General features: G+C 71.1%; 92 protein-coding genes and 1 pseudogene. 38 read left to right on the plus strand and 55 right to left on the minus strand.

Translation table 11 applies throughout. From position 1 onward, the window contains the following. Nucleotides 1–1,747 (plus strand): ricin-type beta-trefoil lectin domain protein (locus tag AB0C35_RS37500; protein ID WP_358466731.1); only part of this gene is annotated, 1,747 nt, incomplete at its 5' end. 59 nt (nucleotides 1,748–1,806) lie between these two features. On the opposite strand, the gene AB0C35_RS37505 is transcribed toward AB0C35_RS37500, so the two are convergent. The 3 genes from AB0C35_RS37505 to AB0C35_RS37515 form a co-directional block, all read right to left on the minus strand. Next, nucleotides 1,807–3,954, minus strand: coding sequence for a hypothetical protein (locus AB0C35_RS37505; RefSeq protein WP_358466733.1), 2,148 nt, complete (start codon nucleotides 3,952–3,954; stop codon nucleotides 1,807–1,809). Nucleotides 3,955–4,080: 126 nt separating this feature from the next. Next, on the minus strand, nucleotides 4,081–5,061 hold the full coding sequence (locus tag AB0C35_RS37510) for an NAD(P)-dependent alcohol dehydrogenase (protein ID WP_358466735.1): 981 nt from the start codon (nucleotides 5,059–5,061) through the stop codon (nucleotides 4,081–4,083). A 192-nt stretch (nucleotides 5,062–5,253) separates the two neighbouring features. Next, nucleotides 5,254–5,970 (minus strand): TetR/AcrR family transcriptional regulator, encoded by a 717-nt coding sequence (locus AB0C35_RS37515; RefSeq protein WP_358466737.1) that lies wholly within the window; start codon nucleotides 5,968–5,970, stop codon nucleotides 5,254–5,256. A 170-nt stretch (nucleotides 5,971–6,140) separates the two neighbouring features. On the opposite strand from AB0C35_RS37515, the gene AB0C35_RS37520 reads away from it, so the two are divergent. Beyond that, nucleotides 6,141–6,785 (plus strand): DNA alkylation repair protein, encoded by a 645-nt coding sequence (locus AB0C35_RS37520; protein ID WP_358466912.1) that lies wholly within the window; start codon nucleotides 6,141–6,143, stop codon nucleotides 6,783–6,785. A gap of 368 nt (nucleotides 6,786–7,153) precedes the next feature. After that, nucleotides 7,154–7,798, plus strand: a complete 645-nt coding sequence (locus AB0C35_RS37525; protein WP_358466739.1) for a dihydrofolate reductase family protein — start codon at nucleotides 7,154–7,156, stop codon at nucleotides 7,796–7,798. Here AB0C35_RS37525 and AB0C35_RS37530 read toward each other — a convergent pair. Further along, nucleotides 7,723–8,421, minus strand: coding sequence for a TetR/AcrR family transcriptional regulator (locus AB0C35_RS37530; RefSeq protein WP_358466741.1), 699 nt, complete (start codon nucleotides 8,419–8,421; stop codon nucleotides 7,723–7,725). The two genes, AB0C35_RS37525 and AB0C35_RS37530, sit on opposite strands and share 76 nt — an antisense overlap. A 114-nt stretch (nucleotides 8,422–8,535) precedes the next feature. Here AB0C35_RS37530 and AB0C35_RS37535 point away from each other — a divergent pair, with 114 nt between their 5' ends. Together AB0C35_RS37535 and AB0C35_RS37540 are read left to right on the plus strand one after the other, a co-directional pair. After that, nucleotides 8,536–9,555, plus strand: coding sequence for an aldo/keto reductase (locus AB0C35_RS37535; RefSeq protein WP_358466743.1), 1,020 nt, complete (start codon nucleotides 8,536–8,538; stop codon nucleotides 9,553–9,555). A 137-nt stretch (nucleotides 9,556–9,692) separates the two neighbouring features. Further along, nucleotides 9,693–10,415 carry a methyltransferase domain-containing protein gene (locus tag AB0C35_RS37540; protein WP_358466745.1) on the plus strand — a complete coding sequence of 241 codons (723 nt, stop codon included), beginning with the start codon at nucleotides 9,693–9,695 and terminating at the stop codon, nucleotides 10,413–10,415. Nucleotides 10,416–10,449: 34 nt separating this feature from the next. On the opposite strand, the gene AB0C35_RS37545 is transcribed toward AB0C35_RS37540, so the two are convergent. Then, nucleotides 10,450–11,172 carry a helix-turn-helix domain-containing protein gene (locus tag AB0C35_RS37545; protein ID WP_358466747.1) on the minus strand — a complete coding sequence of 241 codons (723 nt, stop codon included), beginning with the start codon at nucleotides 11,170–11,172 and terminating at the stop codon, nucleotides 10,450–10,452. 88 nt (nucleotides 11,173–11,260) lie between these two features. Between AB0C35_RS37545 and AB0C35_RS37550 the strand changes: the two genes are divergently transcribed. Continuing rightward, on the plus strand, nucleotides 11,261–12,124 hold the full coding sequence (locus AB0C35_RS37550) for an NmrA family NAD(P)-binding protein (RefSeq protein ID WP_358466749.1): 864 nt from the start codon (nucleotides 11,261–11,263) through the stop codon (nucleotides 12,122–12,124). 181 nt (nucleotides 12,125–12,305) lie between these two features. Here the strand turns inward: AB0C35_RS37550 and AB0C35_RS37555 are convergent, their stop codons facing one another. Beyond that, nucleotides 12,306–13,814, minus strand: coding sequence for an N-acetylmuramoyl-L-alanine amidase (locus AB0C35_RS37555; RefSeq protein ID WP_358466751.1), 1,509 nt, complete (start codon nucleotides 13,812–13,814; stop codon nucleotides 12,306–12,308). A gap of 419 nt (nucleotides 13,815–14,233) precedes the next feature. Next, complete coding sequence (locus AB0C35_RS37560) at nucleotides 14,234–15,112, minus strand: alpha/beta hydrolase-fold protein (protein ID WP_358466753.1); 879 nt, start codon at nucleotides 15,110–15,112, stop codon at nucleotides 14,234–14,236. A 106-nt stretch (nucleotides 15,113–15,218) separates the two neighbouring features. Between AB0C35_RS37560 and AB0C35_RS37565 the strand changes: the two genes are divergently transcribed. Next, nucleotides 15,219–17,924 (plus strand): LuxR C-terminal-related transcriptional regulator, encoded by a 2,706-nt coding sequence (locus tag AB0C35_RS37565; RefSeq protein ID WP_358466755.1) that lies wholly within the window; start codon nucleotides 15,219–15,221, stop codon nucleotides 17,922–17,924. 39 nt (nucleotides 17,925–17,963) lie between these two features. Here AB0C35_RS37565 and AB0C35_RS37570 read toward each other — a convergent pair whose 3' ends face one another. Both AB0C35_RS37570 and AB0C35_RS37575 read right to left on the minus strand, forming a co-directional pair. Continuing rightward, a complete protein-coding gene (locus tag AB0C35_RS37570) occupies nucleotides 17,964–18,812 on the minus strand; it encodes an alpha/beta hydrolase (RefSeq protein WP_358466757.1) in 849 nt (282 codons plus the stop codon). A gap of 50 nt (nucleotides 18,813–18,862) precedes the next feature. Next, on the minus strand, nucleotides 18,863–20,143 hold the full coding sequence (locus AB0C35_RS37575) for an MFS transporter (protein ID WP_358466759.1): 1,281 nt from the start codon (nucleotides 20,141–20,143) through the stop codon (nucleotides 18,863–18,865). 53 nt (nucleotides 20,144–20,196) lie between these two features. Between AB0C35_RS37575 and AB0C35_RS37580 the strand changes: the two genes are divergently transcribed. From AB0C35_RS37580 to AB0C35_RS37590, 3 genes are all read left to right on the plus strand, one after another. Next, entirely contained in the window at nucleotides 20,197–20,583 is a 387-nt protein-coding gene (locus tag AB0C35_RS37580) for a VOC family protein (RefSeq protein WP_358466761.1), read from the plus strand. 105 nt (nucleotides 20,584–20,688) lie between these two features. Beyond that, the gene (locus tag AB0C35_RS37585) at nucleotides 20,689–21,396 is read left to right on the plus strand and encodes a VWA domain-containing protein (protein WP_358466763.1); all 708 of its coding nucleotides are present in this window, start codon (nucleotides 20,689–20,691) and stop codon (nucleotides 21,394–21,396) included. A 117-nt stretch (nucleotides 21,397–21,513) separates the two neighbouring features. After that, the gene (locus tag AB0C35_RS37590) at nucleotides 21,514–22,959 is read left to right on the plus strand and encodes an arylsulfotransferase family protein (protein WP_358466765.1); all 1,446 of its coding nucleotides are present in this window, start codon (nucleotides 21,514–21,516) and stop codon (nucleotides 22,957–22,959) included. Nucleotides 22,960–22,998: 39 nt separating this feature from the next. On the opposite strand, the gene AB0C35_RS37595 is transcribed toward AB0C35_RS37590, so the two are convergent. The 5 genes from AB0C35_RS37595 to AB0C35_RS37615 all read right to left on the minus strand — a co-directional run bounded on the left by AB0C35_RS37595 (nucleotide 22,999) and on the right by AB0C35_RS37615 (nucleotide 28,875). Continuing rightward, nucleotides 22,999–23,403, minus strand: coding sequence for an RNA-binding S4 domain-containing protein (locus tag AB0C35_RS37595; RefSeq protein ID WP_358466767.1), 405 nt, complete (start codon nucleotides 23,401–23,403; stop codon nucleotides 22,999–23,001). Nucleotides 23,404–23,416: 13 nt separating this feature from the next. Next, the gene (locus tag AB0C35_RS37600) at nucleotides 23,417–24,391 is read right to left on the minus strand and encodes a 1-acyl-sn-glycerol-3-phosphate acyltransferase (RefSeq protein ID WP_358466771.1); all 975 of its coding nucleotides are present in this window, start codon (nucleotides 24,389–24,391) and stop codon (nucleotides 23,417–23,419) included. Nucleotide 24,392: 1 nt separating this feature from the next. Further along, nucleotides 24,393–25,229 (minus strand): patatin-like phospholipase family protein, encoded by an 837-nt coding sequence (locus tag AB0C35_RS37605; protein WP_358466773.1) that lies wholly within the window; start codon nucleotides 25,227–25,229, stop codon nucleotides 24,393–24,395. Nucleotides 25,230–25,420: 191 nt separating this feature from the next. Beyond that, nucleotides 25,421–27,370 carry a glycoside hydrolase family 3 protein gene (locus AB0C35_RS37610; RefSeq protein WP_358466775.1) on the minus strand — a complete coding sequence of 650 codons (1,950 nt, stop codon included), beginning with the start codon at nucleotides 27,368–27,370 and terminating at the stop codon, nucleotides 25,421–25,423. Between the two features lie 557 nt (nucleotides 27,371–27,927). Continuing rightward, a complete protein-coding gene (locus AB0C35_RS37615) occupies nucleotides 27,928–28,875 on the minus strand; it encodes a PRC and DUF2382 domain-containing protein (protein ID WP_358466777.1) in 948 nt (315 codons plus the stop codon). Nucleotides 28,876–29,256: 381 nt separating this feature from the next. Between AB0C35_RS37615 and AB0C35_RS37620 the strand changes: the two genes are divergently transcribed. Then, the gene (locus AB0C35_RS37620) at nucleotides 29,257–30,246 is read left to right on the plus strand and encodes a matrixin family metalloprotease (protein ID WP_358466780.1); all 990 of its coding nucleotides are present in this window, start codon (nucleotides 29,257–29,259) and stop codon (nucleotides 30,244–30,246) included. Nucleotides 30,247–30,294: 48 nt separating this feature from the next. On the opposite strand, the gene AB0C35_RS37625 is transcribed toward AB0C35_RS37620, so the two are convergent. The 3 genes from AB0C35_RS37625 to AB0C35_RS37635 form a co-directional block, all read right to left on the minus strand. Next, on the minus strand, nucleotides 30,295–30,906 hold the full coding sequence (locus AB0C35_RS37625; protein ID WP_358466782.1) for a class E sortase: 612 nt from the start codon (nucleotides 30,904–30,906) through the stop codon (nucleotides 30,295–30,297). A gap of 126 nt (nucleotides 30,907–31,032) precedes the next feature. Next, nucleotides 31,033–32,181 carry a chaplin family protein gene (locus tag AB0C35_RS37630; RefSeq protein ID WP_358466784.1) on the minus strand — a complete coding sequence of 383 codons (1,149 nt, stop codon included), beginning with the start codon at nucleotides 32,179–32,181 and terminating at the stop codon, nucleotides 31,033–31,035. 218 nt (nucleotides 32,182–32,399) lie between these two features. Continuing rightward, a complete protein-coding gene (locus AB0C35_RS37635; protein ID WP_358466786.1) occupies nucleotides 32,400–33,317 on the minus strand; it encodes a hypothetical protein in 918 nt (305 codons plus the stop codon). Between the two features lie 343 nt (nucleotides 33,318–33,660). Here AB0C35_RS37635 and AB0C35_RS37640 point away from each other — a divergent pair, with 343 nt between their 5' ends. Beyond that, the gene (locus AB0C35_RS37640) at nucleotides 33,661–33,897 is read left to right on the plus strand and encodes a hypothetical protein (RefSeq protein WP_358466788.1); all 237 of its coding nucleotides are present in this window, start codon (nucleotides 33,661–33,663) and stop codon (nucleotides 33,895–33,897) included. 75 nt (nucleotides 33,898–33,972) lie between these two features. Here AB0C35_RS37640 and AB0C35_RS37645 read toward each other — a convergent pair whose 3' ends face one another. Both AB0C35_RS37645 and AB0C35_RS37650 read right to left on the minus strand, forming a co-directional pair. After that, on the minus strand, nucleotides 33,973–35,223 hold the full coding sequence (locus AB0C35_RS37645; protein ID WP_358466790.1) for an NAD(P)-binding domain-containing protein: 1,251 nt from the start codon (nucleotides 35,221–35,223) through the stop codon (nucleotides 33,973–33,975). A gap of 27 nt (nucleotides 35,224–35,250) precedes the next feature. Beyond that, a complete protein-coding gene (locus AB0C35_RS37650; RefSeq protein WP_358466792.1) occupies nucleotides 35,251–36,537 on the minus strand; it encodes an ATP-grasp domain-containing protein in 1,287 nt (428 codons plus the stop codon). A 620-nt stretch (nucleotides 36,538–37,157) separates the two neighbouring features. Here AB0C35_RS37650 and AB0C35_RS37655 point away from each other — a divergent pair. After that, nucleotides 37,158–37,388: pseudogene (locus tag AB0C35_RS37655) on the plus strand (glycosyl hydrolase); the annotation flags it as partial. Between the two features lie 233 nt (nucleotides 37,389–37,621). Here the strand turns inward: AB0C35_RS37655 and AB0C35_RS37660 are convergent. Genes AB0C35_RS37660 through AB0C35_RS37695 form a run of 8 tightly spaced genes read right to left on the minus strand, consistent with a single transcriptional unit; the run spans nucleotide 37,622 to nucleotide 47,310 of the window. Next, nucleotides 37,622–39,025, minus strand: coding sequence for a glycosyltransferase (locus AB0C35_RS37660; protein ID WP_358466794.1), 1,404 nt, complete (start codon nucleotides 39,023–39,025; stop codon nucleotides 37,622–37,624). Then, the gene (locus AB0C35_RS37665) at nucleotides 39,018–40,157 is read right to left on the minus strand and encodes a GNAT family N-acetyltransferase (RefSeq protein ID WP_358466796.1); all 1,140 of its coding nucleotides are present in this window, start codon (nucleotides 40,155–40,157) and stop codon (nucleotides 39,018–39,020) included. Before AB0C35_RS37665 ends, AB0C35_RS37660 begins: the two co-directional genes overlap by 8 nt. After that, complete coding sequence (locus tag AB0C35_RS37670) at nucleotides 40,154–40,933, minus strand: Wzz/FepE/Etk N-terminal domain-containing protein (protein ID WP_358466798.1); 780 nt, start codon at nucleotides 40,931–40,933, stop codon at nucleotides 40,154–40,156. Before AB0C35_RS37670 ends, AB0C35_RS37665 begins: the two co-directional genes overlap by 4 nt. Then, a complete protein-coding gene (locus AB0C35_RS37675; protein WP_358466800.1) occupies nucleotides 40,920–42,062 on the minus strand; it encodes a glycosyltransferase in 1,143 nt (380 codons plus the stop codon). The genes AB0C35_RS37670 and AB0C35_RS37675 overlap by 14 nt, the downstream gene beginning before the upstream one ends. Continuing rightward, entirely contained in the window at nucleotides 42,059–42,766 is a 708-nt protein-coding gene (locus AB0C35_RS37680; RefSeq protein WP_358466802.1) for a polysaccharide deacetylase family protein, read from the minus strand. Before AB0C35_RS37680 ends, AB0C35_RS37675 begins: the two co-directional genes overlap by 4 nt. After that, nucleotides 42,738–44,423, minus strand: a complete 1,686-nt coding sequence (locus AB0C35_RS37685; protein ID WP_358466804.1) for a lipid II flippase MurJ — start codon at nucleotides 44,421–44,423, stop codon at nucleotides 42,738–42,740. Before AB0C35_RS37685 ends, AB0C35_RS37680 begins: the two co-directional genes overlap by 29 nt. Then, nucleotides 44,420–45,859 carry an O-antigen ligase family protein gene (locus AB0C35_RS37690; protein ID WP_358466806.1) on the minus strand — a complete coding sequence of 480 codons (1,440 nt, stop codon included), beginning with the start codon at nucleotides 45,857–45,859 and terminating at the stop codon, nucleotides 44,420–44,422. The genes AB0C35_RS37685 and AB0C35_RS37690 overlap by 4 nt, the downstream gene beginning before the upstream one ends. Beyond that, entirely contained in the window at nucleotides 45,856–47,310 is a 1,455-nt protein-coding gene (locus AB0C35_RS37695) for an exopolysaccharide biosynthesis polyprenyl glycosylphosphotransferase (RefSeq protein ID WP_358466808.1), read from the minus strand. The genes AB0C35_RS37690 and AB0C35_RS37695 overlap by 4 nt, the downstream gene beginning before the upstream one ends. Before the next feature lie 512 nt (nucleotides 47,311–47,822). Between AB0C35_RS37695 and AB0C35_RS37700 the strand changes: the two genes are divergently transcribed. Both AB0C35_RS37700 and AB0C35_RS37705 read left to right on the plus strand, forming a co-directional pair. Next, nucleotides 47,823–49,046 carry an Ig-like domain-containing protein gene (locus AB0C35_RS37700; RefSeq protein WP_358466810.1) on the plus strand — a complete coding sequence of 408 codons (1,224 nt, stop codon included), beginning with the start codon at nucleotides 47,823–47,825 and terminating at the stop codon, nucleotides 49,044–49,046. A 24-nt stretch (nucleotides 49,047–49,070) separates the two neighbouring features. Then, entirely contained in the window at nucleotides 49,071–50,177 is a 1,107-nt protein-coding gene (locus tag AB0C35_RS37705) for a hypothetical protein (RefSeq protein WP_358466812.1), read from the plus strand. An 11-nt stretch (nucleotides 50,178–50,188) separates the two neighbouring features. On the opposite strand, the gene AB0C35_RS37710 is transcribed toward AB0C35_RS37705, so the two are convergent. Both AB0C35_RS37710 and AB0C35_RS37715 read right to left on the minus strand, forming a co-directional pair. Then, entirely contained in the window at nucleotides 50,189–50,674 is a 486-nt protein-coding gene (locus tag AB0C35_RS37710; RefSeq protein ID WP_358466814.1) for a hypothetical protein, read from the minus strand. 564 nt (nucleotides 50,675–51,238) lie between these two features. Next, nucleotides 51,239–51,688, minus strand: a complete 450-nt coding sequence (locus AB0C35_RS37715; protein ID WP_358466816.1) for an ATP-binding protein — start codon at nucleotides 51,686–51,688, stop codon at nucleotides 51,239–51,241. A 146-nt stretch (nucleotides 51,689–51,834) separates the two neighbouring features. On the opposite strand from AB0C35_RS37715, the gene AB0C35_RS37720 reads away from it, so the two are divergent. The 8 genes from AB0C35_RS37720 to AB0C35_RS37755 all read left to right on the plus strand — a co-directional run bounded on the left by AB0C35_RS37720 (nucleotide 51,835) and on the right by AB0C35_RS37755 (nucleotide 57,787). Beyond that, nucleotides 51,835–52,608 (plus strand): helix-turn-helix transcriptional regulator, encoded by a 774-nt coding sequence (locus tag AB0C35_RS37720; protein WP_358466914.1) that lies wholly within the window; start codon nucleotides 51,835–51,837, stop codon nucleotides 52,606–52,608. Beyond that, complete coding sequence (locus AB0C35_RS37725) at nucleotides 52,605–52,811, plus strand: DUF397 domain-containing protein (RefSeq protein WP_358466818.1); 207 nt, start codon at nucleotides 52,605–52,607, stop codon at nucleotides 52,809–52,811. Before AB0C35_RS37720 ends, AB0C35_RS37725 begins: the two co-directional genes overlap by 4 nt. After that, nucleotides 52,811–53,008, plus strand: a complete 198-nt coding sequence (locus AB0C35_RS37730; RefSeq protein ID WP_358466820.1) for a DUF397 domain-containing protein — start codon at nucleotides 52,811–52,813, stop codon at nucleotides 53,006–53,008. Before AB0C35_RS37725 ends, AB0C35_RS37730 begins: the two co-directional genes overlap by 1 nt. Before the next feature lie 37 nt (nucleotides 53,009–53,045). After that, nucleotides 53,046–54,167, plus strand: coding sequence for a methyltransferase domain-containing protein (locus tag AB0C35_RS37735; RefSeq protein WP_358466916.1), 1,122 nt, complete (start codon nucleotides 53,046–53,048; stop codon nucleotides 54,165–54,167). A 48-nt stretch (nucleotides 54,168–54,215) separates the two neighbouring features. Continuing rightward, nucleotides 54,216–55,409: an SMI1/KNR4 family protein gene (locus AB0C35_RS37740; RefSeq protein ID WP_358466822.1), complete on the plus strand. Its 1,194-nt coding sequence runs from the start codon at nucleotides 54,216–54,218 to the stop codon at nucleotides 55,407–55,409. A gap of 132 nt (nucleotides 55,410–55,541) precedes the next feature. Continuing rightward, the gene (locus AB0C35_RS37745; RefSeq protein ID WP_358466824.1) at nucleotides 55,542–56,135 is read left to right on the plus strand and encodes a TetR/AcrR family transcriptional regulator; all 594 of its coding nucleotides are present in this window, start codon (nucleotides 55,542–55,544) and stop codon (nucleotides 56,133–56,135) included. Next, entirely contained in the window at nucleotides 56,132–57,301 is a 1,170-nt protein-coding gene (locus AB0C35_RS37750) for an FAD-dependent monooxygenase (RefSeq protein ID WP_358466826.1), read from the plus strand. The genes AB0C35_RS37745 and AB0C35_RS37750 overlap by 4 nt, the downstream gene beginning before the upstream one ends. Before the next feature lie 3 nt (nucleotides 57,302–57,304). Next, nucleotides 57,305–57,787, plus strand: coding sequence for a nitroreductase family deazaflavin-dependent oxidoreductase (locus AB0C35_RS37755; RefSeq protein WP_358466828.1), 483 nt, complete (start codon nucleotides 57,305–57,307; stop codon nucleotides 57,785–57,787). Nucleotides 57,788–57,832: 45 nt separating this feature from the next. Here the strand turns inward: AB0C35_RS37755 and AB0C35_RS37760 are convergent, their stop codons facing one another. Continuing rightward, entirely contained in the window at nucleotides 57,833–58,855 is a 1,023-nt protein-coding gene (locus AB0C35_RS37760; RefSeq protein WP_358466830.1) for a DUF5919 domain-containing protein, read from the minus strand. Nucleotides 58,856–59,125: 270 nt separating this feature from the next. On the opposite strand from AB0C35_RS37760, the gene AB0C35_RS37765 reads away from it, so the two are divergent. The 3 genes from AB0C35_RS37765 to AB0C35_RS37775 all read left to right on the plus strand — a co-directional run bounded on the left by AB0C35_RS37765 (nucleotide 59,126) and on the right by AB0C35_RS37775 (nucleotide 61,076). Next, nucleotides 59,126–59,290 (plus strand): hypothetical protein, encoded by a 165-nt coding sequence (locus AB0C35_RS37765; protein WP_358466832.1) that lies wholly within the window; start codon nucleotides 59,126–59,128, stop codon nucleotides 59,288–59,290. A 79-nt stretch (nucleotides 59,291–59,369) separates the two neighbouring features. Continuing rightward, nucleotides 59,370–59,816 (plus strand): hypothetical protein, encoded by a 447-nt coding sequence (locus AB0C35_RS37770; RefSeq protein WP_358466834.1) that lies wholly within the window; start codon nucleotides 59,370–59,372, stop codon nucleotides 59,814–59,816. A gap of 45 nt (nucleotides 59,817–59,861) precedes the next feature. After that, entirely contained in the window at nucleotides 59,862–61,076 is a 1,215-nt protein-coding gene (locus tag AB0C35_RS37775; protein WP_358466836.1) for a hypothetical protein, read from the plus strand. Nucleotides 61,077–61,124: 48 nt separating this feature from the next. Here AB0C35_RS37775 and AB0C35_RS37780 read toward each other — a convergent pair whose 3' ends face one another. The 13 genes from AB0C35_RS37780 to AB0C35_RS37840 all read right to left on the minus strand — a co-directional run bounded on the left by AB0C35_RS37780 (nucleotide 61,125) and on the right by AB0C35_RS37840 (nucleotide 73,533). Beyond that, nucleotides 61,125–62,825, minus strand: coding sequence for a GMC family oxidoreductase (locus tag AB0C35_RS37780; protein ID WP_358466838.1), 1,701 nt, complete (start codon nucleotides 62,823–62,825; stop codon nucleotides 61,125–61,127). A gap of 119 nt (nucleotides 62,826–62,944) precedes the next feature. Beyond that, nucleotides 62,945–63,538 carry a hypothetical protein gene (locus tag AB0C35_RS37785; protein ID WP_358466840.1) on the minus strand — a complete coding sequence of 198 codons (594 nt, stop codon included), beginning with the start codon at nucleotides 63,536–63,538 and terminating at the stop codon, nucleotides 62,945–62,947. A gap of 9 nt (nucleotides 63,539–63,547) precedes the next feature. Next, on the minus strand, nucleotides 63,548–64,057 hold the full coding sequence (locus AB0C35_RS37790) for a hypothetical protein (RefSeq protein ID WP_358466842.1): 510 nt from the start codon (nucleotides 64,055–64,057) through the stop codon (nucleotides 63,548–63,550). 16 nt (nucleotides 64,058–64,073) lie between these two features. Beyond that, nucleotides 64,074–64,565: a hypothetical protein gene (locus tag AB0C35_RS37795; RefSeq protein WP_358466844.1), complete on the minus strand. Its 492-nt coding sequence runs from the start codon at nucleotides 64,563–64,565 to the stop codon at nucleotides 64,074–64,076. A gap of 56 nt (nucleotides 64,566–64,621) precedes the next feature. Beyond that, nucleotides 64,622–65,188 (minus strand): hypothetical protein, encoded by a 567-nt coding sequence (locus tag AB0C35_RS37800; RefSeq protein WP_358466846.1) that lies wholly within the window; start codon nucleotides 65,186–65,188, stop codon nucleotides 64,622–64,624. Next, nucleotides 65,188–66,453 carry an MlaD family protein gene (locus tag AB0C35_RS37805; RefSeq protein WP_358466848.1) on the minus strand — a complete coding sequence of 422 codons (1,266 nt, stop codon included), beginning with the start codon at nucleotides 66,451–66,453 and terminating at the stop codon, nucleotides 65,188–65,190. The genes AB0C35_RS37800 and AB0C35_RS37805 overlap by 1 nt, the downstream gene beginning before the upstream one ends. Continuing rightward, a complete protein-coding gene (locus AB0C35_RS37810) occupies nucleotides 66,453–67,538 on the minus strand; it encodes an MlaD family protein (RefSeq protein WP_358466850.1) in 1,086 nt (361 codons plus the stop codon). Before AB0C35_RS37810 ends, AB0C35_RS37805 begins: the two co-directional genes overlap by 1 nt. Beyond that, nucleotides 67,535–68,530 carry an MCE family protein gene (locus AB0C35_RS37815; RefSeq protein WP_358466852.1) on the minus strand — a complete coding sequence of 332 codons (996 nt, stop codon included), beginning with the start codon at nucleotides 68,528–68,530 and terminating at the stop codon, nucleotides 67,535–67,537. Before AB0C35_RS37815 ends, AB0C35_RS37810 begins: the two co-directional genes overlap by 4 nt. Next, a complete protein-coding gene (locus AB0C35_RS37820) occupies nucleotides 68,530–69,612 on the minus strand; it encodes an MCE family protein (RefSeq protein ID WP_358466854.1) in 1,083 nt (360 codons plus the stop codon). The genes AB0C35_RS37815 and AB0C35_RS37820 overlap by 1 nt, the downstream gene beginning before the upstream one ends. Then, nucleotides 69,609–70,649, minus strand: a complete 1,041-nt coding sequence (locus tag AB0C35_RS37825) for an MCE family protein (protein ID WP_358466856.1) — start codon at nucleotides 70,647–70,649, stop codon at nucleotides 69,609–69,611. The genes AB0C35_RS37820 and AB0C35_RS37825 overlap by 4 nt, the downstream gene beginning before the upstream one ends. Then, the gene (locus AB0C35_RS37830) at nucleotides 70,646–71,920 is read right to left on the minus strand and encodes an MCE family protein (protein ID WP_358466858.1); all 1,275 of its coding nucleotides are present in this window, start codon (nucleotides 71,918–71,920) and stop codon (nucleotides 70,646–70,648) included. Before AB0C35_RS37830 ends, AB0C35_RS37825 begins: the two co-directional genes overlap by 4 nt. After that, on the minus strand, nucleotides 71,917–72,744 hold the full coding sequence (locus AB0C35_RS37835; RefSeq protein WP_358466860.1) for an ABC transporter permease: 828 nt from the start codon (nucleotides 72,742–72,744) through the stop codon (nucleotides 71,917–71,919). The genes AB0C35_RS37830 and AB0C35_RS37835 overlap by 4 nt, the downstream gene beginning before the upstream one ends. Nucleotides 72,745–72,747: 3 nt before the next feature. Continuing rightward, the gene (locus AB0C35_RS37840; RefSeq protein WP_358466862.1) at nucleotides 72,748–73,533 is read right to left on the minus strand and encodes an ABC transporter permease; all 786 of its coding nucleotides are present in this window, start codon (nucleotides 73,531–73,533) and stop codon (nucleotides 72,748–72,750) included. A 218-nt stretch (nucleotides 73,534–73,751) separates the two neighbouring features. Here AB0C35_RS37840 and AB0C35_RS37845 point away from each other — a divergent pair, with 218 nt between their 5' ends. After that, nucleotides 73,752–74,105, plus strand: a complete 354-nt coding sequence (locus AB0C35_RS37845; RefSeq protein WP_358466864.1) for a hypothetical protein — start codon at nucleotides 73,752–73,754, stop codon at nucleotides 74,103–74,105. 7 nt (nucleotides 74,106–74,112) lie between these two features. On the opposite strand, the gene AB0C35_RS37850 is transcribed toward AB0C35_RS37845, so the two are convergent. From AB0C35_RS37850 to AB0C35_RS37880, 7 genes are all read right to left on the minus strand, one after another. Beyond that, nucleotides 74,113–74,643: a hypothetical protein gene (locus tag AB0C35_RS37850; RefSeq protein WP_358466866.1), complete on the minus strand. Its 531-nt coding sequence runs from the start codon at nucleotides 74,641–74,643 to the stop codon at nucleotides 74,113–74,115. Between the two features lie 27 nt (nucleotides 74,644–74,670). After that, nucleotides 74,671–75,702: a lipase family protein gene (locus tag AB0C35_RS37855; protein WP_358466868.1), complete on the minus strand. Its 1,032-nt coding sequence runs from the start codon at nucleotides 75,700–75,702 to the stop codon at nucleotides 74,671–74,673. Between the two features lie 341 nt (nucleotides 75,703–76,043). Beyond that, the gene (locus AB0C35_RS37860) at nucleotides 76,044–77,195 is read right to left on the minus strand and encodes a DUF6801 domain-containing protein (protein WP_358466870.1); all 1,152 of its coding nucleotides are present in this window, start codon (nucleotides 77,193–77,195) and stop codon (nucleotides 76,044–76,046) included. 98 nt (nucleotides 77,196–77,293) lie between these two features. Beyond that, a complete protein-coding gene (locus tag AB0C35_RS37865) occupies nucleotides 77,294–78,733 on the minus strand; it encodes a DUF6801 domain-containing protein (RefSeq protein WP_358466872.1) in 1,440 nt (479 codons plus the stop codon). Nucleotides 78,734–79,032: 299 nt separating this feature from the next. Continuing rightward, nucleotides 79,033–80,040 carry a cupin-like domain-containing protein gene (locus AB0C35_RS37870; RefSeq protein ID WP_358466874.1) on the minus strand — a complete coding sequence of 336 codons (1,008 nt, stop codon included), beginning with the start codon at nucleotides 80,038–80,040 and terminating at the stop codon, nucleotides 79,033–79,035. A gap of 45 nt (nucleotides 80,041–80,085) precedes the next feature. Continuing rightward, nucleotides 80,086–81,459: a DUF6801 domain-containing protein gene (locus AB0C35_RS37875; protein WP_358466876.1), complete on the minus strand. Its 1,374-nt coding sequence runs from the start codon at nucleotides 81,457–81,459 to the stop codon at nucleotides 80,086–80,088. A gap of 88 nt (nucleotides 81,460–81,547) precedes the next feature. After that, nucleotides 81,548–83,137, minus strand: coding sequence for a phospholipid carrier-dependent glycosyltransferase (locus tag AB0C35_RS37880; protein WP_358466878.1), 1,590 nt, complete (start codon nucleotides 83,135–83,137; stop codon nucleotides 81,548–81,550). 579 nt (nucleotides 83,138–83,716) lie between these two features. Between AB0C35_RS37880 and AB0C35_RS37885 the strand changes: the two genes are divergently transcribed. After that, nucleotides 83,717–85,102, plus strand: coding sequence for a helix-turn-helix domain-containing protein (locus AB0C35_RS37885; RefSeq protein ID WP_358466880.1), 1,386 nt, complete (start codon nucleotides 83,717–83,719; stop codon nucleotides 85,100–85,102). Between the two features lie 189 nt (nucleotides 85,103–85,291). On the opposite strand, the gene AB0C35_RS37890 is transcribed toward AB0C35_RS37885, so the two are convergent. Beyond that, nucleotides 85,292–86,173 (minus strand): hypothetical protein, encoded by an 882-nt coding sequence (locus AB0C35_RS37890; protein ID WP_358466882.1) that lies wholly within the window; start codon nucleotides 86,171–86,173, stop codon nucleotides 85,292–85,294. A 64-nt stretch (nucleotides 86,174–86,237) separates the two neighbouring features. Then, nucleotides 86,238–87,221 (minus strand): hypothetical protein, encoded by a 984-nt coding sequence (locus AB0C35_RS37895; protein ID WP_358466884.1) that lies wholly within the window; start codon nucleotides 87,219–87,221, stop codon nucleotides 86,238–86,240. Nucleotides 87,222–87,656: 435 nt separating this feature from the next. Between AB0C35_RS37895 and AB0C35_RS37900 the strand changes: the two genes are divergently transcribed. Continuing rightward, complete coding sequence (locus AB0C35_RS37900; RefSeq protein ID WP_358466886.1) at nucleotides 87,657–88,064, plus strand: ATP-binding protein; 408 nt, start codon at nucleotides 87,657–87,659, stop codon at nucleotides 88,062–88,064. A gap of 54 nt (nucleotides 88,065–88,118) precedes the next feature. On the opposite strand, the gene AB0C35_RS37905 is transcribed toward AB0C35_RS37900, so the two are convergent. Together AB0C35_RS37905 and AB0C35_RS37910 are read right to left on the minus strand one after the other, a co-directional pair. Beyond that, complete coding sequence (locus AB0C35_RS37905; protein ID WP_358466888.1) at nucleotides 88,119–89,741, minus strand: AMP-binding protein; 1,623 nt, start codon at nucleotides 89,739–89,741, stop codon at nucleotides 88,119–88,121. 139 nt (nucleotides 89,742–89,880) lie between these two features. Beyond that, nucleotides 89,881–91,614, minus strand: coding sequence for a pyruvate dehydrogenase (locus AB0C35_RS37910; RefSeq protein WP_358466890.1), 1,734 nt, complete (start codon nucleotides 91,612–91,614; stop codon nucleotides 89,881–89,883). Between the two features lie 122 nt (nucleotides 91,615–91,736). On the opposite strand from AB0C35_RS37910, the gene AB0C35_RS37915 reads away from it, so the two are divergent. The 5 genes from AB0C35_RS37915 (at nucleotide 91,737) to AB0C35_RS37935 (ending at nucleotide 96,210) form a co-directional block, all read left to right on the plus strand. Then, complete coding sequence (locus tag AB0C35_RS37915; RefSeq protein ID WP_358466892.1) at nucleotides 91,737–92,276, plus strand: MarR family winged helix-turn-helix transcriptional regulator; 540 nt, start codon at nucleotides 91,737–91,739, stop codon at nucleotides 92,274–92,276. 88 nt (nucleotides 92,277–92,364) lie between these two features. Beyond that, a complete protein-coding gene (locus AB0C35_RS37920) occupies nucleotides 92,365–93,567 on the plus strand; it encodes a cupin domain-containing protein (RefSeq protein ID WP_358466894.1) in 1,203 nt (400 codons plus the stop codon). Further along, entirely contained in the window at nucleotides 93,564–94,403 is an 840-nt protein-coding gene (locus AB0C35_RS37925) for a hypothetical protein (RefSeq protein ID WP_358466896.1), read from the plus strand. Before AB0C35_RS37920 ends, AB0C35_RS37925 begins: the two co-directional genes overlap by 4 nt. Further along, the gene (fahA, locus tag AB0C35_RS37930; RefSeq protein WP_358466898.1) at nucleotides 94,400–95,560 is read left to right on the plus strand and encodes a fumarylacetoacetase; all 1,161 of its coding nucleotides are present in this window, start codon (nucleotides 94,400–94,402) and stop codon (nucleotides 95,558–95,560) included. The genes AB0C35_RS37925 and fahA overlap by 4 nt, the downstream gene beginning before the upstream one ends. A 104-nt stretch (nucleotides 95,561–95,664) precedes the next feature. Next, nucleotides 95,665–96,210 carry a hypothetical protein gene (locus AB0C35_RS37935; RefSeq protein WP_358466900.1) on the plus strand — a complete coding sequence of 182 codons (546 nt, stop codon included), beginning with the start codon at nucleotides 95,665–95,667 and terminating at the stop codon, nucleotides 96,208–96,210. Nucleotides 96,211–96,267: 57 nt separating this feature from the next. Here the strand turns inward: AB0C35_RS37935 and AB0C35_RS37940 are convergent, their stop codons facing one another. Continuing rightward, nucleotides 96,268–97,239: an alpha/beta hydrolase gene (locus tag AB0C35_RS37940; protein WP_358466902.1), complete on the minus strand. Its 972-nt coding sequence runs from the start codon at nucleotides 97,237–97,239 to the stop codon at nucleotides 96,268–96,270. 105 nt (nucleotides 97,240–97,344) lie between these two features. Between AB0C35_RS37940 and AB0C35_RS37945 the strand changes: the two genes are divergently transcribed. The 4 genes from AB0C35_RS37945 to AB0C35_RS37960 all read left to right on the plus strand — a co-directional run bounded on the left by AB0C35_RS37945 (nucleotide 97,345) and on the right by AB0C35_RS37960 (nucleotide 100,667). After that, nucleotides 97,345–97,878 carry a nuclear transport factor 2 family protein gene (locus AB0C35_RS37945; RefSeq protein WP_358466904.1) on the plus strand — a complete coding sequence of 178 codons (534 nt, stop codon included), beginning with the start codon at nucleotides 97,345–97,347 and terminating at the stop codon, nucleotides 97,876–97,878. A 61-nt stretch (nucleotides 97,879–97,939) separates the two neighbouring features. Further along, nucleotides 97,940–99,256 carry an amidohydrolase family protein gene (locus AB0C35_RS37950; protein ID WP_358466906.1) on the plus strand — a complete coding sequence of 439 codons (1,317 nt, stop codon included), beginning with the start codon at nucleotides 97,940–97,942 and terminating at the stop codon, nucleotides 99,254–99,256. A 283-nt stretch (nucleotides 99,257–99,539) separates the two neighbouring features. Beyond that, the gene (locus AB0C35_RS37955) at nucleotides 99,540–99,725 is read left to right on the plus strand and encodes a DUF397 domain-containing protein (protein WP_358466908.1); all 186 of its coding nucleotides are present in this window, start codon (nucleotides 99,540–99,542) and stop codon (nucleotides 99,723–99,725) included. 207 nt (nucleotides 99,726–99,932) lie between these two features. Then, the gene (locus AB0C35_RS37960; protein ID WP_358466910.1) at nucleotides 99,933–100,667 is read left to right on the plus strand and encodes a dihydrofolate reductase family protein; all 735 of its coding nucleotides are present in this window, start codon (nucleotides 99,933–99,935) and stop codon (nucleotides 100,665–100,667) included. Nucleotides 100,668–100,775 lie beyond the last annotated feature (108 nt).

Genomic DNA, 100,775 nt, shown 5'->3' on the forward strand with positions numbered 1-100,775 from the left:
CTCCACCGGCAACATCGGCTCCGAACTCGTCGGCATCCTGGCCGCGTCCGGCGAACCCGTGCGCGCCCTCGTCCGCAAACCGCCCGCGTCCCCGGCCCAGCCTTCGAATCACTGCGGAGCGATCTCTATGAGCAGGAAACGAATCCGCGCGCTGCTGACCATGGCGGCCCTGGCCGTGGCGCTCAGTCCGGCCACCCAGGCTCAAGCGCTCGACAACGGCGTGGGCCGCACTCCGCCGATGGGGTGGAACACCTGGAACACGTTCGGCTGCAACATCAGCGAGACACTGATCCGGCAGACCGCCGACGCGCTCGTCAGCTCCGGCATGCGCGACCTCGGATATCAGTACGTCGTGGTCGACGACTGCTGGTTCGATCCCAACCGCGACTCGGCCGGCAACCTGCGGGCCAATCCATCGAGATTCCCGAGCGGCATGAAGGCGCTCGGCGACTACCTGCACGCCAGGGGTCTGAAGTTCGGTCTCTACCAAGCGCCCCTGGACCGCACCTGCGCCCAGTACTTCGGCTCCTATCCGGGTGCCACCGGCAGTCTCGACCACGAGTTCCAGGACGCCCGGCAGTTCGCCGCCTGGGGCGTCGACTATCTCAAGTACGACTGGTGCTCCCCCACCGGGACCATCGACGACCAGGTACGCACCTTCGCGAAGATGCGCGACGCCCTCGCTGCCACCGGACGGCCGATCCTCTACAGCATCAACCCCAACAGCATCCATGAGAAGACCGGCCCGCAGCGGAACTGGGGTGACGTCGCCAACATCTGGCGCACGACCGAGGACATCACCAACGTCTGGGACTCCGGTCAGACCAACGGCTACCCGATGGGAATCCAGAACATCGTCAATGTCAACGTGCCCCTGTCTGGCTACGCCAGGCCGGGGCAGTTCAACGACCCCGACATGATGGTGGTCGGCCGGGGAGGCATGACCGACACCGAGATGCGCAGCCACTTCGCCCTGTGGGCCATCATGGCCGCGCCGCTGATCGCGGGGAACGACGTGAGGAACATGGACGCCGCGACCGCCGCGATCATGAAGAACCAGAATCTGATCGCCATCAACCAGGACGCGCTCGGCCTCCAGGCGACCCAGATCAGCAACGACGGCACCCGCCGGGTCCTGGCCAAACGGCTGAGCAACGGCGACATCGCCGTCGCGCTGTTCAACCAGGGAGGCAGCACGACGACGATCAGTACCACCGCCTCGGCGATCGGTCTGTCCGGCGGCTCTTTCAGCCTCCGTGAGGCCTGGACGAACGCCGTCACCTCGACCACCGGGGCCATCTCGGCGAGCGTGCCCCCTCATGGCACCGTCGTGTTCCGGGTCAGCGGCGGGACACCCAATCCCGTGTACCAGTTCCAGGGCGTGGGGTCGGGAAGATGCCTCGACGTCACCGGAGCTTCCCAGGCCAACGGAACGCGAGTGGAGATCTGGGACTGCCACGGCCAGAGCAACCAGCAGTGGACGTCCACGGCGGCCGGTGAACTGCGGGTCTACGGAAACAAGTGCCTGGACGTGAACAACAACGGCACCGCCGACGGAACCAGCGTGATCATCTGGGACTGCAACGGCCAGGACAACCAGAAGTGGCGCGTCAACTCCGACGGGAGCATCACCGCCGTCGGCGCGAACAAATGCCTGGACGTACCCAACAACTCCACTGCCAATGGTGTCTACGTGCAGATCTGGACGTGCAACGGTGCCGCCAACCAACGGTGGACCCGCCTCTGATCGGGCGAGCTGCCCAGGTGAGGAAGGCGAGGCCGTCACACACGACTACGGGCTGGCGTCTACCCAGTCGAGTGGGTCTCTGCCAGTGACCAGGAGCCGTGGCCTCCGGTGACCTGGAGGAGTGTGCGGGAGCGGAGGTGGATTTCCGTGTCGCCGTCCGGGAGCGCGAGCGTCCGAAGGGGGGTCAGGGTTGCGTCGAGGTGCAGGAGGCCGAAGGCGTCTCCGCTGCGGAACAGCGCAGGTCCCGGCGGGCCCAGGTAGCGCACGACTGCGGTTCGGTCACCCGCTGCGGAGTGCTCGAACGGTTGGACGCGGCCGGCGGGCGGCACGGTGATGGCGTCCTGCTCTCCGGCCGGGGCAAGGGCGTCCACGTCGGCCTGTTCCAGGGGCGTCACGTCGATCCGCCAGTCCGCCCCGGCGGCTCTCACCTGGAGTACCGCCTGCGCCGGAACGGCGAACGTGGTCCGGCTCGGCGGGGACTCGCCCCCCGGCAGCGGGCTGAGCACGGAGGTGGACACGACTGGATCGCAGCCGTGGAGCGCGGTGAGGTTCGGCCCGTGCAGGTGGACCTGGTGGGGTTGTCCACCCGGGCATGTCACGACGGCGATTCCGGCCGGCCCCTGGTAGTTGAGCACTTCGGTCCCGCTGCCGGTGGTCGAGCCGGTGAACCCGCGTGCGCGTTCGGGTCCGCCGATCGTGACGGTCCACCGACCCTCGGTCTCGACGTACAGGAACCTCTTCGTGAGGGCCTTGTCCGATATCAGCCGGTCGTCCAGGACGGTCGTGGCGGGCGGGGCTCCGGGGCCGCACACCACGACCGGGGTCCCCCGGCCGAACTCGGTGCGTCGAAGCCAGGCCTGCAGCGTCCCGGGGCCCTGGTTCCCGAACTCGGCCAGCACCGGCTGGGAAAGCGGTCCCTTGATCTTGACGCGGGTAGCGCCGACGCCGCGGTGGGTGAGGACCGTGCCGTAATGGGCGTGATCGACCGGCGCGAACTCCGGCGCCGGGACTGTCTCGCCCTCGGCCAGCCAGCGGTCGAGTTCAATGGCCACCCTGCGCGGCTCCTTCACCCGAAGGCACAACCGGCGGACCAGACGCCCCCGCTGAGGCATGCACGTCTGCGGATCCAGATCCTTCAGAGTCAACATGACCCAGAACCAGTTCCCCCACCGGAGCCGACGCGCGGGAAGAGAAATGCCGTCCCGCATTCGCAGGACGAGGTTGAGTTCCTCCCGGAACGGCGTCAACTGGGCCACGTCCTCCTCAACCTCGCACCGCCGCGCCTCGTCGCCGTAGTGGATCGCCGCGATTGCGGTGCGCGGAATCCGCAGCACCTTCCACAAGAGCAGCCCGTCCCAGACGACGATCTCATCGACGGTCACCCACATCCGGGGCCGTACCAGCACCAGCCTGAGCGTCTGGACCGCGACGCCCACGAGGACGACCGCGAAGAGCGGCGACCACGAGGCCGCGACCAATTCGGCACGGGTGGCCTCCTTGTTGAACATGACCCAGATCTGAGCGAACAGCAGCAGCAACGCCACCAGCGAGAGCAGGCCGACCGCCCCGAACAGGGTCCGCCCCTTGGACCTGGCCATCTTCACCCTGACCGTGGAGGAACCGGGCCGCGCTGACCAGCCCCACCGATCTCGGTCGGCGAGGTCGCGCAGCGCGAAGCGCCCGCGTTCCCTCGCCTGCCGCCTGCGCGACGCAGGAGAAGCCCGTGTCCAGTACACGCTCCACAGAACCATGGCGCTCAACCCCACGCCGAGCCCTCCGAATAGAGCGGCGTAGACCGCGGGCCCGAACGACCGCTCCCAATGCGGCGACCCGCCCTGCATGTGGACGAAGCTCCCCGAACCGACGTCTAGGGCGGGAACCTTGTCCCCTCTGTGAAGGGAATGGCCGCCGTCGCCCGTCAACTCAACTCCTTCGACGGTCAACTGAAAGAGGCTGCCGGTCGAGAACGTGCCGTACCAGGAACATCCGCCTAGTTGGCACTCCTCCCAGTGCGCGGTGAACGTGCCCGGGACCCCCTCACCTTTCGCGGCGCGGCCAGTGGCTGAGACTTCCTCCGCGAGCATGCCGAAGAAGAAGGGCCAGATCATCAGCAGCCCGACGCCCATCAGGAGCCGGGTGAAGGCAAAACGCTCGAGGTTGAGGCCGTACTTCTTCGCGATCCGGTCGGCCTCGAAGAATCCGCTCATCCCCGCACCGTCCAGACCGCCGTCGAAAGCCCGAGCCCGACGGCACATTCGCGGCCCCAACGATCCCACGGCGGGGGCAGAAGAGCACCTCCCTTCAGGTGCAGGCGGCGCCGGTCCGGCGAACGGTCAATAGGTGATGGCGACCTTGCCTCGGGCGTGGCCGTGCTCGATGTAGCGCAGCGCCTCGGGGATCTCGGCGAACGGGTAGGTGCGGTCGATGACGGGGGCGATCTGTTCCTTCTCCATGAGCTCGGCCAGGAACCGGAGGTCCGTGGAGTTGGGCTTCCAACTGACGGCGGCGATGCGCTGGCTGACGAAGGGGGAGACCAGGGCTCCTCGGAGCATCTGCGCCGCCGGGCCGAGCAGGCTGCCGCGGGCCGAGGCGATGCCGCCCACGATCACGAGCGTGCCGCGGGAGGTCAGGGGGCGTCGCAGCTCCGTCAGTGACCGGTCGCCCACGATGTCCATGAGCAGGTCGTATCGCCCGTTTCGTTCGGTGAAGTCTTCGCGGGTGTAGTCCACGACGTCGTCCGCGCCCAGGGAGCCGACCAGTTCGACGTTGCGGGTGCTGCACACGCCGGTGACCTCGGCTCCGAACGTCTTGGCGAGTTGGACGGCGAACGTGCCGATGCCGCCGGAGGCACCGTTGACCAGGATGCGCTGCCCGGCGGAGATCCTCCCTGCGTCCCGCAGGCCCTGCAGCGCGGTGTGAGCGGCCATCGACACCGCCGCCGCCTGTTGGAAGGTGACGCGGGCGGGTTTGACGGCGAGCCTGTCGTGCGGGACGGCGACGGTCTCGGCGAACGAGCCCAGCCGGACCTCCCCGAAGACTTCGTCGCCGGGATGCAGCCCGGTCACCTCGTCGCCCACCCGCTCGACCACGCCGGCCAGGTCGGCGCCGAGGATCAGGCCTGGTTTCGGACGGCGCAGCCCGTTGCTGAGCCGTACCAGCTTCGGGTCGGCCCGCACGTGCCGCCAGTCGTAGGGGTTGACCGACGCCGCCCGCACCCTCACGAGCACTTCGTCCCGGGCGATGCCGGGTTCGCCGACGTCCTTGAGGGTCATTACGTCGGGCGGACCGTAACGGTCCCAGCTCCAGGCTTTCATGGCCGCTTCCCTTCGGCGGGTGTTCACCGGGTGCGCCGCCGGCGGCCGACTCCCTGTCGTACGCCGTAAGGCTGTCATACGACGTAAGGTAATCGTACGCCGTAAGGGAGTCAAGGGTTGCTACGGAGCCGAGGTCAGCCGGTAACCCGGAGTGACGGGACGTGCGGCGTGCTCAGGCGCATCCGGGAAGGGTCACGGATTGGCGGCGCGGCGTCTTTCCAGGCCTTCGAGAATCAGATCGAGCGCGAACTCGAATTCGAACTGGTCGTCGCAAAACCCCAGGGTGCCGTCCGGATCGTCGTGGACGGCGTCCGCGAGCATTCCCACGATGTTCGGGAACCGGTCGGCCATCTGCTCCATCATCGCGGCGGCCTCGGCGTCCGCGGCCTGGGCGCCGCCGGGCTGGAACAACTCCTGGGTGAAGCCGAGGGCACGGCTGCCCAGGACGTGCAGCGCACGGTGGGCCAGATCGAAGGAGAACCCGCCCGCCCGGAGAATGGCGACGACGTCATCGTAATAAGCGATGACGAGCGGGCTCGTTGTGGAGCGGGTTTCGAGTACCTGCGGGGCCCAGGGGTGGCGAAGCAAGACCTTCCGGGCGGCGAGGATCCGCGCGCGCAGTGTCGCCTGCCAGTCCTCTGCCGGGGGCGGGGCCTCGACCTCGTCCACCGCCGCCGTGATCTCCTCCAGGACCACCTCGACGACGCCGTCGAAGACCGCCTCCTTGTTGGCGACGTGGTGGTACAGCGACATGGCCTCGACCCCGACCTCCTGCGCGAGCCGGCGCATGGTGAGCGAGTCGAGCCCGTCACGGTCGGCCAGCCGCACCGCCGCACGCAGCACCCGCCTCCGGCTCAGCGGAACACGGGGCTGCTCGGTCAACTCGTCGGCGTCGGTTCGTGGGGTCATGGATCGTCCTCCCGACGCACCCTACCCGTACACGGTAAGGCGGTGGCCACCCACCGAATCGGTGTGCACGACGGGAGGCCGACGTCCGTCGTAAGCTGAATCTCGCCCGTGACGGACAGGAGGCCGAGGTGGCCGAGACGACGCTGACCGAGACGACGGTGGCCGACGTGATGGCCGAGTTGGCCGGGCTCGAAGACCCGAAGATCCGCGAGGTGAACGAGAGGCACGGTGACGATCACGGTGTCAACCTCAGCAAGCTGCGCGCCGTCGCGAAGCGGCTGAAGACGCAGCAGGAACTCGCGTGCCGGCTCTGGGAGACCGGTGACACCGCGGCGAGGCTGCTGGCGCTCCTGATCTGCCGCCCGAAGGCGTTCGAGCGTGACGAGTTGGACGTCATGTTGCGCCAGGCGCGCACACCCAAGGTGCACGACTGGCTCGTGAACTACGTGGTGAAGAAGAACCCGCACTCGGAAGAGCTGCGCCTGGCCTGGACCGCCGATCCGGATCCCGTGGTCGCGAGTGCCGGCTGGGCGCTGACCGCCGAACGCGTGGCGAAGAAGCCCGAAGGCCTCGACCTCCCGGGACTGCTCGACACCATCGAGGCGGAGATGAAAGACGCCCCGGATCGGCTGCAATGGGCGATGAACAACTGCTTGGCTCAGATCGGGATCGACCACGCCGAGCACCGCGCCCGTGCGATCGACATCGGTGAGCGCCTGGAAGTGCTCAAGGACTACCCGACTTCCCCGGGCTGCACGTCTCCGTTCGCGCCCATCTGGATCAACGAGATCGTGCGCCGAAAGCACGCTGAGTAGGAAGCTTCGCGCGCACGCTCGCAGTACGTGCTCGAGATGCCGGGCGGCCTACGCTGTGGCCATGTCCGACGACGAGAGTCGGCCCGCTCGGGTCGAGGACGTGCACGAGCTTGCCCTGGCCATGCCCCATGTCACCGTCTATCCGGGAACCGGCGACAACCCGCGCGCGCGTCGGCCCGCCGAGCCGCAGCCTGGCTCGACGCCCATCCCCCGGCGTGATCGTCGTCCCGCCACTTGCTTCGTCGAATCGCGGGTAAGCCCGCACTCGGCGCGGCGGAACGCGGACGGGTGCCGTTGCGGCGATGAGTCCGCCGGCGCCCACAGGTCTATCCAGTGACCGAGACGACCAAATGATCGGGAGGCGGGGCATGGGCCTCATCCACATAGAGCTGTTCGCAACCCTCGACCTGGTCGGGCAGGCGCCCGGCGGCCCCGACGAGGACCCGGTGGGGTTCCCGTTCGGCGGCTGGCAGGCGCCGCTGCTGGACGACGTCGCAGGGGCGCAGGTCGGGGCCGCGTACGAGGGCACGGACGCCCTCCTGCTCGGCCGGCGGACGTATGACATCTTCGCCGCCTTCTGGCCGCACCAGGAGGGCGGCCAGGACAACGAGATCGCCGCGCTGTTCAACAGCGTCCCGAAGTACGTGGCCTCCCGCGGCAGGCCCGACCTGTCGTGGGCCGGGTCCACGCAGCTCGGCCCGGATCTGGCGAGCGCGGTGCGCGAGATCCGTGACCGGCACGAGCACGTGAAGGTCGTCGGGAGCCTGAACCTGGTGCAGACCCTCCTGCGCGAGAAGCTCTTCGACCGTCTCGACCTGTGGGTGCATCCGATCGTGCTCGGGGTCGGGAAGAAGGTGTTCGACGGTGGCGCGGTGCCCACGAACATCACACTCCTCGAACCGCCGGTGGCCAGCCCGAAGGGCACCGTGTACCTGCGCTACGGGCTCGCCGGCGGCACACCCGGGACCGGGGACATGTCCGCGCCCGATCGCGGTGCCGGACGCGACGGCTGAGCCCGCAGTCCTGTGATGAGGAGTTCGACCATGCGGCGCGCGTCGTAGCGGGGGTCGCTCTCCGCGCCGATGCAGAGATTGCCGACGCCGCGCATCAGTTCGTACGCATCGGCGTCAGGGCGGATCTCGCCCGCCTTGGCGGCGGCGTCGAGCAGTTCGGCGCACACGGGGACGAGGCGGTCGAGGAAATGGGCGTGCAGGCTCTCGAAGGCGGCGTTGTCGTACTGCAGCGCCTCGGCGAGGCCGTGCTTGGTGACCAGGAAGTCGACGAAGAGGTTGATCCACCGCGCCAGAGCGGCGTGCGGTGTACGGCTGCCGGCCAGCAGTGACGGACCGGCCTCAGCGCATGCCTCGACCTGGTGCCGGTAGACGGCGACGATGAGGTCGGCGCGCGTCGGGAAGTGGCGGTAGATCGTGCCGACGCCGACGCCCGCCCTGGCCGCGACGTCGCGCACGGGGGCGTCGACTCCGGAGGCGACGAAAGCGGCGGCGGCGGCGTCCAGCAGCGCCTGCTCGTTGCGCCGGGCGTCGGCCCGCTTCCGGGGGGCCGGCGGCCCTGATCCGCTGTCGGTGTCGACCACTGCGCCGCTACCTCCGTGACTCCATTTGGCAAACGGAACCATGTTCCGTATGTTGCTCTACGGAACCAGGTTCCGTTTATCCAGGATGCCAGAACGGGCGAGCCGGAGCCACTCCGCGCATCGTGCGCTCGCGTCCGCTCTCAAGGAGGAACAGCCATGCAGTACCGCACCTTGGGCCGCACCGGTGTGCAGGTCAGCACCCTTGTGCTCGGCGCGATGAACTTCGGCGCTCTGGGACGCACCACCCAGGACGAGGTGAACGCCATGGTCGATGCCGCGCTCGACGGGGGCGTCAACCTCATCGACACCGCCGACATGTACGGCCAGGGCGAGTCGGAGGAGATGGTCGGCAAGGCCATCGCCGGCCGCCGCGACGACATCGTCCTGGCCACGAAGGCGAACATGCCCATGGGCGACGAGCGCAACCACCAGGGCAGTTCGCGCCGCTGGCTGGTCACCGCGCTGGACGACAGCCTGCGCCGCCTGGGCGTCGACCATGTCGATCTCTACCAGATCCACCGCTGGGACCCGAGCACGAGCGACGAGGAGACGCTGTCGGCGCTGACCGACCTGCAGCGCGCGGGGAAGATCCGGTACTTCGGCTCCTCGACGTTCCCCGCGTACCGCATCGTGCAGGCCGAGTGGGCCGCCAGGGAGAACCACCTGAGCCGTTACGTCACCGAACAGCCCAGCTATTCGATCCTTCAGCGCGGGATCGAGGGCCACGTCCTGCCCGTGACCGAGCAGTACGGACTCGGCGTGCTGGTGTGGAGCCCGCTGGCCTCCGGCTGGCTGTCGGGCGCGATCCGCGAGGGCAAGGAGATCGCCACCAGCCGCTCGGCGATCATGCCGCAGCGCTTCGACACCGCCATCGCCTCCAACCGGGCCCGGCTCGACGCCGTCGAGCAGCTGGCCAAGGTCGCCGACCAGGCCGGTCTGACGCTGATCCAGCTCGCACTCGGTTTCGTGACCGCGCACCCGGCCGTGACCAGCGCGATCATCGGCCCCCGGACCATGGACCACCTGCACTCCCAGCTCGCCGCCGCGGACACCGTGCTCTCCGCCGACGTGCTCGACGCCATCGACGGGATCGTTGCTCCCGGTGTCGACCTCGCCGCACACGAGAAGTTCGACACGCCGCCCGCCCTGCTCGACGCGGCGCTGCGCCGTCGCTGATCGCTGGTCCGCTCAGTGACCGGGCGGCAGGCGGTGCCGTGGCCGAGCACCCCCTGCCGCCTGACGCGCCACGGCAGCCGAGCGTCACGGTCCCGGAGCCGACAGGCCCGCGTGACGGCGAGAAGTACCCTTGGCCCGTGTTTTCGTCTCAAGGCCCGTCCCTGCGTGAGCTGGCGGTCCAGTCGCTGTCCTCGGTCGAGCGCGGCTACGACCTGCTCGCGCCCAAGTTCGACCACACGCCCTTCCGCACCCCCGACGGCGTCCTTGACGCGACCGCCGAGGCGCTGCGTCCGCTCGGGCCGTTCGGCCGGGGGCTGGACGTGTGCTGCGGCACCGGCGCGGGCATGCGGGTCCTCCAGCCTTTGTGCCAGGGACGGGTCACGGGCGTCGACTTCAGCACCGGCATGCTCGCGCAGGCGCGCGAAGCGCATCCGGACGCCGAATGGGTACGGGCCGACGTCCGGGCCCTGCCCTTCACCGAGGCCTTCGACCTCGCGGTCAGCTTCGGAGCGCTCGGGCACCTGCTGCCCGCCGAACGGCCCGCGCTCTTCGCCGGGGTGCACCGCGCGCTGCGGCCCGGCGGGCTCTTCGCCTTCCCGGTCGGCGCGCCACCACCGCCGACGTCGGCCTTGTACTGGGCGCTGCTCGGATTCGACCTGGCCATGCGGGTCCGGAACGCCGTGTGGCGTCCCCCGTTCGTCATGTACTACCGCACCTGCCCGCTCCACGCTCTCCGCGACGACCTGACGTCGGCCGGATTCACCGTGACGACAACCCCCTTGACGGCCCTGGGCCGACGCGAGGACGGCAGCCCGCGCGGCCGGCTCGTCCTCGCGCGCAAAGCGGGCGTCCCCGACTGACGCGGACGCCGTCGGACGGCACCTGATCGCGGTCTCAGCCGGGGGCGGCGGGGGTGCGGCCGGTTCGGTCCAGCCATTCGGCCAGCAGGGCGCGCTCGGCGTCGGTGAGGATCGTCAGCTTCGGTGCGACGGCCCGGAACGCGATGGCGGCCGCGGCCGCGTCGTCCGCGGGGAGCGCCGGCGCATCGGTGAGGATCGATCGCATGACCGCCTCGTACATCGCGTCCGCGAGGCCGAGGTCCCGGTGCTCGGGCGGGGTGGAGAGCAGCGTGAGGACGGCGCCGGTGCCGGCGGCGTGGATGAGTTCGACGGCGCGTTCCTCCGGGACGCGGAGCCGGCCGATCGCCGCGACGCGGCGGACCTTGGCGCGCAGCACCTCCACGCCGGTGGCCGCCGCCGGTGAACGCGCCCCGCGGGCGGGGTCGGTGAGGAGCCCGAAGAGGGCCGCGTTGGCGAGGCCGAAGCCGATATGGGCGTCCCACCCCGCCCGAAGGTCCGCGATCGGGTCGCCGTGGTCCTCGGCGAGGGCCTTTCCGTCGACGTAGGTGGCGAGGACGTGCTCGGCGACGGCGTCGAGCAGCGCGTCCTTGTCTTCGAAGAACCGGTAGATGGTCGGCGCCTGCATGCCCGCCGCCTGCGCCACCGCACGGGTGGTGACCGCGCTCGCGCCGCGCTCACGCAGGAGCCGCGCCGCGCACTCCACGATGCTCGCTCGCGTCTTGAGTCTGCCGGCGCCGTCCGGTCGAGCCTCTGCCATGTTTCCAATGATAACGCAGACCGGTTATCCATGTTGCTAACACTGATAGCATCTTATGCGTTCCATTGTTAGCAGAGGAGGGTCAATCATGATCATCGTTACCGGCGGTACGGGCCGGCTCGGCTCCCAGATCGTCGACCGGCTGCTCGACCGGGTCCCGGCGGACCGGGTCGGCGTGAGCGTCCGCGACACCGGCCGCGCCGACGACCTGGCCGCACGGGGGGTGCGCGTCCGGCGCGGCGACTTCACCGACCCCGGCTCCCTCGCCGGCGCGTTCGACGACGCGACGCAGGTGCTCATCGTCTCGACGGACCAGACGGACGAGGCCGCGATCGCCCAGCACACCGCGGCGATCGACGCCGCGCGCGACGCCGGCGCCGAGCGCATCCTCTACACCAGCCACCAGGGCGCCGCCGAGGATTCGGCCTTCGCGCCCATGCCCGACCATGCCGCCACCGAGCGCTACCTGTCGAAGACGGGCACACCGTTCACGGCGCTGCGGAACGGCTTCTACGCCGACACCGTCCGCCACCTGCTCGGCGGGGCGCTCGAAACCGGCGAACTCGTCGCGCCGGCCGATGGGCCCGTGTCCTGGACGGCGCACGCCGACCTCGCCGAAGCGGCGGCGATCATCCTCGCCGACGCGGGGCGGTTCGACGGTCCGACCCCGCCGCTGACCGCGCCGGACGCGCTCGACCTCACCGACGTCGCCGCCATCGTCACCGACCTCACCGGACGCACCGTCCGCCGTGTCGTCGCCGACGACGACGAGTGGACCGCCACGATGATCGGCCGCGGCCTACCCGCGGATCGGGCGAGCATGCTGCTCGGCATGTTCCGCGCCACCCGCCGCGGAGAGTTCTCCACAACCGGACCGGAACTGGAGAGCCTCCTCCAGCGCACGGCCACGCCCGTCCGCTCGATCCTGGAGGGAGTCACCGCCCGGCCGTGAACGCTCCCCTTCAGATGCGGTCGCCGGCAGGGGCGGTTACCGCATCCCGGAGAGATCTAGCGGTACCGCCTGTCGCGGGCCCGCAGATCGCCCCGGCGCGCCGGGGCATGGCGCCGCCCGGTCGCCTCGCGCTGCTTGGGCAGACGAGACGACCGGGCATGGCGGGCGGGGTGAGACCTTGTTACAGGCCGGATGCCGCGGTGCGGATCGTGGGCAATTTGGCGTACAGGGCCTCGCCGGGGCATTCGGTGGCGAAGCCGTCGCGGTGTCCGGAGATCGCGTTGAGGGTGACCTGGCTGCCGTAGGGGTACTTGCCGGCGCCGTCCGGGGCACGGGAGGTCAGGGTGACCTTGCCGGCCGGGTTCTGGCCGACGATGCCGAGCTTCCATGCCGAGACCTTGGCGACGGTGTCCAGGACCGCTTGGGCGGGAGCCGCGCTGATGTGAGTGCCGAGCACGGCCACGCCGGTGGTGTCGGTGTTGAACCCGTAGGTGTGGGCGCCGTGCACGGGCCGCTCGACCCCGCCGGCCCGTCCCTCGAACAGGGTGCCGCACTTGTCGACCAGGAAGTTGTACCCGATGTCGTTCCAGCCGAGGCTGGTGACGTGGTAGGTGAAGATCGACCGGATCACCTGCGGTGACTGGTCGCAGGTGTAGGCGTTGCCGGTGTCGGTGTGGTGGACGAACACGGCCTTGACGGACTGGTCGTAGTCGGGCGCGTCCTTCACCAGCGACTCGTCCGCACCCCAGTGGGCGCGGGAGGTGATCGCCGGACGCGGAGCCGGGTCCGCGGTGGTCTCGGTCGGGCTGGGCGACGGGGTCGCGGGCGCGCTCGGGGACGTCGTCGGGCTCGGGGACTGCGACGCCGTGGGGGTGGCCGAGGCGGTGGGCTCCGAGGCGGTCGGGGCCGGGGTGGGCGTCCGGCTCGGCGTGGGGCTCTCCGGGGCCGGCGACGCGGACGCGGTGGGCTCGGAGGCGGTCGGCGTGGGAGTGGGCGTCTCGCTCGGGGCGGAGGGGCTGGACGTGGGGCTCGGCGAGGCGGTGGGCGTCTCGGAGCCGGTGGGCTGCGGGTCGCCGGGCGTCGCGGTGGGCGTCTCGGTGCCCTTCGGGCCGTGCGGGCCCTTGCTGTGGGTCTTCTTCGGGCCGGCGTGCGAGGGACGGCCGTGCCCCTTGCTTCCCGGGTCGACCAGGTCGACCCGCAGCCCGTCGGGGAGCTCACGGCCGGCGCGGCCCAGGACCCGCACTTCGACGCCGTCGGATGGCCCGACCCAGAGCGGCGTGGTGCCGCCGCGCGATCCGGAACTCTCCGGCGAACGGGAGTCGGGGGTGTCGCCGCCGTCCGTCTCCAGCTTCTGCCACGGCGACCAGGCGCCGGTGCCGGCGGAGCGGGTCCTGATCGCCACCGCGCCCTTCAGGTCGGTGCGCACCGCGTCCCAGGTGATGCCGAGCATGCTGAACGACTCGGTCCCGGTACCGGGAATCCCCGCGGCCGGACGTCCTTTCGCCCAGGGAGCCTTTTCCTGCCCGTGCAGTGCGATGGTGCGAACTTCGCCCTTGACGGGCGTCATGTTCGAGGCGGGTGAGGACGATGTTTCCGCGGGACGCGTCATTCCGTAGGTCACGGCCCCCGCCACGACCACCGCCCCCGCGGTGGACAACGCGGCGACGCGGCCCCGGGTACTTCCGAACACGACAAAACCTCCAATGATGCCCGACTAAATTTCTTCCCCCCGGAAAACGATGGCGAGGACATTAACAGATTCGTCTGCCGGAATCGCCGCCTCCGGCCATCGGTGCGGACCACCGCCCCTACAGCTCCACCCTTAGGGAGATGGCACATAATCCAAGGTCAGAGTCATGTCGTGCTCGGGAGCGTGACACGTCGGCGGTGCCTGACGCTGTCTAAAGAAGGAGGCTTGCACCCGCCTGCCGAATGGTATTGCCTTTCATGGTCAATCGGCCGCGAGAAGTGGGCCAAAGAAAAATCTGCTCAACTTCACGGACATCGGCTCTGCCGAGCAGCCACACCATCTTTGGATACATTCCGTTGCCATTAATACCTGGAGCGTGGTCGTGGCGACTCTCGTAGTCGGCCTCGAATGGGCCAGGGTCAGGGTTTCGTGCGTCGGGTGCCGTAAAGGTGCACCAGGCCGCGGGTCACAGCGGCCGGCCACACCGTGGCGTGCTGCTCGTCGTGGATGACTTCGCTGTGGACGTCGACATTCTTCGCGTGGCGCAGCCGGCCGGTGAAGCCGGCGAGGTCGGCCACCATGTCGATGCCGGCGACGGCCTCGCGCAGTTCGGCGGACATGACCGGCCAGCTCCGGTCCGGGCTGTCCTCCCGGTCGCCCACGGCGAGGTAGACGTCGCAGGCGTCGCGGCCGGCGACGGGCGCTCGCCGCCGATCCAGCAGCAGGTGGTCGTCCCACCAGAGCGACGGGCTCACCGCCAGGAACCGGCGGAACCCCTCCGGGCGGCGTGTCAGGGCCCAGCAGGTGAGCAGCCCGCCCAGGGAGAATCCCCCGAGCCCGCGGTCGCCGGGGTCCAGGGGGTGGGCCGATTCCACGTACGGTGCGATCACGTGGCGGATGAGGTCGAGCATCGTGTCGCCGCCCCCGGTTCCGTACACGTCCTTGCCATGCAGGGGCCTGGCGACCGCTGTGGTCGGAGTCAGATCTCGCGCACGCTGGGCGGACAACCGCTTGAGGTCGTCGGTGGCGGGTGAGATGCCGACGATGACGACGGGGCGCAGTTGTCCGAGCGAGAAGGACAGCGTCGTTTGTGCGATCTGCGCCGCAATCACGAAAGTCAGGAAGCCGTCCAGCAGATACAGCACCGGGAAAGGACCCGGCCCCGCGGCGGCCCGCAGACCGGGTGGCGGCATGGCCACCGAGACATGCCACCGGTCTGTAGGTTCACTTCCGGTGACCATTGTGTACCGCACCGCACCCGGCAATTCTGCGGCCTCTGCCGTCCAGCTCACGGTCATACGGCAACTCTAGAAAGAACCAAAGGACGGGGCTCGCGAGGCGATGCTGCTCCAGAGTCCTGTGGACCCGTCTCGGGCTCCGCGCGGGGTGCGGAATCATTGGGGGATGCCGCCCGTCGAGGTTTCCGAGCGTGAGGCCGAGGTGCTGGCCGCCGTCGGCCGCCATCTGACGAATACGCAGATCGCGAGCCGGCTGCACATCTCGGTGCGGACGGTCGAGAGCCACGTCTCGTCCCTGCTGCGCAAGTACGGGGTGACCAATCGGCGTGAGCTGGCGATCCTCGCGTCCGAGCAGCAGGGCGACCATGACGGGGAGGCCGGGACGGTGGCCGGGGTGCCCGCCGCGCGCACCTCGTTCGTCGGACGTGGCGCGGAGCTGGCGGAGATCGAGTCCGCCGCCGGCCGGGCGCGGCTGGTGACGCTCCTCGGCCCCGGCGGGGTCGGCAAGTCGCGACTGGCGGCGGTCGCGGCGGCCGCGTCCCGGCACGGCGGCGTGTTCGTCGATCTGGTGCCCGTGCGGGACGGCCACGTCGAGCGGGCCGTGGCGGCCGCGCTGGACGTCGCCGAGCGTCCGCAGACCGAGTTGCACACGGTGATCGCCGAACGGCTGGGGCGCCAAAGGACGCTGATGGTGCTGGACAACTGCGAGCACCTGCTGGACGCGGCGGCGGCGTTCGCGGACCGAATCCTGGCGGCCTGCCCCGGCACCCGGATCCTGGCCACCAGCCGGGAGCGGCTCGGCGTCCCCGGTGAGCGGATCGTGCGGGTGGGGCCGCTTCCGCTGTCCTCGCACGCCGAGGCGCTGTTCACCGACCGCGCGCTGGCCGCCGACCCCGGGTTCGGCGCCGAGCCCGAGGCGGTGACGGAGATCTGCGCCCGCCTGGACGGCATGCCGCTGGCGATCGAGCTGGCGGCGGCGCGCTGCGCGGCGTTGGGGGCGTCCGGTGTGGTGGCGGTCCTGTCCGACCGCCTGCGCCTTCTGACGGGCGGCCGGGGAGCGGACGAACGGCACCGCTCGCTGCGCGCCGTACTGACCTGGAGCCACGACCTCCTCGATGAGGAGGAGCGCGTCCTGTTCCGCCGGCTGGCGGTGTTCGCGGGCGGCTTCGACCTGGACGCGGTCCTCGCCGCGACCCCGGGGACGGCGGCGGGCGCGGCGGCCGACGTGCTGGGACGGCTCGTCGAGAAGAACCTGGTCGTCAAGGCGGGGCAGGCCCGGTGGCGGCTCCTGGAGACGGTCCGGGCCTTCGCCGCGGAACAACTCGCGGCCGGCGGCGAGGAGGAAGTCGTGCGGGCTTCGCACCTTGCGTGGGCCTCCGGGCTCGCCGCCGAGCTGGCCGCCGAGCCGACCGACGGGGGCGTCCGGCAGGAGTTCGACGCCGTCGCGGACGATCTGCGCGCCGCGCTGGCCGCCGCGCCCGCAGACGCCGGGGAGGTGGCGCACGGGCTGGCACGGTCGCTGGGGCGGCTGGCCTACACGCGGAGGTTCACGCGCGAGGCGTACGGCCATTTCCTGGAGGCGGCCGAGCGGGCGGTGTCCCCGGCGGAGGCGTCGAGGGACCTCAAGAGCGCGGCCGACTGCACGCATGTCCTGCCGACCGGCGGCCACCGGCATTTCGAGCTGCTGTGCTCGGCCGCCGGGCGGGCCCGCGACGCCGGGGACGGCGGCGCCGAGGCGGTCCTCCTGGCCACGGCGGTCGTCACCACGGCGCGCAATCCCGGCTGGTACGTCGTCCCGCACGAGGAGCTGCGCGGGCTGATGGAGCGCGCTGAGGCGGCGGGTGATCCGGATGATCCGGTGGTCGCGGCATGGCTCGCCGCCGCCCGGGCCTGGGTGGCCTCACCCGAGCCGTACAGCGCCGATCCCGGTCTGGCGGAGCAGGCCGTGGCTGCGGCGCACGCGGCGGGCGATCCGGTGCTGGTCAGCACCGGGCTGGACGCCATGGTCAGCGCCGCGCTGCGCGCGGGCCGCGTGCGGGAGGCGCACCGGATCGGCCGCGAACGGCTGGACCTGCTGGACGCCCTGTCCCGCGACGACCCGGGCTGCGCGGTCGAGATCGTCGACATCGTGCACGTGGCGGTGAACTGCGCGATCGCGGCGGGTGACCTGCCCGGCGCGCTCGCCGTCGCGCGGCGGGCGCTGGCGGACGACCTGCTAGAAGACCAGTACTACCTGTCGTCGAACACCATCATCCTGCCGCTGGCGCTGAGCGGCGAGTTCGACGAGGCGCTGCGGTACGCCGGCGAGGCGTGGGAGAGCTGGCTGCGGGCGGGCCGGCCGGACAGCGGGATGATGCTGCCGGTCGCGGTCGGTCCCGCGCTCGTCCACGGCCTGCGCGGTGATCGCGGGCGGTACCTGGAGTGGCGGGCCCGCACGCCCGGCGAGGCGACCGGGCAGGTGTTCGACTTCTCGGCGCTGGCCGGTTTCGTCGATGCGCTCGTCGCCGTCCACACCGGTCGCCTCGACGCCGCCGCGGAGCTGGTCGGCGGGCTCTTCTCGGACGCGACGAACCCGCTTTACGCCGGTTACGCCCATCCTGCCGGCGCCGAGCTCGCCGTCCTGGCGGGCCTTCCGGACGCGGCGGCACGGGTCGGCGCCGCCGAAGCCGCGGCCGCCGAGAACGCGTGGGGTGCCGCGTGCCTGGCCCGCGCCCGGGGACGCCTGCACGGCGACGCCGGCGAACTGGCCGCCGCCGCCGAGGCGTGGGAACGCCTCGGCGCCCGCTTCGAACTAGCGTCCACCCTGCTGCTCCTGCCGGACCGGGCGGACGAGGGCCGCGCCGAACTGGCAAGGCTGACGAAACGCGAATAGCGCACCTCGGCCACGAGATGCGCTGTTCGCAGGGGGACGTCAGCCGGAGAAGAACTTCTCCACCGCCGTTCCCATCGACGCGGGGTCGACCTGGCCGTGCGCCTGCCCTTCCAGCCATTCCAGGCGGGCGTCCGGGACCCGCTCGGTCACCGCCTGCGCCGCGTCCCGCATCCGGCCGGAACTCGCCGAGCCCGCCAGCACCAGCGTCGGGACGGAGACCGTGGACAGCCGCTCCGGGACCGGCCCCGCGCCCACGACCGCGGCCTCGTAGGCGAGGGTGTGCGCGACGGCCTCGATCTGCGCCCAGAACGGCTGGGCCTTCATGCCCGCCACCGCCTCGGGCGGCATCTCGGCGCCCTTGGTGAGGAACAACTCGACCGCGTCGCCGCGCAGTCCCCGCTCAACGAGCGCGCCGAGTTCCCCGGCGGAAGGCAGCGAGTGGCCGGGCGCGGTCACGTACGGAGGTTCGAAGACGGCCAGCTTGGTGATCCGGGCGCCCGCGGCCACCGCCTCCAGGGCCAGCGCGCCGCCGGAGGACCCGCCGAACACCATCGCCTCCCCGCCGGCCGCCTCGATCACGGCGGTCAGGTCCTCGATCTCCCGCCGGACGGCGTACGGCGCGGTGTCGCCGCTGTCGCCGCGGCCGCGCCTGTCGTAGTTGTAGACGGTGTACCGGGAGGCCAGCGCCTCCGCGATACCGGTCATGATCGGGTCGTTCCGCGTCGAGAACGCGCCCTGGACGAGGACGACCGCGGGCCCCGCGCCGGTGCGGTCGTAGGCGATGGACGTCCCGTCCGCCGAGGTCGCCGTGCGGTGCCCGCCCGGCTCGCCGGGCTTCTCGATGACGCCGTCCGGGGTCGTGGACTCGGAGTCGGTGATCTTCTTCATGGTCGTTCCCTTTCTCAGGTGATCTTTCGTGGAGGTGGTGGACGAGCGGGTCAGGCGGTACGGGTCCGCCGGGTGCGGGTGCCCGTCCCAGCGAGGAGGGGCAGCAGCATGAGCGCGGCCGTCAGCCCGAAGGCGGCCGGGTATCCCGTGTGGACGACGACGAACCCGAAGCCGGTGGCGCCGACTCCGATCCCGACGTCGTAGGCGATGTTCCACAGGGCGCTGACAGTTCCGTACGACGAGGCGGGGACGCGGTCGAGCATCACGGCCATGCTGGCGTTGCCGGTGAGGCCGAACCCGACGCCGAACACCACCATCCCGGCCACGACAGTGGCGGGGCTGGACACCAAGACCAGGAGGGCGATGCCGCTCGCCGCGATCACCAGCCCGGGCACCAGCTGCCGGGCGGCCCCGTAGCGGTCTCCGTTGCGCCCGGCCCACCAGCGGGTGGACGTGGCCGCGAGGCTGTGCGCCAGCAGCGCCCACGCCGAGATTCCGCCGCCCGCCAGCGGCAGGAAGGTGGCGGTGATCCCGGTCGCCACGGTCGTGGCGGCGAACACCAGCGCGGGGACGAGCAGTCCACGCCGGCGGGCTGCGACGACGATCCCGAGCGGCTCCTCGGACACGGGCCGCCGTCCCGGCAGGTCCTTCACCGCCGCCAGGCCCGCCAGCGCGGACACGCCGGCCAGCGCGAACACCGGCTCGTACCCGGCCAGGTCGCCCAGCCACAGGCCCGCCGGCAGAGCGACCATGGCCGGTACTCCGCAGGCGATCCCGTAGACGCCCAGCCCCTCACCGCGCCGCTCCGCCGGGACGATCGAGGCCACCAGCGCCCCGCCCAGCACCACCGCCACCGCGAACCCGGCGCCCCGCACCAGGCAGGCCACCAGGATCACGGCCATGGACCCCGAGGCCACCAGCGCCAGCGCCGGAATCCCCAGCAGCGCCAGCCCGGTTCCGAACACCGTCCGGTACCCGAACCGGGTCACCAGCCGCGCGACCACCAGTTCGGCTGCCACGGTCGCCAGCATCATCACGCCCGTGGTCAGCCCGGCCCCCACCCCGCCGGCCCCGGTCGCGTCCGCGTACCGCGGCAGCGCGGAGAACAGCAGGTAGAAACTGGTGGACGAGCCCACACCGGCCACGAGCACCAGTGCGAACGCCCGGCTCATCAGCCGCGGCCGCGCCGAGTCCCGCGCCGTCCCGGCCGTCAGCGTGGTGGTGGTCATCGGGTCCTCCTCGGCGGTGGTGCCACTGCCGAGAAGCGTCGCCCCCGCGACCACGGACCCGGATCCGTGGCCACCACGGATCCACCACCGAAAACCCCTCACACCCCCGCCGAGCGGCCTGATCGGCGCCGCCGGGCGATATCTAGGATGGAGGCATGCTCAGGCTTGGATTTCCAGTGATCGGTGTTGAGGACGTCCCGCGGGCGGTGGCGTTCTGGACGGCCGCGCTCGATCTGGTCGTCGCCCCGGACGGGGAGAGTCCGACCTGGAAGACGCTGGACCACGCGGACGGGTCGGGTCGCGCACTGGGCCTGATGCGCAGTGAGTCGCCCGTCGAGGCACATCCCCGCATCCATCTCGACCTGCTGGTGGACACGGCGGCCGAGCAGGAGGCGGAGGTCGAGCGCCTCATCGCCCTGGGAGCGAGCAGAGCCGCCTGGGACCTGTATCCGCCGGATCCGGACTTCGTCGTCCTCGCCGACCCGGACGGCAACGTCTTCTGTGTCGTGGACCTGAGCAAGGCCGCGTCCGCATCGGGCTGAGCCGCCGGATATGGCCGTCCTGGGTCATTCGGGGTCGTGACCCGGCGGTCCGGGTGCATGCTGTGGGTCCGTTCGGACGACTACCGCGCACAGGAGCGTCGCTCTATGCCCATCAGCCTGGACAAGGTCCAGTCCACCGCGCCCGGCCTGGTCGATCTCTACAAGGCCGCCAAGGTCAACCTCGACAAGCGCGGGATTCACGGTGAGCGCGCGGCCGTTTATCTCGTGCTCGACCGGTCCGGGTCGATGCGGCGCTACTACAAGGACGGCACCGTCCAGCACCTGGCCGAGCAGGCGCTGGCGCTCGCGGCGCATCTCGACGACGACGGCGTGGTCCCCGTGGTGTTCTTCGACAAGGACGCGTACCCACCGGTGGAGGTCGGCCTGGACCGCTATCAGGGCCGGATCAACGAGGAACATGAGCGGCTCGGGCATATGGGCACGACCAATTACGCGGCCGCCATGCAGGCGGTCGTCGATCACTACCGGGCCGCCGGGACGAACGCGCCGGCGTTCGTCATCTTCCAGACCGACGGATCTCCGGACTCGCGGAGCCAAGCGCAGAAGGTCCTGTGCGACGCCTCCACGCTTCCCGTCTTCTGGCAGTTCATCGGTTTCGGGGACGACGAGTTCAAGTTCCTGCGCAAGCTCGACGACCTTCCCGTGCCGGGCAAGCGCGCGGTCGACAACGCGTCATTCTTCCCAGCCGGGACGGACCCGCGCGCCATTGCCGACAGCGATCTCTACGACTCTTTGATGGAGGAGTTTCCGTCCTGGCTCGTCGCCGCCAGAGCGGCCGGAATTCTTCGCTGACGCGGTAAGGCACACCTCGGCGAGGGCGTCGCCGAGGTTCACGGTGGGCGCTGCCAGCGCGGCTGCCGGCGAACGCCCCATACGGCGCACTTATTATTTACCGGGTACAAAGGCCGCATGAGCGTTACACGTCGCGGTTTTTTGGTCACCGGGCTGGCCGGAGGGGCCGCCCTCCTCAGCGGCGCCGGGGCCCGCGGTCGCAGCGCCGCGGAGTCCGGGACGGACGCCGGCGGCTACGTCACGCTGCCGGGTGCGCGGCCGCCGGGGCTGAAGGCGCGGCGTCTCGGCCGGACGGCGCCCGGCCTGCTGTTCCTCGGGCCGTTCCAGGGGACGGACGCCGCCGACGCCCTGATCGTGGACGACCGGGGCGAGCCGGTCTGGATCAACCGGTCGGACCGGCTGGTCACCGATCTGCGGGTGCAGACGTACGAGGGTGAGCCGGTGCTCACCTACTGGGAGGGCGAGCGCAGGCCCGGCGGGCACGGGACGGGGGTCGGCGTCGTCCTCGGCCGGGACTACCGGCGGGTCGCCGAGGTGCACGCCGGGAACGGCGTCCGGGGCGATCTGCACGAGTTCCTGCTCACCGAGCGGGGCACTGCGCTGCTCATCGCCTACCCGGAGGTGACCGCCGACATGCGCCCGATCGGCGGTCCGCGCGACGGCCGTGTTCTCGACAACCGGGTCCAGGAGATCGACGTTAGGACGGGCGAGGTGCTGCTCGACTGGAGCGCCCTCGACCATCTGGACATCGGCGAGACGCTGACGCCCCTGGCGGAGAACGCCGACGGCGGCGCGGGCGGGCCGTTCGACCCGATTCACGTCAACTCCGTCCAGGACGACGGGGAGACCCTCCTGCTGTCCGCGCGCAACTCGTGCGCGCTGTACTCGCTCGACCGGCGCAGCGGCGCTGTCCGGTGGCGGATGGGCGGCGACCGCAGCGACTTCACGGTCCCGGAGGACGCGGCGTTCGCCTGGCAGCACGACGCGCGGCGGCAGCCGGACGGGACGATCTCGCTGTTCGACAACCACATCGCCGAGGTGGGCGACGGCCCTTCGCGGGGGATCGTCCTGAAGGTCGACGAGAAGGCCCGCCGGGTGACGCTCGTCCGCGAGTTCGGCGACGGCAGGACCTACGGGCAGTACATGGGGAACATGCAGATGCTGCCGGGCGGGAACGCCCTCGTCGGCTGGGGCTCGACGTCCGCGATCACGGAGTTCTCCCCCGGCGGCAGACCGGTGCTGGAGATCACCGGTGTCGGCGACGGCTCGTACCGCGCCTACCGCTCCCCCTGGTCGGCGCGGCCGGCCGCGGGTCCCGACGTGGCGGCGGCCCCGGTGGGCGGCGACCGGATGCGGGTCCACGTGAGCTGGAACGGCGCCACCGACGTGGTCGCGTGGCGGTTCCGGGCGGGGCCGGACCCGTCGCGGCTGGCGGTGGCGGGGACCGCGCGGCGGACCGGCTTCGAGACCGCCGCCACCCTGCGGCGATCCCAGGTCGTCGTCGCCGAGGCGCTCGCGGCGGACGGCTCGTCACTCGGCCGTTCCGCGCCGCAGACCGTCTGAATCCGGGGCCGTACGGCCGGTTCGGGGCCGGCCGCGCGGTCAGTCGGTCTCGGGCGGGTCGTTGAGGGTGCGGTAGCGGTCCAGGACGCGTTCCAACTCGCGCCGGTCGCGTTTGGTGGGACGGCCCGCTCCGCGTTCGCGGCGGCCGACCGGGATGAGCGCCTCGCGCGGCGGCGGGGGCGGGCTCTTGTCGATGAGGCATTCCGCGGCGGCGGGCGCCCCGACCCGCTTGCGGATGATCTTCTGGACGACGACGATCCGCTCCCGCCCGTCGTGGCGGAGCCGGATCTCGTCGCCGGGCTTCACCGCGGTCGACGGCTTGGCGCGCTCGTCGTTGACGCGGACGTGGCCCGCGCGGCAGGCGGTGGTCGCCATCGAGCGGGTCTTCAGCAGGCGCACGGACCAGATCCACAGATCGACCCGCACCGTCCCCTCATCGCTCATGTGTTCCATGATGTCACTTCGGGGCGGGCGCCCGGTTGGCGCTGATCCAGGCGTCGGCGCGCTCCCACTGCGTGTACAGCCAGTCGGTGCGGGCGTCGCGGTCGGCGGGGACGTCCTCGGCGGGGATCCGCCACCAGTGGGCGTGGACGACGCCGGTGAGCGGGACGCGCCGCCAGATGTCGCCGACGGTGGTCATGTCGTCGAGGCCGATGTGCGCGACGAACACGACGTCGGCGGTCGGGGCGGAGTCGAGGGCGGCCAGCACCCCGCCGGGGCGCGGCGGCATCAGGTTCCGCATCCGGGCCGCGCGTTCGGCCTCGTCGGCGCGGCGGAGCCGAGTCAGCCGCCGGATCGCGCGCCGCCGCCGTTCGGGGGTGAAGTTGCCGCCCTCGGGGAAGATGACGAGGGCGTCGCGGGGGCCGAGGCCGGCGGCGAGGCGGCCGATGTCGCCGATGGCGCGGCCGCCGGGCGAGACGAACACGTTCGGCATGCGGTTCGCCGCGATGTCGATGCAGGGGTCGAGCTGGAGCTGCGCCTTCATGACCACGCGGGGCCGCCGCCGGTAGTCGGTGAGCAGATGGTGGACGAGGAGGAGCGCGTCGCCGGGGCCCGCGTGCCGGCTGAGGACGATCAGCGGGCGGTCGCCGCCCGTCGTCGCGGTCTCGGCGTCGCCCTCGATCTCCACGCGGAGGCCGAGGCGCCGCTGCGCGACCGAGTACAGGCCGGCGACGTAGCGGCGGATGATGTCGTAGTGCCGGTCGTCGCGGGTCCGGCGGCGGCACCACAGCCATCCGCATTCCAGGACGGCGGCCGACTCCCGCGTCCCCCACGCCAGCGCGAACCACAGCAGCCGGGCGACGCGCCTGCGGTCGCGCCCGAGGGCGAACGCCACCGGGTAGGCGACCGGGAACACCACGATGATCAGCAGGGTGAGGACGAACAGCAGCGGGGTGAGGACGAGGCGGCGGACGAAGGGGGGTGGCAGCATCTCACGCTCGCTCTTTGAGGTACTCCAAGGATGCCTGGTAGGCGCGCTCGATGTGAGCGCGGATTCCCGACAGGTTCCTGTACCGCATCTGGGCGAGGTCGACTCCGGCCTTCTGCGGTCCGCCGCCCGCGGGGAGGACGTGCACGTCCAGGCCGTCCGGCAGGCTCGCCATCTCCTCGAAGAACCGGTGCCGCCGCGCGATCTCGAACGCGACCATGCCGACCTCCCACGGCCGGCTCGGCGGCGGCAGGTCGCGCTCGATGCGCCCGACGTGCAGGACGTAGATGGTGGTGGCGCCGAGCATGACGGCGCGGCCGACGGGGATGCTGTGCACGAGCCCGCCGTCGAAGTAGTGCCGGTCGCCGATCCGGACGGGCGGGAGCAGCCCCGGAGCGGCGGACGAGGCCAGCACCGCGGGGATGAGCGGCCCGCCGGTGAACCAGTGCGCCATCGCCGTCTCGATTCCGGCGGCGACGCACTGGAACGGGACGGCCAGTTCCTCGAACGTCCGGACGGGCAGCAGTTCGCCGAGCATCCGGCGCAGCGGCTCGTTCGAGTGCAGGTGGGTGCCGGAGCGGGCGAGCGTCCACAGCCGCGCCCAGACCCGGGCGCCGAACACCTCGCGGACGGAGTCGTCCGCCCACAGGCCGGTGAGCCGCTCGACCGCCGTGTCCGGTTCGGCGGCGACGAACGCGCCGTTCAGCGCGCCGATCGACGTCCCCACGACGAGGTCGGGTCGGACGCCGTGCTCCTGCAGCGCCCGCAGCATGCCGACCTCGTGCGCGCCGAGGACGCCGCCGCCGCCGAGCACGAACGCGACCCGCGGCTCAGGATCCACACGCCCTCCTTCGGATGCTGAGGGCAGCCTCTCCAACGAAACCGGCGGTAAACGGCGCGAACCCTGCCCGATCCGCATGATCCACGCTATCCCGTGATCCGCGCTATCCCGTGATCCGCGCGATCCGGCGAAGGAGCGGGCCGGCCGCCCGGGGTGGGGGGCGGCCGGCCCGTCGGTCGGGTGGACGTGACTCAGTGGTGGTGGTGACCGCGCCGGGTCCGCAGGCCGTGGCCGTAGGGGAACAGCGGGTCGTAGTTCCGGTCGCCGATGTTGACGGGTTCCTGGTCCTCGCTGCGGGGCCAGCTCACCGGGAGGCGGCCCGTGAACGGACGCTCGCCGAACAGCACGTCGGAGACGCCCGCGCCCTCGCTGCCGGGCAGCCAGGACATGACGAACGCGTCCATCTTCGACAGCCGGTCGGTGACGATCTGCGGCCGGCCCGCGACGTCCAGGACGACGCAGGTCTCGATCGCGCCGCACACCTTGTCGATGTTGGCCTTGTCGGCGTCGGACAGGTTCAGCGTGTGCCCGTTGCCGACGTCGCCGACACCTTCGGCGTAGGGCGTCTCGCCGACCACGACGATGCCGACGTCACTGCCCGACATCGGCGCGGACGCGTCAGCGCTGTAGGTGACGTTCCCGGAGTTCTGCTCGATGCCCTCCAGGATCGTCGTGCCGGGGATGATGTCGCCGGACTGCCCCTGCCACGTGACCGTCCAGCCGCCGGCCTGGTTGCCGATGTCGTCGGCGTTGACGCCCGCGACGTAGATCTCCTCGTTGCGCCGCAGCGGCAGCGCGCGGCCGGAGTTCTTCAGCAGGACCTGCGACTCGGCGACGGCCCGGCGGGCGACCGCGCGGTGCTCCGGCGAGCCGATCGTGCCCGCGTACCTGCGGTCGGTGTACGGGTTCTCGAACAGGCCGAGTTCGAACTTGGCCGTCAGGATGCGGCTGACGGCGTCGTCGATGCGCGACTCCTTCACGCGTCCCGCGCGGACCTCGGCGAGCAGCGTCTCGACGAACTGCGGCGCGCTGTAGGGCTCCATGAACATGTCGACGCCGGCGTTGACGGACGTCCGGACCTGGGTGGCGTAGTCACCGGGGATCTGCTGGATGGCCGCCCAGTCGCTGATGAGGAAGCCGTCGAAGCCGATCTTCTCCTTGAGGACGTCGGTCAGCAGCTCCTTGTGCGCGTGCATCTTGACCGGGTTGCCGACGCCGTCCTCCTTCCAGTCGACGCTGGAGAACGACGGCATGATGCTGCCGACGTCGTGCTTCCTCACGGCCGCGACGTACGGCGCCAGGTCGATCTTCGCGAACGTCCGGCGGTCGGTGACCGTGACGCCCTGGTCGATGGTGTAGGTGCCGGTGGTGGACGAGCCGAACACCGTGTCGCCGTCGCCGGCGTAGTGCTTGGCCGTCGCCAGGACGTGCCTGGGGCTCTTCAGGTCCCGCTTGTGGCGGCCCTGGAGACCCTCGATGCCGGTCTCCATCTCGATGACGAGCCTCGGGTCCTCGCTGTAGCTCTCGTAGGCGCGGCCCCAGCGCATGTCGCGGACGACGCAGATGCACGGCCCGAAGACCCATTGCGGCCCGGTCGCCCTGGTCTCCTTGGCCGTGATCTCCTGCTGCCGGCGGACCAGGCCGGGGTCGCGGGTCGCGCCCATCGCGATGTTGTGCGGGAACACGGTCGCGCCGACGAGGTTGTTGTGGCCGTGCACGGAGTCGATCCCGTACAGCAGCGGGATCTTCAGCCGGGTGGCGAGCGCCTTGGACTGGTAGGCGTCCACCATGTCCGCCCACCCCTCGGGGGTGTTGTCGGCGGGAACCGAACCGCCGCCCGACAGGACGGAGCCGAGCGCCAGTTCCGTGATCTGGTCGCGGTCCCCGTCGATGGCGCCGCGTTCGGCCTGCGTCATCTGGCCGACCTTCTCCTCCAGGGTCATGCGGTCGAGCAGGTCGCCGACCCGCTGGGAGACGGGGAGCCGCTGGTTCAGGTAGGGGGCGTTGTCCGGGGGTGCCTGGGGAGCGGCGGCCAGCGCGGGCTGCGCCGCGATGGCCGACGGGAGGGCGGCGATGGTCGCGAGCGCGACCAGGGACCGTCCGATCCGGGAGCCGATGACGCGTCTGTGGGGGTGTCGCAAGTCGTCCCTCCTGGGTCTCTTCGTGGACGCCGCGCGGCCCGGCGGACCGCGCGCCGGGGCCCGGGGTCATGGCTCGCCCGGACGGCCATGACCCCTGCGCCGGTGACGTCGTCACCCAGGAACCTCTACCGCCTCCGCTTACCTGTCAAGAAACCTAACTATTGATCCGCCACTACTTCGTGCAAGACGTGAAAGAAGGGGTTGACGCTGATCAACTCCGCGGTTATGGACGGCCGGCCGGAACCCGGTCGGTGCTGGTCGTCCGCGGGTGGCGCCCGTTCCGGCCACGTCCGCCCGGCCGCCGCGGGAGACGATCGCGGACGTCACGCGGCCCGCGCAGCCGCCTCATCCGGCACCGTGGCCACACCCGGTCACTCCCCGCCTTGAGACGCGGCGCGCCGCCCCCATGGGCGGAGCCATGAGGGCGGCACGCCGCGGTGAGCGGGTGTCCGTGCGGCCGGGCGCCCGGCCGGTCGGCGGGTGAGCGACCGGCCGGGCGCGTCGTGCGCCGGTGCGTCTCCGGTGCGTCTCCGGTGCGTCTCCGGTGCGGCGAGAGGCTACTTGGGCAGGTCGCCGCGCCCGCCGCCGCGGCCGGTCTCCCGCCCGGTCCCGCTCTCCTCGTCGCGCGTGACCTCGATGCGCTCCTTGCGGAGTTCGCTGCGGACCGTCTGCTCGTCCTGCACCTGCTCGGTGCGGACCCGGATGCGCTCGACCGGGACGGTCTCCTTGGAGACGACCGGGCGCTCCTCGTAGAGGATGATCTCCTGCTCGTCCTCGGACAGCGACACCTCCGCGCTCGGCCGGCCGCCCGTGATGGGCTCGCGGTCGATCTTGATCTCCTCGTGCGAGACGGGGATCGTGCGCTCGACCATCTCGGTCTCGACCCACTTGTGCACCCGGACGCGACCCGCCTCCTGCCGCTCGGTGCCGATGCGCATCTGCTCCTCCGACCGGGTGATCTCGGTCATCGGGGCCTCCGCGCCCTCGCGCGCCGACTGCGGCGGCATGGCCTGCCGTTCACGCTTGCCGCCCTTCTCGGGGCGGACGGCCATCCCGGCGGCGGCCTTGCCGGCGGCGCCCTGCGTTCCGGCCGCACCCTCGGTGCCGGTCGTGCCTGTGGCGGCCTTGCCCTCGGCGCCGGTCTCCTGCTGGGTGCCCGTCTCGCCCTTGCGGCGGCCGCCCGGGGGACGTACGCCGTAATGCCGGTACAGGTCCACGATCTGGGCGTGCGAGAGGTGCTCGTCCGCGTCCACGTTCGGAGCGCCCTTGATGGTCTCCTTGTCGTACGGAACCTGCAGCATGTCCTGTTCCTTGCGGGCCCCGGACAGGGGGACGAAGCTCTCCCGCATACCGAACCATCCGGTGTGCACGGTCACCCACTCCGGAGCCCCGGAGTCGTCGTTCAGGTAAACCTGCTTGATCGTGCCCACCTTCGTGCCGTTGGTGTCGGTCACGCTCATGCCCATCAGTTCCCGCACCTGCGTCTGCGCCTGCACGTTGAACACCTCCGCTTCCGTGAAACGCTGCCGGACGGCGGGGGGCGGGGGGAGGCGGTGGTGCCCGCCAGTCGGTAGCGGTGAATCCCGGTCGGACGCCGGCGGTACCGGTCGTCCTTGTTCTGTTGATCCCGAGTTGCCGGATTACTTGCTGGGTTTCCGAATAGACGGCCGATAAACGCGTTTACACAATTGTGGTAAACGATTTACCGAAGACTTACCTCGACTCCGGACGCAGGCTCCGGCATCTTTCGGCAGCAAATACCCGGCGAATCTCATTTACGGACAGCACACGCCCCCTGATGGTGATCATTTTAGAAAGTGGCAGTTTCCCTTTCCGTGGACCGCGCAACACTGCGAAAAGACATTCCCACACATCGGAGAACTGCTATGCACGAATTCTCACGCATGTCCCGGACGGCGGCGGTGGCGGCGGTGACCGCCGCCCTCGCGAGCACGATGACGGCGGCGGCCGGGACGGCCCTGGCGGCGGAGCACTCCCCCGCCTGGTGCAAGCCCGGCGGCATCCTGTCCGCCCGCGCGCTGCCCCAGCGGATCAAGATCGCCGACTGCGACCTGCGCGGCCGCACCGTGCGCGGCGCGAACGGGCTCGCCGCCACCGTCCCGACCGATGGGACCTCGCTGGTCGCGCATTCGCTGCGGACCAACGGCGCCACCGACCTGCGCATCGAGGTCGACGACCGCGCGGGCGAGGTCATCATCACCGGGCGCGGCGAACGGGTGCCCGAGGCCCGGCCGCGCGGATCCCGCGCGCCGGTGAACCCCTGCGCGGACGGCGCGCACCGCCTCCAGCCCAGCACGTGGCTGAGGGGCACCAAGGTCCAGTGGCACTACTACCCGGGGACGCGCGGGCTGCCCGGGACCGGCATCAACAAGGGCGTTTCCAACATGGCCGACGCCCGCACCGACTGCGGCGGCGGCCGGTTCACTCCGCCGCCGGACATCGGCGAGTACTACGCGGGACGAACGGGCAACGCCCCGAACATCACCGGGAGGGCCACGTGCGGGACCCGGGACAAGAGCAACACGTTCGGCTGGCTGCGCATGAGCGGCACGGCGAACAACGTCCTGGCGGCGACCTGCATCTGGTACGTGGGCAAGACGACCATCGAGACCGACATGGCCCTGCAGGAGCAGGGGACGAAGTGGTGGTCGGGCGGGAAGTGCCGGCCCGGGAGCTACTCGGTGGAGGCGGTCGCGACGCACGAGGCGGGACATGTCTTCGGCCTCGCCCACGTCCCGGGGGCCGCCCACGCCGGGCTCACGATGGCGCCGTCCATCGGATCGTGCGACAACGGCCCGGCCACCCTCGCCAAGGGCGACTATGCCGGGCTGATCGCCCTCTACGGCGGACGCTGAGCGGCGGCGGCCGACGCGCCGTTCTGCGTCCGGCCATGACGATCGGGGTCAGCGGACGCGCTTCTTGTGGTGGAGCGTGCCGATGACGACGAGGCGGCGCCGGTCCGATCCCTTCGGGGTGCAGGTGATCAGCGTGACGTACTCGCCGTCGGGCGCGCTGCGCCGCTTGAAGGGGACCGGCTCCAGGACGCTCCGGTTCCTCGGCTTGATGACGTGCATGCTCCGCGCCTTGTAGACATAGGACGTCCTGCCGACCCGCAGGACGATCCGGTCGCCGCGCCGCATCTCGTCGAGTCGGTTGAACGGGCGGAGATGGGTGGTCCGGTGGCCGAGCAGCACCGTGTTGCCCTCGTGTCCCGGCAGGGCGGTCCTCGGATAGTGCCCGACGGCACGCCGCAGCACCGAGCCGCCGACTCCCTCTCTGACCTTGGCCTTCAGGCCCATCCGCGGGATCCGGATGTGCGCGATCACCGCGCCGTACCTCGGCCGGGCGGGAGCGGCGGCGGGAACGGCGGCGGGGGCCAGGACGGCGGCCGGTTCGGAAACGGCCGCCGTCCCCGCCCGCGCCCGCGTGGCCGCCTGCGTCTGCGGGACGCCGAGGACCGGCAGGCTGCAGCACACGGCCATCGCCGCGGCGGCGAGGGACTTGCGATCGAGCATGGTCCACCTCCATCGATCTGGGCTCTGCGGCGGAAAGTTCCGGCGAGGGAGAGGGGGCGGCACGTCTGCCGCCCCCTCGCCTCAGCTCATCGGCCGCGGATCGTCACCCGCGCCGATGCGTTGTCCTCAGTTCAGAACCGGGGAGCCGAGGTTCACCGGCAGCCCCTCGCCCGTCGGCAGCCCCTCGCCCGTCGGCAGCTTCGAGCCGATGTGCCCGGGCCGGACGTCCGCCGGCACCGGCAGCCGGGCGGGCCGCTTGAGCGAGTTCACGAATCCCTGCACGGCGGGCAGACCGGCCGCACTCCGGTAGCCGCCGGCCGGCTGCGCCATGCGGGAGCCGCTCTTGCGCATCGTCGACGGCAGCTTGTCGTTCCCGGCGGCGGGCCTGTCCTTGGACGGCTTGTGGACCTTGTGCTTCTTCGGCGGCGTCCGCAGGGTGGGCGGCAGCTCGTGGTGCCCCTTCCCGACCGACGCGCCGCCCTTGCACTGCGCCTGCGCCAGGCCCAGAACCGCGACGGCGTTGCCGCACACGTTCACGGGGATGCTGATCGGCGCGTACACCTGGTTGCCGCCCAGGATGCTGAAGCTCCCCGACGTCTTCATCTTCGGGTCACCGCCGGCGCGGCGCTCGACGAACGCGCCGCCCTTGCACTGGGCCCGCGACGCCCCGAGCACCGCGACGGCGTTGCCGCACACGTTCACCGGGATGCTGATCGGCACGTACACCTGGTTGCCGCCCAGGATGCTGAAGTTGCCGGAGGTCTGCATGTCCCCGTGGCCGTGTCCGTGGCCGTGGCCGCCGCCGTGGCCGCCGGCGCTGCGGTAGCCCGGGTGCCACCCGTCGTGGTGGTGGTCCTTCTTCCCGGACGAGACGCTGGCGCCGCCCTTGCACTGGGCCTTGCTGAGCCCGATGATCGCGATGGCGTTGCCGCAGACGTCCACCGGAATGCTGATCGGCGCCTTGACCTGGTTGCCGCCTCCGACCGAGAAGTTGCCGGAGGTCTTGTCGCCGTGGCCGCCGCCGTGCCGGTCGCCCTTGACCGTGGCGCCGCCCTTCGACTGGGCCTGCGACGCCCCGAGGGCGGCGACGGCGTTGCCGCTGGCCTCGACCGGGATCGAGATCGGGGCCTCCACCTGGTTGCCGCCCAGCACGCTGAAGTTGCCGGACGTGGTGTCGGCGTTCGCGACGACGCCGGAGCCGAAGGCGGCTCCGACCGCGACTGCTCCGGCGGCCACCAGGGCGGCGCGGCCGGTGTTCCTTGCCCACATACGCATTTGGTGTTTCTCCTGTCCTTTTGGCGATTTCGGTGAATCGGTGATGATCGCTGCGCGGCACCGTCCGGGTGGGCGCAGCTCGCAGCGGCCGGGCGCGGCCGTTGCCGATGGGAGAAAAGGTCAGCGGGAAGTGATCACTCGGGTGATCGGGGACGGGCGGCGCGCCTCATCGCGCGCGGGCCGTCACGGGCGGGCCGATCGCGGCCGGCCGGGGGTCCCTAGTCCGGGACGACGGACGGGCCGCCGGGGGCTGACACGTCGGTCAGCGCCGCGCGGCGGAACGTGCCGAGCTCCACGGCGGGCGGCGCCGCCGGATACCGGCCGCCGTGAAGGTCGGCGACCGGCGAGAACGGGTGCCCGCCGTTGCCCCCGCTGCGCGGGTTGTCCTGCGCCGACGGCAGCGCGGGCCCGGGAACGTGCCCGTCCCCTCGGCAGCCCTGGCAGTGGCCCGGCTTCTGGTCCTTCGCGAAGGCCTCGGGCATGGGCGACGAATGACCGCTCCCGGCCGCCGTGCCCACGCCGGACGCGGCCCCGTCATCGACCTGTGCCGTGTCCTCCGCCGCCGGCGGCTCTTCCTGCGCGCCGGACGGCAGCCCCTCGTCCATGACGGGCCGCAAGCCGGCGACGTCGTGGACGAGACCCTCCACGATGGGCGCGTCCGGGCGGACGCGGGGCAGCCGCACGCGCGGGACACCGGCCGCGTCGGCCAGCTCCCTCACCTGACGGACGGTCCGGTCCTTGCGCTCGAACACCTCGTGGCGCCGCGCCTGGAGGAACCGCACGGGGTGATCCCCGATCTCCCGCACACGCTCCCGCACGTCGCGGAGGTCGCCCTCCGGCGAGCCCACCTGCCGCAGCGGACGATTCCCGACCTCCCGCACGCGTTCCGGTACGAGAGAGGCGTCGAGCCCCTTCGACTCGGGGGCGTGGGGTTCGGGGACGGCGGTCCAGGATGCGTTGCCCGGGTGTGCCGGCTGCTGTGCCGCGGATGCTGATTGGTTCAGCGCGGAGAGGGCGAGCCAGCCCGCGAACGCGAATCCGGCGATGGCGATCAGGCGCACGAGAACCGGGACGAGGGCACGCCGCGGCCGACCCTGGGGGCGTATCGCCCCGCGCTGGATCGGTGTGGGCTGCAATGCCGGTTCTCTCCTCGCATCTGCGTTCGTCACTGGCCGGTCGGGCACGAACGTAGCACCGCGGAACACGTGATCAAGGAGCCATTGTTTTCTCGTCCGGCGTGTCTTCGGATCATTTACCGGCGCATGAATCCCCGTTTTACCGTGGACGGTTTTCCAGCCGCACGATTACCCCTTTGTCGGGTATTGAAGTTTTGTCCTGCCGGGCCGGTGGGCGCGGCCGTACAGCCGGTGTTCAGCCGGTGTTCATGCGGAGTTCGGGAGAAGTATGGCGAACGGTATCCCGTGCGCTACATTCGGTGAGCGGGCGGTCACGGCGGCCGCCCGGCCGAGGAGCATGCCGATGCCCGACCAATCGCCCGCGCTCGCGCAGCTGTGGCCGGCGCGCCGCCGCCGCCGCCGGTCCGTCACCCGCACCGGCGTCCGCCTCATCGTCGTCCCCAGCGTTCCGCCTGCTCAGAGCACCCGTTCGCAGCGGATCCTGACCGGTGCCTGGACGCTGTACTCGCGCTGGGAATGGACGATCGCCGAGGCCCGCGCCGAACGCGCACGCCGCCGGGCGCACCCGCCCTGGCGCTGACGCCCCGGCGGGGGCGGTGCGGAGGAAGGGCCGGCGGCGCCCGTACGGGCGCGCCGCCGACCGGAGGAAAATCCTTTACCGCGTGGGCAGGTCCGGCTCCAGGACGTTCTCCACGCGCCCGGCGGGCGGCCGCACACGGGGCGTCCGCCGGATGATGTGGTGCGCGATCCGCCGCGCGGCGAAGTCCGCACCGTGCACGAACCGCATGACCGGGCCGAAGGTGGGCGCCGCGGCGAGGCCCGCGAAGTACAGGCCCGGCGCGGACGCCTCGAAGTCCCGGCTGAGCACCGGCGCCCCGTGCCGCGTGGTGACGCGGGCGCGCAGTTCGGGCGAGAGCATCGTGAGCCGCCCCACGTCCGGGACGAACCCGGTCGCGGCGATGACGTGCTCCACCTCCGTCACCAGGCGGCGGCCGGTGCGGTCGGTGGTGGTGAGGGCGACGCCGTCCTCCAGCTCGGCCACCTTGCCGATGTGCCGGCCCGTCGAGACGCGGACGCGATCGTCCAGCCGGTCGCGCAGCCACCACGCGCCTGCGGGCGGGAGCGTCTCGCGGACGATCCGCCGCCGCGTCTGCTCCGGCAGGTGGCGGACGAGCCCGGGACGTTCCGCCCACAGCCACGTCCGGTAGCCGGTGCCGAGCCCGGACCGCGGGCCGCCGCGCGCCTTCGACCACAGGGACCGCCGCGCCTCGGGGACCGTGTTCCAGTCGAGTTCGCGGGCGCGGGCGAGGACGTGCGGGGACGCGCCCGCGTCGGCCAGCAGCACCGCGGTCTCCAGCGCGGACTGCCCGGCGCCGACCACGGCGACCTCCTTGCCGGCGAACAGGCCGAGGTCGCGGTGGGCGCTGCTGTGCGAGACGAGCCAGGACGGCAGGCCCGCCAGCCCGTCCGGGATGTGGGCGAACGGCCCGACGCCGACGGCGACGACGACCGTGCGCGCCGCGATCGTCTCGCCCGTGGACAGCGTGACGAGGTACCCGCCGGGGCCGCCCCGGTCGACGGTCACGACCTGCGCGTCCTCGGTGCCGGGGATCGCGACGGAGGCGAACCAGCGCCCGTAGGTCACGAACGTCTCCAGCGGGATCGGCTGCCCCACCCGCCAGTCCGGATGGCGGTCGGTGAAGGACATGCCCCTGATCGGCGCCCCCAGGCTGGAGGCGAACGGCTCGGACTTCAGGAACATGCCCTCCGGCATGTTCTCGGCCCAGAACCGCATCGGTTCGCCGATGATCCTGACGTTGAGCCCGAGGTTCTGCAGGTGGGCGGCCGTCGACAGGCCGTAGGGCCCGGCGCCGGCGATGACGACGTCGCTGGCCGAGTCGCTCATGGTTCGTACCCCCGTGTGAGTGTGGTGTTACCTGGTGCGGAACCGCTCGACCGCGCGGATCACGCTCTGCCGTCCCATCGCGAGGAACGGCGGCAGGTCGTCGCCGGCGTACCAGGCGAACTCGTCGGCCTCGCGGAGCGGGCGGAGCGTCTCGCGCAGCGGGCGCAGTGCCGCGCGCGGCGGACGGGGAGTTCCCGCGCGCGTTCCCCGGCCGGCGGACCCCTGGAGGTAGTGGTTCTCCACCAGCAGGTTGCGGCCGAACGCGGGACGCGCGTCGGGGACGCGGCGGCCCGACTGGTGCAGGTGCAGGACGCGGGCGAGGTCGAGGCCGTCCTGGTCGGCGAACAGCCGGAACTGCGCGCCGATCCGGGGGTTGAAGTCCAGCAGGTGGTAGACGTCGTCGTCCGCGTCGTGCCTGAAGTCGAGGTCGACGAGGCCGCGGCAGCCCAGCAGCCGGACGATGCGGACGGCGAGCCTGTGGAGTTCGGGGTTGGCGACCCACTCCCCCGCGACCGTGTGCCCGGCCTGCGGCGGATGCGCGAGGTGCTTGCGGCCGGTCGCCCCGAACAGGCAGCGGAGGCTCTCGTCGAAGTAGCCCTGGAAGAACCAGTCGCCGTCGGCCGTCGGGATGCGCCGCTGCAGGATGAGGGGGCCCGCGTCGCCGTCCGGGTCGCGGTCGCGGGTGGCGGCGAACAGCCGGTGCGCCTCACCGAGGGTGTTGACCACCGTGGTGCTCCGCATGCCCGGGCCGAGCCGCCACGGCCGCGCCCACTTGGCGATCAGCGGGAGGCCCAGCGCGCCGGCGGCCTCGTCCACCTCGTGGGCGGACGAGGGCGTCCGGCACGGCGGGCAGGCGATGCCGTACCGGGCGCACGCCTCCAGCAGAAGCGCCTTGTCGGCGACGCGCCGGGGGACGTCCGGGTCCTGGCGCGGGAAGACGAAGTGGGGCGTCAGCGCGTCCGCGTGCTCGGCGACGAAGATCGCTCCGGCGTCGTCCAGCGGGACGAGCAGCGCCGGCCCGCCGACCCGCTCACCGATCACCCGCAGATGGCTCAGCAGCGCGGACGGCCGCTCGGCGGGCGGCGCCCACGGATGCCCGCGGGACAGGTAGCGGGAGCGGGACGCGGGGTTGCCGCGCCCCTCCAGGATGGCGTGCACCTCTACCCCGGCGCGTCCGAGGCTTCTGATCGCGCCGAGCGTCCCGTGATGGAAGACGTTGCGGTCGGTGCGCAGCAGCAGGACGGGAAGACCGGGATCCAGGCGGGTCCTCGACGGGACCTGCGTATCGACGAACATGGCGTTCAGCGGACCCATTCCAGCGGATTGTAAATTTTGGGGCCATCCGCCCGGAATATTTGTTCGGTAGCGGACACCCGGGGAATACGATACGCATGCGAGCTGCCGATATCCATTCAGCCGGGCGATCATCCGGCCGCCGGCGAAAAACGCTGATTCCGTTCTGTCCGCTCCCTCCTGTTCTGACGGTGTCCGCCATGCTGCTCGCGCTCACCGTGTCGACATTGGCGACATGGCCGCAGCACCTGGCGGTGCAGGAATCGCAGAAATATGTTCCCTTGGGGGCGTTTCTGGGTTCCGGTGCCGAGGGCGTCGCCCGGGTCGGGCGCTTCCAGCGGTGGCTCGGCTCCACGGTGACGGTCGGGCGCACCTACCTGCCGGGCGACGACTGGAACGAGATCGAGGGCCCGCGGCGGATGCTGGCGGCGTGGGCGCGGTGGAAGGCGGCCGACCCGCGCCGGATGCTGGTGGTCAACGTGCCGATGATGGCCCCGAACGAGGCCGGGCTGCCGGTGCCGGTGCTGGACTCGCTGCTGCGGGGCGGCGCGGCGGGCGCGTTCGACGGCCACTACCGGACCCTCGCCCGCCGGTTCGTCTCCGTCGGGGCCGGCGACTCGGTCATCGTCCTCGGCTGGGAGATGAACGGGGAGACCTACAGCGGCCGCTGCGCCCCCGATCCGTCCTCCTGGAAGGCGTACTGGCGGCGGATCGTCACCACGATGCGCGCCGTGCCCGGCGCCCGTTTCCGTTTCGATTTCGCGCCGACGCGGGGACGGGACGCGATTCCCTGGACGGAGTGCTATCCGGGCGACGACGTCGTCGACATCATCGGGTCCGACAGTTACGACCAGCCGGCGGGCGAGTCGTTCGAGGAATTCGTCAACGAGCCGTACGGGCTGCGCGCACAGGCCGAATTCGCCGCCGCGCACGGCAAGCCGATCTCGTTCCCCGAATGGGGCCTGTTCCACAACTCCGACAACCCGGAATATATCCAGGGAATGCACGACTGGATCATGTCGCATGACGTCGTGTACCAGTCGATCACGGACTACTGCCCGCACGGCGTCTGGGCGTGCGGCCGCAACCCGCGCTCCTCCGGCCTCTACCGCGACCTGTTCGGCGGCGTGACGGCCCCTTCCCCGGCCCCGCGGACACCGGAGACGCCGACGACCTCGACACCGTCCACGACCCCGTCCGCGACCCCGTCCGCGACACCGGCGCCCGGCACGCCGTCCACGACGCCTTCCCCAGAGAAATCCACCCCGGCGATGCCGGCGAAGCCGGGCGGGCCGGCGCCGAGCAGGCCGCCGACCACGGCCCGCACGTCGACCAGGGCCTCCTCGGGCGCGGCGCCGAGCCCGGCGACGCCGCGGGTGACGGCGGCGAGCAGCGCCACCGTCCGGGAGACGTCGTAGGCGGCGGACGCGGCGGCCGCCTCCCGCCCCTCCTGGTCCGCGACCAGGGGGAATAGGAGCCGCGCCGCGACCTCCTCGGCCAGCGCGGCGGGATCGTCCACCGGCACGAGGGCGCCGACCCCGGGACGGACGACCTCGGTGATGCCGGGAATGTCCGTCCCGACGAGGGGCCGTCCCGTGGCGAGCGCCTCCAGCGCGGTCAGCGGCAGCCCCTCCCACCGGGACGGCAGCACGACAACGTTCGACGCCGACAGCCAGTCGCGGGGATCCTGCACGGCCGGGACGAACAGGACGCCCGCCACGCGTTCGCGGCTCAGCATGCCCAGGTCCTCGCCATCCCCGACGATGGCGAGGCGCGCCGACGGGCACCGCTCGCTCACGCCAGGCCATGCCGCGACCAGCACGTCCTGCCCTTTCTGCCGGGTCAGGCGCCCGATGCAGACGGCGAGGGGCACCGCGGGCGGAAGGCCGAGCCGGGTACGCGCGGCCAGCCGGGCGGCGCCGTCGGCGGGCCTGAACCGACGCCGGTCCACGCCGTTGCGGACGAGCCGGTACGGGCCGCGCACGCCCGCGCGCATCCCCTCGCACAGCTCGCCGATCCCGACGCAGATCAGCGCGTCGCTCCAGCGGGCCGCGATCCGCTCCCAGCGGCGGCTGACGGCGCCCTGCCGGCCGGTGGCGGCGAGCCACGACCAGCCGTGCGGCTGGAAGATCGTGGGGGTGCCGCACGGCCGGAGCAGCAGCCGTCCCGCCAGCCCCGCCTTCGACGAGTGCAGGTGGACGACGTCGGGCGCGAAGCTGCGCACCAGGCGGCGGAGCCTCAGCGACTCCAGCAGCGTCCGGGGGCCGGGGGCGCGTCCGGCGGGCCAGTTGAACCAGGGCACGCCCGCCGCCGCGCACCGCGCGGGCAGGTCACCGCCCGGCGGGCAGGCGACCGCCACCTCCCAGCCGCGTCTGCGCTGGTCACCGGCCGCCTGCCCGATGTAGACGGCGACTCCGCCCGCGTTCGGCTGGCTGACGTGCAGCACCCGGAGCGGGGTGAGGTCCCCGCCCATGGACGCGGCGTCCACCCTGGGCGGGGCCTCAGCCATGGCCTCCCCGCCATCGGTGCCGCCGCGACGCGAGGTGCGCGCGGGTCCGGGCCAGGCCGGCGAACGCGGCGGCGGAGGCGGTCCGCCCGAGGATGATCCGCTGGTTCTGGACGGGCGTCGGCCGCCACTTCAGCTTGTACGGCTCGTCGCCGCGCAGCAGGCTGACGCCCTGCCGGTGGCGGTCCCGGGCGATGGCGAGGTCCTCGCGCAGCAGCATCAGCGAGACGTCCACGCAGCCGCGCAGGTCGGGGATGGCCCCGTACAGGTAGGCGCCGACGTGCCGGTGGCCGATGAGGACGAGGTCGCTGGCGACGAGCCGCTCGTCCCACCGGTACTGCAGGACGGCCGCGCGCCCGTCGCGGACCATCCCGGCCGCGGCCTCGGCCAGATGCCGCCGGAACCGTTCGCGGGTGTGCTCGGGGTTGATGGGGCGGCCCTGCCACTGCCGGACGTGCAGTTCCAGCAGGGCGTGGACGGCGTCCGAGGCGCCCTCCGCCGGGACGGACTCCACCGTGATGCCGCGGACGTCGATCTTGCGGAGTTTCGCGCGCATCTTCCCCGCGGTGCGGCGCGGCAGCCGCCCGAGGACGTCGTCGATCCCGGCGGCGGGCAGCTCCAGGCACACCGACGACGGCATCCGCCACGTCCGGCGCGGCCAGTGCCGGGCCACCTGGTGCGCCGCCGAGCCGGGACGGACCTCGCGGAGGTCGAGCGCGCACCATCCGTGCTCGTCCAGCAGGGCCCGGGTGAGGTGCCGGACGGCGCCGTCGGCGTACACGGGGTCGAGCAGGAAGTCGGTGAAGTCGCTCTGCTCCACCGCCAGCGGGACCAGCACGGGGAACCCGTGCCGCACCCCCGCCATCAGCGGGGCCGCCGCGACGAGCCGGCCGCGGCACCGGACCAGGACGAGGCGGAGCCTGCCGCCCGTCCCGTACCAGCCCCACCACGCCTTGAGCCACTCGTACGTCTGGAAGGGCGTCGCGGCCGGGCTGCGGTCGTACAGGTCGCGCAGTTCGCCGGCGAGCGCGACGAGCGCCTGCTCGTCCCGGTGCACCTCCACCGACCAGTCGACGGCGGACGGGGCGGCGGCGAGCGGCGCGACGTCCCCGCGCGCGAGGCCGGACAGGCTCATGTCCCCACCCCCGCGCGTTCGGCGCGCCTCGGCTCGGCGGCGTTCGGGATCGGGCCCGCGGCGGCGGTGTCCGGGCGGCGGCGGCCGGCGTCGACCCGGCCGCGGCGGCCGCTGATGACGGCGGCGGCGAGCCCGGCGAGCAGGACGCCGGACGCGGTGCCGACGGCGACGCCCAGCGGCAGGTTCGGCGACGACGGCGTGGCCGGCGGCGCCGCGAGCGTCATCAGCGCGACGCGGACCCCGGTGTCGCCGCGGTGCGCCGTCCCGTACCGGACGAGCGCGTCGGCGGCGGCGTTGGCGAACGCCGCCGCGTCGTGCGGGGTCCGCCCGACGCCGGCCAGCCTGATCAGCGGCGTGTCCGGCGACGTCGACGCCTGGACGTGCTCGCGGGTGGAGCCCGGCGCGGCCTTCGGCAGCGGGAGCGTGGAGTAGTCGAGGGTCTCCGGCAGCGGGGCGAGCCGCCCGTACGCCTGGGCGAAGCTCACCGCCGCGGGCCCCGCCTGCCCGGCCTCCCCTTCCTCGACGACCAGCACGAACGCGGCCGCGGTGTAGGTGGTGGGCGCGAACAGCGCGTACCCGAGGCCGCCGAGGAACCCGGCCAGGACGAACGCGATGGACAGCCCGAACCGTCTGAGCAGCGCGGCGAGCGGACCGCGCACCCGCCCGGCGGCCGCGGCCACCGCCCCGCGCACCCCGCGCCGCCGCCGGCGCACGCGCACGCCGGGCGGCCGGACCTGCTTCGTTCTCGGTCTCCGGTCGGCTTCACGTTGCGGCATCATGAGCCCTTTCTCGTGTCGGAATGACCCCGCAGAGGGACGGCTCGGAAAGATCGTCTTCGTAGAGCTGGGCGAGTTTGGCGGCCTGCTCGGCGATGGCGTAGCGGCCGACGACCGGCGGCACCGGCGTCCGCTCCCGCGTTCCGCGCGCGAAGCGTCCGAGTTCGGTGCTCCAGGCCCGCGCGTCGGTGGGCAGCCGCAGGGCGTGCGGCGCCTCGCCGGGCGGGCGGTCGTCGATGGCCGGGCAGGTCGTGTAGAGGACGGGGAGTCCGGCGGCCAGCGCCTCCAGCACGCCGAGGCCGAACGCCTCCTGGACGGACGGCGCGGCGAGGACGTCCATCGCCGCCAGGGCGCCCGCGACGTCCGACGTCCCCCCGGCGAAGATCACCCGTCCGGCGGCGCCGAGGTCGCGGGTCAGCCGTTCGAGGTGGCCCCGCTCCGGTCCGGCCCCGACCAGCAGCAGCCGGACGCCGTCCAGCGGCGCGATCGCCTCGATCAGCAGGTCGAACCGTTTGGTGGGGACGAGCCGCCCGACGGCGCCGACGATCGGCTCGTCCGGGAGGATGCCGAGGCGGCGGCGCGTCGAGGCGCGGCGCGCGGCGTCGAACGCGAACGCGGCGGCGTCGACGCCGTTCGGGATCACGACGATCCGGCCGGGCCGGACGCCCCAGCCGCGCAGGCGGGCCGCGACGGTCGGCGACACCGCGACGGTCGCCGACCCGAGCCGCTCGGTCGCCCGGTACAGCGCCCGGACGCCGCTCGTCGTGGCGCGGCCCTCGATGTGGCCGTCGCCCAGTGAGTGCTCGGTGGCGATGACGCGGGGCGTCCCGGCCATGCGGGCGGCGATGCGGCCGTAGACGCACGCGCGGTACAGGTGGGTGTGGACGACGTCGTACCGTCCGCGCCGGATCAGCCGCGCGAGGCGGGGCAGCGCCGCGACGTCCCGGTTGCCGCGCATGCCGATCTCGTGGACGGGGACGCCCGCGCACCTGATCTGCGCGCCCAGCGTTCCCGTCCGGGTGAGCGTCGCGACCTCGCAGGACACGGGCAGGTGGCGCAGCAGGAGGGCGAGCTGGCGTTCCGCGCCGCCGTGCTCCAGCCCGGTGATGACGTGCAGGACTCGGGTCACACGCGGCTCCGGCGCCGCAGCCCGTGGGGGAAGGCTCCGTGGGGGAGCAGTTCGTGGCGGAGGAGTTTGGCGCGCATCCGCAGCGGCCCGTCCCGGTCGCCGATGTAGGCGCGGGGCAGCGCGTGCCGTCCCGGCTCGCCGGGCTTGATGTGGCACGCGTAGTCGTAGCCCGCGGCGCGGACCGCCTCGACCTCGCGGGCCGCGGCGTGCCCGTACGGGTAGGCGAAGCCGGTGACCGGGCCTTCGACGAGCTCCTCCAGTCCGGCGCGGCTTTCCTCCAGCTCCTCGCGCAGCTCGGTGTCGTCCGTCTCGGGCAGCGATACGTGGTGCCTGCCGTGCGAGCCGATCTCGATGCCGGCGTCCGCGACGGACTTGATCTGCTCGGCGGTCATGAGGGGTTTGCGCGGGCCGTCGTCCCACGTGTTGTGGGTGCCGATCCGCCCGGACACGATGAACGCCGTCGCGCCGAACCCGTACCGCAGCAGCACGGGGACGGCCCTGGTCGCGAAGTCGGCGTAGCCGTCGTCGAACGTCAGCCCGATCAGGTTCTCCGCGCGGCCGGCGGCGTGCGCGTCCAGCAGCTCGGACATGCCGGCGCCGCGCAGCCCCTGCGCCCGCAGCCATGTCATCTGGCGCTCGAACCGCGCCGGCGACACCGTCACCAGGTGCGGGTCCTCATGGAAGTGGTCGACCGAGTGGTACATCAGCACCAGCGGCGCCGGCCGGATCTCCTCCTCCGCCTCCGCCTTCGCCGGGTGGGCCGGTTCGGTCAGGTGTGTCGGTTCGGTCGGCTGGTTCACTGATCTCCCCCGATTCGGTACGGCCGCGGCGTCCGGACGCGCCGAGCGCGCCGAGCGGCCCCACGGCGATCCATGAAGCGACGAGGCCGGGTCCCGCCAGGACGGTCAGGACGGCGAAGGCCGCGGCGGTGACGGCGCCGCCAGCGGCGAGCTGGACGATCGCGGGCGTCCCGGCGCCGAGCGCGCCGGCCGTGAGCAGGCCGGCGGCGCAGGCGCCGGCCGCGGTGAGCACGAGCCGGGCGACGTCCGCGGCGATCCGGCGCAGCGCGACCGGCGCGACGCCCGGCCGCAGTCCCCTCAGCAGTAGGACGGCGGCGAGCGTGATCCCGGCGGCGTTCGCGGCGGCCAGCGCGAGCGTCCCGGCGGACGCGGCGAACGCGCCGCCGATCGCGGCGGTGACGGCGAGGCCCACGGCGAGGACGCCGGCGGGACGCCACGTCGGCCGCTTCTGCGCGAAGAACGCGCGGGCGGCCAGGCCGACCGCCGACTGCCCCCACAGCCCGAGCGCGTAGACCCGCAGGATGGACGCGGTGCTCTGCGTGTCGGCGGACGTGAACTCGCCGTGCTCGAACAGCACCTTGATGACGGCGGGCGCGAACGCGACGAGGAACGCGGTCGCGGCCAGCACCATCGCGCTGGCGACGGCGAGGTCCTGCCGGATGCGGCGGGCGACCTGCCCGGTGTCCCCGTCCGCCGACGCGCGGGCGAGCCTCGGGAACGTCACCGTCACGATCAGCAGCGACAGGACCATCGGCACCTGCGCGACCTTCTGCGCGTAGTTGAGGTGCGAGATCGACCCGGCGGCGAGTTCGGACCCGAAGTAGCGCTCGACGAACACCTGCGCCTGCCGGGTCACGGTGTAGACGACGATGGGCGCGACGGCCGCGAGCCCGAGCCGCAGATCGACGTCCCGGACGGGCGAGGCGGGCGCGGCCGGCGACTCCCGGAGGCAGCGGACGAAGGCGGGGGCCTGGACGGCGACCATCAGGACGCTGCCGCAGGCGACGCCGATCGCGGCGCTGGTGATGCCGACGACCCCGGAGAAGCCCGCGATCAGCGCGAGGATCCCCGCGTTGTAGGCGAGGTAGATCGCGGCGGGCGGCCCGAACCTGTGGTGCGCGCGCAGCGTCGCGCTCATGAACCCCGCGACGCCGAACGTCACGAGGGTGACCGCTGTCAGCCGGACGCACTGGACGGCGGGGCCGCGCTCGGTGAGGCCGGGGGCGAGGACGTCCACCACGAGGGGCGCGGCGGCCACGAGGGTGAGCGTGCCCGCGGACAGTCCGAGGACCATGCGGGGCAGGGCCGTCCCGACGAGCGCGCGCGGACCGTCCCCGCGCGCGAGCAGGCGCGTGACGACCGGGACCATCAGCAGCGCCATGGCGTCCTCGATGAGGAGCGGCGAGACGGTCTCGGGGATCGTCCACGCGACGAGGAACGCGTCGGTGCCGGCGCTCGCGCCGAACAGGTGCGCCATCACGAGGTCGCGGACGAACCCGAGCCCGGTGCCGGCGCCGATCAGCACGCCCGACAGCACGGCGGCACGTCCCACCGAGGTCATGTCCGCGCCTCCCCCAACACGGCGCCTCCGGACACGGCGTCCCCAGGCACGGCGCCTGCGGGCACAGCGCCTCCGGGCACGGCGTCCCCGGGCACAGCGTCCCCGGGCACGGCGTCCCCGGACAGGTCGTCCGAGAAGGCCCGGCACGCCACGATCCCGAGAACGACGGCGATGAGCGCGCAGGTCGGCCCGCCCAGGTCGGCGTACAGGAAGTTGACGAGGAGGAACGCCATCAGCGCGACGCTCGCGAGCCAGAACGGATCGCGGACGCGGCGGCGCTTCCACAGCCCGGCCAGGATCACGGCGATCAGGGCGGCGAACCCGGCGAACCCCACGACGCCCTGCTCGGACAGGAACAGCAGGTACTCGTTGTGCGGCGACAGCAGCGGCTGCCGCACATACCCGTTGACGGGGTCGGCGGTCTCGCTGCCCGACGACAGTCCGATCCCGGCGTAGGCGTCGCGGTAGGCGGGGAAGTTCTTCACGCCGACGCCGGTGACGGGGTGGTCCTGCCAGATCCGGACGGCCGCGGCCCACAGGTTGTACCGGTCCTCCACCGACTGGTCGGGGTGGCTGATCGAGGCGGCCATCGACTTGGAGCGCTCGACGACGGCCTGCGCCCCGCCGCCCGCGCCGGCGAGCGTCAGCAGCAGCAGTGCGGAGCAGCAGGTCAGCACCTTCACCGCCGTCCACCGGTTGAAGATCACCAGGGTGAGGACGGCGGCGGCGCCGAGTGCGAGCCACGTCCCGCGGCTGAGCGCGAGCGCCAGCGCGACGGCCAGCACGCAGAGCCCGGCGAGCGCGGACGGGACGGCGGCGAGCCCGCGTCCGGGCGCCGACAACGCGAACGCGGTCAGGACGAGGAACGCGATCCCGACCACGATGGACATGGCCATCACGTCGAGCGCGCCGAACGTGCCGACCGCGCGGATGTTCTCCCCGCCCATGGACGCGCCGTTCCCGGTGACCGACTGCCAGATCCCGTACACGGCCTCGACGAGCCCGAGCGCCACCACCGACGAGCACACGATCGCGAGGTCGCGGCGGTCCCTGACGAGCAGGACGACGGCCAGAGGCACCAGCACGAAGATCTGGGCGTCCCGGACGAACCCGGGCAAGCTGGACCCGATGTCGGTCGAGCACACCGTGCTGATCCCGAGCCCCGCCACCAGCGGCCCGAACGCGGGCAGCGCCGCACGCGGCATCTCGGCTCGCCCGGTGACCAGCAGGAACGCCGCGACCAGGACCAGCGCGGCGCTGGCGAGGTCCCCCGCGGTGACCTGCACGCCGGGACCGAACGCCTCCGAGCCGGGCGGGATCGCGATGCTCACAACGGCCGCGGCGACCAGCCAGCTCGGCCGCCCGAGGGCCGCCCTGGCCGCCTTCGCGGCCCCGGCCGCCGCGGGCCGCGGGAAGGGGGGTGTGTCAGCGGTCATCCGGTGTCCCTGCACAGCATCGCCCGGACGGTCAGCAGCAGGATCTTCAGGTCGCCGGCGAACGACCAGTGGTCGATGTAGTGGTTGTCGAGCCTGGCGCGCAGCTCGATGGACGTGTCGCCCCGGAAACCGTGGATCTGCGCCCAGCCCGTCATCCCGACAGGGACCCGGTGCCGCAGCATGTACCCGGGGCAGGTGCGGGAGAACTGCTCGACGAAATGGGGGCGCTCCGGGCGAGGGCCGACGAGGCTCATGTCGCCGCGGACGACGTTCCACAGCTGCGGAAGCTCGTCCAGTGAGGTCGCCCTCAGGAACCGTCCGACGCGGCCCATGCGCTCGTCGTCCTTGACCGTCCAGCGGGTGTCGGACTCCTGCTCGTCCGCGGGCTTCAGCGTCCGGAACTTCAGCAGGACGAACTCCTCGCCGCCGAGACCGATCCGCCGCTGCCGGAACAACACGCCCGGCCCGCCCTCCGCCCGCACCGCCGCCGCGCACAGCGCCAGCACCGGCAACAGCAGAAACAGGATCAGGGAGCCCGCGACGAGGTCGAGCAGCCGTTTGGCGTACCGCGCCGCCGGCTCCCGCAGCCGCCAGTCGACCCGCGCGCATGGCAGCCCGGCCAGGTACTCCCGCCTCGTCGCCGCCACCGGGACGACGTCCGACGGCGGCTGGACGAGCAGCGTCTCGCACGGAAGCCCGAACGAGATCCGCAGCACCGTGTCCAGATGGCCGGGGCCGACGTCCTCGGCGACCACGATCAGCGTGTGGACGCCGTGCTCCTCGACGAGCGCCGGCAGGTCGGAGGTCTCCCCGAGGACGGGTGTCGCAGCCGGGCGGCCGGCCGCGTCGCCGCCGGCCACCAGCCCGACCGCGGCGAGCCCGAACTCCGCCCGCTCCCGCAGGATGCCGACGATGTTCCCGGCCGTCCCGCCCGTCCCGACGACCAGCGCCGGACGCGGCCGGGAGCGGCGGCGGTACGTCCTGATCGCCGCGTTCACGAACACGCGGACGACGAGTGACGCCGTCCCGGCCGCCACCGTGACCCACAGCCACGCGGCCGCCGCGCCGTGCAGCGGCCCGGGCTGCAGCATCACCGCGAGTGCCCCGACGACCATCGTCCGGGCGAGAAGCCTCGGCGCGTCGGCGAGCAGCGAGGGGTTGCGGCGCGTCCGGTACAGCCCGCCCGACGTGTTGCACGCGACCACGGCCACCGCCGCGGCACCGGGCAGGACGCCGCCCGGTTCGGTCCGCAGCGCGGCGACGGCGACGGCCATCACCCAGCCGTCGAGCACGGCGAGGAACACCGGGTACAGGACGGCCGGGATCCGCACCCCCGCCGCGCCGCGGCGGCGCGGGGCGACCGGGGCGAGGACGGCCACCGCCTCGCCCGTCGCGAGATCGGCCGGGGCCGCGCCGGAGTCGACGGAGGGACTCAGCCCCTGGGCTCTCATCGCGCGCCCCTTCACAGACAAGAACTCACCTGGGAGGTGACTTTGCAGGGCCGTCGCGGGCGGCCACGACCCAGCATCGCAGCGCGTCCCGGCGCGGATCCCCGCTTTTAACCACCCCCTCCATAATCTTGAATAGAAGATCAGGGCCAGGTCGCCCACCTGCGAGAACGCCCCAAAGAACACGCGGCTTCACCCTAAAGAACGGACCAATCCAGGACCTTTCTTCAGCACCTTTTCTTTTTCACCCGATTGAGCCTTCTTTCCTATGACGCGTCCCGGAGTGGGACCCCGCGCCGCCCGGCCGGCTCCGTTCACGGGGTCAAGATGGGCCGCCAAAGATCCGGGAAACCGCCCACCCGCGGCGAACCTTCGCGGGACGATGGGCGTACACGTGATCGGATGCCGCCGACCGGCCGTCCCGCCTCCGGGCGGGCCGGGACACGGCCCGTTTCCGTACGCGATCTTGTTGCCGTCCCGCTTCCCGCGGGCCCGGCGGGCTGATGAGGAGAACGGTGCGAGGCAAGGCGTTGGTGATGACGCTGGTCCTGGGACTGGCGGCGGCGTGCGGCGGCGGAGACGGCGGCGGGACGAGCGCGAAGAACCCCGACGAGGGCACCCCCCAGGTGACGATCACCCCGGCGAACGGCAGCGGCAAGGCCCGCCCCGACGAGGGCGTGACGGTCACCGCGTCGGGCGGCACGCTCGGCCAGGTCTCGGTGAAGCTGAAGGGCGCCGACGTGCCCGGCACGCTCTCCGCCGACAAGACCAAGTGGCACACCACGTGGACGCTGCGGCCCGGCGGCGCCTACCAGGTGTCGGCGACGGCGACGTCCCCCAAGGGCAAGTCCACCACCGCGACCAGCGCCTTCCGCACCAGCCGCGCCACCGCCGCCACCCGGATCAACAACGTCGTCCCGTCCGAGAACGAGACGGTCGGCACCGGGATGCCGGTCTTCATCCAGTTCAACAAGAGCGTCCCCGAGAAGGCCAAGCCCGCCATCGAGCGCAGCATCGAGATCTCCTCGACCACCCCCACGGAGGGCGCGTGGCGCTGGCTCGCCGCCGGCGAGTCGTTCAACGGCCTTCCGTCCGTGGTCTTCCGGCCGAAGCGCCCCTGGAAGCCTCGCCAGAAGGTGTCCGTCACCGTCCATTACGCGGGCCTGAGGATCGGCGACAACGTCTTCGGCGACAAGGACGTGACCCGCGCCTTCAAGATCGGCGACTCCCACACGATCGGCATCAACGCCAAGACCCACCGGCTCGTCGCCAAGCAGAACGGCCGCACCGTCCGCACCTGGGGCGTCAGCCTCGGCAGCGGCGGCGAAGTCAAGAACGGCGTCGACACCCTGCTCACCACCAGCGGCGTCCACCTCACCATGGACCGCAGCCGCCTGGAGCGCATGGTCTCGCCCGGCAAGAAGAAGGGCGACCCGGGCTGGTACGACGAGAAGATCCCGTGGGCGACCCGCATCACCAACAGCGGCGTGTACATCCACCAGAACACCGCCGACCCGGCCTGCCTCGGCAAGCGCAACTGCAGCCACGGCTGCGTCCGCTCCCCCGGCGACGACGCCAAATGGCTGTTCAACTGGTCCTACCGCGGCGACCTCGTCACCATCACCGGCACCAAGCGCGCCCTGGCCTGGACGAACGGCTGGGGCTACTGGCAGCTACCCTTCACCAAATGGGCGAAAGGCAGCGCCCTGGACAAGCCGGTGACGACCACCCCCGCCTGACCCCTGGGCCGACGGGAGCGACCTGTGGCATCGAAGATCGTCCTCCATATCGGCCTGCAGAAGTCGGGTACCACCTTCTTGCAGCACATGCTGCACGACGGCCACGATGCGCTCGCCGCGGCGGACGTCCTCTACCCCATCCCGCCGGACTGGGAGCGGGGCAAGCGGACCGTCGCCAATCACGAGTGGTCCAGCTACGGCCTGCTCGGCACGGAGTACCCCTGGGTGTCGGAGGTGCGCGCGTCCAGGGAAGAGCCCTCCTGGCACGCCCTGCTGGACCAGGTGAATGCCTGGCCGTCCACGGTGGTGCTGTCGGCCGAGGCCCTGTCGGTCATCCGGGCGGACGCCGTCCACCACCTGCTGGACTCACTCGGCGTCGCTGACGTCGAAGTCGTGGTCACGGCCCGGAGCTTGGGTCGCTCCCTCCCTTCACTCTGGCAGCAGCACATCCGCAATGGGCGGAGCATGAGCTTCGAGGCGTACCTCGGCGGCCTCGCCGCGCAGCGGGACAAGGGCTGGGACCACATCGAGGCCGATCCCGACGCGCACATCTGGCGCGCCTTCACCTTGAACAGGCTGGTCCTGCGCTGGTCTGAGGCGGGAGCGTCCCAGGTGTCCGTGGTGACCAGCCCCGGCAGGCCCCCTGAACTCCTCTTGGAACGCTTCACACAGGCGGCGGGCCTCCCCCGCCTCACGCATGTCCCCGTCGCGGACCGCCGGGCCCACACCGGCCTCACCGCTCCGGAGACGCTGGTCCTCGCGTCCTTGAACGCGGCCCTCCGAGAGAACGCCTGGCCCGAGCGGAAGGCCGACCAGGTACGGCAGGCCATCACGGAGAGGTTCCAGGCACGCGAGCAGCGCGGCGGCAAGGTCGCCATTCCTCCCGAATGGCGACCCCGCCTCGCCGCATGGAGCGGGGACGACCTCACCGCCCTCGAGGACACCGACGCCCGCGTAGTCGGCGACCTCAAGGACCTGCGCTACGACGCCGACCTGGAGAAGACGCTGCCGCCGACCGCCGAAGAGACCGGACGTGCCGGCGCCGAGGCGGCGCTCGCCTTCGCGGAGCCGGCGCTGCGGGAGTCCCCGATCCGCCGCAACACCCGCCGCCTCCGCCGATTGATCGGATAGAACGGTCCCCGCTACCGCTGGGTCAGCGTGCTGGACCAGTGGTACCAGGAGCCCCGCATGAGACGAGCGCTCGACTCCCAGCTTTCACCATGGGGGGCGATCCGCATTTCCGGGGAAAATGCCGTGCCCCCTCCCTCCTGGGTCAGGGAGCATCGGGTGAAGTAGTCGAAGAGCGTACGGTCGGTGTTGGTGTAAACAGCGCAGTTCCAGCGGTACCAGCCGGCGTTCAACCTGATCCGGTAGGTGTGCTGCGCGACCCCTGCGGGGTTGTACTCCTGCCACCTGTGGTTCCAGTTGTACTCACCCGCGGCCAGGTAGATCCGCCGGTCCTGCGGGCGGAGCCAGGCAACGGCGGGCGAGACCCAGATGGCGCTGTCGGCGAGGAACATCTCGGACTTGACGATCTGAGCTCCCGCCGCGTGGGCCGGCGGAGCCGCCAGCACACCACCGAGCAGCAAGGTCGACCCGGTGATCACTCCCGTGAGCGTACGTTTCATCGAACCCTTTCCCCCTTGGAAATTTGGCATCCGATTCGTGCATGAACAGAATTACATGAACTCTGCTATTGCACGTACTCCACAGGGAGGCCTTTCTCATACGCCACATGGAGTAGGAGGGATCACGAAAATCATCAGACTTCCGTTGATCAGAACGTCCACCCGTCGCGGACAACGTCCCCCCACCTGGGGAAATGCCAACAACGGCGAGGAATGCCTCCTTCAGTTCACCAGGTGGACGGGAACATGCGGTGCTTCAGGAGCAGATCCACCTGCTCTGCCGCCGCCTTGGCGTCCCCGCAAGGAAAGAGGTACCGGCCCGCCCCCGCTGGACATCGTGGTAAGCCCACGCCCCACCCTTGACGGCCCGCACACACACCACCACCCCGACGTCCTCCGCGACGCCACTGGCGTACACCCACAGCAACGGCCGCGGGAACTCCCGCCCGTACAACTTCACGCACCGCCACCCACGCGCCTGGACCGCCAGCGCGAGCACCTCCAGATACCGCACCGCGACCCGACGCCCCCACCACGTCCGCCACACCAGGACGAACCGCTCCCTCAGCATGCGACCGACGCCCACACCCACTTGCCCGACGGCTCGGTCTTGCGCACCCCGCACCCGGCCGACAGCGCCTCCACCAGCGGCAGCCCCCAGCCGCCCGTCCCGTCGTCGTACCCGGCGTCCAACGCCCGCGCGTCCGCGACGACATCGTCCAGCGTCATCTCCACCACCGGCCGAACCACCGGCATCTGCTCGGACGAGTCCCACACCGCCAGCACCACCGCGTCGGCCTCCCGCGTGAACCGGACCCGAACCACCCGATCCGGCGTGCTCTCCACCGCATTGGCGACAAGCTCCCCGGCGATCAGCAGCACATCCCCGGCGATCTTCTGAAGCCCCCATTCGGCAAGCCGGAACTCCACCAGCGTCCGCACCAGCCCCGACGTCGTCCCAGCCGCCAGACACGACATATCCAGTTCGCCCGAATTAACGGCTTTGATCCCCATCTCACCTGCCCCTTCGCCTGTTCGTTTTCCGGGACAAGAGTGGGTCCGTCGCTTTATCTTGACCATACTTTCGAGTACGCAGAAAACAAAAGATCTCTCGGGGGTCACCGATGGAAAGCCATGACTCGCTGGACCCGCGCTCGTCCATGTGGGACCTCGTAGCCGTTCAACTGCGGAATCTCCGCCTGAACCACGGATGGACGTGTCAGCAAGTAGGAGATGTGGCCAACGCGTCCCGCTCACATGTTTCGAACTGGGAAGCCGGACGCCGACGCCCCTCCGTGGCGAACCTCGCCCCACTCGACGAGGCCTGGGACACCGCGAAACTGCTGACCTCCCTCGCCGAGCACGCCAAAGACGGCCACGACCGCCCGCGCGTCGGCTCCTTCCTGCAGTACGAGCAAACCGCCATGTCGATCAAGAACTACAGCTCCGATGTGATACCCGGCCTGCTCCAAACCGAGGACTACGCCCGCGCACTGTTCCGACGGGGCGGAGTCGTGGACGACATCGAAACCGCCGTCCGGGAGCGCATGAAACGACAGCAACGCCTCCACGGCCCCACCCCACCCAACCTATGGGTGGTCCTCGCACAACCTGTGCTGTGGTGGCAGGTCGGCAGCCCCGCCGTGATGCGCAGTCAGATTGACCACCTGTTGCAGGTATCGGAATCGGACCATGTGAGCCTGCGAGTACTACCGGTCTCGGCCGGCTGGCCAGGGGTGAGCGGGTCGCTCGTACTCATGACCACACGGGACTCCGAGGTGGCATATCTGGAGTCAGGACGCATGGGCAGGCTGGTCGAACGCCCGCCCGAAATAGGGGAGTTCAACGTAAGCTACGACCGAATTGGGGCACTTGCGCTCCCCGAGGACCAATCACGGACACTGATCGAGCACATGCTAGGACTGATCCAATGATCACATGGCGGAAGTCCAGCCACAGCGACGAGACCGGAGGGCACTGCGTAGAGGTGGCAAACCTCCCCGACGGCGTCGCCATCAGAGACAGCAAGGCACCCAAGACCGGCACCCTCACCCTCACCCCCCATGCCTTCACCATCCTCGTCCAGCACTTGAAGCTGTCCCGGGCGTCGCTCAGGGACGCGACGGAGAGCATGTGATGACGACTTCCCCCACATGGCGAAAGAGCAGCCGCAGCACAGAGGGCACTTCCGAGCAGTGCGTGGAACTTGCGCGACTTCCGGACGGCATCGGCCTCAGAGATAGCCAGGCCCCCGACACCGGCCACCTCACCCTCACGTCTGAGGCCTTCGCGGCCTTCCTCGCTCGTGCCAAGCAGAGTGCGGCCTCGCGCTGACCACCACGACCTGCACTCCCGAGGGAAATAGCCGGTGATGGGCGTCGAGCGGCGTATGGATGCGCTGGTCGAGCGGCTTTCGGCCGCTGGTTGGCTGACCCAGAGCCGGGTGAGGACGGCTTTGCGTGACGTCCCTCGGCATGCCTTCGTTCCACCGGTGGCATGGACCGGTGAAGGTGATCGAGTGGACAGGGCCACCGCGCCCGAAAGCTGGCTGGACCTCGTCTACCAGGACGACGCGATCATTACCCAGCTCGATGACGGGCAGACCGAAGTCACCGCGGGGAACGGCAGGTTCACGTCTTCTTGTTCGGCGCCGAGCACCGTGGTGTCTCTGCTTGAGTTGCTGGACGCCGAGGTGGGGCACCGGGTGTTGGACGTCGGCACAGGCACCGGATGGACGGCGGCCTTGCTTTCCCGGATGGTCGGGGCAGAGAACGTGACCAGCGTGGAGATCGACCCGTCTGTTTCCACGCAGGCCGCGGAGAATTTGAAAGAGGTGGGCCTGTCTCCCCGTTTGGTCGTGGGCGATGGCGCCGAGGGCTGGGCGGAAGAGGCTCCCTTCGATCGGGTGCACGCTTCGTGCGGGGTGTCGCACGTCCCTCATGCATGGGTACGGCAGACCCGGCCAGGCGGTGTGATCGTGACGCCGTACGCGCCAGGCTTCGCCTCCGGCCACGAACTTCGGCTGGTGGTCATGCCCGATGGGACGGCGGTGGGCAGGTTCACCGGCTATGCCTCGTACATGATGATGCGTTCGCACCGGCAGCCTTCTTGGCCCGCTCCGGGTGATGGAGGAGCCGAGTCCACGACGCCGATCGATCCTCGAACGATCGGTTACGCACCGGCCGGCGCGGATCTCGCCATGGGTGCGTCCCTGCCGGGTGTCAACGCCCGGGGCTACCACGAGGACGGCACCTACGTGCTGCGGCTGTGGTCGGCGGACGCATGGGCGACCGCGACCTACCAGCCGGGGCAGCGTGTCCACCAGGTGCGCATGTCAGGAGACCGGAACCTGTGGGAGGAGGCGGCCCGAGCCTATTTCTGGTGGGTCGGCCATGGCAGCCCGGCCCGTGACCGCTTCGGGCTCACCGCCGCTTCCGGGACGGAAACCGTCTGGCTTGACGTGCCGACCAACGCGATCCGCCCCGCTGTCTGACGAGCGGCTGCGGGAACAACTGTCGGGGCTGCTTGTAATGATCGGTGGATGCAGCATGCCGTGGACGAGTCGTGGAACATCATCGTGGAATGGCTGGCCCGGCATTCCCCGCCCGAACTCGCATTGATCCGGCCACCGGCGGCAGAGGACGACATCCGCGAGACGGAACGCGGCGTGGGCACCGTCCTTCCCGACGATCTGGTGGCCTGGTGGCGGCGGGCTGACGGCCAGGCAGGCCACGGCAGCCTGATGCCGTGGTTCTACTCGCCACACTCGGCACGTGAGGCCCTGAACAAGCGGAACGTATGGATGACGGCCTGGAACGGGGTGATGGAACAGGCGGCCCCTGAACGGTTCGCGGCATATGTGGCACAGGAGGATCAGGCGCCGTCCGGCACCCCCTGCAAGGGCGCCTGGCTGCCGAGCTGGTTGCCGGTCGCCGGCGACGGAGGCGGTAACGACCTTTTCGTCGACCTTCGTCCTGGTCCGGCCCATGGCTGCGTTCGGGAGTTCTTTCGCGACGCCGGAGCCAGTGACGCGGCACGCTGGGACAGCGTGGCGGCGATGCTCGCCGACGTAGCCGCCGGGCTCACTCAGGAGGCCCCGGTGCACGGACACCGCATCTGGGTCGAAGACGACGGCAGGATCTCCTGGGACAGCGACGCGAGCCGCTGGTCGATGGGCGGTCGCACGCCGGTGGACGTCGGGAGGTTGCGGGCGCGGTACGCCGCCTTCGTGACCGAGGCGCGGACGGGCGGCTTCGGCCCGCCGCCGGACGGCTCGTGGCCCGCTGAATGGGTCGCCGCGCACGTGGCCCGCAACAGCGAGCTGCTCATCGCCACTACCCGGGCTGTGCTCGCCGACGACCCGGCCGGCCGCGAGCAGCGGCGCGCCGCAGCGTTGGCGGCGCAGGACTGGACGCGGCTTCAGGAATTGATGGCCTCCGCGGAGCTGGCGGCTGCCGGCATCCGCTACGACAACTCCGACGCGATGGATCCGGCCACGCTCGATCGCTATGCCACCGGCGGACTCAGCGCACTCGCAAGCCAGGTCGAGGGTCTGGGTGCTCGGCTCTGCGAGTTGGTCGGGCCGCTCAACCGGGGCCGGCCGACGGCACACGTCCACATCGTCGACGCGGGCACCACCATTCTCGACGCGCGAAAGGGCTGGCTGGGGGTGCTCAACGCGCTCTGGACGCGCCAACTGCCGCTGCGCACCCGCCAACTCCGCGCGCTGCGCTGACCTCTGCCCGGGGCGCATCGGTGCCCCGGGGTGCGTTGCGTGGTCTTGCAGGCCCGGCCCACGGCGAGTGGCCGACACCAGGGGCGACGGCCTGTGCGGGGTTGGCTCACGGTCGTGTTGTATCTTGGCCATATGACCAACTTGGCCGATCGACCAAATTCGCCTCGCGGGGATCGGCGGCGTGAGGAGCTGGTGGAGGCCGGTGTCGCGCTGCTGGGGGAGGACGGGTGGCCCGGCGTCACCACGCGGGCCGTGGCCGGACGGGCCGGTACCAACCCCGGGCTGATCCACTATCACTTCGGCGGCCTGGCCGGGCTGCACGCGGCGATCTTCCGGCGGGCCACCGACCTCATCATGAACCCGCTGGTCGACGGGCTTCTCAGTGCTCCGGACGAGCGGTCGGCGCTGGTGATGGTGCGGCACATGCTCGCCGAGACGCCGGGTGACGAGCGGACGACCCGGCTGGCCGCGGAGCTGATCGCGGGTGCGACGCGCGATCCCGCCCTGGGCGCGGTGCTGCGCGACGGGCTTCGCCAGGCGCGCGTGCAGATCGCGGACCGGCTGCGGGCGCTGCGTCCCGGCTGGCCGCCGGAGCGGCTGACCGGGGTGGCAACCTTGATCACCGCGTCGATCGACGGGCTGATGCTGCACTACATGATCGATGGCGACCTTCCCGTCGGCGAGGCGCTGTCCGCGGTTGGCGAGTTGCTGGAGGACGACCGGTGAGGGTTCTCATCTGCGGTGGCGGGATCGCGGGACTCACGCTGGCGTACTGGCTGAGGCGCCGCGGCATCGAGCCGGTGGTCGTGGAGCACGCTCCACACGGCCGCCTGGGCGGCTACGGCATCGACTTCTTCGGTACGGGGTACGACGTCGCCGCCCGCATGGGCATCGTCGATCAGCTGACACCCCATCGGCTGCCGGTGGATTCGGTCGACTTCGTCGACGCCTCCGGGCGCGCGGGCGCGCGGCTGACGTCGGCGCTTCTCGACAAGATCATTCAGGGGCCGCATCTCCCACTGATGCACACGACCCTCGAAGGCGCCCTTCTGGACGCGGTGTCCGATGTGGAGATCCGCTTCGGGGAGACCATCGCCGCCGTGCGCGATGAAGGTTCGGCCGTCGAGGTCGACTTCGCGGGCGGCGGCACGGAGCGGTTCAACGTGCTGGTGGGCGCCGACGGGGTCCATTCACGGACGCGGGAACTCGTCTTCGGGCCGCACGGCCGCTTCGAACGTCAACTCGGCTGCCGCCTGGCGTCCTATCCGGTCACCGACCGCTATGACTGGGGCCGGGTCCGGGCGCACTACACCGAGCCCGGCCGGCAGAGCGTCGTCTACCCGACCGGGGAGGCCGGCGGGCTGATGGCCTTGTTCCTGTTCAGATCCCAGGAGGCGACGAGCGTCCCGCGCGCCGAACGCCTGGACCTGCTCCGCTCGACCTTCGGCGACATGGGCTGGATCACGCCGTCGCTGCTGGCCGACGCTCCCGCCAGCGAGTCGATCTTCATGGACACGATGACGCAGATCGTGATGCCCTCCTGGCATCGCGGGCGGGTGGCGCTGGTCGGCGACGCGTGCGGCTGCATGACCATGGTGTCGGCGCAGGGCGTGTCCATGGCGATGGCCGGCGCCTACGTCCTGGCGGAGGCGCTGCAGGCCGAGGGCGACCACGTGCGCGCGTTCGACCGGTACCAGGCACGGATGCGCGGAGAGGTGACCCGGCGGCAGCGCAACGCCCTGGTGTTCGCCCGGTCGCTGGTGCCGCGCTCCCGCGCCGGCCTGATCGCCCAGAACGCCGGCAACCGGCTGATCATGCGTGCGGCGTTCGCACCCGTGCTGCGCCGCCAGTTCGGCGCGACGAGCATTCTCCCCCCGCGAGGAAAGGACTGAACCATGGAGATCGTCAACAGGGCCGAGCCGCCGACCGGGCTGCGCCGCAGGCTGTGGCGGCTTCCCATCCGGCTTTACCGCATGGGGCTCGGACCGCTGCTGGGACGCCGCGTCATGCTGCTCAACCACACCGGCCGCGTCTCGGGCCTGCGACGCCAGGTCGTCATCGAGGTCGTCCAGCACGACGAGCACGGATACGTGGCGGCCTCCGGGTTCGGGCCGCGCGCGGACTGGTACCGCAACGTCATGGCCACACCGAACGTCACCATCCAGATCGGCGGGAAGGTCGTCCAGGCGACGGCCGCGCCGATCGAGACCGGTGATGGCGCCGAGATCATGGCCCGGTATGCGACGCAGCACCCGGCCGCCGCCCGCCGACTGTGCAAGCTGATGGGCTTCGCCGTCGACGGCGGCGTGGACGATTACCGCGAGGTCGGCACGCACATCCCCTTCGTACGGTTCACTCCACGCGGCGATGGTGCCTAAACTGTCGGGTCGCGTCGGCGAAGCGAGCGATCGTCTGGCCCGGCGTCATGCGATCTCCAGTGGGCGGGAAACGTCGTCATCGTTCCACATCGCCGTGAATTGATCATAAAACCGGCCGAACCAGAGTGGGTCGTGTTCTTGGCGAAGAACGAAGCCGGGTCGAAGCGACGATGCCTGCCGCCATGACCAGAACCACACGAATGCCTTGGCGTCGCCGTCGGTCTCTGCATCGAAAAAATAGGCCGTGAACGGTGGAACGATGTCATATGAACGGACCTGGAGCTTTCCAGCCCCCTTTGCGGACTGCAGGAGAGAGGTCAGCGTCGCGAGGCCCGCGCGGTGCTGGTGCCGTACGGACTCCTCCGATGCCTTCCGGGTAGAACTTCGACGGTTCGCATCGATGACCGCACGGCCCTCCGGATCCTGTAACAGGACCCTCAGCCGACCGCCTCCCCGGAGCAGGCGAATGATCTCCGCGGAGTACGACACCAGCATTCGGTTGTGCCCGAAGCCGCATATGTCGACCGTGTGGGCCGATTCCCACGCCGCAACGAACAGCCGGCTGTTCCGCACATAGTCCTGGTCGAAGAAGGCCGAGGCGGCAATCCCGCTCGGAGACTCCGGCTGGGCGGCGGTTTCCAGACTTCCGCTTACGGACTCGGGACGATGTCCGGCCGCCTTTCTCGTTCTGAGGAGAAGCTGCAGGATGGCGGTGTCGACCTTTTCGCGGACCTTTCGCTCATCCAGTTCATGCTTGACCGCATAGTCGGTCACTCTCGAGGTCCACAGCCCGTCTCCGAACTCGAGGTCGAAGTTGAAGGCCATCCGAAGAAGCACGCGGTCCCGTTTCGGAGCGGCCTCCACGAGGGCGATGAGACGTCTGAGCCCGATGGCGAGCTGGGCGTCGTCCTCCCCCACCATTCCCAGCGTGTGGCGCCGGAAATCTCCCGGCAGCTGGAGCATGTCATCCGGCTCCGGGTCGCCGCGGCCAATGCGAAGTCGTTGCAATGCGCCGAATGCGGCTGAGAAGCCCTGCGCCTCGGCCAGCCGCTTGATCCCAGCCGACATGATTCAAACGTAGCCGCGCGGAGTACGAGGCGCTACCACAGCCGCTCTCCCGTCACCGATCGTGACGGCTGGAGAATGAGCTCACTTTGTGGCCGACCGGGCCATCGAAGTTCGATCACTTGCCCGCCGAGCCCAATGGGAGAGGCTGGGGACCACTGGGCCCCACACGTGCGCTGTTGGGTTTCCGCAGGTGTGCGCCATTCTCGACTAAGCCATTCGACCGTCCGCAGCAGGACATCACCCGGCATCTCGAGAAGGAGGAGCACAACGATGACCACCGAGGAGAGGGCTACTGAGCGCAGCCGCCCGTCCCTACGTCACCAGTCCCCGCAGCGCCTCCTCCGTGTCACCGCGCGGGCCACCGCGCAGGCCGCCGCCGCCGGGGTCGGCTCCACTCTCGTCCAGTTGGCCGTGTGGTGGATCACTCAGAGGTGATGCTTCAAGCCGTTAGGTTGGCGTTCGTGGCCGGAGGGAAGGTTCGTTGAAGATTCGGTGTGCGTGCGGCGAGCTGATCGTGGATCAGACGGACTTCATCTCGTACAAGGCCCGTTTCATCGCCGACCAGGACTGGGACGACGCCGTCGGCGACGAAGACCGGCTGTGGTCGTGTAGCCGGCATATGTGGCAGTGCCTCGCCTGTGGACGGCTGTACATCGATGATCACGACGGCGGTCTTCAGTGCTTCGTGCCGGAGTCGGCGGAGGCGCCGGTCAACCTGCTCCGCTCCGTCCATCGGGATCGGTGGAAGCGGCCGATGGTGGGCAACTGGCGGACGGGCGCGGACCGGGGCGATCTGTGGTGGGGCTTCGGCGTGTCCGACGAGGGCATGGAGGAGTTCGACCGGTGGGACGACCTTGAGCGGCGCTACTTCGAAGTCTTCAAGCGGCTGCGGGGGGAGGACCTGCTGAGGTCGGCGCTCCTGCGACGTGCCGGACGGACCGTGCACGCGTGGCCACAGTGACGGGACGAGCGGTGCAAATCGGGGCGTTTTCACTAGGATGCTCCCGTGCGCGCAGATCAAGACGGCCGGGAAGGGCAGCCTGCCGCCGGCGCGGAGGCTGCCGACACCACGACGGCGGCTCTCCGGATGCCGGTCGACCAGGACGACGGGACGCCGGAGGCGGTCATGATCGAGGAGCGGCCCGCGAAGGTCAGGGCCCTGGGGCAGGACGTCGAGCGGCTCGCCGGGCTGGTGGACCGGCTCGCCGAGGCCGCCGCCGCGCTGGGCGGACGGCTGGACGGCGAGGTCCGCCAGGCCCTCGACGGCGCCGAGAAGGCCCTCGCCGAGGCGCGCGGTGCGCGGCAGGAGGCCGCCGACGCCGATGAGCGGACGCGGAAGGCCGAGGCCCGCGCCGACCTGGCGCTCCAGGAGGCCGCCGACGCCCGGGAGGAGCTCGACAAGGGGCTGGCCGCCGCGAAGGCCAGCATCACGGCGGCTCAGGAGAGCGAGGCCAACGCCTGGAAGGAGGCGGGCGCCTCTCAGCAGGCCCGCGCCACCTCGACCAACGAGGCCGCCCACGCCGAGGGGCTGCGCAAGCGCGCCGAGGCGGCCTGGACCACCGAGCACCAGGCGCGTACCGAGGCCGAGAAGGAACGCGACGACCTGGCCGCGCGGCTGGCCACCGAGCAGACCGCGCTGGCCGCCGCGCGCGGCGACCTCGCGGACGTGCGCTCCGAGCTGGCGGAGGCGCGTTCCGGGCTGGAGGCGGCCGCGGAGACCGAGCGGCGGCTGCGGGCGGAGCTGAGCGTCGTCCAGGGCGAGATCGCGGGATTGACCATCGAGCGCGACACCGCCAAGGCGCGCGCCGAGGAGCAGGCCGCCCGCGCCGACCGAGCCGAGCAGCTCGCCGACGCGGCCGACGCCCGCATCGACACCGAGCGGGCGCGCGCCGACCGGGCCGTCGAGCGCGCGGACGACGCCGAAGTCCGCATCAACCGGGACGCCGCCACCGTCCGCGCCCTCCAGGACACGATCCGGTCGGCGTTGGACCTGCCGGCCGTGGAGGAACTCGACGACGGCCGCGGGGTCCGGGTCGGCGAGTCCGGCGCGGTCACCGCCGAGCCCGGCGCGATGATCAGCGTCGGCGGGGTGCCCGACCTGCTGGACGGCGAGCTGGCCGCCCGGTTCGCCCGTGCGCTGCTGGCCGTCCGCGTCCACCAGGCCACCCGCCGTCCCCGCCAGGAGGACCCGCCCGCCGACACCGGCGACGCCGAGGACTGACGGGTCAGGGACAGGTCACCGACCCGGTGAAGGCGGCATGGGGCGGGGTCAGCGGAGGGCGGCTGGGGCGTTTTCGGGGACGGCGGGTGTGTTGGGCATGACTCGTTCGACACGCACGTACGGGGAGCCGGGGTCGGGGCGCAGGTCCTTCTCGCCGCGGTTGGGCCAGTGGGCCATCGCGCGTTCGGCCTGCGCGGTGATGGTCAGGGACGGGTTGACGCCGAGGTTCGCGGTGACCGCCGAGCCGTCCACGATGTGCAGGCCCGGGTGGCCGTGGACGCGGTGGTAGGGGTCGATGACGCCGGTTTCCGGAGTTTCCCCGATGACGCAGCCGCCGATGAAATGCGCGGTCGTCGGGATGTTGAACAGGTCGAACCAGGTGCCGCCGGGGGTGGCGTCGAGTTCCTCGGCGAGCATCCGGACGGCGTCGTGGGCGACGGGGATCCAGGTGGGGTTGGGCTCCCCGTCGCCCTGGCGCGCGACGAGCTTGCGGCGGCCGAGGCGGCCGCGCTTCTCGTCGATGGTGATGGAGTTGTCGGCGGTCTGCATGACCAGGGCGATGACGGTGCGCTTGGCCCAGTCCTTGAGGGAGAGGCCGCGCAGGATGATGGTGGGGTGCCGGGCGGCCTGGCCGAGGAACTTCAGCCACCGGGGCGGGCCGCCGCCGTCGACGAGGAGGGTGCGGATGACGCCCATCGCGTTGTTGCCGGCGCCGTAGCGGGTCGGTTCGATGTGGGTCTTCTCGTCCGGGTGGAAGGACGAGGTGATGGCGAGGCCGGTGCTGTGGTCGACGTCCTTCTTGCGGTGCCACACCGTCATGCGCTCGACGCCGAGGAGCGCCTCGGAGTTGGTGCGGGTGAGTTCGCCGAGGCGGGGCGACAGGTTCGGGAGGCGGCCGGCGGCGCGCATCCGGTGCAGGAGCTGCTGCGTCCCGTACGTTCCGGCGGCGAGGACGACGTGTTCGGCGGTGAGTTTCTTCCGGCGTTTCCGCAGCGGCGAGGTGTGCTCGGTCGCGACCTCGTAGCCGCCGGACGGCAGCGGCGTCAGCGAGGTGACCGTGGTGTCGGGGACGACTTCCACGCCCGCGCGTTCGGCCAGGTACAGGTAGTTCTTGGTGAGCATGTTCTTCGCGCCGACCTTGCATCCGATCATGCAGGAGCCGCAGGCGGTGCAGGTGGTCCGGCGGGGGCCGGCGCCGCCGAAGTACGGGTCGTCGGCGTCCTCGCCCGGCTTGTCGCCGAAGAACACGCCGACCGGCGTCGCGTGGTAGGTGTCGCCGACGCCCATGCGGTCCGCGACGCGTTTCATCGCCTCGTCGGCGGGGGTGACGAGCGGGTTGACGGTGACGCCGAGCATCCGGCGGGCCTGGTCGTAGAACGGCTTCAGCTCGTCCTGCCAGTCGGTGATGTGGCCCCACTGGCGGTCGGTGAAGAACGGCCTCGGCGGCTCGTACAGGGTGTTGGCGTACACCAGGGAGCCGCCGCCGACGCCCGCGCCGGCCAGCACCAGCACACCGGCCTTGCCGCCGACGAGGTGGACGCGCTGGATCCCGCGCATCCCGAGGCGCGGCGCCCACACGTACTTGCGCAGCCGCCAGGACGTCTTGGGGAGGGTGTCCTCGTCGAAGCGGCGACCCGCCTCGATCACGGCGACCCTGTAGCCCTTCTCGGCCAGCCGCAGCGCCGACACGCTGCCGCCGAACCCCGAGCCCACCACGATCACGTCGAAGTCGTAGGCGTCACCGGTCACCGCACACCACCTTCGTCGGGAGCGAAGCACCTGAGTGTGGCCCTCCGTTTCCGTCGCGCGCCATGCACTCAGCGCAACGATTTGGCCACGCGTTTATCACTGGCATGACAACGTGCCGGTCAGCGGCCGGCGAACGTGTCGAGGGCGGCGATCCTCCAGTGTCCGCCGCGGCGGACGGCGGTGACGGTGAGCATCGCGGGCGCGTTCGTGCTCGTGCCGTCGGTGGTGCGGGTGGTCCGCTGGTCGGCGAAGACGAGCACCTCGGCGCGGTCGCCGCGGAGGGACGTGACGGCGCTGTCGGTGACGCGGGTGCTGAGAACGGTCTTCGCCTCGGGCGCCTCCGCGCGGACCCTGCCGAAGATCGCCTCGTACTGGCGGACGGCGTCGCCGGTCAGGGCGGCGCGGGCGGCGTCCCGGGTGCGGGCCGGGTCGGTGTAGTTGTAGGAGAAGACCTTGCCGATCATGTCGGCGACGGCGCCCTTGACCTCGCTGGTGGCGGCGCCGTCGGTGAGGGCGGTGTTGCGCGCGGACGGGTCGTCGCGCACGGCGTCCGCCTGCCGCAGCGCCCAGACGCCGAACGTGGCGAGGACGACGGCCACGACGCCGAGCGCGATCGGCGACGACGCGCCGGTGCGCCACCGGGCCGGGCCGGTGCGCCACCAGGACGCGTTGGCGCGCCGCCAGGCGTTGAGGCGTGTGGTGGGTGCGGCCATGGCGTCTCCTCACAAAGTGCCCGTCGGCGCCTGGCCGAGGTCGCTGAGCTTCCAGCCGGCAGGGGTTCTGGTGAGCTCGCCGATGAGGCGGCTCTGTTTCGTGACGGGGTCGCCCTCCGGCGGGGTGATGGTGATCTCGACGGCGACGAGCACCCTGGCCTTGCCGGAGCGCTGGTCCAGTTCGGCGACGGCGCCGTCCAGGACCCGCGCCCTGGTGATCGTCTTCGCCTTCGCGACCTGCTCCTCGAACGCGGCGCGGCCCCGGGTGATCTCCTCGTAGAGGTCGCTGGTGGTGGAGTCCTGCCAGGTCTTCAGGCCGGAACCGAGGTCGCGGTAGTCGAGGGTGTTGAGGTTCTGGACGGCCTGCTCCCCGGCCTGGAGGACGGTGTCGCGCGTCCGCGAGTAGGCGTGGGCGTCGTCGTGGGCGGCCGTGTACCAGGACCATCCCGCCCACGCGGCGAACAGCGCGGCGAGGACGAGCAGCACGGTCGCCGTCCGCTGGACGGTGTCGTCGGTCATGGGCGGGCCTCCGGCGTCAGGCGGACTTCAGGTCGGTGATCGTCCAGTGGCCGTGGTCGCGGCGGGCGGTCACCACGAGCTGGGCGGCGGCGGGCGTGCCGGCGGGCTCCCCGGCGCGGGTGGCGGTCTGGTCGAGGAACACCAGGAGGCGGGCCTTCTCCCCGGTCAGGGAGACCACCCCGGCGCGGACGACGCGGGTCGTCAGCGTGACGCGCTGGGCCGGGATCTGCTTCTTCACCTGGCCGAAGATCTGCCGGTACTGCTTGAGGGCGGACCCGGAGAGTTCTTGCGCGGCGGCGCGTTCGGTGGCCGCGAGGTCGCCGGGCCCGTAGGTGAACACTTTCCCGAGTGCCGTGGACACGTCGCCGGTCACCTCGGTGGTGGCCACCTCGTCTAGGACGGCCCGGTCGCGCGGGTTCTCATCTTCGCGCAGCGCCTCCGCGGCGGGACGCAGCGCCAGGGCGGCCAGTGCGAGGACGAGCGCGACCGTGAACGGTTGCCAGAGCATCAGGAGCCACTTCATCGGGCGCTGCATCGTCGAGCGCCGTTTCATCGCGCGCTGCTTCATCGGGCACCGGCCGGGATCGCGGTGAGCGATTCGAGTTTCCAGCCGGACGGGGTGCGGGCCGTCCCGGCCTCGAAGCGCTTGCGCTGGAGGGTGGGCGAACCCCCGTGGAGAGTCAGCTCGACCTGCACGGACGCGATGACCTTCGCCTTCCCGGCGCGTTCGTCGAGGGACGTCACGGCGGCGCCGGTCACGGTCGCCGCAGCGGTGGTGCGCGATTTTCCGATCTTGGTCCGGTTCTGCGGTTCGTCCCGCTTGAGCTGGTCGTGCAGCGGGCCGGTGGACGCGTCGAGCCAGGCGCGGAGACCGGCGTCCACCTCGGCGGGGTTCATCGTGTTGAGCGCCGCGATCTGCTGCCGTGCGCTCCGCAGGACGACGTCGCGCGTGTGCTCGGGTCCCGTCCGCGCGGCGGGGTCGTCCTGCCACACCGTCCAGGCGGACCAGGCGAGGAACAGCGCGGCGGCGAGGATCGCGGCCCACCCGATCAGGCCCCAGCGCGCGAACAGCGGGCGCCGGCGCTCGGCGCGGGCCGCAGTGCGTGTTTCCCGTTCGGCGGTCGTGGCCATCAGCGTCCTCCCTGGACGCCGAGCAGCCCGCTCATGGTGGACGGGCCGGGCGGCACATCCGGCAAGGCGAGCGCACCGGGCAGCCCGGCGTTGGACGACCCGGAGGGGGATCGCCCGCCGCCGAGCACCGATCCGGGACGCGCCGGAACCGGGACGGGACCGCGCGGAGCATTGCCCGCGCCGCGCACGTTGACGCCGCTCGACGGCGGCAGCGCACAGCGGGCGGCCGTGTTGAGCGCGGGGCCGGGCGAGGTGTCGAGGCCGTTGCGGTACTTCGTCCCGCCGTATCCGGACGTGCAGTTCGGCGGCTCGAAGAACGTGGTGACCATCCCGAAGTTGAGCTTCCCGTCCACCACGACCGACCTGCCCGCCGCGACGGCCGCCGGCACCTTGGCGAGGAGTTGCTCCAGCCCGTCCGACCGGGGCGCCAGCAGCTCGGACGTCGTCAGCAGGTTCGCGATGAGGACACTGAGGGACGGGTCCAGGTCGCGTATCAGCGCCCGGAACTCCCCCGCCGCGCCCGGCGCGGTGGACACGAGTTTCCGGAACGCCGGGTCGGATTTCCGGAGTTGCTCGGACAGCAGCCGCGCGTTCCGCCCGAACGACTTCAACGCGGCGGCCTCCTCGTTCTGCGTGTTCAGGACGGTCTCGGCGTCGACGATCAGCGATGTGGTCGGGCCGGCGTTCTCGTTCGCGGCGCGGGTGAGGCTCCGCGCGTTGTCGAGGAGGACCTGCAGGTTCGGTCCCTGCCCGGCGAACGCCTGCCCGAGTTCGCCGATGACGGTCCGCAGTGCGCCGGCCGGGACGGACGCGGCGAGGTCGTTGACGCTGGTGAGCATGTCCGTCACGGGCGCGGGGGTCGTCGTGGCGGCGCGCGGGATGACCGACCCGGCCGCCAGGTAGGGGCCGGAGCTCGTCGCGGGGCGCAGGTCGATGTACTGCTCGCCGAGCGCCGACCGGTTCGCCACGACGGCCCGCGTGTCCGCCGGGACCTTCGGCGCCGACTTCTTGATCTTCAGTTCGGCGAGGACGCCGTCGCCGGTCAGCCGCAGTTCCCCGACGCGTCCGACCGAGGTGCCCCGGTAGGTGACGTCGGCGTTCTCCGCCAGCCCGCCGGCCTCGGCGAGGTCGGCCCGGACGACGTAGTGGTCGCGGTATCCGATGTATCCGCCGAGGTCGGCGTAGTTGAGCCCCACGTAGCCCATCGCGAGGGCGCCGACGACGATGAAGACGAGGTTCTTGACGCGGGTGCCAACGGTGAGCATCAGTCCCCCTGGGTCCGGGCCGGGCCCGCCGGCGGCAGCGGCGGCGCGATCGGCGGGATGATCTCGGTGCCGGGACGGGCCGTGACCTGGAGATACACGTTCAGGTAGTCGCCCTTCACGGCGGGCAGGACGGCATCGGTGAACGGATACGTCAGCAGCACCTGCAGCGCGTCCGGGAGGTCGGTTCCGGCGTCGGAGAGTTTCCGCAGGGTCGGTTCGAGGGCGCGGAGGTCGGCGATCAGGTCGTCCTTGCTCTTCTGGACGGTGCCGACCGCGACGCGCGACAACTCGTCCAGCGAGTTCAGCATCCGGACGAGCGCGCCCCGCTGCTCCGCCAGCACCGCGAGGCCGGGTTCGAGGTCGTCGAGCGCGACGCCGATCTGCTCCTTGCGTCCGCGCAGCGTGGCCGACAGCCGGTTCAGGCCGTCGATCGCGTCCGTGATGCCCTTCTTGTTCGCGTCGAGGTCGCCGATGAGTTTCCGCGCCTGTTCCAGCAGCGACCGGACCTCCGGTTCGTTGCCGCCCAGCGCCCGGTTCAGCTCGACGGTGATGGTGCGCAGCTGCGCGATGCCGCCGCCGTTCAGCAGCATCGACAGCGCGCCGAACACTTCCTCGACCTCCGGGTTCCGGTTCGTCCGCGACAGCGGGATCACCGCGCCGTCCGCGAGCGTGCCGCCGCCGCCCGGGGACGGCGGCGTCCCCCGCTCCGGGGACCCGCCCGGCGGGACGTGCGACGGGCCGTCGCCGAGCTGCACGAACTTCTCCCCGAGCAGGCTCGACTGGCGGAGTTCGGCGTAGGCGTCCGCAGGCAGTTTCACGTCGCCGTTGACCTCCATGGTGACCTCGGCCGTCCAGCCGCCCTCCGGCAGCGTGACCGCCACGACCCGTCCGACGGCGACGTCGTTGACCTTCACCGCCGACTGCGGGACGAGGTTCAGCACGTTCGCGAACCGCGCCTTCACCGTGTACGGGTGGTCGCCGAGGTCGGCGCCGCCGGGCAGCGGGAGGTCCTGCACGCCGGAGAATCCGCAGCCGGTGAGGGTCGCGCCCGCGAGCGCCAGGCGGACGAGGTTCCGGCCGATCATGGCGCCGCCCTTCGCGCGCCCGCGACCGGCAGCGGCGGGCGCAGTTCGCCGAGGTTCTGCCGTCCCATCAGCGTCCGCGTCCCCGGGTCGTAGGCGTTCAGGATGTTGGTGGCGTTGAGCGGCTGGACGTCGAGCGCCTCCGCCAGCGACCGGCGCTGTTTCACCAGGAGCTGCGTGATCTCGGCGAGTTTCCCGACGTTGGCGGAGACCTGCGCCCGGTTGTCGTGGATGAAGACCTTGACCCGTGCGAGCGCCACGGTGAGGGCCTTCAGCGCCGCGTCCAGCTCGTGCCGGTCGGCGGCGAGGAACTCCGCGACGTCGGCGAGCTGCCGCTCCGCCCGCCTGACCTGCCCGTCGTTGGTCTTGAGCATGGTCGTGAAGGTCTGCAGGCCGCGGACCGTGGCGAACAGATCCTGCTGCGAACCCGACAGCGTCTTCGCCGCCTGCGCCATCCGCTCGGTCGTGGTGCGGATGTCGCGGCCGTTGCCGCTCAGGTTCTCCGCACCCGTTTCCAGGAGGCGCGACAACGCGCCGTCCTTGTTGAGCCCGTCCGGGCCGAGTTCGGCCGCCAGTCTCTTGACGCTGTCGTAGACCTGGTCGAGCTCGATCGGCGTGGCGGTCCGCCCGGCCGGGATCACGGTGCCGTCCGCCATCTTCGGGCCGGCGGTGTAGGCGGGCGTGAGCTGGACGTACCGGTCGGCGACCAGGCTCGGCGCGACCGCGACCGCCTTCGCGCCGATCGGGACGTCCACGCCGTGGTCGACGGTCATGACCGTCCTGACCTGGGTTCCCTCGGCGCGGACGGAGTCGACCGTGCCGACCTTCACGCCGAGGACCCGCACGTCCGAGCCCGCGTAGACGCCGACCGCGGTGGTGAAGTAGGCGGTGATCCGGGTGCCGTCCGGCCGCTGCGCCACGACCAGCGCGACGGCCGCCGCGACGGCGATGGCGACCCCGGCCGCGATGAGGGGCGCGCCCAGCCTGCGCAACATCACTGCCCGCCCTTCTTCTGCGGCATGCAGCCCTTGTCCGGGGGCGTGCTGCCCTTCGGCAGGTACTCCTTGGGGACGAGCCCGCACAGGTATCCGTCCATCCAGCGGCCGTTGCCCAGCGTGTTGCCCAGCAGCCGCGTGTACGGGCCGGCCGTTTTCAACGCCCTGTCGAGGTCGTCCTGGTTCTTCTGCAGCAGGTCGGTGACGCGGCCGAGCGCGCGGAGCGTCGGGTCGAGCTGCTCCTGGTTGTCGTCGACGAGCCCGACGATCTGCCGGGACAGCGCCTGCGTCCCGGTCAGCAGCGCGTGGATGGCCTCGCGGCGGCGGCGGATCTCGGCGAGCAGCAGGTTCCCGTCCCGCAGCAGCCCCTCGACGCTCGCGCTCTGGTCCGCCATCGTCCCGGTGACCTGCCGGGTGCCCGCGAGCAGCCGCGCCAGCTCCGCGTCCCGGGACGAGATCGTCTTCGACAGCGCGGAGATGCCGTCGAGGGCCTTGCGGACGCTCGGCGCGGTACCGGAGAACGTCGTGGAGATCGCGTCGAGCGACTCGGCGAGCTTCGCGGAGTCGATCCGGCCGACCGTCCCGGCGAGGTCCTGGAACGCCTCGGTCACGTCGTAGGGGGACGTCGTCCGGTCGAGGGGGATGCGCCGGTCCGGGTCCTGCTCGTGCGCGCCGAGCGGGTCGACGGCGAGGAACTTGTCGCCGAGCAGCGTCTTGATCGCGATCGCGGCGGTGCTGGCGTTCCCGATCCAGGTGTCGCGGACGCGGAACGCGACGGTGACCTTCGCGCCGTTCAGCCGGACGCCGGTGACCTCGCCGACCTTCACCCCGGCGACGCGGACCTCGTTGCCGGGGCGCAGCCCGGCGGCCTCGCTGAAGTCGGCGGTGTAGCGGGTGCCGCCGCCGATGACCGGCAGGTTCTTGGCATTGAACGCGAGCAGCCCCGCCGTGACGACCAGCGCGAGCGACACGACCGCGACGGCGATCGGGTTCCGCTCCCGCACGGGTTTCAGCCGCGGCCGCCCGCCCTTGCGGGGCCGCCCCCTCGCATCCCTCGGCCGGCTTCGCTCGTTCTCGGTCATGCGCCGCACCTTTTCGCCGTCAGGGGGATGCCGGTGGGCGGCGGGTGCTCCTCGCCCGGGTACTGCTTGTAGGTGACGCCGCCGAGGTCGGCTTCGCAGAGATAGAGGTTCAGCCACGACCCGTAGGAGCCGATCCGGCCGATCGCCGCCATCTTCACCGGCAGCAGCCGCAGGAACGCGTCGACCGTCGGGGACTCGTCCGCCAGGTTCTCCGACAGCCGGCCGAGCTGCTCGATGTCGCGTTTGAGTGGTTCGCGGCCGTCCTTGAGGAGGCCCGTGGTGGTACGGGCGAGATCGTCCAGCGCGCCGATCGCCTCGCCGATCGCGGTGCGGTCGGCGGCCAGGCCGGACACGAGCCGGCGCAGCGTGGAGATCAGGTTTCCGAGGTTGTCGCCGCGTCCGTTGATGGTGTCCAGGACGGCGTTCAGGTTCTCGACGACCTGCCCGATGACCTCGTCCTTGTCGGCGATTCCGCTGGTGAGCGACCCGACGGTGGACAGCAGCCCCTCGACGGTGCCGCCCTCGCCCTGCAGCACCTGGATGATCGACCCGGCGAGCCGGTTGACGTCCTGCGGCGACAGCGCCTGGAAGAGCGGCTGGAAACCGTTGAACAGCTGCGTCAGGTTGAGCGCCGGGGTCGTCCGCTCGACGGGGATGGTCGAACCGGGCGTGAGCGTCCCGGTCGCGCCCACGCCGCGCTCCAACTCGACGTACCGCTGCCCGATCAGGTTCAGGTACTTGATCGTGGCGGTGGACGCGGCGGGCAGGCGGTGACCGCGTCCGACGGAGAACGACACGAGCGCGACCCGGTGGTCGACGACCTCGATGCCGGCGACCCGGCCGACCTCGACGCCCGCGATCCGGACGCTGTCGCCCTCGCGGAGGCCGGACGCGTCGGTGAACCGCGCCTTGTACGGGACGGTGTCGCCGCCGCCCGCCCGCGTGATGCTGAGCGCCAGCATCGCGGTGGCGACCACGGTCACCGCCACGAACGCGACCGACTTGACCAGCGGCGCCGTAAGGCCCTTCTGCTTCATCGGACCCTCACCTCCGTGCCCCGGAAGACCGGGCCGGCGAGGACGGCGCTCCAGTCGGGCAGCGCCTCGGGGACCTCGTTCAGGCCGGGTGCGAGCAGCTCGTTGACGAGGCGGTTCTCCTCGGGCGAGTTGGGCAGGCCGAGCGCGCCCGGGGCGACCGCGACCGGCGTGTCCGCGTCCGGCGGCGCCGACTTCACGGCCCGCCCGCCGGCACCGGCGGCCCCGCCCGCCGGGTAGCAGTGCGGGCCGCTCTTGTCGGTGTATCTCGGACGGTCCCTGCCGGGCACGTACCGGCCCTTGGACGGCAGCGTGATCACGTTCACGTGCAGGCCGGGCCGGCCGGTGCCCTTGCCGAGGACCTCGTCCATCACCGGGACGAACTCGGTCAGCATGCGCAGCGTGCACGGAAACTCCGGCGAGTACTTCCGCAGGAGTTCGAGCGTCGGACGTCCCCGCGCCGTCAGCCGGATGAAGTTGCCGGAGTTCTCGTGGAGGAAGTCGGAGAGGTTCTGCGAGGCGTCCGTGACCGACGCGTACAGCATCGCGAGGTCGTTCTTCTGCGCGGCGATCGACCGGCTCGTGTAGCTGAAGTCGTTCAGCGCCTGGATGATGTCGGGCGCGGCCTCGTCGTAGTGCCGGGCGACCTCCACGAACCGCCTGATGTCGCGGTTGAGCGCCGGCAGGTGCGGGTTGATCTTCTTGAGGTAGGCGTCCAGCTCCACCATCGTCCGCCCGAGTTCGGCGCCGCGTCCGTCCAGCGCCTGCGCCATGGCGGTGAGGGTGGCCGCCAGCTCGGCCGGCTGGACGGCGGTGAGCAGCGGATACAGGTTGTCCATCACCCGCTGGAGCTCGATCGCGTTCGCCGACCGGTCCTGGCTGATCACGCTCCCGGCGGTGAGCCGCGCCTCCGCCGGGCGCTCGGGCGGGATCAGCGCGACGAACCGCTGTCCGAACAGCGTCGTCGGGAGCAGCTGCGCCGACACGTTCCGCGGGAGGAGCCGCACCTTGTCCGGCTGGATCGCCAGCTCCAGCGTCGCGACCCCGCCGTCGGACGAGATCTCGCGGACCTCGCCGACCACCACGCCGCGCAGCTTCACGTCCGCGTGCGGATGCATCTCGCTGCCCGCGCTCGCCGTCTCCAGCGTCACACGGGCGACCTCGGTGAACCTCTTGTTGTAGACGGCGACCGACAGCCACACCAGCAGCGCCGGGACGAGCAGGAACACCACCCCGGCGAGCCGCCTGCGCAGCAGGCCGTCCCCGGCGTTCATCCCGCCACCTTCACCGTCGTGTTCGTGCCCCACACGGCGAGGCTGAAGAAGAAGTCGCTGACGCTGATCAGCACGATCGACGTGCGGACCGCGCGGCCGACGGCCTGACCCACCCCGGCGGGTCCGCCGGCCGCGCGGTAGCCGTAGTAGCAGTGCGACAGGATCACCAGCACGCTGAACACCAGCACCTTGAAGAACGACAGGATGACGTCCACGGGCGACAGGAACAGCCCGAAGTAGTGGTCGTAGGTGCCGGCGGACTGCCCGTTGATTACGACCGTGACCGTCCGGGACGCCAGGTAGGCGCACAGCAGCCCGATCGCGTACAGCGGGACGATCGCGACCGCGCCCGCGATGATCCGCGTCGTCACCAGGTACGGCAGCGACGGGATCCCCATCACCTCCAGGGCGTCCACCTCGTCGCTGATGCGCATCGCGCCGAGCTGCGCGGTGAACCCGGCCCCGACCGTCGCCGACAGCGCGAGCCCCGACACGACCGGCGCGATCTCGCGGGTGTTGATATAGGCGGACGCGAACCCGGTGAACGCCGACGTCCCGATCTGCTGGAGCGCCGAGTAGCCCTGCATGCCGACGACGACGCCGGTGGCGAGGGTCATCGCGACCATCACCCCGATCGTCCCGCCGATCACGCCGAGGCCGCCGCTGCCGAACGCGACCTCGGCCAGCAGCCGCTGCACCTCCTTGCGGTAGCGGCGGGCCGCCCGCGGCGTCCACAGCAGGGCCTTGACGTAGAAGGTGCCCTGGTCGCCCGGCTGGTCCAGCCACGCGAACCAGCGGTTCGGCCCGGCTCGCAACACGGCCATCGCTCAGCCTCCCTTCGGCGGGACGACCTGCAGGTAGATCCCGGTGATGACGAGGTTGAGCAGGAACAGCAGCAGGAACGTGATGACGACCGACTGGTTCACGACGTCCCCGACGCCCTTCGGCCCGCCCTTGGGGTTCAGGCCCCGGTAGGAGGCGACGATGCCGGCGACGAACCCGAACAGCAGCGCCTTCGCCTCGCCGACGTAGATGTCGGGGAGCTGGGCGAGGGCGGAGAAGCTCGCCACGTACGCGCCGGGCGTGCCGCCCTGCAGCAGGACGTTGAAGAAGTAGCCGCCCGCGACGCCGACGACCGAGACCAGGCCGTTCAGCAGGACCGCGACGGCGACGCAGGCGAGGACGCGGGGGACGACGAGCCGCTGGATCGGCGAGACTCCGAGGACCTCCATCGCGTCCAGTTCCTCACGGATCGTCCGGGCCCCGATGTCGGCGCAGATCGTGGAGCCCGCCACCCCGGACACCAGCAGCGCCACGATCATCGGGCTGGCCTGCTGGATCACCACCAGGACGCTGGCGGCGCCGGTGAACGACTGCGCGCCGAACTGCTGGGTGAGGGAGCCGACCTGCAGCGAGGTCACCGCGCCGAACGGGATCGACACGAGCGCGGTCGGCAGGATCGTCACGCTGGCGATGAACCAGAACTGCTGGACGAACTCGCGGAACTGGACCGGCCGCCGGAACATCATGCCGAGCACGGTGGCGCCGAGCGCGAACATCCGCCCGGTTTCGCGCAACGCGCCCAGCGGATATCCGATGACGGAACTCGCCATGATTGACCTCCCTTCCCATTCACGAAGCTACTTGCCGGTAAATTCTGCCCGCAAGACGCGGAGCGCCACCAAATTCACGATGCGGCGTTTTCTATCCGCCGATGACATATTCTCGGCCGGCCGCCGCGATTGTTTTGCGCATTGGAAAACCCGGGGCGGGCGGACGCGGCATGCCGTCATTGGATATCGTCGAGGCCCCCACGACCACTGGAGCCCCAATGAACCGACGTCATCTGGCGGCCGTCCTGCTCGTACCGGCACTGGCGCTCACCGCCTGCGGCGGCGACGGTGACGGCGCCGAGCCGACCGCGACTCCGCAGCCGACGAGCAGCCCGTCCACCGCCCCGCCCGCCGGCGGCGACGGCTCGTCCACGGGCGGCGGCTCCGGCACAACGCCTGGAACGCCCTCGGCCGTCCCGACCGAGGTCGTGAACGCGTTCGTCGAGTGCATGCGCAAGCAGGGCGTCAAGGTCCCCGACGACGTCAGCACATGGCAGCCGAACCCGCAGGACGGCCGCACGCAGAAGGCCCTCATGGCCTGCATCGGGCGTTCCGGCGCGCCGTCGTCCTGACCGCGGATCAACTCCCCTGCGACTTGCACGCCGGGGCCTTGTCGAACGCCGCGTTCAGCTTCGGGTCCTTGCGGAAGTCCTGCTCGGGCCCCTGATAGGCGCCGTATTTCCCGAACGCCTTCCCCAGCTGGCCGACGGCCCGCTCCAGCGACTTCTTGTCGGTCACCTTCGCCCGCTCCAGGTTCCGGGACGCGGTGGTGACCGTCGAATGCGTGCTCGTCAAATTGCTCATGGCGGTCGTGAACAGTGCCTTGCCATTGCCGACGGGTGGGGCGCCGAGCCCCGCCAGACCCATTTCCAGCGTCCGCATCCGTTCCGAGATGCCTTCGAGAAGCTTGACGAGCGACGCCTTGGACTTCAGCACACTGGCGTTGTCCAGTTTCGGCACCTGAAGCGGGGTGCCCTTCGTCAGGACACCGCACGCCTTCCCCGCCCAGGCGACCTCCGGGCCGTCCTTCTTCTCCTCCGAACCGCATCCGGCCACGGAGCACGCGGCGACCGAGGCCAGCGCCACTCCGGCAATGAATCGCCGAACCATTTCTTTTCTCCTTTTTCGACTGGGCGTTCAGCAGTTCGGGGCGGCGGCCTTCCCGGCGAACCGGTCCGCGAGGAAGGCCATCGCGTCCTCGTTGCCGCGGTAGACGAGCGTGATGTGGCCTATCCCGTCCCAGGTCTTCCAGGTGACGGGGACGCCGAGCGCGCAGTAGCTCTCGCGCAGCTCCTCGGCCTGCCCGAACGCGACGATCTCGTCGGCGGTCGAGTGGTACTGGAACACCGGGACCGCGACGGGCTCGGTGCCGAGCCGGTTCTGGGCGACCCGGTTCAGCCACGCCTCCGTCGCGAACGGGCTGGTGGTGAAGTAGTCCGGGATCGTCTTGCCCTGGTGGTCGAGCAGAAGCTCCAGCGTGCAGCCGTTCCCCTCGAGCCCGCTCACCATGGCGCGGCCGGCGTCGTTGAGGTGGGACTCCAGGTTCAACTCGGGGTAGGCGTTGTCCATGCCGATCATCGAGTAGAGGAGGAACCCGAACGGATCCTTGCCCTCCAGCGGCAACCCCACGGAGGCGAGGTCGGCCGGCACTCCGCCGCCGACGACCCCGGTGAGGTTCAACTCCGGCGCGTACCCGGGCTGCTTCTGCCCCGCCCACATCGCGGCGGCGCCGCCCTGCGAGTAGCCGCGGAACGCGACCCGGGCGTACTGCGACAGGCCCGCATCGGGCAGCCGCTGCGCCGCGCGGACGGCGTCGATGACCGCGTAGCCCATCGAGTCGACCACGTACGTCGTCGCGGGGTTCTCGTGGTAGCCCTCGTAGTCGGTGACCGCGACCGCGTAGCCCTTCGCGAGCATCTCGTTCAGCGCGGCCTGCTCGTAGAACGCGCCCTGGTCGATGAACCTGGACGGCGCGCAACGGAACGCGGGCCCGCTGGTACCGGGCCCGAAGCCGACGATCGGGGCCTGCGCCGCGTCCGCCTTCTTCGGCACCAGCACCATCCCGGTCACCGCCACCGGCTCCCCGAGCGCATTCGTCGACAGGTACATGACCTGCCACGCGTCGGCGAGCACCCGCGCGGCCGGCGGCCCGGCCTTCGCCGGCCGCACCCGGATGACGTCCCCAGGCGCCCCCGCCGGCAACGGCGCCGGCGGAGTATAGAACGCATCCCCACCCGGCCCGGAATCACCAAACGCCACCCCACCAGCCACCCCCACAGGCACCCCAGCGGGTATCGCGGCAGGCGTTCCGGCGGGCATCGCGGCGGGCGTGACGGTGGGTGTTCCGGTGGGGGCCTTGGTGGGGGGTGTGGCGGAGGCGGGGGTGGTGGGCAGTGAGGTCAGCAGCGCGGCCGCCGTGACGCACAGGAGGAGCCCTCGGGTGAGTTGCGGCCTCCGGTGAGGGCGGCGTGCCGCAGGTGGACGATGGGCGGCTCGGCGGAGGTGGGGGGTCACGGCACACGCTCCTTCTTGGTGAGCGTCACGTTGATCTCGTTGTCCGGGCCCGTGACGGAGGAGCCGAGGAGGCCGGTGAGCGGGCCGCAGCCGGTGAGCGCCGGGAGGTCGTAGGTGCCGCTGAGCGCGCCGCCCGTGTTCGGGTCGAAGCCGGCCGCGGAGGTCAGCGTGATGCCGGACGGCTCAGACGTCCGGCATTCCTCGCCGCCGCCGATCGGGACGACGCCGAACACCTCGAACGCCGGCAGCCTGATGATCACCTTGGACGTGGTGGTGAGCACGCCGTCCATGTAGGTCCCGGTCGTCCCGCCTTCGGGGGCGAACGCGACGTCGGCCGTCACGGGCAGGAAGCCGAAGACCTGCAGTTGGGCGGTGGAGGGGTCGAGCGTGAGGTCCGCGGTGATCGCGTTGCCGGTGAGCTCGGCGTCCAGGCCGCCGGTCAGCGGGACGGTTCCACCGGAGGCCTTGATCGTGGACGAGCCCTCCAGCGCGAACGCGTACTGGGTGGGTTCCTGCCCGCCGTCCAGCACGATGCCGAAGTCGGCGAGGACGTTGTTCTGCCCGGGGTCCTGGGTGCACTCGGACTCGAAGGTGCCGAGGCCGGACGCGCCGCCGTCGTCCGTCCTCGGGGTCAGGGTGAGAACGAGGTTCCCGACGGTGATCTTGGCGGGCCCCACCTGGGTGAAGGTCAGGTCGGGTGCTTTGCCCCGGCCCTTCACCGTGAACGCGCCGGACGCGGGGATCGGTGTCTTCTCCAGGACGGAGTCGACCGCGACGGGGAGGCCGCCCGGCATCTCGGGCACGGTCAGCGTCGCGTCGGCGAGCGCGTTCCCCTCCAGCGTCACCGCGTACAGCGCGGCGAGGCCCCGGGCGGACTCGGCGTTCACCGTCGACACCGAGTCGACGACGATCCCCGGCATCGCCTCGCCGACGACGACCTGGTCGGGAACGTCCGCGGTCAGCTCCACATGGACCGGCTGCGGCCCGAGCAGCGGGAACGTGCAGTGGTAGTCAAGCCCCAGGGTCACCGGCTCCGCGGCCGCCGGGCCCGCGCCCGCCACGCCGGCGAGGCTCGACGCCAGCATGGCGGCGGACACGGCGAGGGCCGCGCCGGCCCTGCCCTTCGTTCTCTTCTTCTTCGTTCGCACGTGTCGGCCTCTCGGGCTGCCAGGGGCGGGACGGGCCCCCGCCGCACGTCCGGTACGGCGGGGGCCGCGTCGCATTGACCGTCAGCTCATCGCCGCCGTCACGCCTTGGGCGTGAGGGTCAGGTCGATGGTGTTGCCGTCACCGGCGGTGAAGAGGTTGAGGATGCCGGTGAGCGGCCCGCAGTTCTCGATGTCGGACAGCGAGTACGCGCCGCTGATGTCGCCGCCGGCGTTCGGGTCGAAGAACTCGCCCTCGGCCGACTGCAGCTGGATGGTGGACGGCTCGGCCGTCTGGCACTCCTCGCCGCCGCCGATCGGGATGGCGCCGAACACGCTGAACGACGCCAGCTTGGTGACGACCGTGCTGTTGGTGGTCAGCTGGCCGTTCTTGTAGAGGCCGGTCGTCGGGCCCTGGGTGACGAGGCCGATGTCGGCGGTCACCGGCAGGAACCCGAGGACCTGGAAGTTGCCCTTGGTCGGGGCGATCTGCAGGTCCGCGGTGACGTCGCCGGTGTTGAGGTCGAGTTCCGCGGCGACGGAGCCGGTCAGCGGCGCCGTGCCGTTCGCCGCCTTCACGAAGGTCTCGCCGGCGAGGCTGAACTCGTAGTGCTCACCGCCGGGGGTCGGAGTGGGGGTGGGCGTGGGGGTCGGCGTGGGGGTGGGCGTAGGAGTCGGGGTGGGGGTGGGGGTGGGAGTCGGCGTGGGGGTAGGGGTGGGAGTCGGCGTGGGGGTGGGCGTAGGAGTCGGGGTGGGGGTCGGGGTGGGCGTAGGCGTGGGGGTGGGAGTCGGCGTCGGGGTGGGCGTAGGAGTCGGCGTGGGGGTGGGCGTGGGGGTAGGAGTCGGGGTCGGGGTCGGCGTGGGCGTCGGGGTCGGGGTGGGCGTAGGGGTGGGGGTGGGGGTGGGGGTGCCGTCGGTGATCTCGAAGGTGGCGAACGGGGCGTCCTGGCCCGGGTCCTTGGTGCACTGGACGTTCTGGCCGCCCTCCCACACCGGGGTGCCGTCGGCCTTCCTCGGGTTGATGCGCTGGACCATGTCCCCGACGTGGATCTCGCCGTGGCCGGCCTGGGTGAAGACCAGCTGCGGGGCGGCGCCCGTGGCGATCAGGTCCCACTCCGCGCCCGCCTCCTGCGGGATGTCCGTCTGCGCGATGACCGCGTCGACGGCCACCGGCAGCTGGGGCATCTCGGGCACCGACAGCATCGCGTCGGCCGTCGCCGTCCCCTCGATGGTGGTGGCCCTCACCGCGCGGAGACCGTTGGTGATGGTCCCGGTGATGTGCGCGGTCGCCTCGATCTGGAACGCCGGGGTCATCTCGCCGACGGGGATCTCCGCCGGGATGTCCGACCGGACGTCGACCGTGAGCGGCTGGTTGCCGATCAGCGGGAAGACGCAGTGGTAGTTGATCGTCTGGTGGACCGGCACCGCCGCGGCGGGGGCGGCGCTGATGACGCCGAGCGCCGACAGGCCGAGTCCGCCGATGGCCGCGACCGCGAGGCCCCTGGCCGAGCGCCGGCCGCGCCTGCTGAGCTTGTCTTCCATTTTCTGCCTTTCGTCGGAAGGGACCGAGTGGCGAAACTGCGAACCGAAAGCTACCGACCGGTACCGGGGGTGTCTTTACGGTCCGCTGACAAATTCGAAGACAGTTACACTCACCGGCTCAACATGAATCCAAGGTCATTTTCAAAAGCCGAAAACGCGCGGAAAATGACATTTTCATAGAATGCCTCGGCGACCGGCGCTCGCCGGATGACAACAATTGCCCAACCGCGGGCCGGACGCCGATTCAGCGGCCGAGAATTTGTCATCCGGCGATCGTTTTCCGGTCGCCGCGCGGATACTCAGAGGTGCTTGTACGTCGTGTAGTCAGACGCGAAGTCGTTGTAGCGCTGGAAGTTGGTGAAGCTCATCGTGATCGTGGCGTCCAGGCCCTCGACGTAGTGCCACCAGCCGATCGGGATGAACAGCAGCTCGCCGGGCGCGAGCGTGCACTCCAGCACCTGCGCCTTCCGCATCGAGGGGAACCGGTCGTAGTCGATCGCGCTCGCGTCCACCTCCGAATAGCAGTGGACGGTGTTGTAGATGAACGCAGTGTCGTGCAGCGGCACCATTTTGATCTTCTTGCGGCCCATGACCTGCGCCATGAAGTTGTTGGTGAGGTCGTGGTGGAACGGCGTCTTCGTCCCGGGCGGGCCGAGCCAGAAGAAGCTCCTGCCCCGCGCGTCGCCGTCGAGATACTCACCGAGCGGGTCGATGTCGTCCCACAGGACGTCCAGGGCCTCCTGGTTGCGGGACGTGTTGTTGGCCGTCATGTAGAAGTCGTTCGTCGTCCCGGCGGCCTCGACCATGTCGACGTACTCGCGGAACGGCATGAGCTTCTTGTGCTGCGGCCCGTTGATCTCGTAGTTCTCGTCGGACTCGCGTCCGAACTGCACCTCGACCTCCTGGTCGCCGCAGGTGGCGCGGAGGTACCCGAGGTCCCATTTCGTGCACGCGGGCCACGACTTGAGCATCCCGGTGATGATGACCGGGCGGTTCTGGAAGTAGTACTCCTCGAAGAACTCGTCCCGCGAGAGCCGTTCCCGGCGTTCGATCTCACCGCCGGCGGCGCGCATCCGGGCGAGCCGGCCGTAGACGGTGAGGGTCCATTCGCGCTTGCGCAGCCGGTTCGCGATCCGGGACGCGCCCTGCACGTACGGGCTGGCGAGCGCCCCGGACACCTCGCGGGCGGCCTCCTCCTCGGTGAATCCGTTCTTGACCAGGACCGGGCGGATCGCTTCCGGCGGATTGCCGAGCAGCAGGTTCTCGGCGATCCAGCGGCGCCAGTCGTCCTTCGGGCGTGTGGTCACGGCATTGCTCCTCTCTTCGGCGGGCGGCTCGGCTCGGCGGAGCGGTCAGCCCGGATTGCGGGACGGCTGCGGAAGTACGGGCGGGCAGCTGATGTCGGCGAACGGGATGCAGGTCGACCCGAGCGTCACGCGCAGCAGGTTCCCGGGGCCGGCGACCGAGCCGTTGAGCAGCGGGTCGAGGTCCTCGCCGACGCCGCATCCGCGGAACGCCGGGACGGTGAAGGTCCCTTCGACCACCCCGCCCTGCAGGATGTTGGGCATCTGTCCTTTGAGCGTGATATCGGCGTCGGTGGCCGTGCGGCAGTTCGCGCCCACGTCCAGGGGTGTGCCGTTGACCTTCACGTCGCGGATCCGGATCGACATCCGCATGTGGGCGCTGACCGACTGGATTCCGGTCTGCAGGTCGCTGACCGCGTCGAACGTCCCGTAGTCCTGGGGCCCGTCCGGGTCACCGGGTTTCAGGGGCCGCTGCGTCATCTCCATCGTCGCGGTGGTGGGCATGAGGCCGAACGTCAGGAAGGTGGACGTCGACCGCAGCGGCGCGACGAACCGCTGCCGTACCGAGGCGCCCGTCTTCGTGATCATGTAGATCATGTTGGTGAGCGCCGGTTCGGCGAGCTCGGGGTCGTTCAGCACCGTCGCACCCTTGAGCTTGGCGACGTTGGAGAACCCGGACAGGTAGACGCAGCCCGGCATCCAGTCGTCGGTCGGCCCGGTGTAGGTACCGCACTCCGGGGGCGTCCCGCCCGGGGCCTCGGCGGCGGGCGGCCCCGCCTCGGGCGCTGCGGCCGTCCTCGGCGCCGGGGCCTTCCCCGCCCGCACCGGGACGGTGGCGAGCGTCAGATCCTGCTCCCCGGACGGCGAGCACGTGGCCGCCAGCGACGTCGCGTCCTTGCGGGCGCCGCCGTTCTCGTCGCGCGGATCGAGCGTCAGCGCCAGATCCCCGGCCGTGAACGTCAGGCCGCCGGTTCCCGCGGACGTCACCGGCGGGACGTCGCCCGACGCGGCCAGTTCCAGGTCGGCGCCCTCCGGCAGCGGCGTGGACGGCGTGGTCAGCCCGTCCCACACCACCGGCGTCGACGTTCCGTTCTGGGTCGCGGTCGTCTCGAGCCGGGCGGTGCCCGCGACGGAGGCGCCGCCGAGCGCCGTCACCTCGGGGAGCGCGGCCTCCGGGATCGTCAGCGTCGCCGTGACCCGACCGGGCCGGACCGCTTCGCCGGCCGTCCCCTCCTCGGGGAACGTCCCCCGCACCCGGACGCCGACCCCATGGGACGACCCGGACGGGAACCGGCACGTGTAGCTCAGCGCCGCGTCGGCCTCCTGTGCCGTCGCGGTACCGCCGGGCAGCGACCCGGACACGACCGTGCCGAGCCCGATCGCCGTCACCGCCCCCAGCGCCCAGCGGGCCCGGATTCTCATGGTCGGTCACCTCTCCTGAAGCTGCGCTCATGCGGACTCACCGGTCACGAGGCATCGGGCATCGGGGTCTGGGGTCATGGATCACGGGTCACGTCCAGCCGGGGAGCCACAGGCGTGCGAGCCGCTCCGCCTCCGGGAGCGCCTCGCCCGTGAGGATCGGATGGAGGTAGAGCAGGTTCGCCGCGACGACCGCGAGGTAGGCGGCCCCGGCCGCGCGGATCACCGTGCGTTTCACCGGGCTGCCGCGGTACGGGACGAAGATCCCTTCGTAGAGCAGGACGATCGCGAGGATCGCGAACGGCAGCATCTGCAGCGCGTACGTGGAGTACATCGTCCGGCCGTCGAACGCGGCCGGGATCCACGGCAGCAGGCCCGCCAGGTAGCCGCCGATCACGGCGGTGGCCCGCCAGTCCCGGAACAGGACCGCGTAGACCGCCATGGTGAGCAGCGCCGCGATGGAGAACCACCAGATCGCGGGCGTGCCGAGGTGGACGACCTCGCCGACGCACTTCGCCGCGTCACACCCGTCCTGCCCGCGTGGAACGGACGTGCGCCACATGACGGCCGGATGCCCCAGGTAGGGCCACTGCCACGGCCACGACTGGCCGGGGTTGGGGCTCGTCACGCCGCTGTGGAAGTCGAGGGTCATCGCGTGGTAGTGCCACAGCGACCGGAGCGGGTTCAGGAACGTGGGCCAGACGTCGCTCGGATGGAGGTCGGCCCAGTCGCGCTGGAACCCGGGGAACGTCCGCCCGAACAGGGCCTTCTGCAGGCCCGTCCCGGACGCGAACCACCCCCACCAACTGCACACGTAGACGACCCCGGCGACGAGCCACACTTGGAGGAGGGAGGGCGCCATGTCCAGCTTCAGCATGCCGCGCCACGGGCGGGCGACTCCGGCGTCCTTGCGCGCGTTCCGGTCCCAGATCAGGGCCAGCGCCCAGAAGAGGAGCATCGCGTAGACGCCGGACCATTTCGTCCCGCAGGCGAGCCCGAAGCAGACCCCGGCACCGACCCGCCACCCGTGCCTGACGAACGGCCCACCGGACCTCGCCCCCAGGGCCGAGCGGGTCCTGTCGCGGTCGATGAGGAGGCAGCCGAACCCGGCGAGCAGCCAGACGAGCAGGAAGATGTCGAGCATCGACGCCCGGCTGGACACGAGCCACGACCCGTCCAGCGCCAGCAGCAGGCCCGCCGCGCAGCCGAGCACGGTCGAGCCGGTCAGCCGCCGCGCGATGCGCGCCAGCAGCAGCACGGCGAGGACGCCGGCGACGCCGGCCGCGAAGCGGAAGCCGAACGGGTCCGAGCCGAAGACCGCCATCCCGGCGGCGATGAACCACTTCCCGAGCGGCGGATGGGCGGCCCACTCCGCGCCGCCCGCCAGCCCGGCGACCGGCCGCCCGGCGAGGAAGTGGCCGTTGGCGGGCTCGCCGTCCGTCCCGACGTTCCAGTTGTGCTCGACGCCGTAGTGCAGGAACGCCCAGGCGTCCTTGGCGTAGTACGTCTCGTCCCAGATGAGCGCGTGCGGGGAGCCGAGCCGGTGGAACACCAGCATCCCGGCGAACGCCGCGACGGCGAGCGGGCCCAGCCACCCGTAGAGCGACGCCCGCAGCCGATCCTGGCGCGCCAGGACGTCCGTCGCCGGCCCGGCCCTGTCCACCGCTACCGAGGCGGCCAACGCACTCCACCCCCTCGATCGTCACGGTCAGAGTCAAGGACCGTAATGAACGTCCGGCTCCGGATAAATCGAGTCCGTGACGAAGAAGAGGGCGCGATTCACTCAGTTGACTAAGGTATCGCCGCGACCGAACACCGACCCGAATCGATCATTATCATCAAATGACAACTTTCATTTGGACGCACATTTGAATTTGTCGCGAACCGGTAGCCCCCGACCGGCCGCCGCGACCACCCCGCCCGACGGCCTCCCCCGTCCCGAGCCCGTTGAGTTACGGCGTGTCGCCCTTATCGGCGGCCTCGCAAGGGCAACACGCCGCATGTGAACGGGACGGAGCCGTCCGGCAGGGCCGGACGCGGGTGCGGAGCGGAGCAGGATAAGAGGATTATTCATGTTCCTCATATTCGACAGAACTGTGTCGTCCGGTGCCGGCCGCGCAACGGTGGCAGTTACTTATAAGTGGGTGAGCAGTGGCCACGGGGATTTGTTCTTCAGCTCTAGAGAAGTGGCGCACGGGGCCTGCGTAACGTCGGTGTGCCCCGCATCACACCGGGCTCAGACGGAGGTGTGTCAGTGTCGATGACCAGAGCAGCCCTCGAATCCGTTGATCCCTTCGATCGCGACGGCCGGCTCCCGCCGCGGCTGGCCCGGCTGATGCGGCCGGAGCTGCCGAGCCTCGCCGAGGAGATCGTCACCGAGATCCGCCGCGCCATCCCCGAGTACGCCCGGCCGCTCGACGGGCCCTACGGCCATGTGCTGCGGCTGAGCGTGGAGCACAACCTGGCCGCGTTCGTCGACCGTGTCGCCGCGCTCCCCGGCGCGTCCGGGGTCAGCGAGGACTCCGCCGGCACGGCCCGAATGCTCGGCCAGTACGAGGCGCACGAGGGCCGCAGCATGGACTGCCTGCAGGCCGCCTACCGGATCGGCGGGCAGGTCGCGTGGCGGCGCGTCATGAAGGTCGCGCCGCGCTACGACATCTCCTCCGCCGTCATGTCGCGGCTGGCGGAGGCGCTGTTCATCTACCTGGACGACCTCGCGGCGCACTCCCTCGACGGCTACCGGCGGGCCAAGGAGCGCCCGATCCCGGCGCTCGACGAGCGGCGCCGGCGGCTGTTCCGCCTCCTCCTGGACGACCCGGAACCCGGGGACGGCGTCGTCGCCGAACTGGCCGAGGCGTCCGGCTGGGCCGTCCCGGACGAGGTCACGCTGGTCGCCGTCGAGCCGGACGCCCGCTGCGAGTGGACTTCACTGGACGAGGACGTCCTCGCCGACCTGGAGTGCGCCGAACCGCACCTCCTGCTGCCCGGCCCGTTCACGGCCGGCCGCCGCACGATGCTGGACGCGGCGCTCCCCGGCCGCCGGGTCGCGGTCGGCCTCACCATGCCGCCCGGCCAGGCGGCGGACTCGCTGCGCTGGGCCCGCCGGGCGCTCGGCCTGGCGCTCGACGGTGTCCTCGGCGACGGCCCGGTGACCCTGTGCGAGGACCACCTCGTCCCGCTGTGGCTGCTGTCGGACCCGGCGCTGGTCGAGCAGCTGACCCGGCGGCGCCTCGGCGTCCTGGACGGCATGACGCCCGGCCAGCAGGACCGGCTGACCGAGACGCTCCGGACCTGGCTCGTGACCCGCGGCACCGCCGCCGAGATCGCCGAGTTGCTGCACATCCACCCGCAGACCGTCCGGTACCGGATGCGCAAGATCGAGCAGACCTTCGGCGACGAACTGGACGACCCGGAAGCACGCTTCGGGATCGAGGTCGCCCTACGCGCCGCCCATCTCCGCCGCCCCCCGAAGCCTCCCCCGGCCGCACCGGCCATCACCTCGACCCGCCAACGGCCTCAAGCAAGCCCCCCGAAGCCAGGCGGATCCAACGGAACCAACGACCCCGGCCATCACCCCGGCCCCACAACGACCAAAACCATCGCGATCGCGTCCGAAGGCAGGTTCCGAGCGAAGCGAGAAACCTGATCGCGCAGCGAGCCGCAAGGCGAGCCGGAGCGATGCAGCGATCGCGGCGCAGTGCCCGCCGAAGGAGGGCCCTCCAGGGCCCGACGCCAAGGGCACTGCGGGGCAAACACAGCGATCGCACCGCAGTGCCCGCCGAAGGAGGGCGCTCCAGCGCCCGACGCCAAGGGCACTGCAAAGCAAACACAGCAGTTAAACGCGACCAATGCCGAGGGTGTTCTGTGCGGGGAGTAGGCCGCTCTCCAGGACCTTGAACAGGATCGGCATGGTGAGCTGCGTGAGACGGTCGGTCTTCTCGGCGCCCAGCGTCCGCCAGGGACCGTAGGCGAGGTCGTCGGTCGTTCGCTCGACGGAGTCGCGCAGTTCGCGGCCCCGGTCGGTCGCGGTGCCGTCGGCGTTGACGAGGCCCCGGGACGCGAGGCGGTCGCGGGCGGCGGCCCATTCGTCGTCCGTCCAGCCGCGGCTCGCGAACGTCTCCACGGGTGCGGCGCCGATCGCGGCGAACGAGACGAGCGCCTCGGCCGGGTCGAGTCCGGCGGTGAGGAGCGCGGCCACGTGGCCGTCGCCGCGCTGTTCGCGCAGGACGCCGATGGCGTGCCAGAGGGCGAGGTGCGGCTCGTCCGGCCAGGGGAGATCGGCGTTGGCGGCGGCGAGGGGACGTCCGGCGGTGCTCGCGGCCTCGGTGGCGGTGCGGGCCAGGTCGGCGGCCTCGGCGATGCCGGGGGCGCCGATGGCGTCGCCGAGCAGGTTCCGGTACATCCGGTCGACGGCGCGGGTGCGGGCCTCCAGGACGCGTTCGGGCGGTGCGACCGTCCAGGCGGCGGGGATGTGCTCGGCCACCATGCGCGGGCTGAAGCTGTAGAAGGCGGCCGACACCGCCTCCGCGCCGGCGGCGCCGAGGGGTGCGGCGCGCCAGGCGAAGTAGCTCGGCCAGCGGGTGTCCACCTTGTAGCCGAGCGCCTCCGCCTCGGCGAACACGTCGGGCGAGTACCAGAACAGGGCGTGCACGGGTTCGAGTTGGTGCCACACCTGGCGGGCCAGGCCGGGGTTCTCAGTGCTGCTGGATGCGGTCACGGCGTTCTCCTTCTTCGGGTCACCTCCAGCCTATCTTGACAGTGACAAGATTGCACATCGAAGTTCAGGCCAGCCGCGAAGGCGCCGGGGGCAGGGCGCGCGGTGCGGCCGAGTGCCGTGCCGCCACGCCGTCCCGGACGATCCGCGCGCGGCGCTCGTGGCGGGGGAACGCCAGCAGCGCGAGGACGGCCAGGCCGACCCCCGCGACCCGCAGCAGGAACAGCCCGGAGTCGCCCGGCCACGGCTCCCCGTACAGCAGCGTCGCCGACAGCAGCAGATGCGTCTTCGCGGTCACCGTGACGACGGTGACGATGATGGTGAGGCGGCAGCGCTGCAGCCCGATCGACAGCAGCCCGAGCCCGAGGACGCCGGCGAGCAGGAACAGGTACGGGTGCGGCGAGGTCAGCACGTCCGTCCGGTGGTCACCGGCGAGCATCGTCGCCATGCCCATGCCGAAGACCTCGGTGGCGCCCAGCAGGACGCCCGCGCCGAGCCCGTAGGCGATGCCGGTCAGCGGTCGCGCGTGCCGGCCGCTGACCTGGCGGTCGCGCACGCAGAACATCCAGAGCGGCAGGGCCAGCGAGGGCACGCAGACGAGGGCCGCCTTCCACAGCGGGAGCGCGGCGGCCGCCTCGGCGCCGCCCGTCCTGTGCAGGGCGTCCGAAAGCGACTCCCCGTGGCCCGGCAGGACCGACAGCGCGGCCGCGACCATCGCCGCCACGGTGATGAGCGCGGCGAGCCACTCGCGCGAGGTGGGCCGCTCACCGAACCCGCTCATCCCCACGACCAGCAGGAGGACGAGGCTGAGCCCGAAGGCGGGGAGGGTGGCGACGACGGGGAGCGTGACGAGCGCGGTGGCCGAGAGCGCGAAGCCCGCCAGCAGCACCAGGACGCCGGTCCACCACAGGGGGCCGCGCACCAGCCGTCCGGCGGCGTGCAGCGGATGCCGGCCCCCGATCGGGCTCATCCGCCCGGTGGCCGTCTTGAACAGGACGTACGCGGCGATGTAGACGGCCTGCGCGGCGCAGGCCAGGACGACCGCTTGCATGGCGCACCTCCGGGGGTGGGGCTCCGGCCGGAGCCCGGGGTGTCACCGGCCGGCGGCACCCCCATCCCCGCCGCCCGGCGAAAACGCTGATGATTCGGATGGTGACATGGGGAAGCCGTCCGGCGATCCGGCCCGAGAGACGGAGAAAATGCCTGTTTTGTACGCCTAGGTGAGCAATAACTCGGACACGGGCACGGTGGCATGCGTCCAGGCCCCGAAGTGACCACCCGGTTGTCGCTGAAGTGAGCAGGAAGATGGACGTTGTTTCATATTTTCGCAATGCGCGGATGTTGCGGTAACTCGTACCGTAGGCTCCGCGTCTAGCGCTGAAACCGCCCCGGAAAGGCCGAGATCGATACGTCCATGGCATTGCCCGATCACTCACCGCAGGTGAATGATTGCGGTGCGCTTCCAACTCGACTGCGTGGTGATTGAGTGACCGTGGGGATGGAACGGCTCGGAGAACCGTTCGGGTTCACCGGTGACGGAGACGGCGGCCGCCGGGCCCGCCGCACCGTCCGCGAGCGTGCCGCGAAGGTCGTCGCGGACGAGTCGCTCCTGGACGATGTCGAGCTGATGGCCGCCGAGGCCGTCGCCAACGCCATCCTGCACGGCACCGGCCTCGTCACCGTGACGGTCTTCACCGACGGCCGGCGGATCCGCGTCGACATCGCCGACGACGGGCCCGCCCGGGAGGCCCCCCACGACGAACGGCGCCTCGACCACGGGCGCGGCCTCACCGTCGTCGACGCGCTCGCCGACGAGTGGGGCTTCGACCAGGCCCCGCACCGCACCCGCCTCTGGTTCATCGTCGACGCCGAACGCCCACCGGCCGACGCCTAGCGCGACCCGGCGGCGGACGCCGCACGGGCGCCAACCGCACGGGCGACAGTCCGGTCAGGCCGGGTCTTGGTCTATGTGCGCCTGGAGTTCGCGGCGGGCGACCTTGCCGGTGGCGTTGCGCGGGAGCGCGTCGACGAAGTGCACGTCGCGGGGGACGGCGAAGCGCGCGAGATGGTCGCGGACGTGGGTGCGGACGGCGTCGGCGTCGAGTGCGCCGCCGTCGCGCAGGGCGATGAACGCCGCGGCCCGCTGCCCGAACTTCTCGTCCGGCACTCCGATCACCGCGACCTCCCGTACCTGCGGAAGGCCGGTCAGGACCTCCTCGATCGCGCCGGGGAAGACATTCTCGCCGCCCGAGACGATCATGTCGTCGTCGCGGCCCTGCACGAACAGCCGGCCCTGCTCGTCGAGGTGCCCGACGTCGCCGAGGCTCATCAGGCCGTCGCGCATCTCCTTGGTGTCGCCGCTGGTGTAGCCGTCGAACGGCAGCTCGTTCGCGGCGAAGATCCGTCCGGTGGTCCCCGGCGGGACGCGTTCGCCGGAGTCGTCCAGGATCGCGACCTTCGTCCCGGGCGGCGGGGTGCCCGCCGTGTCGGGACGGGCGCGCAGGTCGGCGGGCGTCGCGATGGTGACCCACGACGCCTCCGTCGACCCGTACATGTTGTAGAGGACGTCGCCGAACTCGTCCATGAACGCGGTGGCGAGCGTCGCGGGCAGCGCCGAGCCGCTGACGGCCGCGATCCGCATCGAGGACGTGTCGTGCTTGCGGCGCGCGGCGTCCGGGACGTCCAGCATGCGCTGGAGCATGACGGGGACGGCGACGAGCGCGGTCGCCCGGGTGGCCTCGATCGTCCGGAGGGTCTGCTCGGGGTCGAAGCGGGACCGCAGCACGATCGTGGCGCGCAGCGGGATCGCCGCCTGGAGCATCGCGTATCCCCAGGTGTGGAACAGCGGCGCCTCGATGAGCATCCGCTCGCGCACCCGGTACGGAATGCGAGACAGGACCGACACCATCGGCGACAGACCGGGCCGCGAGTGCCGGTTGGCGCCCTTCGGCCGGCCGGTCGTACCGGAGCTGAGGACGATCGTCCGGCCCGCCCTCGACGGCGGCTCGACCTGCCCGGCGGGCGCCGTGACGATGAGGTTCTCCAGCTCCGAGCCCGGCCCGCCCGCCTCGATGACGCGGACCGTCTTCGGCACCGCCGCGATGAAGCCGGCGAACTCGGAGTCGGCGATGACGACCTCGGCCTCCTGCTCCTGAACGGCGGCCACGAGCTGCTCGGTGCTCATCCCGGTGTTCAGCAGGAGAAGGTCGGAGCCGCGTTTGCTGCACGCGACGAGCGTCTCGACCATGCCCCGGTGGTTGCGGCAGAGGACGGCGACCCGGGGGGCGGTACCGGCCCGCCCGAGGGCGGCGGCCAGCCGGTCGGTGCGGGCGTCGACCTCGCCGTAGGTCAGCTCCCCCGCGTCGTCGATGATCGCGACGGCGTCGGGGTCGCGGGCCGCAGTGGACACGACCGTCCCGCCGAGCAGGGTGCCCCAGCGGCGCAGCGCACCGAGCTGGCGGGCGACCTTCAGCGGCGGTCCGGGGCGCCACATCCCGCTCCGGACGAACATGCCGCCCGCCCGCGCGACCAACGCCGTGCGGCGCCCGAACTCCGACGATCGTCCGCTCATCTGCCGCTCCCGGCCGTAGGTGGGTGGTTATGGGTACCGACCGTAGGGATAACGCCGTTCGTCCTCTTCTTCGTCAAGCCAGCTATTCGGGCGTCCCGTTGTCAGCAACATGACAACGGTTCGCCGTTTCGTGATGCGGTCAGGGGCGCGGGATGTTGCGGAGGTTGCTGCGGGCCAGGTCGAGCATCTTGCCGACGCCGCCGGTCAGGACGGTCTTGCCCGCGGACAGGGCGAAGCCCTTCACCTGCTGCGCGGTGATGCGCGGCGGGAGGGACAGGGCGTTCGGGTCGGTGGCGACGTCCAGGAGGTAGGGGCCGGGGGCGGCGAGGGCGCGTTCCATCACGGTGCGGACGTCGGACGGACGTTCCACGCGGGCCGACTCGATCCCCACGGCCTCGGCGATCGCGGCGTAGTCGACGGCCTCGTGGTCGGTCTCGTAGGCGGGGAAGCCGTCCACCATCATTTCGAGGCGCACCATGCCGAGGGACGCGTTGTTGAACACGATGATCTTCACGGGGAGGCGGTGGAGCTTGACCGTGAGGAGTTCGCCGAGCAGCATCGCGAGGCCGCCGTCGCCGGAGACGGAGATGACCTGCCGTCCGGGCGCGCCGTACTGGGCGCCGATCGCGTGCGGGAGCGCGTTCGCCATGGAGCCGTGGGAGAACGAGCCCATGACGCGGCGGCGTCCGTTGGGGGTGATGTAGCGGGCGACCCAGACGTTGCACATGCCGGTGTCCACGGTGAAGATCGCGTCGTCGGCGGCGAGGTCGTCCAGGACGCTCGCGACGTACTCGGGGTGGATCGGGATGTGCTTCTCGATGTCGCGCGTGTAGGCGGAGACGACGGTCTCCAGCGCGCGTGTGTGGCGGTGCAGCATCTCGTCCAGGTACGACTGGTCGCGCTTCTGCTCGACCTTGTCGAGGACGAGGCGGAGCGTCTCCCCCACATCACCATGGACGGCCAAGTCGAGCGGTGTGCGGCGACCCAGTTTCGATGGGTCATTGTCCACCTGGATGGTGTTCTTGCCCGGCAGGAACTGGTCGTAGGGGAAGTCGGTGCCCAGCAGGAGGACGAGATCGGCCTCCTGCGTCGCCTCGTAGCAGGCGCCGTAGCCGAGCAGCCCGCTCATGCCGACGTCGAACGGGTTGTCGTACTGGATCCATTCCTTGCCGCGCAGTGCGTGACCGATCGGCGAGAGCAGCTTGTGCGCGAGCTGCATCACCTCGGCGTGGGCGCCCTGAACACCGGCCCCGCAGAACAGCATCACCTTGCGCGCCCGGTTCAGCGCCCCGGCGAGCTGCGCCACCTGGTCGGCCGGCGGGCGGACGATCCCCTTGCGGACGAGGAAGTCGTGCTCGCCGGTGGGGACCGCCGTGTCCTTGCTCGCCGTGTCGCCGGGGAGCGTCAGCACCGAGACGCCGCCGAGCCCCACCGCGTGCTGGATCGCGGTCCGCAGGATGCGCGGCATCTGCTCCGGGTTGATGATCGCCTCGCAGTAGTGGCTGCATTCGGCGAAGAGGCGCTCCGGATGTGTCTCCTGGAAGTACCCGCTGCCGATCTGCTCGCTGGGGATCTGCGACGCCAGCGCCAGCACCGGCGCGCCCGACCGGTGCGCGTCGTACAGGCCCTGGATGAGGTGCGTGTTGCCGGGGCCGCAGCTTCCCGCGCACACCGCGAGCCGCCCCGTGGCCTGCGCTTCCGCCGCCGCGGCGAACGCCCCGGCCTCCTCGTTGCGGACGTGCACCCAGTCGATGCCCCCCGTCCGCCGGACTGCGTCCACGATCGGGTTGAGGCTGTCGCCCACCACCCCGTAGACGCGCCGCACGCCGGCCTGCCGCAGCACTTCGATGAACTGGTCGGCGACGGTCGCCATCGTCCCTCCCGAGCATGGTCCGCTTCCCGCACCCCGGGAGATTCCCGGTGATCTCCCGCTGACACGCGTATTCCGGCCGGGGTTAAATAGTCAATCCATGAACCAGATGGGGGAGGTCCGCGATGACGGCCACGGAGAGTGAGAGCGAGGGGTTGGACTTCTGGTCGTTCGTCGATCTCGCAGGTCGCCGGCTGTCGGAGGAGTTCGGGTTCCCGCATCCGCTCGCGACGCGGCTGCTGCTGACCCTCAACCGCGCGTCGGCGATCGTCACCTACGACCTGGAGTCCACGGTGCACCGGCCGCGCGGGCATTCGTGGGCGGGTTTCCGGCTGCTGTTCGTCACCTGGCTCGCGGGGCCGCTGGAGCCGGGACGGGCCGCCACGCTGGCCGGGATGAGCCGGGCCGCGGTGTCCAACCTGGCGAAGACGCTGATCGCGGACGGGATGATGGTCCGCGCTCCCGGGGAGCGGGACGGCCGGTCGGTGATCCTGTCGCTGACCGAGCGGGGCCGGGAGGCGATGCTGGAGATCTTCGGCGCGCAGAACGAGCGGGAGCGGCAGTGGGCCGGAGTGCTCACCGAGACCGAGCGGCAGATGCTGATCATGCTGCTGGACAAGCTCATCGCCGGCCGGGACAGGTTCGACGTGCGCGAACGGAGCTGACGCGGGGTTAGGCCCTTCCCTGAACGGAAGAAGAGTCGTAGTGTCGGCACAAAGTAGTTAATGCGTTAATCATCGGAGGCGAAGGAGCATGGCCCATTACCGCCGGGTCGGCCACGTCCCGCCGAAACGCCACACCCAGCACCGCCACGGCGGCGGGGACGGCGGCGAGCGGCTGTACTTCGAGGAACTGATGGGCGAGGAAGGCTTCTCGTCCGATTCGTCCCTGCTGTACCACCGGGAGATCCCGTCGGCGATCGTCGACTCGCAGGCATGGGACGTCCCGGACGCCTCCACGACACCGAACCACCCCCTCAAGCCGCGCCACCTCAAGCTGCACGACCTCTTCCCGAAGGAGACGTGGGCCGACACCGACGTCGTCACCGGGCGGCGCGTCATCCTGGCCAACAACGACGTCCGCCTGTCCTACGTCGTGTCCGCCGCCGACTCGCCGCTGTACCGCAACGCGACCGGCGACGAGATCGTGTACGTCGAGTCCGGTACCGCCACCGTCGAAACGGTCTTCGGAGCGCTGTCGGCCAAGCAGGGCGACTACGTCATCATCCCCACCTCCACCACCCACCGCTGGCTGCCCACCGGCGACCAGCCCCTGCGCGCCTACGCCATCGAGGCCATGGGGCACATCGCGCCGCCCAAGCGCTACCTGTCGCGCTACGGCCAGTTCCTTGAGCACGCCCCGTACTGCGAACGCGACCTGCACGGCCCCGGCGAGCCCCTCCAGGCCGACGGCACCGACGTCGACGTCCTGGTCAAGCACCGCGGCTCGCGCGGCATCACCGGAACCCGCATGACCTACGCCCGGCACCCGTTCGACGTCGCCGGCTGGGACGGCTGCCTGTACCCGTTCACCTTCAGCGTCCACGACTTCGAACCCATCACCGGCCGCGTCCACCAGCCGCCGCCCGCCCACCAGGTGTTCGAGGGCCCGGGCTTCGTCGTGTGCAACTTCGTCCCCCGCAAGGTCGACTACCACCCGCTGTCGATCCCGGTGCCCTACTACCACTCCAACGTCGACTCCGACGAGATCATGTTCTACTGCGGCGGCGACTACGAGGCCCGCAAGGGCTCCGGCATCGGGCAGGGCTCGGTCTCGGTCCACCCCGGCGGCCTCGCGCACGGCCCGCAGCCCGGCGCCTACGAGCGCAGCATCGGCGTCGAGTTCTTCGACGAGCTCGCCGTCATGGTCGACACGTTCCGTCCCCTCGAACTCGGCGAAGGCGGCCTGGCCTGCGATGACGGCGCCTACGCCTGGACCTGGGCGAGGCGGCCATGATCCCCGCGTTCGCCCTCGGCCTCTGCGACGACGCCGCCGTGTTCCCGCCGGGCCTCGCGCCGCTCGCCGACGCCGTCCCCGCCCACCGTCACCACCGGTCGGCCCCGTACGCGGCGCTCGTCGGTCCCCTCATCCTCCCGGCCGCCGCGCTGAGGGAACTGGACCGGCTGCTCACCGACAACGATCCGTTCGACCTGTCGATCACGGCGCCGGGTGGGCCGTGCGAGGCGGCCAAGGCCCTCGTGACGGCCGCCGACCTGCCCGTCGACCTGCGCGGGCTTGAGGTCGCCGTCCCCACCGGAATGGGGCCGGACGAGTTCTTCCGCGTGCTCGGCCGCGTCGACGTCCCCCTCTACGTCGAGGTGCCGAGGGACGACCGCCGCGCCGCGATGATCGCCGCGATCGCCGCCCGCGGGCACCGCGCCAAGTTCCGCACCGGCGGCGTGAAGGCCAACCTGTACCCGAGCCCCGACGAACTCGCCGCCGCGATCCTGGCGGTGGTGGACGCCGGCGTCCCGTTCAAGGCGACCGCGGGGCTCCACCACCCCGTCCGCAACACCGACCCGGAGACCGGCTTCCACCAGCACGGCTTCCTCAACCTGCTGCTCGCGACCGACGCCGCCCTCGACGGCCGCCCGGTGAGCGACCTCGCCGCCATCCTCGCCGACCGCGACGCCCGGTCCGTCGCGTCCCGCGTCGCTCGGCTCGGCGAACGCAGGACGGCCGCCGCCCGCGCCTGCTTCCTGTCCTTCGGGACGTGCAGCATCACCGACCCCCTCACCGAACTCGCGGACCTCGGGCTGCTCGCGTCCGCGCTCCAGGAGACCTCCCGATGACCCGGATCGCGATCCCCGAAGACTCCCTCTTCGGGCTCGCCAACCTCCCCTACGGCGTGTTCTCCACGCCTGGGATCACCCCCCGCGTGGGCGTCCGCGTGGCCGACACGGTCGTGGACCTCACCGTCCTGGACGACGTTTTCGCCGCGCCGTCCCTCAACCCCTTCATGGCGCAAGGGCACGCGCGCTGGGTCGAGGTCCGTGAGCGGATACTGAGCCTGGTCTCCGGGGACGTGCCGGACACGGCCGTCCACCCCATCGGCGCGGTCACCATGCACATGCCGTTCGAGGTGGCCGACTACGTCGACTTCTACGCGTCCGAGCACCACGCGTCCAACCTCGGCCGCCTCTTCCGGCCCGACTCCGAACCGCTCATGCCGAACTGGAAACACCTCCCCGTCGGGTACCACGGCCGCGCGGGGACGGTAGTGCCGTCCGGGACCGACATCGACCGGCCGACCGGCCAGCGCAAGGGCGAGGACGCCCCGACCTTCGGCGAGAGCCGCCGCCTGGACATCGAGGCAGAGGTCGGCTTCGTCGTCGGCACCGGTTCCGCGCTCGGCACCCCCGTCAGCACGGACGACTTCGGTGAGCGGGTCTTCGGCGTCGTCCTGGTCAACGACTGGTCGGCGCGCGACATCCAGGCATGGGAGTACGTGCCGCTCGGCCCGTTCCTGGGCAAGAGCTTCGCGACGTCCGTCTCGCCCTGGGTCGTACCCCTCCTCGCCTTGGAAGCCGCCCGCGTCGCCACCCCTCCCCAAGACCCCGAACCCCTCCCGTACCTGCACGAGAAGAACCCGTGGGGCCTGGACCTCTCCCTGGAGGTCACATGGAACGGGCAGGTCGTCTCCCGTCCGCCCTATCGGGAGATGTACTGGTCACCGGCCCAGATGCTCGCCCACATGACGGTGAACGGCGCCTCGTCCCGCACCGGTGACCTGTTCGCGTCCGGGACGGTCTCCGGCCCGGCCAAGGACCAGCGCGGCGCCTTCATCGAACTCACCTGGGGCGGCAAGGAACCCGTGACCGTCAACGGCGAACCCCGCACGTTCCTGGAGGACGGCGACGAGGTGGCCATCACCGCCACCGCCCCGGGCCCGTCCGGGACGCGCATCGGCTTCGGCGAGGTCCAGGGGCGCATCCTCCCCGCCCGCTGACACCCCTCACCCCGGTCCAGAGCGAGATGCAACCGGCCAAAGCGAACGAAACACCGTCCGGATGCGTCCGATCTTGAGAACCCCATCGGCGTGAGAAGGGCCCCATGACAGCTTTGATCGTCCTTCTTCTCGCCTTGGGGGCCGTCATGTTCGTCCTCGGGTGCCTGAACCAGCGGAAGCTCTACTGGAAGCTCGCCGCCTGGCAGTACCGGAACCCGGAGGCCAACGAGCCGTCCGACGCCGCGCTCGGGTTGAACCGGTTCGGTCTGATCACGTCCGGTGTCCTGCTGCTCGCCGGGGCCGGCATGGTCAACGCCGCCGACAACCAGCCGCAGGGCTACTCCACGTCGCAGGTGAGGGCGGTGGCGTCCGCGGCGGCGTCCAAGGTGGACAGCGGCTCGGGATCCGGGATCGGCTCGTCGTCCGGCGCGTCGTCCGACGTCTACGAAGCCGTGAACGACGAAGGCGACGGCAACGTTGAAATCCGCTCCGCCGGCGGCGGCACGTACGAGTTGACGAACCGCTATGGCAAGAACCCCGTCTGCCTCACCGTCACGGTCGAGAACGACCTGAACATCGGCGGCAACAGCGACGGCGACAGCCCTTGGAGCCACTCGATCAGCACGTCCGTCAACGAGGGCCCCTGCTGACCAGGCCGGCTCCGGTCGCAGACGTGCATTGGTCGCGTGCCGCCTCCCCAGGGCGCGCTACCCCAGGCCCGCGAGGAAGGCGGTCATGGCGGCGTTGACCTCATCGGCGGCCTCCATCTGCACGAAATGTCCGGCCCCGTCGATGACGTGGGTCTCCCGAAGCCCCGGCACCAGCTTCCCCATCTGCTTCAGCGCCTCCGAACCCATCATCTGGAGGACGGGGTCGCGCTCCCCCACGAGGAACATCGTCGGGACGGTGACGGGCTCGTCCGGACGCGTCTGCTTCTCCTTCCAGACGTGGTCGTAGGCGCGATACCAGTTGAGGCCACCGGTGAAGCCCGTCCGGCGGAACTCGTCCACGTAGTAGGCGAACTCCTCCCGTGACAACCAGGACCACGGCAGGGGCGGGGCTTCCGGCAACACATCGAGGTAACCGTTGTCTTCGCTTGGATGCCGCCAGATGTCGAGGTACCGGTAGCCGCCACTGAGCGCCCAGAACACGTTCGCCAAGAAGCGCTCAGGGTCGGAGCCCAGTTCCTCATCGGCAGGCCCCTCCTCCTGGAAGTAGTGGACGTGGACGAAATGCTCCTCGGCCATCCGCGCATAGATCTCAGTGGGCGGACGCCCCGAAACCGGCATGCGCGGGACGCTGAGCTGTATCAACGCTTTGACTCGTCCCGGAGCCCACTGGGGAAGGTCCCAGACGAGAGCGGCGCCGAAGTCGTGTCCGGCGAAGACGGCCTCGTCGATGCCCAGCCCGTCCAGGAGCCCGACCATGTCGGCCACCGTATGCCGCCGGTCATAGCTCGCCGGTGAGGCGGGACGACCACTCCGCCCGTACCCGCGCATATCAACCGCGATAGCCCGATAACCGGCCGCCGCCAGGACCGGAAGCTGATGACGCCAGCTGTACCAGAGCCCCGGAAAGCCATGGCACATCACCACCGGGAGCCCCTGCCCCTGCTCGACCACGTGAAGGGCGATGTCACCGACGTCCACCATGCGGTCACTGCCTTCGCTGGGGCGCATGCCGACCTCCTCCGCCGGAGCCAGTTGCAACGATCATCAGCGTCCGGCCCCGCGCGGTGGCCGCCCTTCCCGTTCACCGGGACACCGCTGGACGGGACGTCCCCCATGGCCGAAGGTCGAGCCACCATGCCGCAGCCACCGAGCCCCGACCTCGCCGCGCGCATCGCCCGGCTGGAGGCCATCGAGGAGATCAAGGCCCTCAAGCACCGCTACCTGCGGGCCTGCGACACCAAGGACCCGAAGGAGTTCCGGGCCTGCTTCATCACCTCGGGCGCCTCGATCGACTTCGACCGCCTCGGCGCCTTCGACGACGCGGACGGCATCGTCAAGGTCTTCGAACGGATCGCCCTGCGGCAGGTCGACGGCGAGAACGTGATCCTCGACATGCACCACGGAATGCACCCGGACATCACCGTCCACGGCGAAGGCCGCGCCTCGGGCCGCTGGACGCTGAAGTTCCGCCAGGTGAACCTGCTCGACAACACCGAGACGGTCAGCACCGGCGAGTACGACGACGAGTACGTGGTCGAAGACGGCCGCTGGAAAATGTCGAAATGCCACTTCCGGCGTTTCTGGGCGATCACCCGTCCGATCGGCGACGACTGCCGCATCGAACAGCAGGATCCGCGCGACCCGTAAACCTTCCTTAAAGACCTGGCGATTCGCGGCATGATGCCCGCCGAACGGGCAGTTGGCGACCGTGAACGAACAGCCGGGGAAGATCGTGATCCACAACGTGCGGATCTTCGATGGGATCGGCGACGGCGTCCGGAGCGGCCACGTGGTGACCGAGGACTCCAAGATCCAGAAGGTGGCCGCCGGGGAACCACCGCCCGTCCGGGACGCGACGGTCATCGACGGCGGCGGGCTGACCCTGATCCCCGGCCTCAGCGACGCGCACACGCACCTCGTGCTGGCGGGCGCGACCCAGGCCGAACTGATGCTCAGCGGCACCGGCCTGCCGTTCCTGAAGGGCGCCGCCGAAGCCGAGGCGATGCTGATGCGCGGGTTCACCACCGTCCGCGACATGGCCGGCGACACCGGCGACCTCAAACGGATGATCGACGCGGGCGCACTGCCCGGCCCGCGCATCTACCCCAGCCAGGCGGGCCTGTCGCAGACCGGCGGCCACGGCGACTTCGGCATGGTCTACGACGTCCCGACCGCCCTGGGCGGAACCTCGACGCGCGCCGAGCAACTCGGGCTCATGCGGATCGCCGACGGCCGCGCCCAGGTGCTCGCCGGCGTCCGCGAACAGCTGAAGAAGGGCGCCGCCCAGATCAAGATGATGGCCGGCGGCGGAGTCGCCTCGGCCTACGACCACCTGGACGTCCTGCAGTACACCCAGGACGAACTGCACGCCGGTGTACAGGCCGCCGCCGACTGGGGCAACTACGTGGCGGTCCACGTCTACACCGGAACCGGAATCCGCCGCGCGATCGAAGCGGGCGTCCAGGTGATCGAGCACGGGCAACTGGCCGAAGAAGACGACATCAAGTACATGGCCGACCACGACGCCTGGCTGTGCACCCAGCCCTTCATCGAAAGCGACCACGACTACCCGAGCCCGGCGTCAGCCGAAAAGAACCGGCAGGTGTGCCAGGGGGTGGAACGCACCTTCCGCTGGGCACTCGACCACGGCGTGAACATCGCGTTCGGCACCGACCTGATGCTGAACCCCGCGAAGAGCGGCAGGCAGAGCGACATGGTCACCCGCCTGGCCCGACTGACGGGCAGCCCGATCGAGGGCCTGAAGATCGCCACGTCCGCGAACGCCGAACTGTTCCGCAAGGCCGGGGCACGCGACCCCTACCAGATCCCGACCGCCACCGACCTGGCCAAGTACGGCGCCAAACCCCACGTGGCCCACCTGGGCGTCATCGCCGAAGGCGCCTGGGCCGACCTCCTGCTGGTCAACGGCGACCCCACCCAAGACCTGACCCTCCTAGCGGACCCCGCCACAAACCTGAAGGTCATCATCAAGGACGGCCACATATACAAGAACACACTCCCTTGACCTACCAAGTGGAAGGGAACATGCGGTGCTTCAGGAGCAGATCCACCGGCTCCGCCGCCGCCTTGGCGTCCCCGCAAGGAAAGAGGAACGCTCAACGGCTCGGTCACCCGCACCCCGCACCCGGCCGAGAGCGCCTCCACCAGCGGCACCCCCAGCCAGCCGTCCCGTCGTCATACCCGGCGTCCAGCGCGGAACAGGCGATACGGTATGACCAGATCGGCATGTCCTCAATGACCGTCGAAGCATCCCGAGCCTTCATCGTCAAGACACTGGACTCGCTCTCATGATCATCAAGTGGCGCAAGTCCACAAGGTCGGACGATCACGGCAACTGCGTAGAACTGGCCTCACTCCCCCGCGCCATCGCCATCAGGGACAGCAAGGCCCCCGACACCGCCCACCTCACCCTCACACCCCAGGCCTTCGCCGACCTCCTCACCCGTGTCAAGCAGGACGCCCTCACCCCCTGAGCGAACCGCCCCAGGGGGGTCAGCCACACGGTTGTGGACGTCGTCCACGGGCAAACCCCCAAGCACCAAGGCGGTCATCCGGGTCGCACACTCGGCCGGTCCTCGCCGGTGATCCGTCCTTCCGCGCCCGGGCCGGTCCTGACGGGCGGAGCCGTCCACGTACCCCGTTGCCGGTTCAAGATCGTCAGACCGTAGGAGGTCGCACTCATGGGTCGTCCGCGCATCGTCTGCCACATGCACATGTCGCTCGACGGGAAGATCGTCGGCGACTACCTGCCGACGGACGTCGGAATGGCGTCACAGCGGGAGTTTTACGCACTGGCCTACGGACCCGGGCGGCACTACCGCGATCACAAGGGATGGCTCAGCGGGCGTATCTCCAGCGAAGACAACTTCACCCACTACCGCAAGCCGGAATTGGACGAAGCAGCTGCGCCCGTCCCCGAGGGGGACTACATCGCCGTCCCCGACGCGCCCATGAACTACTTTTCGGTCGACCCGTCCGGCCAGCTGGGCTGGGAGCGCAACTCGATCGACTACTTCGACACGAACGCCCACATCGTCGAGATCCTCTCGGGCCGGGCGAGCAACGCGTACAAGGACCTCCTTCGCCGCCTGGGAATTTCCTACCTCATCGCCGGCGAAGACTCACTCGACCTCGAAGAGGCGGTCGAGAAGATCGGTGCGACCTTCGGGACCGAGGAGCTGATACTCGGTGGGGGAGGCGGCCTGAACTGGTCGTTCATCCGCGCCGGCCTCTGCGACGAGGTGAGCATCGTGCTCACCCCGGCCGCCGACGGAACCAAGGGCGCACAAACCCTGTTCGAGGCCGACGGGCGCTACACCACCGCGGTGCCGACCGCGTTCGGCCTGGAGGACGTACGAAAGCTCCACGACGGCAGCCTGTGGCTGCGCTACACCGTCAAGGGACCGATCAACTGAAGCTGCCGTGCGCCTACCGCTCCCGGACGGCGTAGGTCAGGTGCGTCACCCTCGGGGAGTGCTCCGTGCGGATGGGTTCCAGGGCCACGCGGCCCGCGTCCACGCCCT

Origin of the sequence: Spirillospora sp. NPDC048819 (assembly GCF_040650055.1) — a bacterium.
Lineage (GTDB): Bacteria > Actinomycetota > Actinomycetes > Streptosporangiales > Streptosporangiaceae > Spirillospora.

Coding starts and splice junctions, on each gene's coding strand:
- AB0C35_RS37505 (WP_358466733.1), bottom strand. CDS start 3,954: ATGAGCGGATTCTTCGAGGCCGACCGGATCGCGAAGAAGTACGGCCTC.
- AB0C35_RS37510 (WP_358466735.1), bottom strand. CDS start 5,061: ATGAAAGCCTGGAGCTGGGACCGTTACGGTCCGCCCGACGTAATGACC.
- AB0C35_RS37515 (WP_358466737.1), bottom strand. CDS start 5,970: ATGACCCCACGAACCGACGCCGACGAGTTGACCGAGCAGCCCCGTGTT.
- AB0C35_RS37520 (WP_358466912.1), top strand. CDS start 6,141: ATGGCCGAGTTGGCCGGGCTCGAAGACCCGAAGATCCGCGAGGTGAAC.
- AB0C35_RS37525 (WP_358466739.1), top strand. CDS start 7,154: ATGGGCCTCATCCACATAGAGCTGTTCGCAACCCTCGACCTGGTCGGG.
- AB0C35_RS37530 (WP_358466741.1), bottom strand. CDS start 8,421: ATGGTTCCGTTTGCCAAATGGAGTCACGGAGGTAGCGGCGCAGTGGTC.
- AB0C35_RS37535 (WP_358466743.1), top strand. CDS start 8,536: ATGCAGTACCGCACCTTGGGCCGCACCGGTGTGCAGGTCAGCACCCTT.
- AB0C35_RS37545 (WP_358466747.1), bottom strand. CDS start 11,172: ATGGCAGAGGCTCGACCGGACGGCGCCGGCAGACTCAAGACGCGAGCG.
- AB0C35_RS37550 (WP_358466749.1), top strand. CDS start 11,261: ATGATCATCGTTACCGGCGGTACGGGCCGGCTCGGCTCCCAGATCGTC.
- AB0C35_RS37560 (WP_358466753.1), bottom strand. CDS start 15,112: ATGACCGTGAGCTGGACGGCAGAGGCCGCAGAATTGCCGGGTGCGGTG.
- AB0C35_RS37565 (WP_358466755.1), top strand. CDS start 15,219: ATGCCGCCCGTCGAGGTTTCCGAGCGTGAGGCCGAGGTGCTGGCCGCC.
- AB0C35_RS37570 (WP_358466757.1), bottom strand. CDS start 18,812: ATGAAGAAGATCACCGACTCCGAGTCCACGACCCCGGACGGCGTCATC.
- AB0C35_RS37580 (WP_358466761.1), top strand. CDS start 20,197: ATGCTCAGGCTTGGATTTCCAGTGATCGGTGTTGAGGACGTCCCGCGG.
- AB0C35_RS37585 (WP_358466763.1), top strand. CDS start 20,689: ATGCCCATCAGCCTGGACAAGGTCCAGTCCACCGCGCCCGGCCTGGTC.
- AB0C35_RS37590 (WP_358466765.1), top strand. CDS start 21,514: ATGAGCGTTACACGTCGCGGTTTTTTGGTCACCGGGCTGGCCGGAGGG.
- AB0C35_RS37595 (WP_358466767.1), bottom strand. CDS start 23,403: ATGAGCGATGAGGGGACGGTGCGGGTCGATCTGTGGATCTGGTCCGTG.
- AB0C35_RS37600 (WP_358466771.1), bottom strand. CDS start 24,391: ATGCTGCCACCCCCCTTCGTCCGCCGCCTCGTCCTCACCCCGCTGCTG.
- AB0C35_RS37620 (WP_358466780.1), top strand. CDS start 29,257: ATGCACGAATTCTCACGCATGTCCCGGACGGCGGCGGTGGCGGCGGTG.
- AB0C35_RS37625 (WP_358466782.1), bottom strand. CDS start 30,906: ATGCTCGATCGCAAGTCCCTCGCCGCCGCGGCGATGGCCGTGTGCTGC.
- AB0C35_RS37630 (WP_358466784.1), bottom strand. CDS start 32,181: ATGCGTATGTGGGCAAGGAACACCGGCCGCGCCGCCCTGGTGGCCGCC.
- AB0C35_RS37640 (WP_358466788.1), top strand. CDS start 33,661: ATGCCCGACCAATCGCCCGCGCTCGCGCAGCTGTGGCCGGCGCGCCGC.
- AB0C35_RS37645 (WP_358466790.1), bottom strand. CDS start 35,223: ATGAGCGACTCGGCCAGCGACGTCGTCATCGCCGGCGCCGGGCCCTAC.
- AB0C35_RS37650 (WP_358466792.1), bottom strand. CDS start 36,537: ATGGGTCCGCTGAACGCCATGTTCGTCGATACGCAGGTCCCGTCGAGG.
- AB0C35_RS37660 (WP_358466794.1), bottom strand. CDS start 39,025: ATGGCTGAGGCCCCGCCCAGGGTGGACGCCGCGTCCATGGGCGGGGAC.
- AB0C35_RS37665 (WP_358466796.1), bottom strand. CDS start 40,157: ATGAGCCTGTCCGGCCTCGCGCGCGGGGACGTCGCGCCGCTCGCCGCC.
- AB0C35_RS37670 (WP_358466798.1), bottom strand. CDS start 40,933: ATGCCGCAACGTGAAGCCGACCGGAGACCGAGAACGAAGCAGGTCCGG.
- AB0C35_RS37680 (WP_358466802.1), bottom strand. CDS start 42,766: ATGTACCACTCGGTCGACCACTTCCATGAGGACCCGCACCTGGTGACG.
- AB0C35_RS37685 (WP_358466804.1), bottom strand. CDS start 44,423: ATGACCTCGGTGGGACGTGCCGCCGTGCTGTCGGGCGTGCTGATCGGC.
- AB0C35_RS37690 (WP_358466806.1), bottom strand. CDS start 45,859: ATGACCGCTGACACACCCCCCTTCCCGCGGCCCGCGGCGGCCGGGGCC.
- AB0C35_RS37695 (WP_358466808.1), bottom strand. CDS start 47,310: ATGAGAGCCCAGGGGCTGAGTCCCTCCGTCGACTCCGGCGCGGCCCCG.
- AB0C35_RS37710 (WP_358466814.1), bottom strand. CDS start 50,674: ATGAAACGTACGCTCACGGGAGTGATCACCGGGTCGACCTTGCTGCTC.
- AB0C35_RS37715 (WP_358466816.1), bottom strand. CDS start 51,688: ATGGGGATCAAAGCCGTTAATTCGGGCGAACTGGATATGTCGTGTCTG.
- AB0C35_RS37720 (WP_358466914.1), top strand. CDS start 51,835: ATGTGGGACCTCGTAGCCGTTCAACTGCGGAATCTCCGCCTGAACCAC.
- AB0C35_RS37725 (WP_358466818.1), top strand. CDS start 52,605: ATGATCACATGGCGGAAGTCCAGCCACAGCGACGAGACCGGAGGGCAC.
- AB0C35_RS37730 (WP_358466820.1), top strand. CDS start 52,811: ATGACGACTTCCCCCACATGGCGAAAGAGCAGCCGCAGCACAGAGGGC.
- AB0C35_RS37735 (WP_358466916.1), top strand. CDS start 53,046: ATGGGCGTCGAGCGGCGTATGGATGCGCTGGTCGAGCGGCTTTCGGCC.
- AB0C35_RS37740 (WP_358466822.1), top strand. CDS start 54,216: ATGCAGCATGCCGTGGACGAGTCGTGGAACATCATCGTGGAATGGCTG.
- AB0C35_RS37745 (WP_358466824.1), top strand. CDS start 55,542: ATGACCAACTTGGCCGATCGACCAAATTCGCCTCGCGGGGATCGGCGG.
- AB0C35_RS37755 (WP_358466828.1), top strand. CDS start 57,305: ATGGAGATCGTCAACAGGGCCGAGCCGCCGACCGGGCTGCGCCGCAGG.
- AB0C35_RS37760 (WP_358466830.1), bottom strand. CDS start 58,855: ATGTCGGCTGGGATCAAGCGGCTGGCCGAGGCGCAGGGCTTCTCAGCC.
- AB0C35_RS37765 (WP_358466832.1), top strand. CDS start 59,126: ATGACCACCGAGGAGAGGGCTACTGAGCGCAGCCGCCCGTCCCTACGT.
- AB0C35_RS37785 (WP_358466840.1), bottom strand. CDS start 63,538: ATGGCCGCACCCACCACACGCCTCAACGCCTGGCGGCGCGCCAACGCG.
- AB0C35_RS37790 (WP_358466842.1), bottom strand. CDS start 64,057: ATGACCGACGACACCGTCCAGCGGACGGCGACCGTGCTGCTCGTCCTC.
- AB0C35_RS37795 (WP_358466844.1), bottom strand. CDS start 64,565: ATGCTCTGGCAACCGTTCACGGTCGCGCTCGTCCTCGCACTGGCCGCC.
- AB0C35_RS37800 (WP_358466846.1), bottom strand. CDS start 65,188: ATGGCCACGACCGCCGAACGGGAAACACGCACTGCGGCCCGCGCCGAG.
- AB0C35_RS37805 (WP_358466848.1), bottom strand. CDS start 66,453: ATGCTCACCGTTGGCACCCGCGTCAAGAACCTCGTCTTCATCGTCGTC.
- AB0C35_RS37810 (WP_358466850.1), bottom strand. CDS start 67,538: ATGATCGGCCGGAACCTCGTCCGCCTGGCGCTCGCGGGCGCGACCCTC.
- AB0C35_RS37815 (WP_358466852.1), bottom strand. CDS start 68,530: ATGTTGCGCAGGCTGGGCGCGCCCCTCATCGCGGCCGGGGTCGCCATC.
- AB0C35_RS37820 (WP_358466854.1), bottom strand. CDS start 69,612: ATGACCGAGAACGAGCGAAGCCGGCCGAGGGATGCGAGGGGGCGGCCC.
- AB0C35_RS37825 (WP_358466856.1), bottom strand. CDS start 70,649: ATGAAGCAGAAGGGCCTTACGGCGCCGCTGGTCAAGTCGGTCGCGTTC.
- AB0C35_RS37830 (WP_358466858.1), bottom strand. CDS start 71,920: ATGAACGCCGGGGACGGCCTGCTGCGCAGGCGGCTCGCCGGGGTGGTG.
- AB0C35_RS37835 (WP_358466860.1), bottom strand. CDS start 72,744: ATGGCCGTGTTGCGAGCCGGGCCGAACCGCTGGTTCGCGTGGCTGGAC.
- AB0C35_RS37840 (WP_358466862.1), bottom strand. CDS start 73,533: ATGGCGAGTTCCGTCATCGGATATCCGCTGGGCGCGTTGCGCGAAACC.
- AB0C35_RS37845 (WP_358466864.1), top strand. CDS start 73,752: ATGAACCGACGTCATCTGGCGGCCGTCCTGCTCGTACCGGCACTGGCG.
- AB0C35_RS37850 (WP_358466866.1), bottom strand. CDS start 74,643: ATGGTTCGGCGATTCATTGCCGGAGTGGCGCTGGCCTCGGTCGCCGCG.
- AB0C35_RS37865 (WP_358466872.1), bottom strand. CDS start 78,733: ATGGAAGACAAGCTCAGCAGGCGCGGCCGGCGCTCGGCCAGGGGCCTC.
- AB0C35_RS37875 (WP_358466876.1), bottom strand. CDS start 81,459: ATGAGAATCCGGGCCCGCTGGGCGCTGGGGGCGGTGACGGCGATCGGG.
- AB0C35_RS37885 (WP_358466880.1), top strand. CDS start 83,717: ATGACCAGAGCAGCCCTCGAATCCGTTGATCCCTTCGATCGCGACGGC.
- AB0C35_RS37895 (WP_358466884.1), bottom strand. CDS start 87,221: ATGCAAGCGGTCGTCCTGGCCTGCGCCGCGCAGGCCGTCTACATCGCC.
- AB0C35_RS37905 (WP_358466888.1), bottom strand. CDS start 89,741: ATGAGCGGACGATCGTCGGAGTTCGGGCGCCGCACGGCGTTGGTCGCG.
- AB0C35_RS37910 (WP_358466890.1), bottom strand. CDS start 91,614: ATGGCGACCGTCGCCGACCAGTTCATCGAAGTGCTGCGGCAGGCCGGC.
- AB0C35_RS37915 (WP_358466892.1), top strand. CDS start 91,737: ATGACGGCCACGGAGAGTGAGAGCGAGGGGTTGGACTTCTGGTCGTTC.
- AB0C35_RS37920 (WP_358466894.1), top strand. CDS start 92,365: ATGGCCCATTACCGCCGGGTCGGCCACGTCCCGCCGAAACGCCACACC.
- AB0C35_RS37925 (WP_358466896.1), top strand. CDS start 93,564: ATGATCCCCGCGTTCGCCCTCGGCCTCTGCGACGACGCCGCCGTGTTC.
- fahA (WP_358466898.1), top strand. CDS start 94,400: ATGACCCGGATCGCGATCCCCGAAGACTCCCTCTTCGGGCTCGCCAAC.
- AB0C35_RS37935 (WP_358466900.1), top strand. CDS start 95,665: ATGACAGCTTTGATCGTCCTTCTTCTCGCCTTGGGGGCCGTCATGTTC.
- AB0C35_RS37940 (WP_358466902.1), bottom strand. CDS start 97,239: ATGCGCCCCAGCGAAGGCAGTGACCGCATGGTGGACGTCGGTGACATC.
- AB0C35_RS37945 (WP_358466904.1), top strand. CDS start 97,345: ATGGCCGAAGGTCGAGCCACCATGCCGCAGCCACCGAGCCCCGACCTC.
- AB0C35_RS37955 (WP_358466908.1), top strand. CDS start 99,540: ATGATCATCAAGTGGCGCAAGTCCACAAGGTCGGACGATCACGGCAAC.
- AB0C35_RS37960 (WP_358466910.1), top strand. CDS start 99,933: ATGGGTCGTCCGCGCATCGTCTGCCACATGCACATGTCGCTCGACGGG.